The sequence below is a fragment of the Pantoea sp. 22096 genome (assembly GCF_052045955.1).
In the GTDB taxonomy this organism is placed as follows: Bacteria; Pseudomonadota; Gammaproteobacteria; order Enterobacterales; family Enterobacteriaceae; genus Pantoea; species Pantoea alfalfae.
In genome coordinates this window covers 1,368,551-1,482,314 of the sequence record NZ_JBQEPW010000001.1, presented here as the reverse complement: position 1 = coordinate 1,482,314, position 113,764 = coordinate 1,368,551, and the positions used below count along the sequence as shown (strand labels likewise).

110 protein-coding genes and 2 pseudogenes (1 of these 112 only partly in view) are annotated in these 113,764 nt (G+C 56.4%); 75 read left to right on the top strand and 37 right to left on the bottom strand.

Annotated features, from left to right (window positions below; genetic code table 11):
* Positions 1-45: 45 nt before the first annotated feature.
* On the bottom strand, positions 46-294 hold the full coding sequence (locus ACTJKZ_RS06875) for a DUF883 family protein (protein ID WP_013357534.1): 249 nt from the start codon (positions 292-294) through the stop codon (positions 46-48).
* Positions 295-474: 180 nt separating this feature from the next.
* On the opposite strand from ACTJKZ_RS06875, the gene ACTJKZ_RS06870 reads away from it, so the two are divergent.
* Positions 475-687: a DUF2767 family protein gene (locus ACTJKZ_RS06870; protein WP_161736083.1), complete on the top strand. Its 213-nt coding sequence runs from the start codon at positions 475-477 to the stop codon at positions 685-687.
* Between the two features lie 20 nt (positions 688-707).
* Here the strand turns inward: ACTJKZ_RS06870 and ACTJKZ_RS06865 are convergent, their stop codons facing one another.
* The 3 genes from ACTJKZ_RS06865 to ACTJKZ_RS06855 all read right to left on the bottom strand — a co-directional run bounded on the left by ACTJKZ_RS06865 (position 708) and on the right by ACTJKZ_RS06855 (position 2,690).
* A complete protein-coding gene (locus ACTJKZ_RS06865; RefSeq protein ID WP_440829397.1) occupies positions 708-1,718 on the bottom strand; it encodes a Ppx/GppA phosphatase family protein in 1,011 nt (336 codons plus the stop codon).
* A gap of 23 nt (positions 1,719-1,741) precedes the next feature.
* Entirely contained in the window at positions 1,742-2,299 is a 558-nt protein-coding gene (locus ACTJKZ_RS06860) for a hypothetical protein (protein ID WP_161736081.1), read from the bottom strand.
* Between the two features lie 61 nt (positions 2,300-2,360).
* The gene (locus ACTJKZ_RS06855; protein WP_222924170.1) at positions 2,361-2,690 is read right to left on the bottom strand and encodes a hypothetical protein; all 330 of its coding nucleotides are present in this window, start codon (positions 2,688-2,690) and stop codon (positions 2,361-2,363) included.
* 214 nt (positions 2,691-2,904) lie between these two features.
* On the opposite strand from ACTJKZ_RS06855, the gene ACTJKZ_RS06850 reads away from it, so the two are divergent.
* The 3 genes from ACTJKZ_RS06850 (at position 2,905) to ACTJKZ_RS06840 (ending at position 4,083) form a co-directional block, all read left to right on the top strand.
* The gene (locus tag ACTJKZ_RS06850; protein ID WP_013357539.1) at positions 2,905-3,084 is read left to right on the top strand and encodes a hypothetical protein; all 180 of its coding nucleotides are present in this window, start codon (positions 2,905-2,907) and stop codon (positions 3,082-3,084) included.
* A 186-nt stretch (positions 3,085-3,270) separates the two neighbouring features.
* Complete coding sequence (locus ACTJKZ_RS06845; protein WP_135909190.1) at positions 3,271-3,654, top strand: hypothetical protein; 384 nt, start codon at positions 3,271-3,273, stop codon at positions 3,652-3,654.
* A 15-nt stretch (positions 3,655-3,669) separates the two neighbouring features.
* Positions 3,670-4,083, top strand: coding sequence for a GNAT family N-acetyltransferase (locus tag ACTJKZ_RS06840; protein ID WP_061062233.1), 414 nt, complete (start codon positions 3,670-3,672; stop codon positions 4,081-4,083).
* On the opposite strand, the gene ACTJKZ_RS06835 is transcribed toward ACTJKZ_RS06840, so the two are convergent.
* Both ACTJKZ_RS06835 and ldcA read right to left on the bottom strand, forming a co-directional pair.
* Positions 4,084-4,746: an MBL fold metallo-hydrolase gene (locus tag ACTJKZ_RS06835; protein WP_033782762.1), complete on the bottom strand. Its 663-nt coding sequence runs from the start codon at positions 4,744-4,746 to the stop codon at positions 4,084-4,086.
* A gap of 22 nt (positions 4,747-4,768) precedes the next feature.
* Complete coding sequence (gene ldcA / locus ACTJKZ_RS06830) at positions 4,769-5,692, bottom strand: muramoyltetrapeptide carboxypeptidase (RefSeq protein ID WP_440829518.1); 924 nt, start codon at positions 5,690-5,692, stop codon at positions 4,769-4,771.
* A 166-nt stretch (positions 5,693-5,858) separates the two neighbouring features.
* On the opposite strand from ldcA, the gene emtA reads away from it, so the two are divergent.
* Positions 5,859-6,488, top strand: coding sequence for a membrane-bound lytic murein transglycosylase EmtA (emtA, locus tag ACTJKZ_RS06825; protein WP_081093833.1), 630 nt, complete (start codon positions 5,859-5,861; stop codon positions 6,486-6,488).
* A gap of 10 nt (positions 6,489-6,498) precedes the next feature.
* On the opposite strand, the gene ACTJKZ_RS06820 is transcribed toward emtA, so the two are convergent.
* On the bottom strand, positions 6,499-7,455 hold the full coding sequence (locus ACTJKZ_RS06820) for a sugar-binding transcriptional regulator (protein ID WP_161736077.1): 957 nt from the start codon (positions 7,453-7,455) through the stop codon (positions 6,499-6,501).
* Between the two features lie 183 nt (positions 7,456-7,638).
* Here ACTJKZ_RS06820 and ACTJKZ_RS06815 point away from each other — a divergent pair, with 183 nt between their 5' ends.
* The 8 genes from ACTJKZ_RS06815 (at position 7,639) to ACTJKZ_RS06780 (ending at position 16,684) form a co-directional block, all read left to right on the top strand.
* Positions 7,639-8,580 carry a D-ribose ABC transporter substrate-binding protein gene (locus ACTJKZ_RS06815; protein ID WP_285085870.1) on the top strand — a complete coding sequence of 314 codons (942 nt, stop codon included), beginning with the start codon at positions 7,639-7,641 and terminating at the stop codon, positions 8,578-8,580.
* A gap of 2 nt (positions 8,581-8,582) precedes the next feature.
* Positions 8,583-9,182 carry a DUF2291 family protein gene (locus ACTJKZ_RS06810; RefSeq protein WP_161736075.1) on the top strand — a complete coding sequence of 200 codons (600 nt, stop codon included), beginning with the start codon at positions 8,583-8,585 and terminating at the stop codon, positions 9,180-9,182.
* A complete protein-coding gene (locus ACTJKZ_RS06805) occupies positions 9,182-10,696 on the top strand; it encodes a sugar ABC transporter ATP-binding protein (RefSeq protein WP_440829396.1) in 1,515 nt (504 codons plus the stop codon). Before ACTJKZ_RS06810 ends, ACTJKZ_RS06805 begins: the two co-directional genes overlap by 1 nt.
* A gap of 2 nt (positions 10,697-10,698) precedes the next feature.
* Entirely contained in the window at positions 10,699-11,805 is a 1,107-nt protein-coding gene (locus ACTJKZ_RS06800; RefSeq protein ID WP_161736073.1) for an ABC transporter permease, read from the top strand.
* Between the two features lie 182 nt (positions 11,806-11,987).
* Complete coding sequence (locus ACTJKZ_RS06795) at positions 11,988-12,818, top strand: transketolase (RefSeq protein ID WP_033732315.1); 831 nt, start codon at positions 11,988-11,990, stop codon at positions 12,816-12,818.
* Positions 12,811-13,755: a transketolase family protein gene (locus ACTJKZ_RS06790; protein ID WP_161736072.1), complete on the top strand. Its 945-nt coding sequence runs from the start codon at positions 12,811-12,813 to the stop codon at positions 13,753-13,755. Before ACTJKZ_RS06795 ends, ACTJKZ_RS06790 begins: the two co-directional genes overlap by 8 nt.
* Before the next feature lie 2 nt (positions 13,756-13,757).
* Entirely contained in the window at positions 13,758-15,245 is a 1,488-nt protein-coding gene (locus tag ACTJKZ_RS06785) for an FGGY family carbohydrate kinase (RefSeq protein WP_222924167.1), read from the top strand.
* A gap of 20 nt (positions 15,246-15,265) precedes the next feature.
* Complete coding sequence (locus ACTJKZ_RS06780) at positions 15,266-16,684, top strand: L-fucose/L-arabinose isomerase family protein (RefSeq protein WP_278495806.1); 1,419 nt, start codon at positions 15,266-15,268, stop codon at positions 16,682-16,684.
* 111 nt (positions 16,685-16,795) lie between these two features.
* Here the strand turns inward: ACTJKZ_RS06780 and ACTJKZ_RS06775 are convergent, their stop codons facing one another.
* Complete coding sequence (locus ACTJKZ_RS06775; RefSeq protein ID WP_253421625.1) at positions 16,796-17,926, bottom strand: mechanosensitive ion channel family protein; 1,131 nt, start codon at positions 17,924-17,926, stop codon at positions 16,796-16,798.
* A gap of 96 nt (positions 17,927-18,022) precedes the next feature.
* Positions 18,023-18,757 carry a flagellar brake protein gene (locus tag ACTJKZ_RS06770; RefSeq protein ID WP_161736068.1) on the bottom strand — a complete coding sequence of 245 codons (735 nt, stop codon included), beginning with the start codon at positions 18,755-18,757 and terminating at the stop codon, positions 18,023-18,025.
* A gap of 209 nt (positions 18,758-18,966) precedes the next feature.
* On the opposite strand from ACTJKZ_RS06770, the gene ACTJKZ_RS06765 reads away from it, so the two are divergent.
* The gene (locus ACTJKZ_RS06765) at positions 18,967-19,215 is read left to right on the top strand and encodes a GlsB/YeaQ/YmgE family stress response membrane protein (protein WP_031375306.1); all 249 of its coding nucleotides are present in this window, start codon (positions 18,967-18,969) and stop codon (positions 19,213-19,215) included.
* Positions 19,216-19,281: 66 nt separating this feature from the next.
* On the opposite strand, the gene ACTJKZ_RS06760 is transcribed toward ACTJKZ_RS06765, so the two are convergent.
* Together ACTJKZ_RS06760 and treA are read right to left on the bottom strand one after the other, a co-directional pair.
* Positions 19,282-21,381 (bottom strand): TonB-dependent siderophore receptor, encoded by a 2,100-nt coding sequence (locus ACTJKZ_RS06760; protein WP_161736067.1) that lies wholly within the window; start codon positions 21,379-21,381, stop codon positions 19,282-19,284.
* A gap of 191 nt (positions 21,382-21,572) precedes the next feature.
* A complete protein-coding gene (gene treA / locus ACTJKZ_RS06755; protein WP_161736066.1) occupies positions 21,573-23,258 on the bottom strand; it encodes an alpha,alpha-trehalase TreA in 1,686 nt (561 codons plus the stop codon).
* Between the two features lie 209 nt (positions 23,259-23,467).
* Here treA and ghrA point away from each other — a divergent pair, with 209 nt between their 5' ends.
* The 3 genes from ghrA to ACTJKZ_RS06740 are packed head-to-tail and all read left to right on the top strand — an operon-like array spanning position 23,468 to position 25,781.
* A complete protein-coding gene (ghrA, locus tag ACTJKZ_RS06750; RefSeq protein ID WP_285085866.1) occupies positions 23,468-24,409 on the top strand; it encodes a glyoxylate/hydroxypyruvate reductase GhrA in 942 nt (313 codons plus the stop codon).
* Positions 24,410-24,448: 39 nt separating this feature from the next.
* On the top strand, positions 24,449-25,186 hold the full coding sequence (locus ACTJKZ_RS06745; RefSeq protein WP_161736064.1) for a phosphatase: 738 nt from the start codon (positions 24,449-24,451) through the stop codon (positions 25,184-25,186).
* 28 nt (positions 25,187-25,214) lie between these two features.
* Positions 25,215-25,781 carry a TorD/DmsD family molecular chaperone gene (locus ACTJKZ_RS06740; RefSeq protein ID WP_161736063.1) on the top strand — a complete coding sequence of 189 codons (567 nt, stop codon included), beginning with the start codon at positions 25,215-25,217 and terminating at the stop codon, positions 25,779-25,781.
* A gap of 1 nt (position 25,782) precedes the next feature.
* Here the strand turns inward: ACTJKZ_RS06740 and ACTJKZ_RS06735 are convergent, their stop codons facing one another.
* The gene (locus tag ACTJKZ_RS06735) at positions 25,783-27,162 is read right to left on the bottom strand and encodes a CoA transferase (RefSeq protein ID WP_253421636.1); all 1,380 of its coding nucleotides are present in this window, start codon (positions 27,160-27,162) and stop codon (positions 25,783-25,785) included.
* A gap of 46 nt (positions 27,163-27,208) precedes the next feature.
* Positions 27,209-28,093 carry a DMT family transporter gene (locus ACTJKZ_RS06730; protein ID WP_222924163.1) on the bottom strand — a complete coding sequence of 295 codons (885 nt, stop codon included), beginning with the start codon at positions 28,091-28,093 and terminating at the stop codon, positions 27,209-27,211.
* Positions 28,094-28,265: 172 nt separating this feature from the next.
* On the opposite strand from ACTJKZ_RS06730, the gene ACTJKZ_RS06725 reads away from it, so the two are divergent.
* Positions 28,266-28,991 carry a glutamine amidotransferase gene (locus ACTJKZ_RS06725; protein ID WP_161736060.1) on the top strand — a complete coding sequence of 242 codons (726 nt, stop codon included), beginning with the start codon at positions 28,266-28,268 and terminating at the stop codon, positions 28,989-28,991.
* Here ACTJKZ_RS06725 and ACTJKZ_RS06720 read toward each other — a convergent pair.
* A complete protein-coding gene (locus ACTJKZ_RS06720) occupies positions 28,979-29,542 on the bottom strand; it encodes a class I SAM-dependent methyltransferase (protein ID WP_161736059.1) in 564 nt (187 codons plus the stop codon). The genes ACTJKZ_RS06725 and ACTJKZ_RS06720 overlap by 13 nt on opposite strands.
* Before the next feature lie 233 nt (positions 29,543-29,775).
* Here ACTJKZ_RS06720 and exaC point away from each other — a divergent pair, with 233 nt between their 5' ends.
* The 36 genes and pseudogenes from exaC to ACTJKZ_RS06540 all read left to right on the top strand — a co-directional run bounded on the left by exaC (position 29,776) and on the right by ACTJKZ_RS06540 (position 74,016).
* Positions 29,776-31,296: an acetaldehyde dehydrogenase ExaC gene (gene exaC / locus ACTJKZ_RS06715; protein WP_222924162.1), complete on the top strand. Its 1,521-nt coding sequence runs from the start codon at positions 29,776-29,778 to the stop codon at positions 31,294-31,296.
* A gap of 1,046 nt (positions 31,297-32,342) precedes the next feature.
* Entirely contained in the window at positions 32,343-32,942 is a 600-nt protein-coding gene (locus ACTJKZ_RS06710; protein ID WP_161736237.1) for an SH3 domain-containing protein, read from the top strand.
* 23 nt (positions 32,943-32,965) lie between these two features.
* Complete coding sequence (tssJ, locus tag ACTJKZ_RS06705; protein WP_161736238.1) at positions 32,966-33,463, top strand: type VI secretion system lipoprotein TssJ; 498 nt, start codon at positions 32,966-32,968, stop codon at positions 33,461-33,463.
* Positions 33,464-33,468: 5 nt separating this feature from the next.
* Entirely contained in the window at positions 33,469-34,809 is a 1,341-nt protein-coding gene (gene tssK / locus ACTJKZ_RS06700) for a type VI secretion system baseplate subunit TssK (RefSeq protein ID WP_285088439.1), read from the top strand.
* A gap of 17 nt (positions 34,810-34,826) precedes the next feature.
* Positions 34,827-36,065 (top strand): DotU family type VI secretion system protein, encoded by a 1,239-nt coding sequence (locus ACTJKZ_RS06695; protein ID WP_161736239.1) that lies wholly within the window; start codon positions 34,827-34,829, stop codon positions 36,063-36,065.
* A 3-nt stretch (positions 36,066-36,068) separates the two neighbouring features.
* A complete protein-coding gene (tssM, locus tag ACTJKZ_RS06690; RefSeq protein ID WP_161736240.1) occupies positions 36,069-39,698 on the top strand; it encodes a type VI secretion system membrane subunit TssM in 3,630 nt (1,209 codons plus the stop codon).
* Between the two features lie 14 nt (positions 39,699-39,712).
* Positions 39,713-40,429 (top strand): type VI secretion system-associated protein TagF, encoded by a 717-nt coding sequence (tagF, locus tag ACTJKZ_RS06685; protein WP_161736241.1) that lies wholly within the window; start codon positions 39,713-39,715, stop codon positions 40,427-40,429.
* 16 nt (positions 40,430-40,445) lie between these two features.
* Positions 40,446-41,462 carry a type VI secretion system protein TssA gene (gene tssA / locus ACTJKZ_RS06680; protein ID WP_285088438.1) on the top strand — a complete coding sequence of 339 codons (1,017 nt, stop codon included), beginning with the start codon at positions 40,446-40,448 and terminating at the stop codon, positions 41,460-41,462.
* A gap of 79 nt (positions 41,463-41,541) precedes the next feature.
* Positions 41,542-42,075, top strand: coding sequence for a type VI secretion system contractile sheath small subunit (gene tssB, locus ACTJKZ_RS06675; RefSeq protein WP_013357574.1), 534 nt, complete (start codon positions 41,542-41,544; stop codon positions 42,073-42,075).
* A complete protein-coding gene (tssC, locus tag ACTJKZ_RS06670; RefSeq protein ID WP_161736243.1) occupies positions 42,072-43,571 on the top strand; it encodes a type VI secretion system contractile sheath large subunit in 1,500 nt (499 codons plus the stop codon). Before tssB ends, tssC begins: the two co-directional genes overlap by 4 nt.
* Positions 43,572-44,116: 545 nt before the next feature.
* Positions 44,117-44,599 (top strand): Hcp family type VI secretion system effector, encoded by a 483-nt coding sequence (locus ACTJKZ_RS06665; RefSeq protein ID WP_033779371.1) that lies wholly within the window; start codon positions 44,117-44,119, stop codon positions 44,597-44,599.
* 124 nt (positions 44,600-44,723) lie between these two features.
* A complete protein-coding gene (locus ACTJKZ_RS06660; RefSeq protein ID WP_253421648.1) occupies positions 44,724-45,599 on the top strand; it encodes a peptidoglycan-binding protein in 876 nt (291 codons plus the stop codon).
* Between the two features lie 12 nt (positions 45,600-45,611).
* Positions 45,612-46,013, top strand: a complete 402-nt coding sequence (locus tag ACTJKZ_RS06655) for a lysozyme inhibitor LprI family protein (RefSeq protein WP_222924158.1) — start codon at positions 45,612-45,614, stop codon at positions 46,011-46,013.
* A 142-nt stretch (positions 46,014-46,155) separates the two neighbouring features.
* The gene (locus ACTJKZ_RS06650; RefSeq protein WP_222924157.1) at positions 46,156-46,554 is read left to right on the top strand and encodes a lysozyme inhibitor LprI family protein; all 399 of its coding nucleotides are present in this window, start codon (positions 46,156-46,158) and stop codon (positions 46,552-46,554) included.
* 386 nt (positions 46,555-46,940) lie between these two features.
* Positions 46,941-48,812, top strand: coding sequence for a type VI secretion system-associated FHA domain protein TagH (gene tagH / locus ACTJKZ_RS06645; RefSeq protein WP_440829395.1), 1,872 nt, complete (start codon positions 46,941-46,943; stop codon positions 48,810-48,812).
* Positions 48,809-49,600, top strand: coding sequence for a PP2C family protein-serine/threonine phosphatase (locus ACTJKZ_RS06640; RefSeq protein WP_013357582.1), 792 nt, complete (start codon positions 48,809-48,811; stop codon positions 49,598-49,600). Before tagH ends, ACTJKZ_RS06640 begins: the two co-directional genes overlap by 4 nt.
* Positions 49,601-49,610: 10 nt before the next feature.
* Complete coding sequence (locus ACTJKZ_RS06635) at positions 49,611-50,588, top strand: hypothetical protein (protein WP_222924155.1); 978 nt, start codon at positions 49,611-49,613, stop codon at positions 50,586-50,588.
* A gap of 16 nt (positions 50,589-50,604) precedes the next feature.
* On the top strand, positions 50,605-51,432 hold the full coding sequence (locus ACTJKZ_RS06630) for a type VI secretion system accessory protein TagJ (RefSeq protein ID WP_161736252.1): 828 nt from the start codon (positions 50,605-50,607) through the stop codon (positions 51,430-51,432).
* Complete coding sequence (tssE, locus tag ACTJKZ_RS06625; RefSeq protein ID WP_440829394.1) at positions 51,422-51,997, top strand: type VI secretion system baseplate subunit TssE; 576 nt, start codon at positions 51,422-51,424, stop codon at positions 51,995-51,997. The genes ACTJKZ_RS06630 and tssE overlap by 11 nt, the downstream gene beginning before the upstream one ends.
* Before the next feature lie 2 nt (positions 51,998-51,999).
* Complete coding sequence (tssF, locus tag ACTJKZ_RS06620) at positions 52,000-53,871, top strand: type VI secretion system baseplate subunit TssF (protein ID WP_440829393.1); 1,872 nt, start codon at positions 52,000-52,002, stop codon at positions 53,869-53,871.
* Positions 53,868-54,914: a type VI secretion system baseplate subunit TssG gene (gene tssG / locus ACTJKZ_RS06615; protein ID WP_440829392.1), complete on the top strand. Its 1,047-nt coding sequence runs from the start codon at positions 53,868-53,870 to the stop codon at positions 54,912-54,914. The genes tssF and tssG overlap by 4 nt, the downstream gene beginning before the upstream one ends.
* A gap of 54 nt (positions 54,915-54,968) precedes the next feature.
* Positions 54,969-57,578 carry a type VI secretion system ATPase TssH gene (gene tssH / locus ACTJKZ_RS06610; protein WP_440829391.1) on the top strand — a complete coding sequence of 870 codons (2,610 nt, stop codon included), beginning with the start codon at positions 54,969-54,971 and terminating at the stop codon, positions 57,576-57,578.
* Positions 57,579-57,605: 27 nt separating this feature from the next.
* Positions 57,606-59,108 carry a serine/threonine protein kinase gene (locus ACTJKZ_RS06605; RefSeq protein ID WP_440829390.1) on the top strand — a complete coding sequence of 501 codons (1,503 nt, stop codon included), beginning with the start codon at positions 57,606-57,608 and terminating at the stop codon, positions 59,106-59,108.
* A 16-nt stretch (positions 59,109-59,124) separates the two neighbouring features.
* Complete coding sequence (locus ACTJKZ_RS06600; RefSeq protein ID WP_440829389.1) at positions 59,125-61,095, top strand: type VI secretion system Vgr family protein; 1,971 nt, start codon at positions 59,125-59,127, stop codon at positions 61,093-61,095.
* 23 nt (positions 61,096-61,118) lie between these two features.
* Positions 61,119-62,183 (top strand): PAAR domain-containing protein, encoded by a 1,065-nt coding sequence (locus tag ACTJKZ_RS06595; RefSeq protein ID WP_260057974.1) that lies wholly within the window; start codon positions 61,119-61,121, stop codon positions 62,181-62,183.
* A gap of 21 nt (positions 62,184-62,204) precedes the next feature.
* Positions 62,205-62,651 (top strand): hypothetical protein, encoded by a 447-nt coding sequence (locus ACTJKZ_RS06590; protein ID WP_260057975.1) that lies wholly within the window; start codon positions 62,205-62,207, stop codon positions 62,649-62,651.
* Positions 62,652-62,665: 14 nt separating this feature from the next.
* The gene (locus ACTJKZ_RS06585; protein WP_150019296.1) at positions 62,666-63,739 is read left to right on the top strand and encodes a hypothetical protein; all 1,074 of its coding nucleotides are present in this window, start codon (positions 62,666-62,668) and stop codon (positions 63,737-63,739) included.
* A 252-nt stretch (positions 63,740-63,991) separates the two neighbouring features.
* A complete protein-coding gene (locus ACTJKZ_RS06580; RefSeq protein ID WP_440829388.1) occupies positions 63,992-65,941 on the top strand; it encodes a type VI secretion system Vgr family protein in 1,950 nt (649 codons plus the stop codon).
* 2 nt (positions 65,942-65,943) lie between these two features.
* Positions 65,944-66,738 carry a DcrB-related protein gene (locus tag ACTJKZ_RS06575; RefSeq protein WP_161736993.1) on the top strand — a complete coding sequence of 265 codons (795 nt, stop codon included), beginning with the start codon at positions 65,944-65,946 and terminating at the stop codon, positions 66,736-66,738.
* A gap of 3 nt (positions 66,739-66,741) precedes the next feature.
* Positions 66,742-68,001 carry a PAAR domain-containing protein gene (locus tag ACTJKZ_RS06570; protein WP_440829387.1) on the top strand — a complete coding sequence of 420 codons (1,260 nt, stop codon included), beginning with the start codon at positions 66,742-66,744 and terminating at the stop codon, positions 67,999-68,001.
* Positions 68,001-68,258, top strand: coding sequence for a hypothetical protein (locus ACTJKZ_RS06565; RefSeq protein WP_440829386.1), 258 nt, complete (start codon positions 68,001-68,003; stop codon positions 68,256-68,258). The genes ACTJKZ_RS06570 and ACTJKZ_RS06565 overlap by 1 nt, the downstream gene beginning before the upstream one ends.
* Positions 68,259-68,398: 140 nt before the next feature.
* Positions 68,399-68,757 (top strand): annotated as a pseudogene (locus ACTJKZ_RS06560) (immunity protein Tsi6 family protein).
* 137 nt (positions 68,758-68,894) lie between these two features.
* On the top strand, positions 68,895-69,986 hold the full coding sequence (gene tri1 / locus ACTJKZ_RS06555) for an ADP-ribosylarginine hydrolase Tri1 (RefSeq protein WP_440829385.1): 1,092 nt from the start codon (positions 68,895-68,897) through the stop codon (positions 69,984-69,986).
* Positions 69,987-70,344: 358 nt separating this feature from the next.
* Positions 70,345-70,588 (top strand): annotated as a pseudogene (locus ACTJKZ_RS06550) (DUF1611 domain-containing protein); the annotation flags it as partial.
* A gap of 485 nt (positions 70,589-71,073) precedes the next feature.
* On the top strand, positions 71,074-72,786 hold the full coding sequence (locus ACTJKZ_RS06545; protein WP_440829384.1) for a hypothetical protein: 1,713 nt from the start codon (positions 71,074-71,076) through the stop codon (positions 72,784-72,786).
* Between the two features lie 177 nt (positions 72,787-72,963).
* Entirely contained in the window at positions 72,964-74,016 is a 1,053-nt protein-coding gene (locus ACTJKZ_RS06540) for a transglycosylase SLT domain-containing protein (protein WP_440829383.1), read from the top strand.
* A gap of 55 nt (positions 74,017-74,071) precedes the next feature.
* Here ACTJKZ_RS06540 and ACTJKZ_RS06535 read toward each other — a convergent pair whose 3' ends face one another.
* On the bottom strand, positions 74,072-75,130 hold the full coding sequence (locus ACTJKZ_RS06535) for a hypothetical protein (protein WP_285085839.1): 1,059 nt from the start codon (positions 75,128-75,130) through the stop codon (positions 74,072-74,074).
* 14 nt (positions 75,131-75,144) lie between these two features.
* Positions 75,145-75,816 carry a hypothetical protein gene (locus ACTJKZ_RS06530; RefSeq protein ID WP_260057996.1) on the bottom strand — a complete coding sequence of 224 codons (672 nt, stop codon included), beginning with the start codon at positions 75,814-75,816 and terminating at the stop codon, positions 75,145-75,147.
* A 461-nt stretch (positions 75,817-76,277) separates the two neighbouring features.
* Here ACTJKZ_RS06530 and ACTJKZ_RS06525 point away from each other — a divergent pair, with 461 nt between their 5' ends.
* From ACTJKZ_RS06525 to hrpT, 9 genes are all read left to right on the top strand, one after another.
* The gene (locus ACTJKZ_RS06525; RefSeq protein ID WP_260057998.1) at positions 76,278-77,270 is read left to right on the top strand and encodes a sigma 54-interacting transcriptional regulator; all 993 of its coding nucleotides are present in this window, start codon (positions 76,278-76,280) and stop codon (positions 77,268-77,270) included.
* A gap of 141 nt (positions 77,271-77,411) precedes the next feature.
* The gene (locus ACTJKZ_RS06520) at positions 77,412-77,651 is read left to right on the top strand and encodes a hypothetical protein (RefSeq protein WP_058956631.1); all 240 of its coding nucleotides are present in this window, start codon (positions 77,412-77,414) and stop codon (positions 77,649-77,651) included.
* Positions 77,652-77,714: 63 nt separating this feature from the next.
* Positions 77,715-78,083 carry an EscI/YscI/HrpB family type III secretion system inner rod protein gene (locus ACTJKZ_RS06515; RefSeq protein WP_260058001.1) on the top strand — a complete coding sequence of 123 codons (369 nt, stop codon included), beginning with the start codon at positions 77,715-77,717 and terminating at the stop codon, positions 78,081-78,083.
* Between the two features lie 5 nt (positions 78,084-78,088).
* Positions 78,089-78,853 carry a type III secretion system inner membrane ring lipoprotein SctJ gene (gene sctJ, locus ACTJKZ_RS06510; RefSeq protein WP_440829382.1) on the top strand — a complete coding sequence of 255 codons (765 nt, stop codon included), beginning with the start codon at positions 78,089-78,091 and terminating at the stop codon, positions 78,851-78,853.
* Positions 78,854-78,859: 6 nt separating this feature from the next.
* Complete coding sequence (locus ACTJKZ_RS06505; RefSeq protein ID WP_440829517.1) at positions 78,860-79,441, top strand: serine kinase; 582 nt, start codon at positions 78,860-78,862, stop codon at positions 79,439-79,441.
* Positions 79,428-80,024, top strand: coding sequence for a type III secretion system stator protein SctL (gene sctL, locus ACTJKZ_RS06500; protein WP_440829381.1), 597 nt, complete (start codon positions 79,428-79,430; stop codon positions 80,022-80,024). The genes ACTJKZ_RS06505 and sctL overlap by 14 nt, the downstream gene beginning before the upstream one ends.
* Before the next feature lie 75 nt (positions 80,025-80,099).
* Positions 80,100-80,327 (top strand): HrpF protein, encoded by a 228-nt coding sequence (locus ACTJKZ_RS06495; RefSeq protein WP_069026120.1) that lies wholly within the window; start codon positions 80,100-80,102, stop codon positions 80,325-80,327.
* 30 nt (positions 80,328-80,357) lie between these two features.
* A complete protein-coding gene (gene sctC / locus ACTJKZ_RS06490) occupies positions 80,358-82,400 on the top strand; it encodes a type III secretion system outer membrane ring subunit SctC (protein WP_440829516.1) in 2,043 nt (680 codons plus the stop codon).
* Between the two features lie 17 nt (positions 82,401-82,417).
* Positions 82,418-82,603 carry an HrpT family type III secretion system protein gene (gene hrpT / locus ACTJKZ_RS06485; protein WP_260058007.1) on the top strand — a complete coding sequence of 62 codons (186 nt, stop codon included), beginning with the start codon at positions 82,418-82,420 and terminating at the stop codon, positions 82,601-82,603.
* A gap of 332 nt (positions 82,604-82,935) precedes the next feature.
* On the opposite strand, the gene sctU is transcribed toward hrpT, so the two are convergent.
* Genes sctU through sctW form a run of 11 tightly spaced genes read right to left on the bottom strand, consistent with a single transcriptional unit; the run spans position 82,936 to position 93,281 of the window.
* The gene (gene sctU, locus ACTJKZ_RS06480; protein WP_440829380.1) at positions 82,936-84,021 is read right to left on the bottom strand and encodes a type III secretion system export apparatus subunit SctU; all 1,086 of its coding nucleotides are present in this window, start codon (positions 84,019-84,021) and stop codon (positions 82,936-82,938) included.
* Positions 84,018-84,833, bottom strand: coding sequence for a type III secretion system export apparatus subunit SctT (gene sctT, locus ACTJKZ_RS06475; RefSeq protein WP_285085835.1), 816 nt, complete (start codon positions 84,831-84,833; stop codon positions 84,018-84,020). The genes sctU and sctT overlap by 4 nt, the downstream gene beginning before the upstream one ends.
* A complete protein-coding gene (gene sctS / locus ACTJKZ_RS06470; RefSeq protein WP_285085834.1) occupies positions 84,833-85,093 on the bottom strand; it encodes a type III secretion system export apparatus subunit SctS in 261 nt (86 codons plus the stop codon). Before sctS ends, sctT begins: the two co-directional genes overlap by 1 nt.
* Before the next feature lie 7 nt (positions 85,094-85,100).
* Positions 85,101-85,754: a type III secretion system export apparatus subunit SctR gene (gene sctR / locus ACTJKZ_RS06465; protein ID WP_260058014.1), complete on the bottom strand. Its 654-nt coding sequence runs from the start codon at positions 85,752-85,754 to the stop codon at positions 85,101-85,103.
* A 5-nt stretch (positions 85,755-85,759) separates the two neighbouring features.
* On the bottom strand, positions 85,760-86,803 hold the full coding sequence (locus ACTJKZ_RS06460; protein WP_440829379.1) for a FliM/FliN family flagellar motor switch protein: 1,044 nt from the start codon (positions 86,801-86,803) through the stop codon (positions 85,760-85,762).
* Complete coding sequence (locus ACTJKZ_RS06455) at positions 86,800-87,339, bottom strand: type III secretion system HrpP C-terminal domain-containing protein (RefSeq protein ID WP_440829378.1); 540 nt, start codon at positions 87,337-87,339, stop codon at positions 86,800-86,802. Before ACTJKZ_RS06455 ends, ACTJKZ_RS06460 begins: the two co-directional genes overlap by 4 nt.
* Positions 87,336-87,800 (bottom strand): type III secretion protein, encoded by a 465-nt coding sequence (locus ACTJKZ_RS06450; protein ID WP_285085831.1) that lies wholly within the window; start codon positions 87,798-87,800, stop codon positions 87,336-87,338. Before ACTJKZ_RS06450 ends, ACTJKZ_RS06455 begins: the two co-directional genes overlap by 4 nt.
* Entirely contained in the window at positions 87,778-89,136 is a 1,359-nt protein-coding gene (gene sctN / locus ACTJKZ_RS06445) for a type III secretion system ATPase SctN (protein WP_440829377.1), read from the bottom strand. The genes ACTJKZ_RS06450 and sctN overlap by 23 nt, the downstream gene beginning before the upstream one ends.
* The gene (locus tag ACTJKZ_RS06440; RefSeq protein WP_440829376.1) at positions 89,136-90,002 is read right to left on the bottom strand and encodes an FHA domain-containing protein; all 867 of its coding nucleotides are present in this window, start codon (positions 90,000-90,002) and stop codon (positions 89,136-89,138) included. Before ACTJKZ_RS06440 ends, sctN begins: the two co-directional genes overlap by 1 nt.
* Before the next feature lie 2 nt (positions 90,003-90,004).
* A complete protein-coding gene (gene sctV / locus ACTJKZ_RS06435) occupies positions 90,005-92,128 on the bottom strand; it encodes a type III secretion system export apparatus subunit SctV (RefSeq protein WP_440829375.1) in 2,124 nt (707 codons plus the stop codon).
* A gap of 10 nt (positions 92,129-92,138) precedes the next feature.
* On the bottom strand, positions 92,139-93,281 hold the full coding sequence (gene sctW / locus ACTJKZ_RS06430) for a type III secretion system gatekeeper subunit SctW (RefSeq protein ID WP_440829374.1): 1,143 nt from the start codon (positions 93,279-93,281) through the stop codon (positions 92,139-92,141).
* 275 nt (positions 93,282-93,556) lie between these two features.
* Here sctW and ACTJKZ_RS06425 point away from each other — a divergent pair, with 275 nt between their 5' ends.
* The 3 genes from ACTJKZ_RS06425 (at position 93,557) to ACTJKZ_RS06415 (ending at position 96,342) form a co-directional block, all read left to right on the top strand.
* Positions 93,557-94,102: an RNA polymerase sigma factor gene (locus ACTJKZ_RS06425; protein WP_260058026.1), complete on the top strand. Its 546-nt coding sequence runs from the start codon at positions 93,557-93,559 to the stop codon at positions 94,100-94,102.
* 66 nt (positions 94,103-94,168) lie between these two features.
* Complete coding sequence (locus ACTJKZ_RS06420; protein WP_440829373.1) at positions 94,169-95,704, top strand: PAS domain-containing sensor histidine kinase; 1,536 nt, start codon at positions 94,169-94,171, stop codon at positions 95,702-95,704.
* Positions 95,701-96,342: a response regulator gene (locus ACTJKZ_RS06415; protein ID WP_260058028.1), complete on the top strand. Its 642-nt coding sequence runs from the start codon at positions 95,701-95,703 to the stop codon at positions 96,340-96,342. The genes ACTJKZ_RS06420 and ACTJKZ_RS06415 overlap by 4 nt, the downstream gene beginning before the upstream one ends.
* A 195-nt stretch (positions 96,343-96,537) precedes the next feature.
* Here the strand turns inward: ACTJKZ_RS06415 and ychF are convergent, their stop codons facing one another.
* Together ychF and pth are read right to left on the bottom strand one after the other, a co-directional pair.
* Positions 96,538-97,629, bottom strand: coding sequence for a redox-regulated ATPase YchF (gene ychF / locus ACTJKZ_RS06410; protein ID WP_161735574.1), 1,092 nt, complete (start codon positions 97,627-97,629; stop codon positions 96,538-96,540).
* Between the two features lie 108 nt (positions 97,630-97,737).
* On the bottom strand, positions 97,738-98,325 hold the full coding sequence (pth, locus tag ACTJKZ_RS06405) for an aminoacyl-tRNA hydrolase (RefSeq protein ID WP_440829372.1): 588 nt from the start codon (positions 98,323-98,325) through the stop codon (positions 97,738-97,740).
* A 255-nt stretch (positions 98,326-98,580) separates the two neighbouring features.
* Here pth and ychH point away from each other — a divergent pair, with 255 nt between their 5' ends.
* Positions 98,581-98,856: a stress-induced protein YchH gene (gene ychH, locus ACTJKZ_RS06400; RefSeq protein WP_013357614.1), complete on the top strand. Its 276-nt coding sequence runs from the start codon at positions 98,581-98,583 to the stop codon at positions 98,854-98,856.
* On the opposite strand, the gene ACTJKZ_RS06395 is transcribed toward ychH, so the two are convergent.
* The 4 genes from ACTJKZ_RS06395 to lolB all read right to left on the bottom strand — a co-directional run bounded on the left by ACTJKZ_RS06395 (position 98,853) and on the right by lolB (position 102,777).
* Entirely contained in the window at positions 98,853-100,004 is a 1,152-nt protein-coding gene (locus ACTJKZ_RS06395; RefSeq protein WP_147788275.1) for a GGDEF domain-containing protein, read from the bottom strand. The two genes, ychH and ACTJKZ_RS06395, sit on opposite strands and share 4 nt — an antisense overlap.
* A 211-nt stretch (positions 100,005-100,215) precedes the next feature.
* Positions 100,216-101,163, bottom strand: coding sequence for a ribose-phosphate diphosphokinase (gene prs / locus ACTJKZ_RS06390; protein ID WP_003850825.1), 948 nt, complete (start codon positions 101,161-101,163; stop codon positions 100,216-100,218).
* 136 nt (positions 101,164-101,299) lie between these two features.
* On the bottom strand, positions 101,300-102,157 hold the full coding sequence (gene ispE, locus ACTJKZ_RS06385) for a 4-(cytidine 5'-diphospho)-2-C-methyl-D-erythritol kinase (protein WP_135909089.1): 858 nt from the start codon (positions 102,155-102,157) through the stop codon (positions 101,300-101,302).
* On the bottom strand, positions 102,154-102,777 hold the full coding sequence (lolB, locus tag ACTJKZ_RS06380) for a lipoprotein insertase outer membrane protein LolB (RefSeq protein ID WP_033782873.1): 624 nt from the start codon (positions 102,775-102,777) through the stop codon (positions 102,154-102,156). The genes ispE and lolB overlap by 4 nt, the downstream gene beginning before the upstream one ends.
* Positions 102,778-102,993: 216 nt before the next feature.
* On the opposite strand from lolB, the gene hemA reads away from it, so the two are divergent.
* The 6 genes from hemA to kdsA are packed head-to-tail and all read left to right on the top strand — an operon-like array spanning position 102,994 to position 108,316.
* Positions 102,994-104,250: a glutamyl-tRNA reductase gene (hemA, locus tag ACTJKZ_RS06375; RefSeq protein ID WP_013357619.1), complete on the top strand. Its 1,257-nt coding sequence runs from the start codon at positions 102,994-102,996 to the stop codon at positions 104,248-104,250.
* A 43-nt stretch (positions 104,251-104,293) separates the two neighbouring features.
* Positions 104,294-105,376 carry a peptide chain release factor 1 gene (gene prfA, locus ACTJKZ_RS06370; protein ID WP_161735582.1) on the top strand — a complete coding sequence of 361 codons (1,083 nt, stop codon included), beginning with the start codon at positions 104,294-104,296 and terminating at the stop codon, positions 105,374-105,376.
* Positions 105,376-106,209, top strand: a complete 834-nt coding sequence (gene prmC / locus ACTJKZ_RS06365) for a peptide chain release factor N(5)-glutamine methyltransferase (protein ID WP_161735584.1) — start codon at positions 105,376-105,378, stop codon at positions 106,207-106,209. The genes prfA and prmC overlap by 1 nt, the downstream gene beginning before the upstream one ends.
* 23 nt (positions 106,210-106,232) lie before the next feature.
* Positions 106,233-106,625 (top strand): SirB2 family protein, encoded by a 393-nt coding sequence (locus ACTJKZ_RS06360; protein WP_161735626.1) that lies wholly within the window; start codon positions 106,233-106,235, stop codon positions 106,623-106,625.
* 1 nt (position 106,626) lies between these two features.
* On the top strand, positions 106,627-107,436 hold the full coding sequence (gene sirB1, locus ACTJKZ_RS06355) for an invasion regulator SirB1 (protein ID WP_161735585.1): 810 nt from the start codon (positions 106,627-106,629) through the stop codon (positions 107,434-107,436).
* A gap of 25 nt (positions 107,437-107,461) precedes the next feature.
* A complete protein-coding gene (gene kdsA, locus ACTJKZ_RS06350; RefSeq protein WP_033732390.1) occupies positions 107,462-108,316 on the top strand; it encodes a 3-deoxy-8-phosphooctulonate synthase in 855 nt (284 codons plus the stop codon).
* 59 nt (positions 108,317-108,375) lie between these two features.
* Here the strand turns inward: kdsA and chaA are convergent, their stop codons facing one another.
* The gene (gene chaA / locus ACTJKZ_RS06345; protein WP_161735587.1) at positions 108,376-109,467 is read right to left on the bottom strand and encodes a sodium-potassium/proton antiporter ChaA; all 1,092 of its coding nucleotides are present in this window, start codon (positions 109,465-109,467) and stop codon (positions 108,376-108,378) included.
* A 373-nt stretch (positions 109,468-109,840) separates the two neighbouring features.
* On the opposite strand from chaA, the gene chaB reads away from it, so the two are divergent.
* Entirely contained in the window at positions 109,841-110,071 is a 231-nt protein-coding gene (chaB, locus tag ACTJKZ_RS06340) for a putative cation transport regulator ChaB (RefSeq protein WP_161735589.1), read from the top strand.
* A gap of 226 nt (positions 110,072-110,297) precedes the next feature.
* Positions 110,298-110,972: a gamma-glutamylcyclotransferase gene (locus ACTJKZ_RS06335; protein ID WP_202605020.1), complete on the top strand. Its 675-nt coding sequence runs from the start codon at positions 110,298-110,300 to the stop codon at positions 110,970-110,972.
* Positions 110,973-111,066: 94 nt separating this feature from the next.
* Here ACTJKZ_RS06335 and ACTJKZ_RS06330 read toward each other — a convergent pair whose 3' ends face one another.
* The 3 genes in view from ACTJKZ_RS06330 to ACTJKZ_RS06320 are tightly spaced (at most 44 nt apart) and all read right to left on the bottom strand, a layout consistent with a single transcriptional unit that may run on beyond the window.
* Complete coding sequence (locus tag ACTJKZ_RS06330; protein WP_222924134.1) at positions 111,067-112,494, bottom strand: serine/threonine protein kinase; 1,428 nt, start codon at positions 112,492-112,494, stop codon at positions 111,067-111,069.
* Between the two features lie 44 nt (positions 112,495-112,538).
* Entirely contained in the window at positions 112,539-113,492 is a 954-nt protein-coding gene (locus ACTJKZ_RS06325) for a hypothetical protein (RefSeq protein ID WP_161735595.1), read from the bottom strand.
* A gap of 14 nt (positions 113,493-113,506) precedes the next feature.
* Positions 113,507-113,764 carry the 3' end of a PP2C family protein-serine/threonine phosphatase gene (locus tag ACTJKZ_RS06320; RefSeq protein WP_161735597.1) on the bottom strand. Its footprint extends 519 nt past the window's final position, so only the last 258 of its 777 coding nucleotides appear in the window; its start codon lies off the right edge, out of view; its stop codon occupies positions 113,507-113,509.

The window sequence follows — 113,764 nt, the reverse complement described above, 5'->3', positions numbered from 1 at the left end:
AAAAACGGAAGCCAGTGGCTCCCGTTCTGTCGACGTGTGGCGGTATTACTTACGACCCAGCAGGAAGCCGATAAATACGCCAACGCCTGCAGCAATGGCCAGACCGGCAGCAGGATTGGACTGAACCTGATCGCGAATGGTCTCAGCAGCATCACGTGCAGCATAGCTTGCCTGATTGGTGTAACGACGCGCTGCGCCTTTAGCCTGATGCTCAGATGAACCGGTTGCTGCACCCCATTGTTCCTGAACTGCGCCAGCGGCTTCTTTTACTTTATCTTCGATTTTTCCTGACATTTAAATGCTCCTTGGTTTTGAGTAAGACTCTCAAAGCGTAGCAAAGATAGTGAGTTCTGCTCCGCCAGCGCCCGATAAGGGCCTAAAAAATCATTTCCGGCTGTTAATGGCGCTGCATTTGCGGGCCCGCCATTTCCTGTCTAGCCTTTTGAGAAGAAAGTCACAGCCGGAGGAGAAACGATGAAACGTGATGCACTGAATGATGATGACTATGATGAAGTCTGCCGCGTTATTGGCGATGCAGTCATTGTGCTGATGGAGCGCGGTCATGACACCCGGCGTGGCGAAATCTACGACCTGCTTAAGCGTATCCGCCAGCAGCGCGCCCACAGTGAACGGGATGAGCAGCGGATGCTGGATCACGCTATCCGGCTGGTTAAATCTGACGTGTAGCGAAGTGTGGAAGCGTTGCGCTATTGCAGCAGCACGCCCTGAATCAGGCTGGCCTCAACAATCTCCACCTCATCCATTTTCAGCGCCTGCATATACCCTTCCACCAGTAACAGGTTACTCACGTCAGTGGCGCGGTAGTCACCCTGCAATTCGCTGTCGCCTTTCCAGACCTGCTGCTGCGAGAGCTGGCTCAGGGTCGCCAGCGTATAGTGGTTGGGTTTACCCGGTAACTGATTGCGAATCGAAAAACCGTGTACGCCTCCGATCCCAATCACCCGACGACCGGCCACATCCTGTTTGATCTGCGGGCTGACTTCGTTAGTCGCGTAAAACTGCACAAAGCGCAGCACCGACTGCCGCCAGGAACCAATCGGGTTGGGCGATTTAGCCTCCGGGCTGTTCTTCAGCACCGTCAGGATAAAGTTTTTCAGCGTCACTGAGGCCAGTCTGCCCCGGTAAATATCCGCTACCGGCTTGCCCGCCTGCTGTCGCCATGCCGTCATCTGCATTGACCCACCGCCAATATCCCAGACCAGCAACTGCTCATCCCGTACTGCCGGATCGTTAAGCGCGGCTTTGGCAGAGAGAAAGCCAAGCATCGCTTCCTGCTGCTGCGAAATAATGCTGATTTGCGCACCACTCTGGCGCTGCAACTGTTCAATTACGGCCTGACCGTTGCTGGCATTGCGAAACACTGCCGTCGCCACGCCGCTGATTCGCTGTGGATGAAAGCGCTGTGCGTGCGCGACCAGCTGCTGCAGTGCGGCGGCACCTTCGTGGGTGACTGCCGGACTCAGCTGGTTATCCGCTGAATGGGCTAATGCGTCGTTCCAGGCCACGGCGCGCTGATCCTGATACAGCACTTTTTCGATACGCTGCTGGCAGACATTGACGCGCGCCACCGCAATTTTGGTGGTACCGGAACCGATATCCAGACCGGCGCGAATTTGCTGGCAGCGATCGGCCTGGGCCGACGCGGCAAAAAACAGCGAGCAGAACAGCGTAAAAACAGACAGCGCAGCAGAACGCATAGCGACTCCGGGAGAAGTGGGGATCAGAGCGAACGGCCGGCGATGCAGGTCGGATAGACGCTCACCAGGAAATGACGCAGATGGTCAAAACACCATTCGGCGTCATCGGCCTGCGGACAATAGAACTGGATAGTGATTTTTTCGTAATCGCGCTGACGCTGATGCAGCGGCGACCAGCTCCAGTCGAGTACCGAACGGGCATAGTTGACCAGTGTCCCGGCGGGCAGTTGATGTTGCTGCTCCTGTCCGGTCAGGTAATGGTGAAAGCTCGCCTCCAGCTGCAGGGCTTCCTGGTGACCGTGCTGCGGCAGGTCGGGACGAAAAGCCACATCGATAAAACCACAGACCGCATCTTCCTGCTGCTGCCAGTCACAGGCCAGGGTCATAAACAGCCCCTCCTGCAGATTAACCTCCTCGACCAGTCGCCGCAGATTCGCTGAGCGATTCAGTACGACGATCTCTTCAAGGCGACCGGTTTCCAGCGTCAGATCAAAGCCACAGGGATTAACCGAGCCATCCGCATTGCGCGTAGCGGGGAAGGGGAAGTCGATATAACCGTTGTTATCCAGACGCTTTTCCATCGGGGAACCCTGCTGCTTGACGTTTCCTGACAATAAACCATCTGGCAGCAGGATTCATCCCTTATGGACAGGTCCAGGTGATTTGGGTGTCCTGATAAGGATTAATCAGGCGGAACTGCTTATCTGACAGGCGCTGCGCAAAGTAACCTTCATGCGTCACGGCGGAGGGGACATATTTAAACCGATCCAGCGACTGCAGCGGGCCACTGTTAACGCTGACATTGTCTCGTGTCACGGTAAAGCTGTTAACCAGGTCAAAAATCACGCCCTGTGTCTGTCCCATCGACTGACCATAAATTGTCGAGACCTCACCCGGACATTCCACCCCTTTCGGGCCAGATGAACATCCAGTCACCAACGCGATGAGGATAAAAATGCTGAGTCGCATCATGATTTTCTACCTGCTTCAATCCCTGGGAGTGTCGTGGCGCAGAGTCTATCCTGTTGCACCACCAATCACGTAATTATAGCAGTTTCCGCTACGCTTCCTGTTTGTGATTTGTTTAATCGTTAAGCAACAGGAATGTAAAGGGGTGACTTTGCTTATCAATAAACGGTATTCTTGGCTCCTTTGCGCACCACTTAGGCAAATCCAGGGATAAATGATGAAAGAAGAAGAAGCAAGTCTAATGATTATTCGCCACGCGATTGACGAGCTGGAAGCCGATAAGAAGCAACAGGTGCTCGCCTGCTCAGCGAATATTCGTGCAGCCATGCAGGCTTATGATAGCGAAAATGCCGGGCTGGCGCTGATGTTAGTGGCCGCCGAGGTCGCTGCCGAATAGTCACAATCCGGCCAGGCGGGTACGCTGTCAGGCTGGCCGGATTACTTTATCTTTTCTCAACTTTCAGGTTTTTTCGCACACCGATTCCACCTTTTAATGGTCTTAGTCACGCTCCCCTCACGCCTCTCCTCTGGTTTTTCTATGTTAAGCTAAGAAAATTCTCAATGAAATCAGTGGAGACACAGCATGAAGGCAGCGTTAATTGCCCTGGGCCTGCTGGCCTGTCATATCGCACCCGCCTGGAGTGAAACCGAATTTCAGCTTAACTGTCCCGGTCGGCCGACCATGACAGTTTCACGTGCCGAATATGGTTTAACCACCCTGATGTGGCCGGAAAATCATTTCCAGATTGCCGCCGGTCAGCAGCGAACCCGCTTAGAAGCGGGCGATCAGGTGGCGATTACCCGCTTTCGCAATGGCGATCAGCTGATTGTGAACCAGCGCAGCCAGGCAACCTTCTTTGTTTACCGCGACAGCGATAAACTGCTGCCCTGCAGCCGCAGCGAAAAACGCGATGTGGATGCGCTGACCCTGGAGCGTTACGACGATCGTCAGCGTTCCGACAGTTAACCCCCTGGAGCCACTATGCAACCTGAGATTACCGACAACGTTACTGCGCAGGATCTGGATGAGGTCAGGCTGGCTCTCAATGCCTTCAACAGCAAATTTATTGATGTGAATACGATCAGGTCAATTGGCGTGTTTATCCGTGATGAGCAGGGTAAAAAGCTGGCCGGACTGACCGGCTCAACGACCGGTAACTGGCTGCGGATTGATATGCTCTGGGTGAGTGAGGCGCTACGCGGGCAGGGGGCAGGCAGCAGGCTGATTCAGGCTGCCGAGCAGGAGGCCCGGGATCGCGGCTGCCGCTATGCACAGGTAGATACCGCCAGTTTTCAGGCGCGGCCGTTTTACGAAAAACTCGGCTATACCCTGCGGCTTACACTGGCGAACTACATGGATCATCATCAGCGGCACTATCTGACCAAAGAACTGTAATCAGAACAGCGGATTTTCCCGCAGATCCAGGGGATGCTGTTCAGCTTCATCAATGGCAGCCAGCCAGCTTTGCAGCGTCACTTTTTTCCAGGAAAGATGGCCGCGCGTGGTACTCATCAGTACCACGTCGGGGCGCAGCGAGCGGTAAAATTCCAGCGTCTGACTCAGCTCAGCCGGATTACTGTCCGGCACCAGCACCGTGATCCAGTTGTCATGAGAGCGGGTCACGGTATCGCCGACAAACAGATAGGTTAGCCCCAGCGGCGAGGTATAGAGAAAGCTGCAACTACCCGGCGTGTGTCCGGGCGTTGGCAGCAGATGGAAATCGCCGAAATGTGTCTCCGGCTGCGAAAAGGTGTCATCCGGCTCCGCAAAACGACTGATAGGGCCTAATGAGCGGCTGTGGCAGTAGAGCGCGCTGCTAAACCGCTGCTGGATCACTGCCGCACCGGGCGCGGATTCGTGCCAGTGGGTCAGATAGTGACGGATCACGCCGCCGGTATCGGCAATCACTTCATGATCGAGCGGATTTTCAACGCGGCCAATCAGCAGATTGCCGCGCGGGTGACGCAGCATAAAGCCATGCATCATCAGGTCATTAACGGCATCTTCCACCGGGAATTCCGGGGTTGAGATCCACAAATCGTCATACAACGGCTTCAATGTCGATCTCCTGAAACGCTCTCTATTCCCGCAGGACGGGATGCCCGGTCGCCTGCAAATGGGCGTTGCCCTGGTTGACCGCTAATCGTGCGCTGGCGCCCAGCGGCAGTGTGACGGTGTCAGCGGCATGTCCAAAATCTAATCCACAGATCACCGGCAGATCGGTAGTATCACGCACGCGCTGCCAGACGGTACTGAAATCAAACCCATTGTCATAGTCCGACAGGGTTGTGCTGGTGAAGCTGCCTGTGACGATTGCCCGCTGTCGCGCCAGAATGCCGCTCTGCTCCAGCTGAATCAGCATGCGTTCAATGCGGAACGGATGCTCATTGACATCTTCTATCACCAGAATGCCGTTCTCAATCTGCGGCATCCACGGCGTGCCGATCAGAGAGCAGATCATCGCCAGATTCCCGCCCCACAGCGTACCCTGCCAGTCACCCTGATCTGGCGTTTCGCTCTGCCATTTCACCTCTACTGTAGGTGATGTCAGTGCCTGCCAGAAGTGGTGCAGGGTAAATTCAGATAAGGTCGCGGCACCGAAGTTACCGGCCAGCATCGGTGCACTGAAGGTAATCAGGCCGACCTGCGCCAGCAGAGCCAGCTGAATCGCGGTAAAGTCGCTGTGGCCGCACAGCGCCAGCGGCTGATTCAGCAGACGGCGTTGCAGGGCGACGTAGTCGATGGACGCCAGTAACCGGCTGGCCCCATAACCGCCGCGCACCGCCAGCACCACGTCGGGCAGCGTAGTGAGGCTGGCAAGCTGGTTGATATCCTCAAGGCGCTCTGCGTCCGTTCCGGCGAAGCGCTGAAAACGGCGGGTGATCACCTGCTCGTTCTCCACCTGATGGCCCGCCGCGCGCAGTCGTGCAATGCCCTGCAGTGCCGCAGGCTGATTATGACAGTAACCGGAGGGGGAGATAAGACGAACTGAACGTGAAATCATCATACTTTCCTGCTGTTAGCGCACATGACTGACGGCGATGATGGCGAAAAAGCCCGCTGAAGTCACGGTGCGCGCCGCATAATCGTGTATTTAGGATAAACGGTAATTTTGCTCTCAGGCTGCCTGGGTATGATAGCATTCGCCACAATCGCGATGAGACGAAAAATTGCTGAAAATCCGACACCTTATACTCTCGGCGTTACTCCTGACTGGCTGTGCCAGCGAGCCACCGCACCATGCCGTTAAGCAGCGCAACACGCCGTTAACGCAGGCACCGCCTTCCAGCGTCAATGGAACCTGGGCCATGTTTACCGAAGATGCCGCCAGTCATTATGGCGTTGATGAGAAGTTGATCAGCGCCATTATCAGTGTCGAATCGGGTGGAAATCCGGGCGTAGTGAGCCGTTCCAATGCGGTCGGGCTGATGCAGATTAAAGCGTCGACCGCGGGACGTGAAGTCTATCGCACGCTGGGCCGCCGGGGTCAGCCGTCGAATGCCGAGTTGCGCGATCCGGCCAAAAATATTGATATCGGCACCGCCTATATCCGCATCCTGCAGGACTCTGCGCTGTCGGGCATCCGCGATCCGCTGACCCTGCGCTACGCCACCATCGTCTCTTATGCCAACGGTGCCGGTGCGCTGCTGCGAACATTTTCCCGCGACCGCGATCGGGCCATTGCGATGATCAACGCCATGTCACCGGATGAGTTCTATCAGCATGTGCAGAACAGGCATCCGGCGGCGCAGGCACCGCGCTATCTCTGGAAAGTCACCACCGCTTACCGCACCATCTGACCGGTTTTGACTACGCCTGCGGCGTGAGCAGCAGCCGGGCCGTGGGATAGTCAATAATCAGCACCTTGATATAACCGCCCAATAGCGCACCGCGAATCGCCTGCGCTTTCTCCCGTCCGCCAGCCAGTCCGACGACCTGCGCGCACTGTTTCACCTGCGCCAGTTCCATTCCGATCACCGGATCTTCTTCCGCTTTCAATACCGGCTGGCCACAGGCGTCAAAATAGTGCAGGCAGATATCACCGACCGCACCGCGTGCCGCCAGCGTCTGCAGCATTTTGCCATCGTAGTAGTTGCCAGAATTGCGCAGCAGCGCTGACGGCTCCAGATCGCCGATGCCGACAATCGCCAGATCGACCTGCTCAAATTTACTCAGCACTTCGGCAACCTCGGCATTGGCCGACAGCCGCTGGCGATCGCTGACCGAATGCTCAATCGACTGCGACGGCAGTAGCCAGGCAGGGCAGTTCAGCAGCGCCGCCAGATTCTGGGTCAGAATGGTGGCCTGCACGTTGCCGTTGGCGCCGACGCCGCCCAGCAGCTGGATCACGCCCTTACAGGCGCTGTTGAGCGGATGCAGTGCATCCACCATCGCCCGGATAGTGCCGCTCCACGACGAAATACCAATCAGCTCATCGTTGCGCAGCCGGGTCTCCAGATAGTGAGCAGCCGCCGAACCAATCGCCTGTTTAATCTGCAGCGGCGAGGCCTGATCCGGCACATCCACCACAATCGCCTGCGGCAGGTTGTAGGTCTGCTCAATCGCCTTTTCCAGTTCCGGATAGACGTTGGCCGGTGGCACCACGCTGATCTTGACCACCCCCTCTTTCACGCTGCGATTAAGAATGCGTGAGACAAATGATTGCGATAGGGTCAGCGACTGTGCAATCTCTGACTGCTTCAGCCCTTCGACATAGTAAAGCGTGGCAATCTTCACCATCAGTCGCTGTTCATCCTGTTTTGCCATCGGTTTTTCCCTCTCTGAATCTGCCCGGTATTGTTAACCAGGATGATCAAAATCACAACGCAGGCTAATTTGTGATCGTTTTCGCTTTTTAACGATCGCGCATTGGACGGCGCGTCAGCGCAGGCGCATAGTCATTATGCATATAAAATCGCGTGTGAATATATATTCAAGCGGAGAGAAATAATGACGCGTCCTCTGATCAAACTAACCCTGCTGGCTTCGATGTTCGCTTTTTCTGCAACGGCGCTGGCGGCAGAGCAAGGCCTGCTGGCGATTATTACCCCATCTCATGACAACCCGTTTTTCAAAGCCGAGGCAGAAGGCGCGTTAGCCAAAGCCAAAGAGCTGGGTTACACCACGCTGGTGGCGTCGCACGACGATGACGTTAACAAGCAAAACCAGCTGATTGAGACCGCGATTGCGCGCAAAGCGAAAGCGATCATTCTGGATAACGCTGGCGCGGACGCCACCGTCGGGCCGGTGCAGAAAGCCAAAGATGCCGGTATCCCGACCTTCCTGATTGATCGTGAAATTAACAAAACCGGTATCGCCGTGGCGCAGATCGTCTCCAATAACTATCAGGGTGCGCAGCTGGGTGCAGAGAAATTTGCAAAGTTGCTGGGCGGCAAAGGCGAGTACGTTGAACTGCTGGGCAAGGAGTCTGACACCAACGCGGGCGTGCGGTCACAGGGCTATCACGACGTACTGGATGACTACACCGACCTGAAAATGGTGGCGCAGCAGAGCGCTAACTGGAGCCAGACCGAAGCCTTCAGCCGCATGGAAACCCTGCTGCAGAAGCACCCCAACATCGTCGGTGTGATCTCCGGTAACGACACCATGGCGCTGGGCGCGGAAGCCGCGCTGAAAGCCGCCGGGAAAACCTCAGTCATCGTGGTGGGCTTTGACGGCAGCGACTACACCCGCGATTCGATCCTCAATAAAGGCAACATCAAAGCGACGGTACTGCAGCCGGGCTGGGATCAGGCGCAGATGGCGGTCACGCAGGCGGACTACTACCTGAAGAACGGCAAAGCGCAGAAACAGGAGAAGCAGCTGATGGACTGTGTGCTGATTGACGACAGCAACGCCGCTAAGCTGAAAAACTTCAACCTGGCGAAATAACCATGAAACGGATACTGGCGGTATTGACCGGTATGGCGCTGCTCAGCGCCTGCACCGTGGTGGATCTGGATGCGGACGGTAACCCGATTCTGCCGAAAGATCCGCACGCGAAGCCCAGCTATACCACCCAGACGCCACAGCAGATTGCGGAAGAGACCTGGCAGCCGCGGGTCATGACCACCGCGAACAGCCACGCGCTGAGCTGGGCCGACATGGAGGCGAAAAGTCAGACGGTTAAACCCGACGGGCGTGAAAGCGTCTTCGTACGGGCCAGCGGGACGGCCAGCGCCCTGGATGAGAGTAATCCGCGTGAACGCACGCTGACGCTGACGATCAACGGTAAACCGGTGGCAGTCAGCGTCGGGCCGGTGCTGCGCAGCAACGCTATTCGCGACGCCGCCGGGTTCCGTTTCGAGGAGTTTACGAATCAGGTGCAGTACGCCCAGCTGACCCGGGCGCTGAACCGTCATGCGGTGAAGCAGCTGCCGCCGCTGGATGCCAGCTGGGTCAACCAGCCGGTGCAGGCGCTGCTGGCGGTGAGCATCGGTCACAACAGCGTTGAAGAGGTGGTGGCGGTTGAGCTGAAGCGGGGGACGCCCTGATGAACGATGAGATCATACTGCGGGCCGAACAGATATCGATGCTGTTTCCCGGCACGCTGGCGCTGGATCGCGTCGACTACCGGGTCTGGCGCGGCAAAGTTAACGTCATCATCGGTGAAAACGGGGCGGGAAAATCGACCCTGATGAAGATTCTGGCCGGGGTACAGCAGCCCACCGCCGGTTCGCTGTTCCTGAATGGCGAGCCGCTGACGCTGAGCAGCACCCGTGACGCCGCCCGGCACGGTATCGGCATGGTGCATCAGGAGCTGAATCTGTTTGAAAACCTCACGGTGGCGGAGAACCTCTTTCTGGGCCGGGAGATCCAGCGCGGCCTGTTACCCATCAATGAGGCGGAGCAGGCACGCCGCACCGCCGCACTGATGGCACGACTCGACCAGCCGATTTCGCCCACTGAGCGGGTCGGCAATCTCAAAGTGGGTCAGCAGCAACTGGTGGAGATCGCCAAAGCGCTGGCAGAAGATGCAGACATTCTGATCCTCGACGAGCCGACCTCTGCGCTGAGCAAAACCGAAGTGGAGATCCTGTTCCGGGTGATCCGCGACCTGACGCAGCAGGGCGTGACCCTTATCTATATCTCCCACCGGCTGGAGGAGCTGATGGCAATTGGTGACGTGATTACCATTCTGCGCGACGGACGTTTCCAGGCGGAAGCACCGGTCAGCACCATTGATGTGCCATGGATCGTGCGCGAGATGCTGGGCAGTGAGCCGGTCACGACCTTTTTGCCGGATGAGCGTGAGTTTGGCGCGCCGGTGCTGGAAGCACAGCATATTACCTGCGTCAGCCCCAACGGCAATACGCTGGTCGATGATGTCAGTTTTCAGGTGCGTGCCGGCGAAATTGTCGGGATCTACGGACTGATGGGCGCGGGTCGCACCGAACTGTTTGAGTGTCTGCTCGGCAGCCAGCGTCACTATCTCGGCAAGCTGTGGCTCGACAGTAAACCGCTGCCAACCCGTCTGCCGACCGCCGATCGCATCCGCATGGGCATGAGTCTGGTGCCGGAAGATCGCAAACGCGCCGGGATTTTCCCGGTCTCGTCGGTCGCCAGTAATCTCACCATCGCCAGCCTGTGGCGGCGGCTGTCGCGCCGTTTTGCCATAGCGCATCAGGCGGAGCTGCAGGCGGTGAACCAGACGGTGGGCAACCTGGCGATCAAAATCTCTTCGCCGGACGTCGCCATCAGCGCACTCAGCGGCGGCAACCAGCAGAAAGTGGTGATTGGCCGTGCGCTGCTGACCAATCCACGCCTGCTGCTGCTGGATGAGCCGAGCCGCGGCATTGACGTCGGGGCCAAAGCCGAGGTGTTTCGCACCATGGTGGCGCTGTCGCAGCAGGGTATCGCCGTGCTGTTCTCCACCTCAGATCTGAAAGAGATTATGGCGGTAGCCGATCGCATCCTGGTGATGTCGGGCGGCAAACTTACGGCTGATCTTCCCCGCGACCAGGCGGAAGAGGCAGCGCTGGTGAAAGCAAGTGCGCAGGGGTTCTGAGCATGAAAAGCAATAACAGCGTCGCGCTGAACACGCTTCCGGCTAAGGCATTCAGTTCACGCGAAAGCATTCTGCTGCTGCTTCTGAAACTGCGCACCTTTATTGCGCTGATTCTGATTGTCGGCTTCTTCGCCATCACCGTGCCGGACTTTCTCGCCACCGGCAGCCTGGTGATCATGGTGAAGCATATCGCCATCAACGCCTTTCTGGCGCTGGGCATCACCTTTGTCATTATCACTGCGGGGATCGACCTGTCGATTGGGGCCACCTTAGGGCTGTGCGGCATGATCGCCGGCTGGCTGATCACTAAAGGGATTGTGCTGCCGATGTTTGGCATCGCTATCTTTCCCAGTGTCTGGGTGATTGTGCCGGTGGTGCTGTTTATCGGCGCGCTGATTGGCGCGGGCAATGGCTGGATCATTACCCGCTACAACGTGGCCCCCTTTATCTGCACTCTCGGCACCATGTATATCCTGCGCGGCGCGGCCATGCTCACCTCCGGCGGCGAGACCTTTCCCGGTTTACAGGGTAATCCGCTACTGGGCAATACCGGCTTCGATCGGATTGGTGCGGGGACGTTACTCGGGCTGCCGTATGCCATCTGGATGATGGTGCTGCTGGCGCTGGTCATCGGCTATATCGCCCGTCGTCTGCCGTTTGGCCGTCAGGTCTATGCCATCGGCGACAACGAGCGTGCTGCTGAACTGTCGGGTGTGAAAACCCGGCAGGTGAAAATTCTGGTCTACACCCTGTCGGGCTTCTGCGCAGCCATTGCCGGCATCGTGGTCTCATCGCAACTGGTCGCCAGCCATCCGGCGAACGGCACCGCGTTTGAGATGAACGCGATTGCCGCCGTGGTGCTGGGCGGCACGTCGCTGGCGGGCGGACGCGGCACCATTGTCGGCACGCTGATTGGGGCGTTTGTCATCGGCTTTCTGGCGGATGGCCTGATCATGATGGGCGTCAGCGAATTCTGGCAGATGGTCATTAAGGGTATTGTCATCATCATTGCGGTCATTATCGATCAGACTCAGAGCCGGATGCAGCAGAAGGCGGCGGTGGTGGCACAGAAAGCATTAATCGAGGAGGGCACACCGGCAAAACCCTGATCGCGCTGAGTCGGGCAGGCCGGACTGCTGCATGTTTCTGCTCACGGGGATGGCCTGCCCGGTCAGACGCGCAGAGTGGCAGACAGAAGGGCGTGCCAGTGTAAGGCACGTATTTTTGGCAGAAATTTTCTTAACCGACGTGAATATATATTCATAAACGATTTAAAATTCAGAGGTAGTGTATGAATCCTTTCAATCTTCCGGTCGAAGACCTTGAGCGTCGGGCGCGTGCTATCCGTCGTCGCATCATCCAGCTAAATGCGGGTAGCCCGGCAGGCGGTCATACCGGTGCCGATCTGTCACAGGTGGAGATCCTCACCGCGCTCTACTTCCGCATCCTGAACTGCGCCCCGGATCGCACGGACGACGATCAGCGTGACATCTACATCCAGTCTAAAGGACACGCGGTGGGCGGCTATTACTGCGTGCTGGCGGAGGCGGGCTACTTTCCTACCGACTGGCTGGCAACCTATCAGCATGCCGACTCACATCTGCCCGGCCATCCGGTGCGGCAGAAAACGCCTGGCGTTGAGCTAAACACCGGCGCGCTGGGTCACGGCCTGCCGGTGGCGGTGGGCATCGCTATCGCAGCGAAAAAAGATAACAGCTCGCGCCGCATCTTTGTGGTGACCGGCGACGGGGAACTGGCCGAAGGCAGCAACTGGGAGGCGGCACTGGTCGCGGCACATTACGGCCTCGACAACCTGATCATCATTAATGACAAGAACAAGCTGCAACTGGCGGGCGCGACCCGCGACATCATGAACACCGATCCGCTGCCGGAAAAATGGCGTGCCTTCGGGCTGGAGGTTACCGAATGCAACGGCAATGAGATGGCGGCGGTCGTCGACACCATTGAAAACCTGCCGAAGAACGGCAAGCCGCAGGTCATTGTCGCGCATACCGAAAAGGGCTTTGGTATCTCCTTTATTCAGAGCAAAGCCGAATGGCATCACCGGGTGCCGAAAGGCGAAGAGATTGCGCTGGCACTGGAGGAACTGAAAGATGAGTAATGCACAACATTTAGCAAGCGTCATGGTGACGGCTTTCATCGACGCGGTGAATCGCGGCGTGGATCTGGTGCCGGTGGTAGCTGACTCCACCTCAACCGCCAAAATCTCCCCCTTTATTAAGGCGTTTCCCGACAGGCTGATCAACGTCGGCATCGCCGAGCAGACGCTGGTGGGCACAGCGGCGGGGCTGGCGCTGGGTGGCAAAGTTGCGGTGACCTGTAACGCCGCGCCGTTTCTGGTATCACGCGCCAATGAGCAGGTGAAAGTTGACGTCTGTTACAACAACACCAACGTCAAACTGTTCGGGCTGAATGCCGGGGCCAGCTATGGCCCGTTAGCCAGCACCCACCACAGCATTGATGATATCGCGGTGATGCGCGGTTTCGGCAACATCGAGATCTATGCACCTTCCTGCCCGCTGGAGTGCCGCCAGATCATCGACTACGCCCTTGAGCATGTCGGCCCGGTTTATATCCGTCTGGATGGCAAAGATCTGCCGCAGCTGCATGACGAAAACTACCGGTTCAGGCCGGGCGCGATCGACCTGTTACGGGAAGGCAGCGACATCGCGCTGGTGGCAATGGGCTCAACGGTTCACGAGGTGGTTCACGCCGCTGAGCAACTGGCTGAACAGGGCATTTCAGCCGGTGTGATCGCGGTTCCATCGATTCGTCCCTGTGATACCCAACAGCTGCGCAACCTGTTAAATCACTACCCAGCGGTGATTACCGTAGAAGAGCACAACGTCAATGGTGGTGTCGGCAGCCTGGTGGCCGAGGTGCTGGCGGAGGGCGGCTGCGGCATCCCGCTGTTACGGCTCGGCATTCCGGATGGCGAATATGCGATTGCCGGCGATCGCGCCTCGACCCGCGCCCGTCATGGCATTGATGCCAGCAGCATAGTTAACAGTGCAGCACGCATCTGCGCAGGAGCATAAAAATGGTGGGACCCCTGATTCTGGCGATTGACGAAGGCACCACCAACGCCAAGGCGATTACGGTTGATCGCAGTGGCCGCGTAGTGGCGCGCGGCAGCCAGAGTTTAACCCTGCAACATCCGCAGCCCGGACTGGCGGAGCAGGACCCTATGGCAATCTGGCAGGCGGTAAAGCAGGCAATCATCCAGTGTCTGTCAGCCTGTGATGGCGCGCCTGTTGCGGCCGTGGCGATCAGCAATCAGCGCGAGTCGGTGCTGATCTGGCAGCGGTGTGATGGTCAGCCCCTGACGCCACTGGTGAGCTGGCAGGATCGCCGCTCTGAATCATTCTGTCGCGATCTGCATCAGGCGGGCAAAGCGCCACGTATCACCGGCTTAACCGGGCTCGCCGTTGATCCGATGTTTCCTGCCGCCAAGCTGACCGGGATGCTGGCCGCCATTCCCGATGGCGCAGCGCGGGCCGCAGCCGGTGAGCTTTGCATCGGCACTGTCGACAGCTGGCTCAGCTGGCAGCTCAGCGCAGGCGAGATATTCGTTACCGATCACGCCAACGCAGCCCGCACTCAACTTTACAGCCTGCATCTCAATGACTGGGACGACGAGCTGCTGACGCTGTTTCAGCTACCGCGCGCCGCACTGCCACGTATTACCTCCTCCGCCAGCGAACAGGGCGTTGTCGCGGTGCGTAACATTCCCGGCTTAGCGCCCGGCACGCCAATTCTGGCGCGCATCGGTGACTCCCATGCTGCACTGCAGGCGCAGCGGCGCGGCGAGTCAGAAGTGGTGAAAGCCACCTACGGCACCGGCTCTTCACTGATGATGTCGATGGCGACGCCGCTGCTGACGGAAAATGGCCTCAGCACCACCGTGGCCTGGCACGACGGCACGCTGCGTTATGCCTTTGAAGGCAATATCACCCATACCGGTTCCGGTGCCGCCTGGCTGGGCAAACTGCTCGGCGTGCAGGATCCGCGTGCGCTGACCGCCATGGCGCAGCGCTGCGACGACAATCAGAGCATCTATTTTGTCCCGGCGCTCTCCGGTCTGGGCGCGCCCTGGTGGGATCTGCAGGCGCGCGGCATGGTATGTGGACTGACGGACGCCGCCACGCCCGATGTACTGGCACGGGTCGCGCTGGAGTCAATCGTCTGGCAAATCGCCGACGTCTTTTTTGCGATGGAGCAGGCCAGCGGCCAGCAGCTCCCGGCTCTCTGTGTGGATGGCAGCGCCACCGAAAACAGCTGGCTGATGCAGTTACAGGCGGATGTGTTACAGCGGCCGCTGCAGCGTGTGCCGACCGCCGAGGTTTCCGCGCTGGGCGCGGCGCTGCTGGCGGGCAAAGTACTGGGATGGTGGCAGCAGGGCAGTGATATGCAGGCACTGCAGGGTGGCAGTGTCATCATGCCGCGTGAAGAGCTCGCGCAGCGTATGCAGGAAAACTATAAAGGCTGGATCGACGCCGTTGCACGCTGTCGTTATCAGCCACATTAATCCTTAACCGGAGCAGAGCCATGTCAACACTTCCTCAGCAGTTAACCTTCGGCGTCATTATTGGCAACCGGGGATTTTTTCCCAGCTATCTGGTGGGCGAGGCGCGCCAGCAGGCGGTTGCGCTGTTTGAAAAGATGAACATTAATACGGTGATGCTGGATGAAACCCAGACCAATCTGGGCGGCGTCGAGACGCGGCAGGAGGCCAAAACCTGCGCTGCGCTGTTTCGCCAGCATCGCGAAGCGATTCACGGCATTGTGGTGCTGCTGCCTAACTTTGGTGACGAAAAGGCCATTGCCGAAGCGCTGCGTCTGGCCGGGCTGAATGTGCCAGTGCTGGTGCAGGCAGAAGAGGACAACCTGGATAAAATGGGGCTGGCGACCCGACGTGACAGCTTCTGCGGTAAAATCTCGCTCTGCAACAACCTGCGGCAGTACGGCATCCCGTTTACCCTGACCCGTCAGCATGTCTGCGCCCTGAGCGGCGAAGTTTTTCAGCAGGATTTACAGCGTTTCAGCCAGCTCTGTCGGGTGGTGAATGCGATGCGGCGGGTTCGTGTCGGCGCGATTGGTGCGCGGCCCGCCGGATTCAACACCGTGCGCTACAGCGAAAAGCTGCTGGAGAAGATGGGCATCGCGGTAGAAACCCTGGATCTATCAGAAATTTTTACCCGCACTAACCGGCTGCGTGATGACGATATCCGCGTGGCAGAGAAGCGCGAAATCCTGGAAGCCAACGCCGATGCGCGCGGGATTCCGGGTGACAAACTGGTGACCATGGCCAAACTGTTTGTGGTGATCAGCGAGTGGATCAGCGACAACGATATCGATACGACTGCCATTCAGTGCTGGACGTCGCTGCAGGAAAACCTGGGCATCAACGTCTGCTCAATTATGAGCGTGATGTCGGGTCAACTGATGCCCAGCGCCTGTGAAGTGGACGTGATGGGTGCGCTGTCGATGTATGCGCTCGCCAGTTGTTCGTTGAGTCCTGCTTCACTGGCGGACTGGAACAACAACTTTGGCGACGAGCGGGACAAGTGTGTGCTGTTTCATTGCGGGAATTTTGCCAGCGCCAGCCTGGAGTCACCGACCATGGGCACGGCGGATATTATTGGCACCACCGTGGGCAAAGAGAACACCTGCGGCGCGGTGCATGGCCGGATGAAGCAGGGCGATCTCACCTATTTTCGCCTCTCGACCGATGACTTCAGCGGCGAAATCAAAGCCTATGTGGGTGAAGGAATGTCTGTCACCGATCCGCTGGACACGGTCGGCTGTCGCGCGGTCATTCAGGTGCCGCAGCTGGAGACGCTGCTGGCGTGGATCTGCCGCAATGGCTTTGAGCATCACGTGGCGATGAACCACTCGGCCACGGCTGGCGTGCTGCAGGAAGCGTTCAGTGAGTATCTCGGCGTGAGCTGCTACCGGCATCAGTAAGCGGTAAGGCGGAACGGCTGAATGCAAGGGGTGAAGCAGCCGATGCGGTCACGATTCCGCCCGCACCGGCTTGTATGCCCGCTACTCCTGAAAAGAAAGGCGGGCACTGATTTAGCGCGCCACTCTGCGCATCTCGTCATCGTCATTCTGTATCGCAACCAGATCCACCGGCGGCAGATTACCCCCGCTGAACTCAACCTGACGAATCGGGAAGGCGAAACGGATGTTACGCTCTTCCAGTGCCGCCATCAGCTGCAGGTTAATCTCCTGCTGAATATCCATGTACTTATTGTAATCCGCATCCAGCACAAAATAGACCACTTCAAAGGTCAGTTTTGAATCTTCAAAGGCCAGGAAGTGGGCGCGGTCAAAACGGGTGGTCTCAACGCCCTGGATAATCTCTTTCACCAGCGGGCTGATCTCCCGGACCTGCTCTGACGGCGTGGCGTAGCTGATACCAAACTTAAACACGATGCGGCGCTGCTGCATACGCTTATAGTTGTGGATCGTCTGCTGCAACAGAATGGTATTTGAGCAGACGATCTGCTCACCACTCAGGCTGCGCAGCCGGGTCGTTTTCAGGCCAATGTGCTCAATGGAACCGGCAATATCACCAAAGACAATAAAATCGCCGTGCTCGAACGGCTTATCGAAGCCAATCGCCAGCGACGCAAACACATCGCTCAGTACCGTCTGAATCGCCAGCGCAATCGCGATACCACCCACTCCAAGGCTGGCGACCAGTGCGGTAATATTGATGCCCATGTTCGACAGAATGGCCAGGAACATCATGATCCAGACCACCACCCGCAGCAAAATCCCGAGGATCACCGTAGTGACCGGGTTGCGTACGTGCAGCGGGTCACGCAGCAGGCTTTTCAGCCAGAGCCGGATGCCGCAGTCGATCCACAGCGCGAGCTGAACGATCAGCGCCAGGAACCAGCCGTGTGCGATGGTGACGCTCCAGGACGCGGGCAGATCCACAAACTTCAGGGCAATCAGCAGTGAAAAGATCAGCAGCAGGGTCTGGCTGGTGCTGCGCAGTATCTCCACCAGAATCGCGGTCGCGCGGACATGACGATGTTCGCTGTAAAGTGCAATCCGGTTGGAGATAAAGCGAATCAGGGTACGTAATACCCAGTAAATCACCAGCGTGGAAACTACTACGATGGCGCTGTTGAGCCAGAGTTCCTGATTAAAAAAGAGGGATTGAAAACGACGTGAAGCGAGCCAGTTTTCCATTGGGGAGGATCTCCTTGCTGGGTTCCGGTTTAAAAGAAAACAAGCAAGAAGCATAGCCTGGATGCGGCCCACCTGCGTGGCGCATCCATAAAGCGGTTACTGGAAGCGGTTTGATTTATCGCGAGCCAGGCGCTCAAGGGCAAAAATAATCTGCTGAAGCTGCCGCTCCTGCGTCGGGTTCAGCGTGGCAAAACGAAAGCTCAGTCGCGGTGTGATGCGGGTTTCGTTCTTGCGGGTCACCACGCTGCGCTCGCCAATGCTCAGCAGCTTTACCGGCACGTCAAAATGACCATACTCCCCCAGCTCGACCCGGAACGGATTGAAGCTGTCACCGTTCTGCAACCCCTCCGGCAGCGGTTCATCCACCAGCACGCCGATTCCGCCCAGTGACAGATCCTGTAACCGCAGGCGTGTTTTACTGCCATCCGGCCACACGGTATGACACCAGAACTGCGGTTCCAGCGGGGCGCAGACGCGGAAAAACTCACGACGCTGAATCTGCCACAGCAGCTCCGGTAACGGTGCGCTGAAGGCAGGCAATCCTTCAAACTCCACCCTCTCCAGTGAGGCGAGGCTGAACTCTACCTTCGCGCCATAGGTTTCAGCAGTAATGCTGAGATCGTCGCTGGTCAGGGCGTACTCGTTATCCAGATTATTACTGCCCAGGTCAAACAGCAGACGATCTTCATCGGCAGCCAGCATCCGGCTGATAAACTGCCCGCGCGCGAAGCGCACCAGTAGTGGCGTCTGCAGGCGCAGCAGATCTTTCATTACGCCCAGAACCGCCAGCGTGCCACGTTTTAAATATTGTTCCTGGTCGGCTTCTTTCACGTCCTGCTCCGCAAGGGGTTACTGTATTTATGCTGTTTTTTTGCCTCATCCCGGTTATCGGCGCGGCAAAAAAAAGCTTTAGTCGCTGAATTCTTAAAAAATAGTGTGACCCGTGAGGCGTTTTTCAAAAAGCTGGCTATACTTATCGCGGTAAACCGCTTGATAAATCAGGCGTTCACGCTTTAATCATAAAAAGGAAGGAGCAACAGATGGGTATTATTTCCTGGATCGTCTTTGGCTTAATCGCGGGTATTCTGGCTAAGTGGATTATGCCGGGTAAAGACGGTGGCGGTTTCATTCTGACTATTGTTCTGGGTATTATCGGTGCTGTAGTGGGTGGCTGGATCAGTACGCTGTTTGGCTTCGGCCGCGTCGATGGGTTTAACTTCGGAAGCTTTGTGGTCGCTGTTATTGGTGCCATTGTGGTGCTGTTTATCTACCGCAAAGTACGCAGTTGACCGTAACGGTTTAAACGAAAAAGGGGACGAAGCGATTCGTCCCCTTTTTTTATCTCTTACTTTTAATCAGAAGTCGTAACCGATGGTCGCCATCACGCTGCGTTCTGCGCCCCAGTAGCAGTAGCCCGTACCGTAACAACCGGCTACATAGGTACGATCGGTCAGGTTGTTAGCATTGACCTGAACCCATGCCCCTTTCAGGCTGCTGTTCCAGACGCCAAGATCGGCCCGCACCGACGCATCAAACAGCGTCACTGACGGCACACGTGTGGTGTTTGCATTGTCTGCCCACTGTTTGCCGATGTAACGCACGCCTGCACCCGCACTCAGACCATAATCAAACTGATAGTGACCCCAGAGCGCCGCCATGCTGTTGGGGGTGACATACGGGGTATGCCCACTGTTGCCATCCACCGAATCTTTGAAGCGCAGATGATTCAGCGTATAGCTCGCCACGGTGCTCAGACGTGGGGTGAGCTGGTTACGCGCTTCCAGCTCGATACCCTGTGAGTGAACTTTGCCTGAGGGGGTAAAGGTTCCGTCCTGAACGTTGCGGTTCGCCACATCTTTCTGCGTCAGGTCATAGACCGCCACGCTATAGAGATCGCGGGTGCCGACCGGCTGATATTTCACCCCGGCTTCATACTGCTCAGCGGTGGTCGGCTTGAGCAGATTATTGTTGGGATCGGTGAGCGCGGTCGGGGTAATCGCCTGGCTCCAGCTCACGTAAGGCGAGATACCGTTGTCGAAGGCATAGAGTAGTGCCGCGCGTCCGCTGATATGATCATCCTGACGGCGATCGCTGCCGCTGTTTTCGGCGACGATGCGATCGTAACGGCCGGAAAGATCCAGATGCCAGCGGTCCAGCTTCATCTCATCCTGCAGATAGAGGCCGGTCTGGTAATAACGGCGGGTGTTTTCAGCCCAGCTCTGAGCAGGCATTTCACCCACCTGCTCGCCGGTCAGCGCATTAAGCTGGTTGGCCGCACCGGAAGCCTCGCTGATCTCATTTTTGTAACGATGATACTCGGCTCCTACCGTGACGCGGTGCTCCAGTTCGCCCGTGTCAAACTCTGCCTGTAAACGGTTATCGGTGGACCAGGCGGAGAGCGACGAGCGCTCGCCAGAGTAGTAGCGGTTCAGCAGATCGGGATTCACGCTGTCCCAGCCAATCTGATAGACCTGATCGAGATCGACATTGGAGTGGCTGTAGCTGCCAGTTGAGGAGAATGACCAGACGTCGTTAAAGCGATGGGCGAAGTCGAAGCTGTAGATCTGCTCGCGGCGCTTGAACTGATCGAGGTCGCTGTTACCCTCATAAAAGCCATTGCTCAGCTTGTAGCCGTTGTGTTCGGTGAGGCTGCCGTCGCCTGGTACGGAACCGTGGTAACCCCCTGACGGATCTTTCTGAAGATAGGCTTTCAGGATCAGATGGGTATCTTCATCCGGCTGCCACATCAGCTGCGGCATCAGCGCATATTTCTCTTCGCGGGTGTGATCGTACTGCGTATCGCTGTTGCGGGTCACGCCGGTCAGGCGAAACGCCCACTGGTCGTTGATCGCATTGGTGTAGTCAAACATCGTGCCGGTGGTGGCATTACTGCCCGCCTGCAGCTGGATATGCCCCTCTTCGCTGAACTGCGGACGTTTGGTCACCATATTAACCAGCCCGCCCGGCACCGTCTGACCATAAAGGGCAGAAGAGGGGCCTTTGATCACGTCGATGCGCTCAAGGAAGGCGTTATCCACCTGCAATACGTTGAAACTGCCGCCGTCGCTCATCAGCCGCATGCCGTCGAGGAAGGTGTTATCGACATCGCCGCCGTGGAAGCCGCGCAGCGCAATGGTGTCGTAACGGGTCGCGGCACCCCCAAAGTTGGTGAAGACGCCGGAGCTATAGCCCAGTGCCTGGTTCAGGGTCAGCGCGCCCTGATCCTGCATCTGCTGGCGGGTGACCACGGATATCGACTGCGGCGTGGTGATCAGCGGACGGTCGCTTTTGGTTGCGCCCTGGCTGGTGGTGGCCAGATAGCCCTGGGTCGGCGAGGTCGAATCTTCCTGCGGTTGTGCAGTCACCACCATATCGGCAGCGAAACTCAGAGCAGGCGCGGTCAGCGCCAGGGTGCAGAGGCGAATATACCCTCTCAGCGACAGTGACAGTTTCATCGGAGTTCCTTTCATAGCAAAGATTAAGGCAGGTGAGTAAAGTTGTTAATAGGCAATCTCATTATCATAATGAGAATTATTACCTTTTGTAAATTGGCTGCAATTTTGCCTGTTGATGTAAGAAGGTCAAGTAAAATTCGCTGAAAAGGCGTGCGGATACCTCCGGCGAGGCCAGAGGTATCCAGAGTGGATCAGTTTTGCGAGGCAGACGCCTGAGGAATATCGTGGGCGCTGTTACAGGTTTTATCTTTCGGGCAGTACTTATCGAGCAGTTTCAGCGTGACGCCGTTGGTCCAGCCGAAGCCGTCCTGCAGCGGATACTCACCGCCACCGCCACCGCCGAGATTTTTGCCATCAACGACATATTTCTCCACCAGCTTATGCTCACGGTCATAGGTCATCTGGACGTTTTGCAGGAAGCGTAAGCCTACCTCTTTCGCCAGTTTTGGCTGGTTGTAATGCTCCAGGCCTTCCACGGCAACCCACTGCAGCGGGGCCCAGCCATTCGGGGCATCCCACTGCTGGCCGTTGTTCACGGTGGTAGTCACCAGACCGCCGGGCTTCAGCAGCTGCTTTTCAACCGCGCTGGCAGTGCTTTCAGCCTGCTTATCGCTGGCGACCTGCAGATAGAGCGGGAACAGCGCGGCAGCCGTCAGCTGCGGATGAACCTGCTTTTTCTGCCAGTCATAGTCGGCATACCAGTTCTGTTTGCTGTCCCACAGATAGCGGTTGATCGCTGCCTGGCGCTTCTCTGCACGATCGGCGTACTGCTTCGCCAGATCGCTCTGCTTGTTCATCTGATAGCCTTTCGACAGGGTCTGCTCCAGATGGAACAGCAGGCTGTTGAGGTCAACCGGAGCCAGTTGCGTGGTACGGATTGTCGACAGGTTATGCGCATCGGTAAACCAGCGCGAACTGAAATCCCAGCCCGACGCCGCACCGGAACGCAGCTCACGGTAGAGTTCGGCTTTATTCCTCTGCGGCGCTTTCTGCGCGGTGGCAATGTCATCCATCCAGGATTCGGTGCGTGGCACGTCGCGCGCATCCCAGTAGCGGTTGAGCAGGCTGCCGTCCGACAGCTTAATCACCCGCTTGCTGGCTGCACCCGCCGCGACGTTATCGCTGTCGGCCATCCAGTAGTCATACTCTTTCTGCAGCTGTGGCAGATAACGGGTATAGGCTTTGCCGTTATCGTGCGTCGCCAGCAGATCGACCATCAGGCTGAAGAACGGTGGCTGTGAACGGCTCAGGTAGTAGCTGCGGTTGCCGTTGGGGATGTGGCCATAACGGTCGAGGAGTGAGGCGAAGTTATCCGTCATATCCTGCACTTTATCCCAGTGTCCGCTCTCGGCCAGCCCCAGCATGGTGAAGTAACTGTCCCAGTAATAGACTTCGCGGAAACGCCCGCCTGGCACCACATAGGGCTTAGGCAGCGGCAGCAGCGAGTCATACTGACCGGCGCTGCTGGTGGTGCGCGTCAGCACCGGCCACAGGCCATCAATGTGCTCACGCAGATTTTGGCCGGCGGGCGGCACATATTTGTCGCCCGCAGCGGGCAGCGTAAAGTTAGCGTCAACAAAACGTTTGAGATCGAAATTGCGCTGTTTCTTCTGCATCTGCCAGTCGGCAAGAATCGACGCGGGATCAAATTTCGGCACCGCATCGGCAAAGGTCTTCTGATCGGGGTAGAACTTCGCCTGCTGCACGGCATTAAACAGCGGCCCTAAACGCACGTCCGGCGGCTGCGGCTGATTATTCAGCATGCGGCTGTTGTCGTCGGCATGGGCGGTGAAAGCAGGTACGCTCAGCAGCAACGTGAGCAGAAAAGGCGCATAACGCTGACGCCGTGAGTCGGCGTTTACCTCAATTTTTGTCATCGGTTTTTCTCCTTGTCCGAAATGCGGCCGCGCGTAACGCATTGACCACAGGACCAACTTTAGACCTTATCTGCCCACTTCACCCTGAAGCGAGCCGGAAATGTGAAGCCACGGGAATTATTTTTATGGGAAAAACCGCTTTTTCACGCGGGTTTTTTCTTGCTCTCACCTCGCTTTTCCCTGACGCTGAAAGAAAAAAGGAGAGCAGGATGGAGATCATCTGGTATCACCCGTCGCAGTCTGCAGCGGCCTGGATTAACGGTTTACAACAGCGTCTGCCCCAGGCGCGGGTGCGTGCCTGGCAGCCGGGCGACGACGGCCCGGCTGATTATGCGCTGGTCCGCTCACCGCCCGCAGCGATGCTGCAGGGACGCGCCACACTGCGCGGCGTCTTTGCGCTGGGTGCAGGCGTTGATGAGATTCTGAAACAGCTGCAGCAGCACCCTCAGATGCTGCCCGACAGCGTGCCGCTCTACCGGCTGGAAGATACCGGGATGGCGCGCCAGATGCAGGAATATGCCGTCCATAGCGTACTGAACTGGTTCCGTCGTTTTGACGACTACCGTCTTCAGCAGCAGCAACAGTGCTGGCAGCCACTGCCTGCTTACCCGCGTGAAAGTTTCACCGTCGGGATTCTGGGGGCGGGCGTGCTGGGGCAGCGCGTGGCGGAGAGCCTGAAACCCTGGGGATTCCCGCTGCGCGTCTGGAGCCGCTCACCGAAAACCATCGACGGCGTGACCAGCTTTGCCGGACGCGATGCCTTGTCAGCCTTTCTGCAGGAGACGCGGGTGGTGATCAACCTGCTGCCGAGCACGCACGAGACCATTAATCTTGTTGACCACGCCTTTTTACAGCAGCTACCGCACGGCGCGTTCTTCCTCAACATCGCACGTGGCGCGCAGGTGGTGGAAGACGATCTGCTGGCCGCGCTCAATAGCGGGCAGCTGAAAGCGGCGGCGCTGGATGTGTTTCAGGTTGAACCGCTGCCCGAAGCGCATCCGTTATGGTCACATCCGCGTGTGACGATTACGCCCCATAATGCGGCGGTAACCTTGATCGACGAAGCTATCGACTACATCGCCCGCGCCATTACCCAGGATCAGGCAGGCGAGCCGCCGCAGGGCAGGGTTGATCGTCAGCGCGGCTATTAATGAACCGGCCCCGTCAGGGGCACTCAGCAGGAGAAGAGGATGTATCCGGTAGATCTGCATATGCACACCATCGCCAGCACGCATGCTTACAGCACGCTGCACGACTACGTGACCCAGGCGAAGCAAACTGGCCTGAAACTGTTTGCCATTACCGATCACGGCCCCGATATGGCCGACGCACCGCACTACTGGCACTTTATTAATATGCGCGTCTGGCCGCGCGTGATCGATGGCGTAGGGATTCTGCGCGGTATCGAAGCCAATATTAAAAATCAGCAGGGCGAAATCGACTGTTCCGGCCCGATGCTCGATGCGCTGGATTTAATCGTCGCCGGTTTTCACGAGCCGGTTTATGCGCCGCGCGACCGGAAACATCACACAGACGCGATGATCGCCGCGATGGCGGGCGGACTGGTCCATATTATCAGCCATCCGGGCAACCCGAAATTCCCGGTCGATATTCCGGCGATTGCCGAGGCCGCAGCGCACTACGACGTGGCGCTGGAGCTGAACAACTCCTCCTTTACCCATTCGCGTCCGGGCAGCGAACCTAACTGCCGCGCTATCGCCGCCGCCGTGCGCGATGCCGGTGGACGCCTGGCATTCGGCTCCGATTCCCACACCGCGTTTACGCTCGGCCATTTCGATCACTGCCTGCGGATTGCCCGCGAAGTGGATTTTCCTGAGGATCGGGTGTTAAATGTCACGCCGCGTCGCCTGCTCGACTTTCTGGAAATGCGTAGCGGCAAACCTATTGCTGAACTGGCTGACTTTTAATTTATTTTGCCTCAAGGAAATCTGACTCATGAATGAGTTTTCCATTCTGTGCCGCGTGATCGGCTCACTGTTTAATCGTCAGCCGCAGGACCCGCTGCTGGTGCCGTTGTTTACACTGCTGCGTGAAGGCAAACTGCAGTCGCAGTGGCCGCTGGAGCAGGATGAGCTGCTGACCCGTCTGCAACAGAACAGCGATCCGCAGGCGCTGGCCGCCGATTACAACGCGCTGTTTGTGGGCAGCGACTGTAATGTGCCGCCTTACGCCTCACAGTGGCCGGAAGGCAAAACGGAACCGGAAGTACGTGCGTTCTTAACCTCACGCGGCATGCCGCTGAGCGATGCGCCTGCTGACCATTTTGGCGTGCTGCTGCTGGCCGCGTCCTGGCTGGAAGATCAGTCAGCGGAAGATGAGAGCGCAGCGCAGCTGGCGCTGTTTGAAGAGTACCTGCTGCCGTGGTGCGGTGCGTTTCTGGGCAAAGTGGAAGCACACGCGACTACCGCGTTCTATCGCACCCTCGCGATGCTGAGCCGTGAGGCGATTCAGGCGATGTACAACGAACTGCTTGAGAGCAGTGAAGAGACGCCCGACGCCTGATTCACCACGTCGCCGGGTGCGTGCCCGGCGTACAACCCGGTGTTGCGCAGAGCTCTGGAGTACCGGGCAGCCAGGCGGCTGCCCTGAGCCTTACCCCAAACCCCCACTGCGTTAACTCGTAACAGGGCAGGTTATCCTTAACCTGCGGCACAATGCCGGAACCCGCGTGCTCACCGGTGGGATGCTGCTGCAACAGCCACGCGGTGCGTGCCAGCGACAGCCGCACCTGGCTGCCCTCTCCTTGCGTCACGCGTCGCCGTAATCCTTCCAGCACGGCGGCTGCCAGCAGATAACCGGTGGCATGATCCAGGGCCTGCACCGGCAGCGGAACCGGTTTGTCGCTCTGCTGCCACTGCATGCCCCGTTCAGCAATGCCGCATCCCATCTGCACCAGACTGTCAAAACCCCGGCGGTTGCGCCACGGACCCTGCCAGCCCCATGCATTCAGACCGGCATCAACCAGACCGGGCGAGAGTGACTGAAGCGTCTGGGCATCAAATCCAAGGCGTTCCAGCGCATCCGCCCGGTAGCCATGCACCAGCACGTCCGCTTCACGCAGCAGGCGGATAAACCGATCGCGATCGGCGGGCTGCGTCAGGTCGAGCACCGCGCGACGCTTGCCGCAGCTTATCTCCTCATCCAGCGTCGGCTCCTGCCAGCCGGGCGGATCGATGCGCAGCACGCTGGCGCCCAGACTGGCCAGAAAACGGGTGGCGACCGGCCCGGCGATAATCCGCGTCAGATCCAGAACTTTAATACCCAGCAACGGACGCGCTTCGGCCAGCGGCCAATCCGGCGCAGGAGCAGGCTGTGTGGTCTGCCAGCTAAACAGCGATTCATGCTGTACGGCCTGGCCCTGCGGATGCCGTTGCCAGGCGGCAGCGCTGCGCATTTCTGCGGCACAGCCACCGGCATCAATAATCGCCTGCTCCAGTTCGCTGGCCTGCCACTGTTGCACCTGCTGCGCCAGCGCCGCGCGATCGGCGTGCGTACCCAGCACCTTTTCCATCGCCAGCCGGTGATGTGTGGCGTTGGTATGCAGGCGGATCCAGCCATCGCGGCTGCGATAGTCACCGGCAAACGCGTCCCACATCGCAGGTGCCGCACGGTTAAGCGGGATAAAACTCTGCTGGAACCAGCGTGACGCCAGGCGCACATTGACGGCGACAGGCGGAGAGCGATATTCAGGGCAGGAGGCGGCGATCAGTGCGGCGGTGGCCTGCGTTGCCAGACCGATGCTGGTGGCCGCCAGTTCACTGACGGCAAAAGCAGAAGCGAAGGTGGCGCGATCAATGAAGGCAGGAAGAGGCAAGGCGTCGTCGCGACCCCGCAATCCCTGCTGCATCTGCTGCCAGAGAGAGGCGGCAAGCTGTGAGTCCATGTTGTGCTTCCTGAAAGGGGTGATTTCTCAAGCATAGCACGCAGGATCAACGTCGCCGCAGGCGCGGGAAGCGGGCATGCATCCGCAGGTTTCGCAGGTTGAGCACCGCGATAGCCGTGCCGAGGATCACCAGTGAGGCCCCGATAATCTTGAAGCTGTTGAGGCTGTCACCCAGCACGACAATCCCCATCACCACCGATAAAACCGGCGTCAGCAGCGAATAGGGCATGATCAGATTGACGTTATATTTCTTCAGCAGCATATACCACAGCGTATAGGCCACAATCGACGAGGCGATGGCGCTGTAGAGAATGGCGAACCAGCCGCGCCAGCCCGCATGCTGCAGTGCATAAAGCTGATGGGATTCCATCACCAGACTGGAGCCGCCGACGATGGGAATCGCCAGAAACGCAATCCAGCCGGTCATGGTCAGCGGTTTAATCGGCGGTGACTTTTTCACTATCAGGTTACTGACGGCCCAGCCGGTGGCGCTGCACAACAGCAGACAGAGCACCCACCACGAGGGAATCGTCGGACTGCCTGATAGCACCACCACGCCGCTCAGCGAAATCATAATGCCCAGCAGCTGCACCAGCTTCAGCTTCTCTTTCAGTACCACCATTGCCAGCAACATTGCAATCGGTGTGCCCAGCTGCACTACAATCGCGCCCGTGCCGGCATCGGTGTAGCGCAGGCCGACAAACAGCAGCGAGAAGTGCATAAAACCGAAGGTGAAAGCCAGCAGCAAAAGCCAGGGCAACTGCTGACGGTTAATGCGGCAGAACGGTACCAGCACGATGGCGACGACTACAAAGCGCATAAAGGTCAGAAACAGCGGCGGCAGTTCCAGCAGCCCCCATTTCACCGCCACGTTGTTGAAGGCCCAGATAGAAACCACCATCAGAATCAGAAAAAAATGCCGCACAGCCACGATAATATCCTTTTGATGATTTTTGCTTAGCCCGCTAATGATGGCACGAACTGCGGTACTCCAGCCAATCGCAGTGAGAAATTTTCTGCGATGGCGGTGCAGCCCGATGAGACTTTCGGATGCGATGCTGGCAGACTGATTCGAAATGACTTCTTAAAGGAACCGATTCGGTATGACCTATTCGTCCGCCTTACCCCTTGCGTTAATTCAGCTTGAAGTCCCACCCGCAAACGTCGTTTCAGAGATTGGTGAACAGCCGCGCTGGTTTATTGATGCACTGAATCTCCAACCCGATGAGTACCTGATTGTGCGGCCTCATCTGGGCGAAGCGTTACCCGATTTTGACACGATTTCCGGCGCAATCCTCAGCGGTTCCTGGGCAATGGTCACCGATCACGCCGACTGGAGTGAACGCAGCGCCGCCTGGATCAGAGCGGCGATTGATCATGGTCTGCCGCTGCTCGGTGTGTGCTACGGCCATCAGCTGATGGCGTATGCGCTGGGCGGTGAAGTGGCAGACAATCCCAACGGCTGGGAGCGCGGTCTGTTACCCATTCGCTGCTCAGATCAGACACAGCGCGATCCGCTGCTGCAGACGCTACCCGCCGACTTCAGCGTCTGGCTGTCGCATCGTCAGTCGGTCGTCAGCGCGCCGTCCGGGGCGCAGGTACTGGCCGCTTCTGCGCGCGATGGCTGTCAGATTGTGCGTTATTCACCGCAGGCGCTCTCGGTACAGTTTCATCCCGAATTTTCACGGCACATCATGAGTGTCTGTACGCCGCCGGGCTGCACAGAGGATGGGGCCAACGAGATTGAAGGGAAAGACTGGGCGCGTGAGTTGCTGGTGACCTTCTGGCAACAGACGCGCCCGGCAGTAGGGCGTGCTCAGGGCGCGTAGTGACGCGTGCAGCGGTAAACCCAGGCGGGTGGTACATTTTTCAGCACCCGCTGGCGCTCCCAGGTGAAGTACCGCGACAGGTCAGGCTGGGTCAGCGAGGTGTACTGAAACTGTATAAAAACGCCGTCCGGGCCGAGGGCGTTATAGACCGCCCGCAGAATGGCTTCACGCAGTTCGGGCGGTAAGGATAACAACGGCAGGCCGGAGAAGATCACGTCATAGTTGCCGTTCAGATACTCCGCAGAACAGGTGCGCACGGTCATGCGCGGATCCTCCAGCGCGGTTAGCTTGCCTGCCAGCGAAGTGCTGATTTCAAAGGCATCCAGGGTGGCGTCGGGCGCCATCTGTGCCAGTATCTGCCGGGTCAGTACGCCATCGCCCGCACCAAGTTCCGCGATGCGCGACGCTTCAGGCCATTTCACCGATGTAATCATCGTCCGGCACAACGCCTCTGACGAGGGGGTAATGCTGCCCATCTTGCGCGGATTGCGGATAAACTGATGCACGAAATTGGCTTTAGCGCGCATCTGGGTAAAAGCTGAAGCCAGCATGCTTATCTCCAGAATGAATTCATCCTCAGGTTGACCCCCTTTGTGCCGCACAAGTTTCTCTCTGACTACGTTTTCGGGAAAAAGTCGGAATTTTCTCTAAGCGCAGCGTAAACGCCTATTCCTTCGGGGCGGTCACAGTTTCCGGTTAACAGACCTGACAGGCTCACAATGTTCCTTCATGTTAATAATAAGTTTAATCATTGTTACGTCAGTCACCTGTCAGGAGAATGATCATGCGTTACGCTGCCCCCGGAGAACAAGGTTCTCTGATTACGCTACAGAAGAATTATGGCAACTTCATTAATGGTGAATTCGTCGCGCCAGTGAAGGGTAACTACTTTACTAATACCTCGCCGGTAAACGGCTCTGCGGCCGGTGAGTTCCCGCGCTCAGATGCTACTGATGTGGATAACGCGGTGGCCGCTGCTGCTGCTGCAGCGGATGCCTGGGGCAAGACCTCGCCACAACAACGCTCACTGCTGCTACTGAAAATTGCCGATCGGCTGGAACAGCATCTGGAGACCATGGCGGTCTATGAAACCTGGGATAACGGTAAACCGGTGCGCGAAACGCTGGCGGCCGATATGCCGCTGGCGGTCGACCACTTTCGCTACTTTGCCGGTTGTGTCCGGGCGCAGGAGGGCAGCGCGGCAGAGATTGATGAGTTCACCGCCGCCTACCATTTCCATGAGCCGCTGGGCGTGGTGGCGCAGATTATCCCCTGGAACTTCCCGCTGTTGATGGCAGCCTGGAAACTGGCTCCGGCGCTGGGAGCAGGGAACTGCGTGGTGCTTAAACCGGCTGAACAGACGCCGCTGTCGATCACCATCTTTGTCGATCTGATTAAAGATCTGCTGCCGCCGGGTGTGCTGAACGTGGTGCACGGCTTTGGTAAAGAGGCGGGGGAAGCGCTGGCGTCCCATCCCGGTATCGCCAAGGTCGCCTTTACCGGCTCCACCGCTACTGGCGGGCACATTCTGGAGCTGGCAGCCAAAAGCCTGATCCCCTCGACGGTCGAGCTGGGCGGCAAGTCACCGAACATCTTCTTTGAAGACATCATGCAGGCGGAGGAGAGCTTTATTGAGAAAGCGGCCGAAGGCGTGGTACTGGGCTTCCTGAATCAGGGTGAAGTCTGCACCTGTCCATCGCGTGCGCTGGTGCAGGAGTCGATCTACGAGCCGTTTATGGCAGCCGTAATGAAGCGGGTAAAAACCATCAAACGCGGCGACCCGCTGGACACCGAGACCATGGTAGGCGCGCAGGCGTCGCAGCAACAGTTCGATAAAATTCTCTCTTATCTCGAAGTGGCGCGGCAGGAGGGGGCCGAAGTGCTGGTGGGCGGCGGCGTAGAGAAGCTGGATGACTCACTCAACAGCGGCTACTACATCCAGCCAACCCTGCTGAAAGGCAACAACAGCATGCGGGTTTTCCAGGAGGAGATCTTTGGCCCGGTGATCGGCATCACCACCTTTAAAGATGAAGCGGAAGCGATCAGTATCGCCAACGACTCGATTTATGGCCTGGGTGCCGGCGTCTGGACCCGTGATATCAACCGTGCCTATCGGGTGGGCAGGGCGATCAAAGCGGGGCGCGTCTGGACGAACTGTTATCACCTCTATCCGGCGCACGCTGCCTTTGGCGGCTACAAGAAGTCGGGCATTGGCCGTGAAACCCACAAAATGATGCTCGATCACTATCAGCAGACGAAAAACCTGCTGGTCAGCTACAGCATCGAACCGCTGGGCTTCTTCTGATAGCCTCAATCGTGCCGGAGTAATGCGGCACGCTCTCTCGCTAAACCACGCTACGGCGTGGTTTTTTTATGCTCTGTCGGGGCTGTGAGCTGCTCACTAAGCGAGCCGGTAAAGCATAATTAATCAGTCTGCTCTTAAAGCGGGCATGACCTGGTTAACGCTTCGCTTATTGCGTTTAAATCGCCATCCATTCTCTGTCTGCGCCATGCCAGGCGCATAGCTGCTTAATCATCTGATAATCAGGCATTTGCCGCGCAGCCGACTGACGCAAAACGCTGAGTCTGGCTGCCTGAACAACATGAACGTCTTTTGATTTGGCTTAAATCAGAACCATTTAAAACATGAGTGATTTTAATGCCAGTCTCAGAAAAAACTTATTTATGTGCAATAAAACTTCATACTTTCGTATGTTGTTAAGATTAGTCCTAACCGCGTGCTTAAAACTAACCCTTATTTGTATTAACTTAATTAGTTAAACTTTGCTTAACTAAATTCTTCTGAAAGTGGGCCGTTGAAATTTTGTCAATCTTCTGTAAACTCGCAGCTAATATTTACACATGGATTGTAATTTCAGACTCACGGGCAGGATCTACCTGACTCGTGCGGTAGCTATGAAATTTCGTTAAAGTTATAAAGTATTGAAATTAAAAGAATATAATGAGAATTTATCGGGCATAACGCGTCATTTTTTACTGCCGGGTAATTAACTCACTGCTACTGGCTTAATTCAATTCGACGGTTTTTCGACCAGGGATGGCATAAGGAAAGCTTGGGTTTACCCCACCTTCTTAAATTTGCCGGGAAAAAATTGATCATGTTTCTGATCGTTGTTTACCAGGTCAGATTCCTCCCTTTTCCCGTTTACGTCCCCGATGTTGCTTTTTTATACTTAACTTTTGCTGATCGGTTAACCTTTCGCAGCAAGACGCTTAAGCGCTTTTTGTTTAAGGATTGTTTTTTAATCTGGCACTAAGCGGCTTCCTGTGAAGATGACATCTCGATTTTCATTACTGACACCCGGCCTCTGGCCACTCTCCAAGGTATGAATGGAACACAACATGAAAAAAATGGTGAAGCTCCGCGTTGCGTTAGGCCTGATGTTTGTTTTTTCAGTCGCCGGTTGTAAAACCCCGCCAAAAATGACCGATGACACCCTGGTTACCAGCACGGTGGACGGTGTGGCGATCAGTCACCGTTATGCCGTAAAACCGCCAGCGCAATTCAGTCCGGTCAATGAAACCTATCGCGCCCTCTATCCCGGCTCGGTGATGAGCCAGCCAGGTTACGGCGGCAAGGTGGTAGAGACGCTGAAAACCGGCGAAAGCTACACCGTGATTGGTCAGGTCGAGAACAACTGGCTGGCGCTGGGTGAACCCGCACAGGCCGCAGCAGAAGCTAAGCCGGACAGCGCCACCACTGCCGTGAAAGATGCCGCTCAGCCTGCCGCGCCGCAGGCAACCGTCCAGCTGACAGGCTATGTGCCATTCCGCGCCGTAGTGAAAAGCGCACTCTACGATCAGACCGTTAAAGCCGATCAGCCGAAACGCCGCGTGCGCAGCAGCAGCAAGAAAAAAACCTGCGTCGCGGTTAACGGTGACAGCACCGCCTGTCAGAACAGCACTAACGGAACCTGGATCATTAACTAATCGCACTGAGCAGGGAGGGCTTGATGATGAGAACAACACAACTGCGCGGTGGGTTGATCGTGCTGCTGATGTGGCTGCTGACGGCCTGCAGCGGCAGCAGTACGCCGCCGGTGGCTTACTACAACCTGGACGTTCAGGGGCAGAATCAGCTTAACGGCGGTGCGCCGCTGAAGGTCCGTGTGGTGTTACTGAGCTCCGATGCGGAGTTCATGTCAGCAGACTTTTACTCCCTGCAAAACCAGTCTGCAACGGTGCTGGGCAGTGCGCAGCTTAACACCCAGCAATTCTTCCTGACGCCAGAGCAGCGCAGCAAAACGCTGCGGATTAAGAGCCTGCCTGAGGCGCGCTTTATCGGCATCATGGCGGAATATCAGGCGCTGGATGGCAAGGTGTGGCGACTGTCGCTGCCGGTTCCCGAAGGGGAGTCGCCCTCATTCTGGGCATTCTGGAAACGAGACGATAGCGAGCTGAATGCGCGCATCGTGGCGGGAATGAATGGCCTTCGCGTGGAAAAACAGTGATGCCGATGAACAGAGCCGAAAAGGTCGTCTGGACCGAGGGGATGTTTCTGCGTCCTCACCATTTCCAGCAGTCAGAAAATTATCTTCTCAGCACCCTGCGTGAATGGGGTCAGTCACAGCGTGTCTACACCTGGGGCTTTTACGATCTTGAGTTTGATGAAGCGCTGTTGCGTCAGGGCAAACTGGCGCTGAGCGCGGCCAGCGGTTGTCTGCCAGACGGCACGTTTTTCGCCTTCAGCCAGCCACAGCATGGCCCGGCACCGCTTGATCTGCCGGCCACTGTTGATCGCAGCAAAGTGGTGCTGGCAATACCGACCCGGCGCAACGGTCGCGAAGCCGTCGCCTTCCAGGAGTCGCAGGATTCTCTGGCGCGCTATCTGGCCTGGGAAGCGGACGTGGAAGATGACAACGCACAGGCCGTGGGCAGCGCGACGGTACAGTTCGGCAAGCTGCGCCTGCGGCTGATGCTGGAGCAGGATCTGACCGCCGAGTGGACCGCAATGGGCGTTGCGCAGGTGATTGAAAAACGCAGCGACAACCACATCCGGCTCGACAGCGATTACATCCCGCCGATGCTGACCCTGAATAGCAGCCGTCCGCTGCAAAACATGTTTAATGACCTGCACGGGCTGATCCAGCAGCGCAGCCAGCAGCTGAGTCAGCGTGCACCCGGAACCGGCCGCTTCAACAGCGCCGATATGGTCGATTTTATGCTGCTGGCGCTGCTCAATCGTCAGCTTGGCCTGCACAGCCATCTGCAACATCTGCCGCTGCTGCATCCTGAAACCCTCTACAGCCACTGGCTGCAACTGGCCGCCGAGCTCAGCACCTGGACGCCCGCGCGCGCGCCGGAAGGACTGCCGCTTTACGATCATGACGACCTGCACAACTGCTTCAGCCGTCTGTCGCTGCTGCTGCGTCAGGGGCTATCGCAGGTGATGGAGGAGAGCGCCATTCAGCTGCCGCTGACGCAGCGTTCGCACGGCCTGAACGTCGCCACCGTGCCGGAGAGCAGCATGGTGCATGAGTTCGGCTTTGTGCTGGCGGTGAAAGCCAGCGTGCCGGCCGACACCCTGAAAACCCATTTCCCGGCACAGATGAAAGTCGCACCGGTCAGCAAAATCCGCGATCTGGTGCAGCTTCAGCTGCCGGGTCTCGCACTTCGGGCGATGCCCGGCGCGCCGCCGCAGATCCCGTGGCATGCCGGATACAGCTATTTCGAACTGGATAAGAACAGCGAGCTATGGAAAGAGATGGAGCGCTCGGGCGCTTTTGCGCTGCATCTTGCCGGTGAGTTTCCGGGCCTGAACATGGAGTTCTGGGCCATCCGCAGTCAGTCAGAATAATAAACTGAGCACGCAGCATGATGCAGGAACAACAACATTCACACAGCGATCTTGCGCCGGATGCCAGCCACCAGAATGTGCTGGTTGCGGCGGCCAACCCCCTGATTAACGCGATTCCACAGATCCGCCATTCGGTGTCGCATGAAGACCCGGCGCAACTGCGTCAGCAGCTGATCGACCAGATCCGCCGCTTCGAGCTGAGCTGCCAGCAGTCTGGCCTCGGCTACGAAGTGATCATCGGCGCGCGCTACTGTCTCTGTACCGCGCTGGATGAGGCGGCGGCGCTGACGCCTTGGGGCAGTCGCGGCGTCTGGACCAGCAATGGTCTGCTGGTCACCTTTCACAACGAAACCTGGGGCGGCGAGAAGTTTTTCCAGCTGCTGGCGAAGCTGTCGCAGAACCCCAGACGTCACATTCTGATGCTGGAGCTGATCTACTTCTGCCTGCTGCTGGGGTTCGAAGGACGCTATCGGGTGCTGGACAATGGCCGCTCGCAGCTGGAGACCATCAAACAGCGCCTGCTGCAGATGATTAAAAGCGTGCGCGGCAGTTACGCCGCGGCGCTGTCACCGCATCCCACCGATCAGCCGGTGCTGCGCAAGCTGTGGCGACCAATGATCCCGCTGTGGGCGTGCGCCGCCGTGGCCGGGCTGGCGGCCTGTCTGTTCTATATCGTGCTCAACTGGCGTCTGGGCGATTACACCTCGCCGGTACTGGCCCGCATCTATCAGACGGCGCTGCCGGAAGTGAAGATCGGCAACCCGGCACCGCCTCCGCCTGCCACGCTCAACCTGCGGGCCTTCCTGAAGCCGGAAATTGATGCCGGGCTGGTGGCGGTGCGTGATGAAGCGGACCGCAGCGTGGTGACGCTGAAAGGGGATGGGCTGTTTGCTTCGGCGGCGACCGAGGTGCGCGGCGGCTACATTGACGTGATCCAGCGCATCGCGGCGGCCATGAACAACGTCAGCGGCCAGATTCAGGTGATTGGTTACAGCGATAACGTGCCGATCCGCAGCGCGCGCTTCGCCTCCAACTTTGAACTGTCGCTGGCGCGCGCCCGTTCGGTTCAGACTCTGCTGCAACAGCAGCTGGCGCAGCCGTCACGGGTGAAAGCGGAAGGGCGCGGTGAAAGCAATCCGCTGGTGCCGAACACCAGCGCAGAGAATCGCGCGCGTAACCGTCGTGTTGAAATCACGTTACTGGTTGCGCCGGATGCGACGCATGCCGAACTCAACGGCCTGGCGAGAGGGAACTGATCCATGCTGAATATTCTGTTTGCGGTGCTGACCAGCCGCCTTGCGTGGGGCTTTGTCGGCATCACCGCGCTCTCATTTATTATCTGGGTGATTGGCCCGGTCTTCTCTATCGTTGATTCGCGGCCGCTTGAGCCAGAGCAGAACCGCATGATCAGTATCGCGCTGCTCTATCTGGTCTGGGGCCTGGGGCAGGCGATCCCGCGGCTCTACAACTACTGGCTTAACCGCAAGCTGATGTCGAGTCTTGAAACCGGCAAAAGCGATGCACCGGAAGCCGATCGTCAGCGTCTGACCAGTGAAGAGCAGGTGCTGGCAGGGCGTTTTTCCGAAGCGACTGAGATGCTGAGAAAAGCGCACTTCCAGCGCCACAGCAGCAAAGGCACGCCGTTCTGGGCGCAGCGCTTTGGCCGTCAGTATCTCTATCAGCTGCCGTGGTACATGATTATCGGCGCACCTGGTGCCGGTAAAACGACGGCGCTGGTCAACTCGGGCCTGCAGTTTCCGCTGGCGGATAAGTTTGGCAAGTCAGCGCTGCGCGGCATTGGCGGTACCCGCAACTGCGACTGGTGGTTCACCAACGACGCGGTGCTGCTCGATACCGCCGGGCGCTACAGCACCCAGGAGAGTCAGCAGGAGCGGGATGCCAGCGAATGGCACCATTTCCTCGACCTGCTGCGTAAATATCGCGGACGTCAGCCGATCAACGGCGTCATCGTCACCCTGAGCGTTTCCGATCTGCTGAGTCAGTCACCTGAGGCGCTGCGCAACCAGGCGCTGGCGCTGCGTCAGCGCCTGATGGAGCTGCACGATCGTCTCGGCATCCGTTTCCCGGTCTATGTGCTGGTCACCAAAGCGGACCTGCTCAAAGGCTTCCGCAGCTACTTCGCCTCGCTGGACAAAGCGCAGCGTGAACAGATCTGGGGATTCACCTTCCCGTGGGCGAAAGCGTCCGCCGCCGATTTCGAGCTGAACAGCCAGTTCCAGCAGGAGTATTCCCTGCTGCAACAGCGGCTCGATGCCGGACTGGCCGATCGGCTGCTGACGGAGAGCGACGCGCAGGCGCGGGCAGAAAGTTATCTCTTCCCGCAGGAGTTCGCTGCGCTGCGTCCGTTGCTGGCCGACGCGCTCGACACGTTGTTCGCCCGCTCCGATTTTGAAACCCAGTTCGCGCCACGCGGCATCTACTTTGCCAGCGGCACCCAGGAAGGTCTGCCGTTTGATCGGGTAATGGGTGAACTGAACCGTGCCCTGAATCTGCCTGGCCAGCAGGCGGGCGAATCGGGCAGCTGGGATCAGGTCGATAAGGACGCCCCGATTCCGCAGAACAAAGGACAGAGCTTCTTCCTGAAAGGCGTGCTGGAGAATGTGATTTTCCAGGAGTCAGGTCTGGCAGGCAGCAACCGCTGGTGGGAGCTGCGCAACCGCGCCGGACTCTGGTCAGGCTATCTGGCGCTGCTATTGCTGTTACTGGTCGCGGGCGGTCTGTGGCTCACCAGCTACAGCAAGAACAAAGCCTATCTGCAGGAGATGGCCGCTAAAGCGCCGCAGGTGGAGCAACTCGGCGACCAGCTTCAGAAGCAGGTCAACGGCGATCTCTTTGCGCTGGTTCCTTATCTCAACACCCTGTTACACCTGCCGGAAAGCGCCGACTTCTCGCTGGAATCGCCGCCGCTGACGCGCCGTATGGGCCTTTATCGTGGTACCGAGGTCAGCGATGCGACGCGTGCGCTCTACGATAAAGCGCTGAAGCAGCTGCTGTTGCCGCAGGTGGCGCAGAACATCACCCGCTGGCTGCGCAATGACAATGGCAGTGACGCTGACTACAGCTATGAAGCGCTGAAGGCATATCAGATGCTCTACCAGCCGAAGCACTACGACGGCAAGTTTTTGCAGGCGTGGCTGATGCTTAACCTGTCGCGCGAGCTGCCGCAGAACGTGACGCAGCAGCAGGTAAAACAGCTGGCGTGGCATCTGCAACAGCTGCTGGAGACGCAGATTCACTCGTCGCCGTATGCGAAGGATGACGCGCTGGTAAAGCGCGAGCAGGCGCTGATTAATCAGATGCCGCTGTCACAGCGCGTCTACGGACGGCTGAAGCGCCTGCTGCAACGTGATGACAGCCTGCAGCCGGTGACGCTGGCAGCGCTGGGCGGTCCCCAGAGCGAGCTGGTTTTTTCCCGTAAAAGCGGTAAATCGGTGAATGATGGCGTAGCGGGGCTCTATACGCCGGACGGCTACTGGCAGCATGTGGACAAGCAGATTGGTCCGGTGACGCAGGCGCTTTATCAGGACGATCTCTGGGTGCTGGACGGCGCTGCGCCGCAGCAGAAAAGTGAGCAGACCGATCTTGCGGTGCGCCAGCTCTATGTGCAGGACTACATCCGGCAGTGGGAGCAGTTCCTGAGCGATATTCAGCTCAACAGCAGTGCCGATCTTGCGCAACGTATCAACACTGCGCGCTTGCTGTCGGGCAACCACTCGCCGCTGCGCCAGCTGGTAATCAACCTCAGTAACCTGCTGACGCTGAACCGGGCGCAGCCCGATGAGAAAACCGCGCAGGCGGCGAAGCCGTCGGATAACAGCGCCACCCGCACCCTTGAAGCGCTGTTTACCTCGCCCGAAGCGGCTGCGGCGCGTGGGCAGGCGGCAGCGCAGGCGTCACCGGAGCAGGCGGTTGCGGTGCATTTTTCGCCAGTGCTTGAGCTGGCCCAGCCGTTACAGCAGGGCAGTAAGGTGCTGGCGGTGGACGACTTCCTGCACCAGATTGACGATCTCTATCGCTACCTCACGGCGGTGCAGGATGCCGCCAACAGCGGAATGCCGCCACCGGCCAGCGATGCGATTAGCCGTTTGCAGGCCAGCGCCGGACGTCTGCCCGGTTCGCTGCAGAATATGGTCTCCAGCATGGCGGTCGGGGCCAGCAGCGATGCGCAGCGCCGCGACATGGATAACGTCCGTAAACGCATCACCATGGAAGTCGGCAGTTTCTGTCGTCAGGCGATCGCCGGACGTTATCCGCTGGTGCGTTCCGCGCGCAGTGAGGTGACACCCGACGATCTGGCGCGGATGTTTGCTCCCGGCAGCGGCATGATGGACAGCTTCTTCCGCGACAATCTGGCCAGCAAAGTCGACACCACCAACGCCTCATGGCGCTTTACGCCGGGTATTGACGGTAAAACCCTGCCGGGTGGCGAAGCACTTCTGCGTCCTTTCCAGCAGGCGCAGTCGATTCGTGATGCGTTCTTTGCCAACGGCGCCACCACGCCAGGTTTCCGCGTCACGCTGCGCACCGTAAAAATGGACAACGACATTCTTAACCTGACGCTGGATGTGGATGGACAGCAATTGCGTTACAGCCACGGGCCACAGGCGGTGCAGATGGTCAGCTGGCCCGGTCCGGGCGGCACCAGCCAGGTGCGGATGCAGCTGGGCCTGACCAACGGCACTACCTCAACGCTGGTCACCAGTGGGCCCTGGGCACTCAATCGCTTCTTCGATCGCGCCCGTGTTACGGCGGCCGGCGGCCTGACCCGCGAAGCCACATTCAGCGTGGAGGGGCATCAGGTCACGCTGTCGTTCACCCCTGGCAGCATTCGTAACCCGTTCCAGCTTCCCGGCTTTAGCTGCCCCTGAAACAGGACCCGACAATGACTCATTACGCTGCACCCTGCTGGTACGGCAAATTGCCCAGCGCCGGTGACTTTGTGAAGCGCCGCTTTCCTGATGTCCTCTATCGCCAATGGTCCAGCTGGTTCCAGGTGGGCCTGCATCACTGGCAGAGCAGTCAGGAGGGGGATAACGCGCCGTCGCGCCCGTTCCTCAACGCGCCGGTCTGGAATTTTGTGGTGCCGCCGATGCTGGGCAGTCAGCTGATCCAGATGGGCTGCCTGATTGCGGCTCGGGACAGCGTGGGACGTAACTACCCGCTCTGCGCGCTGCGTCACTTTACCCCCACCGAGTGGTCGCCGGCCCTGCTGGCACGCTCCGGCGAGTGGTATCAGCAGGTGGGCAATACGCTGCTGCGGGTGGTACAGGGCGGCGGATCGCCGGAGCAGCTGGATCAGGCGCTGATCAGCATTCCACAGCCGCAACCGCCGCAGGAGACGGGCGAGCCGTCAGATATTCTTAACGTTATCGGCCATGGCGACACGCCTTCAACGCTGAACTGGACGCTGCCGGGCGAGAATTTCGACCCGCAGTTCTATACCAGTTTCTGGTGGACCAATCAGAGCGATGGGTTCCCGCTTTATACCCAGGTTCACAGCGGTAACTTCACCGCGCAGCTCTTTTCCTTGCTGTTTGATCCGGCCGGTGGGGCAAAGCCGGGACGAAACGGACTTTATCCCCCGATGTTTGAATCCTGAGGCGACACGCATGACGATGAATACAGAGGCTTTACTGGCTCCGGTCAGTGATGACAATCCCGGCGGCGATAACCTGGAGTACGACGCCGATTTTCAGGCGATGGAGCAGGCCAGTGCCGGTAAAGCGGAACAGCAGTTCGGCAACACCATCATTCCGGCAGAACCCGCCGACTGGAACAAAGTCGAGAAGCTGGCGATAGCGCTGCTGGCCCGCAGCAAAGATTTGCGGGTGATGCTGGCGCTGACCCATGCCTGGACGGAGCTGAAAGGGCTGCCTGGCTATGCCCAGGGGCTGAAGCTGATTGAACAGGCGCTGCTGCTCTACTGGGAACCGCTGTGGCCGCGACTGGAAGAGTATGGCGAACAGGATCCCTTCTACCGTATCAATGCTCTGGCGCTGCTGGGTGACAAGACTGAACTCAGTGGCGCAGTGCGTCAGTGCTGGCTGCTGCGCTATCCGTCCGACGGTATCTCGCTGCGCGATGCCGCTGCCCTGTGCGACGGCAGCAAAACCGAAGTGGCGGACTACCCTGGCGGCCTGCCGCGTCTGATCGACGAACTGGCGCGCGGCGACCAGCCCGGCATTGAGGCCGTGTTGCAGATTCATGAGCGGCTGCAGACCATCTGCGAAACCGTGGCCGAACGGCTGGGCGACGCGGCGGTGCCGGAACTGGCCCTGCTGCGCAGACAGATTGCGCTGATCGCCGAACGCTGCCAGGCCACCGACATCAGCCAGCTGATTCCCACCGCAGCGGCGGAACAACCCGCAGAAGCGGCGGCCCCGGCGGCAGTCGCCACGGCGTCGCGCGCGGCCGCGGACTGGCGTACGGTGCAGATCGGTTCCCGCGCCGATGCCCAGCTGATGCTGGAGAAGGTGAAGCTCTACTTCACTCAGCATGAGCCGAGTCATCCGGCCCCGCTGATGATCGACCGGGTGCAGCGCTTAATCGAGCGCGACTTCCTGGAGATCATCCGCGAACTGGCACCCGATGGCGTGCATCAGCTGGAAACCATTTTCGGACGTCGCGACTAAGCAGGCGTGACCCACTCACACAGCGGGACCTGCGCGCCTGCTGTGGCACATTATCCGCGCATCATTGATGGAGAAAACCATGGCAACAAGCAAATCCAGTGGGCAGAAGTTCATTGCCCGCAATCGCGCGCCTCGCGTTCAGATTGAATATGACGTGGAAATTTATGGCGCGGAACGCAAAATTCAGCTGCCGTTTGTGATGGGCGTGCTGGCGGATCTGGTGGGTAAACCGCTGGAGCCGCAGCCGGGCATCGACGACCGCAAATTCCTTGAAATCGACATCGATAACTTCGATGAGCGCATGAAAGCGCTGAAGCCACGCGCCGCGTTCCAGGTAGACAACACCCTGAATGGTGAAGGCAAGCTGAACATCGATCTTACCTTCGACAGCATGGATGACTTCTCGCCGGATGCCGTGGCCCGCAACGTCGAGCCGCTGAGCAAGCTGCTGGAAGCGCGTACCCAGCTGGCAAACCTGCTGACCTATATGGACGGCAAAAACGGCGCTGAAGAGCTGATTGGTAAGGTGCTGCAGGACCCAACGCTGCTGCAGGCTCTGACCCATCTGCCTAAGCAGGATGAGGCCACTGAAGGTAAGGAGCCGCAGGCATGACGCAGACTTCACAACACCCCCAGTCGCAGGGCGCGGCCAGTTTCAGCCAGGATGAGTTCAGCGCGCTGCTGAACAAAGAGTTCCGGCCGAAAAGCGACCAGGCACGCGCCGCCGTCGAAAGCGCGGTGAAAACCCTGGCGCAGCAGGCGCTGGAGAACACCGTCACCGTCTCCAGCGACGCCTATCGCACCATTCAGGCGCTGATCGCGGAGATCGACGAAAAGCTGTCACAGCAGGTGAACCAGATTATTCACCATCCGGAGTTTCAGTCGCTGGAAAGCGCCTGGCGCGGCCTGAGCTATCTGGTGAACAACACCGAAACGGACGAGATGCTGAAAATCCGCTTTATGAGCATCTCCAAGCAGGAGCTGGGCCGCACCCTGAAGCGCTACAAGGGCGCGGGCTGGGATCAAAGTCCGCTGTTCAAGAAGATCTATGAGCAGGAGTATGGCCAGTTCGGCGGCGAGCCGTTTGGCTGTCTGGTAGGCGACTACTACTTTGACCACAGCCCGCAGGATGTTGAGCTGCTGGGTGAGATGGCGCGCATCGGTTCGGCCGCCCACTGTCCGTTTATCACCGGCACCGCGCCGGAAGTGATGCAGATGGAATCCTGGCAGGAGCTGGCGAATCCGCGCGATCTGACCAAGATTTTCCAGAACACCGAATATGCTGCCTGGCGCAGCCTGCGTGAATCGGAAGATGCACGCTATCTGGGTCTGGTGATGCCGCGTTTCCTGGCGCGTCTGCCTTATGGTATTCGCACTAACCCGGTCGACAGCTTCGATTTCGAAGAGCAGACCGACGGTTCCGATCACGGCAACTACACCTGGAGCAATGCCGCCTACGCCATGGCCGCCAACATCAACCGCTCCTTTAAAGAGTATGGCTGGTGCACGGCCATTCGCGGCGTGGAGTCGGGCGGGGCAGTGGAAAATCTGCCGTGTCACACCTTCCCGAGCGACGACGGCGGCGTGGATATGAAATGTCCGACCGAAATCGCCATCAGCGATCGTCGAGAAGCCGAACTGGCGAAAAACGGCTTTATGCCGCTGGTGCATCGCAAAAACTCTGACTTCGCTGCCTTTATTGGCGCGCAGTCACTGCAGAAGCCGACGGAATATCACGATGCCGATGCCACCGCCAATGCCCGTCTGGCCGCGCGTCTGCCTTATCTGTTCGCCTGCTGCCGCTTCGCGCATTACCTGAAGTGCATCGTGCGTGACAAGATCGGCTCCTTCCGTGAGCGTGATGAAATGGAACGCTGGCTGAACGACTGGGTGATGAACTACGTCGATGGCGATCCGGCTAACTCCTCGCAGGAGACCAAGTCACGCAAGCCGCTGGCGGCTGCCGAGGTGAATGTGGAAGAGCAGGAAGATAACCCAGGCTATTACGCCGCGAAGTTCTTCCTGCGTCCGCACTATCAGCTGGAAGGGCTGACCGTTTCGCTGCGTCTGGTCTCTAAGCTGCCGTCACTGAAAAATGATAATGCGTAAGGGCTGAGTTGCAGTGGTATCAGGCGCGAAAGGGTTTTGCGCCTGATGTCTCACAGAAAGGTTGCTGAGATGAACGTCAGGGAGGATGACAGGATGGTTAAAAAATTAGTTCTGCATTTACTACGTTATTTACTGGTTTTTATTTCAGCCCTGATTTTATCCACCTGCGCAGGTTATTTCATTTTCTTCTGTGACTGGAATGTCACGATGATCAGGAAAATAACTAACGGCATTCTGATTACTCTTTCAGTCACTGTATCGTTAAGTTTTTACTGGGCGGCGGGTAAGCTAAGGAAATTTATTGAGTGCTTGTCTGCTTCCTGAATAACGGGTCAGAACCTCAATTTCTCATTATGAGAATCCAATAAATACATTGCCCGGCCTGGTGCCCGGCAACGCACTATCTGAAATATGGTTTATGACGATATTTCAGAAGAAAGGCAAAGGTAAAATATGGACTGTTTTATTCAGCCCCATGCTTTTCTTTTTGCCATATCCTTGCTTTTTTGAAAGCAATAATCTCAACCAATAAAGAGTGAAAGATAATGGCTATTGATATGTATCTGAAGGTAGACGGCATTACCGGCGAATCTAAAGATTCAAACCACACTGGATGGATCGATATTGACTCCTTTTCCTGGGGTGCCAGTCAGCCAGGCAATATGAGCGTGGGTGGCGGTGGCGGTGCGGGTAAAGTTAATTTCAACGACCTGCACATCAACGCCAAAATCGATAAGGCGGTCACTGCACTGCTGAAAAACTGCGCCAGCGGTAAGCACGTCGCGAAAGTCGAAGTGTCAGTTTGCAAAGCGGGTGGCACCCAAATCGAATACACCCGCATCACGCTGGAAGATGTGCTGGTGACTAACGTTCAGTTTGTGGGTTCTGAACACGACGACACCCTGGGCGTAACTTATGCCTTCCAGGCTTCTAAAGTGAAACAGCAGTACTGGGAGCAGAGTTCTTCCGGTGGTAAAGGCGCAGAAACCAGCGCTGGCTGGGATATCAAAGGCAACAAAGAAGCGTAAGAAGCGATACGCCTCCGTACAGGAGGCGTATCTCTCCTGGCCAGAGAAGCACGCGTCGTCATGCGCATTCTCCAGCCGGTTTACACGGATTCTCTGAATCAACATTATTGTGCGGAGAGAGTAAATGAGTATTTCTGGCTCGGTTGGTGTCGGTGGCCGTAATCAGTACGGCGACGTGAAAACAGTACAACAGTTGTTACAGCGCAATGGATATCCACAACTCCGTGCCGATGGCCGCATGGGACCCAAAACCATTGAGGCGATTAAGCAGTTTCAATCCCGTTTTATGTCTCGCCCGGATGGTGTTGTCGATATCCATGGCAAGACGTGGAATACGCTTTCTAATCCTTCAGGTAGCAATACAATAAACCCTCCGTCTACGCCATCAGAAAATATTAATAATAATTCTGGTCGCCTTACTGTGAGTGCCGGACAGGTTACCTTCGATGCCGAAGGTAATGATAATCCCCATAGTCCTTTTTTTAGCCGGCATATACACTGGCCTGGTGGTAAGTCAGGCGTAACCATTGGCCGGGGTTATGATATGGGAGGAAGAAGTTCAGATGAAGTCTATCTGGATCTTATTCGGGTTGGAGTTGAAGAACAGCAGGCAAGAGCGCTATCTTTAGGTGCTACTAAAAAAGAAACTTCAGCGCAATTATGGGTAAGAAGAAACAAAATAGAGTGCGGTGTAATTACGCGTGAATCGCAGGCCAGGCTTTTTGAAACTATCTATCCTATATATGTAAGTCGGGCCAGATCGGTTTATTTATCAGCGACTGCGGAGAAAGCTGAAAGAACGAGTTGGGATGAATTAAAACCGGCGATAAAAGATATCGTGGTGGATTTGGTTTATCAGGGAGCTGGTTTTAAACTTAACATGCAAGCCGCTATGTATAATGATATTGACAAGCTGGCTGATTTTATTGATAGTTCAAGCTTTCTTCAACAGTATGAGAAAGGCCGTAATCGTGCTCGTTATCTTCGAAGCCGGAAATGAAATGGGAGATGTATGAAAAAGTTGTTATTTATCTCGATGTTAGCAGCTGGTTTTTTTGCGGTGCAGCCTGCTTATGCAACAACGGACTGCTCACAAGGTAATAATGTTCAGGAAGTTTATTCCTGTGCCCAAAAAAACAGAAATGAAACTGAGCTTGATTTAAATAAAGAATATAAACTTGCTAAAGGAAGAGTTGAAACACTTTTTAAAGGTGATGATAAAGAGTTAAGTCAATATATGGATACGTTGACTGAAGCTCAGCGAGCCTGGCTGAAATATCGAGAGAATGACTGTAAGCTGGCATCTTATGCTGCAGATAAGGGAAGTGATTTAAGTAACGCTAACGTCAATATGTGCACTTCAGAACTTAATGAGCAAAGAATTAAAAAACTTAAGTTACTACCTTATCATTGATAGTGAAAGTACTGTTGACAGTGTTGAAATTTGCATGCCGTGAAAAAATTAAGCGTTATATGATTTCTTAAAATTATTTATCAGCCCCGATAAAGTCGGGGTTGATAAAAATTTGGTTTGTATTAAAACGGCTGAAAAAAGTATGAAAAGACTACATGAAGTGGCTTTGATCGCTGTCTCTCTTTGCATAAGCGCTTCAGCATTCGCTGAAGATACCTGTGCAAAACAGCCATCAGACGGTGCATTGTTTCAGTGTACTGTTCAGCAGAAGAAGCTGGCGGAAGATGACCTGAACAAAGCGTACCAGACAGCTAAAAAACGCATTGTACAGATGTACGGCACGCAGAAAAAACTGGCTGATGACTATGTCGCCACGCTGGTGGATACGCAGCGCAGCTGGCTCAGGTATCGTGACGGTCAGTGCAAACTGGAAGCCTTTGCCGCTGAAGAAGGCAGCAATGCGAATGCGGTTGCCACCAGCCTCTGTGTTATCCGCATCGACAAAGAGCGTACTGCTATTCTGAAGCAACTGCCTTACTGATTACGTTGTCGTGCTCAGTCTTTACAGAATGGGCACGACATTAATTATAAAATAACTCCCTGCATTACGCTGTAATCGCGTTTATTAAATTCAGGTAAGTAATATTTTGTTAATTATATTCCTGCGGATTACGCACTGTTGATTTGTATGGAAGCTAAATTCGAGTCTATTTTTATTCTTATCCCATCGTTCATTGGGATTAATTTTTTTCGCAATAATCTTATTTAAAAAAGCTGCCTAACCGCTCTGTTTAAATAGGTAAGTCAGCCCAGCGATAATATAAAAACCCAACCCCACTATTAAAAACTCACCGCTCCCTATACCCCGCGCCTTTCCCCGAGAGGTATGCGGTATAGATGCCGAACCGCTAACCGCAGGAATCCGTTATGCGCTTTACGATAATAACGACTAAACCCGGCCAACAGCCGCCGCAAACTCATTGTGATTTCTTCCCGCCCGGCGGCACCATTGGTCGCGGCGTGGATAACAATCTGGTGCTGCCGGATGACGACCGAACGCTCTCCCGGCTGCAGGCCATTGTGCACATCACTGCGAACGGTGAATGTCGCCTGACTAACCGTGGCAATGTGACGCGCGTGCTGCTCAACGAGATTCCGCTGGAACGCGGTCGTCAGGTTGAGCTGCAGGATGGGGACATACTGGGCATTGATGATTATCAGCTGCTGGTCAGCGATCTCAACAGTGCGCAGCTGCCGCAGGCTGAAAGGGCGGTTTCGCGTCCGGAGCCGGTCCAGCCCACAGCGCCTGCTCGCGAACCGGCAGCGGAAAAAGCGAGCACCACCGCCGCCATCCCCAGCGAAATCTGGGACAGCCTGGCGAAAGAGTTTTCGATTTCTGACGATCTCTCTAAACGCAAAGCGGTGCCGGAGATGCCGGATGCCCATCCGCTGACCGCGCCCGCCATGCCAGACCGCAATCCGGAAGATCCGCTGGCACAGCTGATCAACGATGCGCCGCTGGATTATGGTCAGCAGCCCAAAAACAGCAGCCTGTTTGACGGCGGCGATGCGCTGTTCGCACAGCAGAGCATTTTTGACGACCGCACGCCAAGCACGCTGGCGGCTCAGCAGAACACTACGCCACCGCAGGCTGAAACGCCTGCCGCTGAACTGGATCCACTGAGCCTGTTCGACGGCGAGAACAGTGCGGACGTGCGCAACCATGATGATCCATTAGGACTGATGATGGGGAACGCGGTGCCGCTGGCGCAGCCGGAGCCAGCGAAACCGGCGACGCTGCATGTGCCGCCTCAGCAAGAGGCAAGGCCTGAGCCGGTTGCCGCACGCTCACCTGAGCAGGCCTCCGTCAGCCTGAACGAAATGAATCACTCTCCGCTGTTCAGCGGCGATGAATCACAGATTGACGATCAGGCCTACAGCCCGCCTCACGGCGACGCTCCGCGCCAGACGCTGCTGGCAGATGAGGCGGAGTCTGGACAGACAGACGCCGTGAATCCGCAAAACGACTACGGCGGCATTACGCTGCCGACACCGCAGGCGGTGCAGCGTACTCCTTCTCCGACGCCAAAAGGGCGGCTGCGCATTGATCCGGTTGCCTCGGGTCACCAGCATGCCGCCGCCGTGCAGCCCTCCACCTCCAGCCAGAGCAGCGGCGAGGCCCTGAAAGGCGAACTGCTGGACGCGCTGCTGGAAGGGATGGGCCTGCGTGATCTGCAGCCGACGCCGCAGTTTGACCGTGAGCAGATGCTGCAGTTTGGTCAGATGCTCAGTATGTTCTCGCAGGGTACGGTCGCGCTGCTCTCGTCGCGCTCGATCCTCAAGCGTGGCGTTAAGGCCGACATGACGGTGATCCTCGATGACGCCAACAACCCGTTCAAGCTGCTGCCGTCGGGCAAAACCGTCCTGATGCAGATGTTCGGCAGCCGGATGCCGGGCTTTATGCCACCGCGTCAGGCGGTGCGGGATGCGCTGATCGATTTGCAGGCGCACCAGCTGGGCATGATCGCCGGTATCCGCGCCATCATCGCCTCGATGCTGCAATCGTTTAATCCCGAGCAGCTGGAAGAGGAGGCGCGTCAGGCGGGGTCGGTTTCCCGTATCGGCCTGCCGGGTAGCCGTAAAGCGGCGCTGTGGGAGCATTTTGTTGAGCGCTACGGCGAGACAGCGGGCGAGATCGAAGACGATTTCCACACCCTGTTTGGCGAAGCGTTTCTGCACGCCTATGACCTGGAAGTTAATCAGTACAAAGACTCACAAACCCACACGGATGACGCATGAATATCACTATTGCCTCGACGTCGAACCAGGGCGATCGCGCCAGTAATCAGGATCAGATCGGTGATGTCATCGGTAAGCGCTCCGCCTGCTTTGTGGTGTGCGACGGTGTGGCCGGGTTTCCCGGCGGCGACAGGGCGGCCGCCATCGCCCGCAGCAGCCTGCTGGAAGCGTTTGATGGGGATGCGCATCTCAATGCGCAGTCGATTCGCAACTACGTCAATCACGCGAATCACGCTATCCGGCAGCAGCAGAAAGCCAGCAGCGAGCACAGCCGGATGGGCACCACGCTGGTCAGCCTGTTCATCGACCGCGACTACCATCTTGCCTGCTGGGCCCATGCCGGTGACAGTCGCCTTTATCTGTTCCGCCGCGGCTATCTCTATCTGGTCACCACTGACCACAGCCTGGTACAGCAGATGAAAGATGCCGGACATCGTACCGAAGGCATCAACAGCAATCTGCTCTATTTTGCACTGGGAATGGGTGATGAGCAGCGCGACGCCAGCTACAGCGACGTGGTCGGGATTGAGGATGGCGATGCCTTTCTGCTCTGCACCGATGGTTTCTGGCACGGCGTGACGCTGGAGCAGATGCAGCAGTCACTGCACATGGTGAATACGCCGGAAGAGTGGCTGACGCTGATGCAGCAAATCATCAAAAACGATCAGTCAGATCAGGGGCAGCAGGATAATTTCAGCGCACTGGCCGTCTGGATTGGATCGCCCCAGGACACCACTTTGCTGCACTCGCTCTCTGAAGCGGCGCAGTTCTTCCCTCTGCGAGATTGAGAACGCCAACATGAAATATGGATTACTGGGTCTGGCTGCGCTGCTGCTCAGCACGCACGCTTATGCTGAAAACTATCGCATCGTTCAGTCCCCGGCTCAGAAACTGGATGTCTGGATTGATGACGTCAAAAACAATCAGCTGTCGAGCTGGTGTAACAGCACCATTAACCTGCGCATCGTCACGCTGGGTGAGAAAAACGCGTCGGTGCTGAAAGAGTTTCTGCCACGGGTGGCTGGCCTGATGGCGTCGCAGTGTAAACCGCTGCAGCAGCTGCACTGGCAGCTGACCGATACAGCGGGCAGTGAAATCGCTACTGGCAGTGCCGCCCGGGCGCAGCAGTGGAAGACCGTGGTGACGCCGCCCGCGCCGCCAGCACAGCAACAGCCAGCCACGGCTGCCGTGCCCGCGGACCCATTGGTCAATGCCGCCCAGGCGGATACCTCGCCATGGCTGCAGTTCAGCCTGCTCGACGGCTGCCATTTCCGCACCTGGTGGCAGCATCCGGCGCAGGGCAGCGCAATGTTTGTGCCGGCTAAGCAGGGGCTGGTCTGCGGTTCCGATGGCTGGCTCAGCGGACACAGTCGTCTGACGCAGCAGGGCAACGGCGCACCGGCAACCGTCGGCGTGACCTTCCTGCAGGGCTTCCCGGTGATGGGGCTGAACAGTCAGTCGCCCACCGCCGAACTGCACATCACCACGGTTAATAGCGAGCGCATGGTGCTGAGTAACGAGAAATCCCCGGACAGCTGGCTGGTTCTGCCGTTCAGCAACCGCTTTAACGGCTGGCAGGCGACCCGTCAGGTGGTGGTGCTGATGCCCGCCAGTGAAGCCGCTGATGAGAGTGCTTTGCAGGCACGTCTGCAGGAAGTCCGTAAAGTCTGGTCACCGTGGGTCAGCGGCAATACCACGCTGAGCGTGCAGCTGGTGGAAAAACTGCACCCTGAACTGAAAGATCCCGCCGCTGCGGTTTATCGCACCCTTAACTGACGCAAAAGGAGTTTGCATGGAATCCTTACAACATCATCTTGCGAACGCCACGCTCAGCGAGACGCTGGCTGACGTTACCCGCCAGATTCAGGCCAATCCGGCGAACGCCGATCTACGCGCCGCCTTTGTGCAGCTGCTCTGTCTGGCGGGCAACTGGTCGCGTGCGCAGACGCAGCTGCAATCCTGGCTGGCGTTAAGCCCGCAGGCGCAACCTACCGTCAATCTGTTGCAGCAGGCGATTGCTGGTGAGCTGCAGCGTGACGCCGTGCTGCGTGGCGTGGCACAGCCGGTGCTGCCGGGCAGCGCGTGGCACTGGTGCGATACGCTGCTGGCCGCGTTGCAGGCCGAAACCGCGGGCGATGTCGCGCGCGGCAGCGCACTGCGTGCTGACGCGCTGGAGCGTGCGGCCGCCAATCCCGGCACCGCGACTCAGCAGGATCAGCCGACCGCCTTCAGCTGGCTGATGGATGGTGACAGCCGTTTTGGGCCGGTGTGTGAAGTGATCAATCAGGGCCGTTATTACTGGATCCCGTTCGCCGCCATTCGTGAGATGCAGTTCCAGGCACCCGCCAGCGTCACCGATCTGGTGTGGCGTCATACGCGGGTGCAGCTGGTGGATGGCAGCGAGCAGGTGTGTCAGATCCCGGCGCGCTATCCGCTGCTGGCGGGTGCGGATGAGCGTTTTCTGCGTGCCAGCGTTACCGAATGGCAGCCGCTGAGCGACGACCCGAACCAGTTTATCGGCCAGGGACAAAAAATGTGGCTCAGCGACAGCGCAGAGTTCTCGCTGCTGAGCCTGCAGCAGGTCGCGTTTGATAATACAGAGTCTGCCGATGAGTCATGATTCCGGCGCACACAATGATGGCTATGCCCAGCTGCATGGCGGCTTTCGCGCGCGCAAAAAGCGCGATGCCCTAACCGCCCGCGACAAGCTGCAATCCTCATTGCTGGATCGCCTGACCGACAACGCGCCGGACAGGCAGCAGGAGGCGGAAAACAGCATGCTGATCAGCCACAGCACGCTGCGCCGCCACGTCCTGCGCGATCTGCAGTGGCTGTTCAACACCATTAATAACGAAGCGCAGCAGGAGCTCAGCGGCTTCGGTCAGGTGCAGCGCTCGGTCTGGAACTTCGGCGTTGCGCCGCTGGCCGGGCAGAACGTCTCCGATATCGAATGGCAGGATATGCAGCGCAAAATGACCAACGCCATTCTGCACTTCGAGCCGCGCATTCTGCCGCAGGGACTCCAGGTGCGCTGCGTCAGCGATCTCGGCTCGCTTAGTCTGCACAACGTGCTGTCGATTGAGATCAAAGGGCGGCTCTGGTGCGTGCCTTATCCGCTGGCGTTTCTGTTCCGCACTCAGGTTGATCTGGAGAGCGGCCATTTCGAACTTCAGGATGCAGGGTAATCATGGACAGCAATCTGCTCGACTATTACAACCGTGAACTGGCTTACTTGCGCGAGATGGGGGCGGAGTTCGCGACGCGTTACCCTAAAGTGGCGGGACGTCTCGGCATGCATGGCATCGACGTGGCAGATCCCTACGTCGAGCGACTGATGGAAGGATTCGCCTTCCTGACGTCGCGCGTGCAGCTGAAGATGGATGCGGAGTTTCCGCGCTTCTCGCAGCGTCTGCTGGAGATGATTGCGCCATCCTATCTCTCACCAACCCCGTCAATGGCGATCGCTCAGCTGACGCCGGACAGCCGCAAGGGTGACATCACCCAGGGCTTTCGCGTGCCGCGCGGCACCATGATGGAGAGCCAGAACCTGAAAAAAACCGGGGTGACCTGCAGCTACACTACCGCGCACGATGTGATACTGCATCCGCTGCGCATCAGCGAAGTCACTCTCGGCGGCGTGCCCGGCGATCTGCCCTCCGGCGAACTTAAATTGGGTGGTCTGGGGGCGGTCAGTGCGCTGCGTATCCGCATCACGTGTGAAGGGATCTCCTCGCTCAGTCAGCTCAGTGTGGATGACCTGATGCTGTTTCTCAGCGGCCCGGATATCCAGGCGCTGAAACTGCTGGAGCTGCTGATGCAGCACCGGGTGGGCATCGTGCTGCAGTCCGCAGAGCAGCGGCCACAGCGTCAGGTGCTGACGGATGAGGCCCTGCAGCAGGAGGGCTTTGCGCCGGAGCAGGCGCTGCTGCCAGACGATCTGCGCAACTTCGACGGTTATCGTCTGTTGCAGGAATATTTCGCCTTTCCGGCACGTTTCCAGTTTATCAGCCTGAGTCAGCTCGGCCCGTTCCTGCGCCGCTGTGACAACGCCACCGCATTCGACATCATCATCCTGCTCGACAAAGCGGACAGCGCGCTGGAAAGCGTGGTCGATAGCACACATCTGGCGCTGCACTGCACGCCGGTTATCAATCTGTTCCCGAAAACCGCCGAGCGCCTGAAGGTCAGCGACAGCCAGCATGAATATCATCTGGTGGTGGATAACATCCGGCCACTGGATTACGAAGTGCATTCGGTGCAGCGGCTGTTCGCCACCGTAGAAGGCCAGCGGGAAGAGCAGGTTTTCCGTCCGTTCTGGAGCACCTTCAGCGGTGACCAGGGTGACTACGGCGCTTACTTCTCGCTGCGCCGCGAACAGCGCACCCTGTCTGAGCAGGCGCAGCGCTACGGCACGCGCACCGGTTACATCGGTTCCGAAGTGTTTCTGTCGCTGGTGGATGAACATCACGCGCCGTGGCGCGATGACGTGCGCTATCTCTCCGCCGACGTGATGTGCACCAGTCGCGATCTGCCGCTGATGCTGCAGCAGGATCAGGGTAACTTCGTGATGCCGGACTCTATTCCGGTATCGGAGCTGAAGCTGTGCAAAGGGCCGACGCCGCCACGTCCGGCGCTGGCCGAGGGCCTTTCTGCCTGGCGGCTGATCAGCCATCTGCAGATGAACTACCTCAGCCTGATGGACAGCAGCGACGGGGAAGGCGCGGCCGCCCTGCGCCAGTTGCTGAGCCTCTACGCCAACCTCGCGGAAGCGCCGGTTGCCCGCCAGATTGACGGTATCCGCCATTGTACGCTCAGCGCGGTCAACCGCCGCGTGCCGGAGCCGGGTCCGGTGGTGTTTGCGCGCGGCGTCAGCATCACGCTGGAAGTGGATGAGCAGGCGTTTTCGGGTGCCAGCCCGTGGCTGTTCGGCAGCGTACTGGAGCGGGTCTGTGGCCGCCTCGTGGCGCTCAACAGCTTCACGGAGTTCACCCTTAACAGCCAGCAGCGCGGCGAAGTGGGCTACTGGCCGCCGCGCATGGGCAGGAAAGCGCTGATATGAGTGGCGAAAAAGTGATTTCGCTGCCGCGGCTGACCCGACTGCCGGATGATTTCTGGCAAAAAGTGATGGCCGCGCCGTGGCGCTACGATCTGTTCCAGCTGCTGCGGCGGCTGGATGCGCAGGGCGGTCAGCGCTATCCGCTGGGCCGTGCGCCGCTGCCGAAGTTCGAATCGGTACGCATCGGTCAGACGCCATCACTGGCGTTTGCGCCCGCCACCGTCGCCAGCGCCATGCCACGTGAGGAGGCGGGACGCCATGAGCTGTCGATCTACAGCTTTGGTTTGTTTGGCCCCAATGGCCCGCTGCCGACCCATCTGACCGAATATGTGCATGAACGTATCGTGCATCATCAGGATCACAGCCTGTCGGCGTTTGCTGACCTGTTTCACCATCGCGCTACGCTGCTTTTTTATCGTGCCTGGGCCGATGCGCAGCCGACCGTATCGCTGGATCGCCCCGACGACAGTCGCTTCCTGAACTATCTCGCCTGCCTGGCGGGCATCGGTTTACCGGCCCAGCAGCAGGCCAGCTCGCTCAGCCTTCATGCCCGACTGATGCTGGTGGGTCACCTCAGCCGCCACGGCCACGATGCCGAAGGGCTGGTGCGCATTCTGCGCCACTACTTTGGCGTGCCGGTCCGGCTGACGCAGAACCTGCCGCACTGGCTGACGCTGGACAGTCGCGATCAGGCCCGGCTGGGCGCGGGACGTCACATGCCCCGGCTGGGCGCTTCTGCATTTCTCGGCGTGGCGGTGCGCGACGTGCAGCACCGTTTTCGCCTGCACCTGGGCCCGCTCAGCGCCGCGCAGTATGCCCGTTTTCTGCCGGATGCCCCCGGCGCGCAGGAAGTGCGCGACTGGGTGCGTCACTACCTCGGCATCGAAATGCAGTGGGATCTCAGCCTGATCCTGGCCGCTGACGAGGTGCAGGGCGTGGCACTGGGCGGCATTGCCCGACTTGGTTACACCAGCTGGCTGGGGCAGATGCCGCAGCCGCAGGATCGAGAAGATTTTATGTTTGAGGTTGAGGCGGCTTCGCGCTAGCCCAGCCGCTTTCCCTGTTACACAGCCTGCGTCTTTCATTGAAGAGAGCCCCCTATGTCAGAAATCAGCCGTGCCGTGCTATTCGGCAAACTGGATACGCTGTTATTTACCTCGCTGGAAAGCGCCACCGCCTTTTGCAAACTGCGCGGCAATCCCTATGTCGAGCTGGTGCACTGGCTGCATCAGCTGATGCAGCAGCAGGATGGCGACTTACAGCAGGTCATCACACATTTTTCACTGGATGAAAAGGCCCTGACTCAGGACATCGTTGCCGCGCTGGATCGTCTGCCGCGCGGTGCCAGTGCGGTCTCCGACCTCTCTGAGCATATCGACAGCGCCGTCGAGCGGGCGTGGGTTTACGCCTCGCTCAAATATGGTGCGACCCGCATTCGCGGCGGCCATCTGCTGATCGGCATGCTGAAAACCTTCAACCTGGCCAGCGTGCTGAAGGGCATCTCCGGCCAGTTCAGCCGCGTCAACGCCGATGCGCTGCTGGCGGAGTTCGACACGCTGCTTAGCAACAGCAAAGAAGCCCAGCAGGCGCTGAGCGCACCGGCGGATGCCGCTGGCGCACCCCCTGCGGCCGGTAGCAGCACGCTGGAGCAGTACGGGCAGGACCTCACTGCGCGCGCGCGTGAAGGCCGCATCGATCCAGTGACCGGGCGTGACGATGAGATCCGCCAGATGGTCGATATCCTGATGCGTCGTCGCCAGAACAACCCGCTGCTGACCGGTGAAGCGGGCGTCGGCAAAACCGCGGTGGTCGAGGGCCTTGCGCTGCGTATCGCGGCGGGCGATGTCCCTGCGCCGCTGCGCGATGTGCAGCTCTGGCTGCTGGATATCGGCCTGCTGCAGGCGGGTGCCGGGATGAAAGGGGAGTTTGAAGCGCGACTGCAGGCGCTGATCAATGAGGTGCAGTCCAGCCCGACGCCGATTGTGCTGTTTGTGGATGAGATCCACACCCTGGTCGGCGCAGGTGGTCAGCAGGGCACAGGCGATGCCGCCAACCTGCTGAAACCGGCGCTGGCGCGCGGCCAGCTGCGCACCATCGGCGCGACCACCTGGGCCGAATACAAAAAGTACATCGAGAAAGATCCGGCGCTGACCCGTCGCTTCCAGACCGTGCAGGTGCAGGAGCCGGATGAAGCCAAAGCGATTCTGATGCTGCGCAGCACCGTCAGCGCGCTGGAGAAACACCATCGCGTGCTGCTGCTGGATGATGCGGTCAGTGCGGCGGTGAAACTGTCGCATCGCTATATTCCGGCGCGCCAGCTGCCGGACAAAGCCGTGGCGCTGCTGGATACCGCCTGCGCCCGCGTGGCGGTCAGCCAGGGCGCGCAGCCTGCGGCGCTGGAAGATTGCCTGCACCGTCTGGCGGCGCTGGAGATTGAAGCGGAGATCATTGACCGCGAAATCCGGGTGGGTCTGGGCGATGTGACCCGACAGCAGGCGATTACCGCAGAGCGAACGGGGCTGGAAGCCGAACGCGATGCGCTGCAACAGCGCTGGCTGCAGGAGCGCGAACTGGTCGAGACGCTGATTGCGCTGCGCGCCCGCTGTGTGACCGAAGAGGATGCGGCGCTGCGTGAACAGCGTGATGCAACGCAGCAGCAACTCACTGCGCTGCAGGGCGACACGCCGCTGCTCTTTGCCGCCGTCGATGCGGGCGTGGTCGCCGCCGTGGTCTCTGACTGGACCGGTATTCCGCTGGGCCGGATGGTGAAGAATGAGATCGACGCCGTGCTGAACCTGGCTGACACTCTGAACCAGCGCGTTATCGGACAGCGTCACGGTCTGGAGCTGATCGCGAAACGGGTTCGCACCACGCGCGCGCGCCTCGACAACCCCAACAAGCCCGCGGGCGTCTTTATGCTGTGCGGCCCTTCCGGCGTCGGCAAAACCGAGACCGCGCTGGCGCTGGCCGAGTCGCTGTATGGCGGCGAGCAGAACATCATCACCATTAACATGAGCGAGTTTCAGGAGGCGCACACCGTCTCGACGCTGAAAGGTGCCCCGCCGGGCTACGTCGGCTACGGCGAAGGTGGCGTGCTGACCGAAGCCGTACGACGTCGTCCCTATAGCGTGGTGCTACTGGATGAGATTGAGAAAGCGCATCCGGATGTGCATGAGCTGTTCTTCCAGGTGTTTGACAAAGGCTGGATGGAGGATGGCGAAGGCCGCCACATCGATTTCCGCAACACCATCATCATTCTGACCTCAAACGTCGGTACGCAGTTAATCAGCGCGATGTGCGCCGATCCTGAGCTGATGCCTGATCCCGATGCCCTGAGCACCGCGCTGCGTAAGCCGCTGCTGGAGGTGTTCCCGCCTGCGCTGCTGGGCCGTCTGCTGGTGGTGCCGTATTACCCGCTCAGCGATGACATGCTGGCGGAGATTGTGCGACTGCAGCTGGCGCGCATTGTGCGTCGTCTGGCCGACAACCACGGCATTGAGGCGCAGATCGACGAGTCGGTAGTGAGCCAGATCGTCCAGCGTTGCACCGAAGTCGAGTCGGGCGGTCGCATGGTCGATGCCATCCTTACCAACACGCTGTTGCCGCAGATGAGCCAGATACTGCTGAGCGCCCATGCCCGCGATGAACGCTATCGCCGCGTTGAGGTGCGTTGTGAGCAGGGCGAATTTGTCTGCCAGTTCGCTGTTTAAAGCCCAGTCATCAGAGAGTTTTCGAATATGTCGGAACATGATCAACCCCTGAATGTCCCCAACGCCCTGCCGCTGGGTTACCGCTTCAATGAGTTTGAAATCAAAGAGGTCATCGGCGGTGGCGGCTTTGGCATCGTCTATCGCGCCTGGGATCACCAGCTTGAGCGCGATATCGCCATCAAAGAGTTTATGCCCGCTTCGCTGGCGGTGCGCAGCGATGACCTCAATCTGGTGCTGCGCAGTGAGCGCTTCAGCAAAACCTTTCACGCCGGACTGAACAGCTTTATCCAGGAGGCGCGGCTGCTGGCGCGCTTTAACCATCCGAACCTGCTGCACGTGCTGCGTTTCTGGGTGCAGAACGACACCGCCTACATGGGCACGGTGTTCTACAGCGGCACCACGCTCTCGAACTTCCGCGAACGTCATCCGCAGTCGGTGAATGAGGCGTGGATCCGTCGCATGCTGCCGCCGCTGCTGGGGGCGATTAAAACCATCCATGAAGCGGGCTATCTGCATCGCGATATCTCGCTGGATAACATCCAGATCCAGAGTAGCGGCGAGCCGATCCTGCTGGACTTCGGGTCGGCCCGTAAAACCATCGGCAACCTGTCGGATGAGAGCGAGACCATGCTGCGTCCCGGCTATGCGCCGATTGAGCAGTACAGCGATAACGATGAGAGCGAGCAGGGCGCATGGACTGATATCTACGCGCTGGGCGCGGTGCTGCACACGCTGATTACCGGTGCGCCGCCGCCGGTCAGCGTGGTGCGCAGCATCGAAGATAACTACCAGCCGCTGGTGCAGCGTCGTCTGGCGGGCTACTCCACCGCGCTGCTCAGCGCCGTCGATCACGCGCTGGCGCTGAAACCGGAAGACCGTCCGCAGAGCATTGATGATTTTGCGGTGCTGATGGCGCTGCCGGAGCGCGAGCCTGAACCGCTGCTCAGCGCAAAAATGAGCGGGCCGGGCACCATGCTGGTGCCGATTGAAGAAGAAGAGGTCGTCACACCCGCCTCGCCGCTGAAAACGCTGCTGGGGCATCGCTTTGCACTGCCGGGTCTGGTGGCCGCAGGCGTGCTGGTCGGCCTGTGCGCCGGTCTGCTGATGTCGCGTGGTGAGGACCAGACGGCGCAGGCTGAGACCGCGCAAAACAGCGCGCCTGCCGCCACCGTCGCGCCGGTTAATCAGCCGGTGGCTGCGCCACCGACGCAGGCTGAGACCCCACCGGATACCGTTGCCAGCGCCCCGGCTCAGACTGCTGAGCCTGCGCAGACCGCCGCACGTGAACCCGATCCTCAACCGGCACCGCCACCCGCGCCGGTCGCCCAGGTCTATATCCGTCTGCAGCAGGGTGAACGCGTTCAGGTCAACGGTCAGCCGCAGGCGCTGGTCCCTGCGGTGAATGGCTTCGCCACGCTGCAGCTGGCACCGGGTAACTACACCTTTGCCATCAGTGGCCAGAGTGGCACCCGCCAGCAGATGCTGACCATCAGCGAAGAAGGCGTCTGGTTGCTCGATCCACACAGTTAATAGTCAGGGATTACTTATGTTCTCACGCATTACTGCACAGCTGCCGGCGGACGGCCTGCTGTTCCATACGCTCACGGGCAGCGAGACGCTGTCCCGTCCGTTTGTGCTCACTGCCGAACTGCTGGCCACCGACGCGCGCATCGACCGCCATGCCCTGCTGGGCAAGCCGGTCACCTTTTCGCTGCCGACCGATGGCCTGATGAGCGCGCTGAGTCCGCGCTACCTCAACGGCAAAATCACCCGGATAGCGGTGCGCAGCCAAGAGCTGAGCGGCACGCGCTACGCGGTCTACCAGCTGACGGTCGAGCCGGACCTGTGGCCGATGAAGCGTGACCGCAACCTGCGTATCTTCCAGAGCCAGACGGTGCCGCAGATTGTGCAGACGCTGCTGAAGGAGTACGCGGTCAACGTTGAGACGCGCCTGGCGGGTAACTACCGGGTGTGGGAGTACTGCGTGCAGTATCAGGAGAGCAGCCTGGACTTTATCAGCCGCCTGATGGAGCTGGAGGGGATTTACTACTTCTTCCGCCATGAGGCGGACAAACACACGCTGGTGCTGTGCGACGCGCCGGACCAGCATCAGGCGTTTCCGGGCTATGAGACCATCGCCTATCACGTCACCCAGTCCGGCGGCGTGGTCACGGAAGAGGGCATCAGTCAGTGGTCGCTGGCGGAGAGCGTGACGCCGGGCATCTACAGCACCGACGACTACGACTTCCGCAAGCCGAACGCGTGGATGCTGCAGGCGCGGCAGAACCCGGCGTCGCCGGTGCCGGGCTCGGTGGACGTCTACGACTGGCCGGGTCACTTTGTCGACCACAGCCACGGCGAGTCCTACGCGCGCATCCGTCAGGAGGTGTGGCAGGCCGAGCACCACAGCGTCAGCGGGTCGGGCACCGCCACCGGCATCGCGCCTGGCTTCACCTTCGCCATCATCAACGCGCCGCACTTCAGCGACAACGGCGAGTATCTGGTGACCTCGGCGACCTATGACTTCGCCGAGAACAGTTACGCCAGCGGCGACACCGGCGAGAGCCGTCACAACATCCATTTCACGGTGCTGCCGTCGTCGGTGACGTACCGCACGCCGCCGGAGACGCCGTGGCCGAAAACGCACGGTCCGCAGACCGCGAAGGTGGTCGGGCCGAAAGGCGAATCGATCTGGACCGACCGCTACGGCCGGGTGAAGGTGAAGTTTCACTGGGACCGGCTGGCGAAGGGCGACGACACCAGCTCCTGCTGGGTGCGCGTCTCCAGCGCATGGGCGGGTCAGGGCTTCGGCGGGGTGCAGATCCCGCGTGTTAACGACGAAGTGGTGGTGGACTTCATCAACGGCGATCCGGATCGCCCGCTGATCATCGGCCGCGTGTATAACGAGGCGAGCATGCCGCCGTGGGCGCTGCCGGCAGCGGCGACGCAGATGGGTTTTCTGAGCCGTAGTAAAGATGGACACAAAGATAATGCCAACGCTCTCAGGTTTGAGGATAAAGCAGGACATGAACAGATCTGGATTCATGCTGAAAAAAATATGGATACAGAGATTGAACATAGTGAGACACATGACGTCGGCGTTGACCGTAAAAAAACTATCGGACAGGATGAGCATGTCACGGTTAAGCGTAACCGGGATGTCAATACAGGGGTAAATTCAACCAGTAATACAGGAAGTCAGCACAAAATAAACGTCGGTAAAAATCAGACTGTGCTAACCATGGACAAAGAGGGTAACGCTCTGCTGGAAGCGACAGCCTCTATTAAACTAAAAGTGAATGAGAATTATATTCTCATTACACCCTCGAGCATTGAAATTATCGTCTCTGAGGGAGCGCTTAAGGCAGAAAGTATTACTGAAGCCTCCTTCAAAGGCACGCAAATTACGAAGCTGGGTGGAGGAATAAATTCCGAACTTAAAGCGAATGACACGATAAATATCAGTGGAACTAACCTGACGGATATTAAAGGTGCTGTGGTTAAAGTTAATAGCTGATTTCTTATTAAGGAAAAATAATCATGGGGCAGCCTGCCGCCAGAGCGATCATTGATATCAGCGCACATACTGGTCCAATACAATCAGGAAGTCCGGATGTGATTATCGGAGGGTTTCCGGCAGCAAGAAAAGGCGACACGTTATCCTGTTCCGAGCATGGCAACGGCTTAATTGTCGGTGGTTCTGGCACCGTTTTCGTCAATGGTATACCAGTTGCACGCAAAGGAGATAAAACGCATTGTAATGACGGAGGTGAACTTCCGTCATCAGGCTCTAAACCTGCTGCGCCACATTACTGGGGCGGATCATTGGCAAAAAAGGCGGGTGAAGATGGGATGCTACATGATGAAATTTACGATGCCCGCGTACTTGGTGCTTATGCCAGTCTGGAAGATAAAAACCTCAATGGGGATTTTGATACGGCATCGGCTGGTTTTGCGTTATCCGACATTACTCTGGGCAACCTAAAAAGCCAGGATCTCTTACGCGGAGAGATGCGTACGAAAGTCGCCGTTGCCAATGCCACTGGTTCATTATATGGAGGTGGTAATGATATTTATGGCCTAAATACGAATGCGACCGCGACAGGCATACAGTATGGGGGCTCGGCTGCTGCAGGGAAAGAGGGCACTTTGTATGGAGGAGTATCTGGTGATGTCACTATTGGCACCGCAGAGGCAAAAGCCGTTGGTGAAATATATAGTGGTAACAAAGGTCGATATGGATTTACGCTTGAAGGTGGAGCCGAAGCAAAGGGAGTAAAAGGTGAAGTGTCAGGAAGTATTGATATCTTAGGCATAGTTTCTGGCGAGGCTAAAGCAGATGCTAGCTTAGGTTCTGTGGGGTTATCTGGTGGAGGAAGTTTGTTCTGGGAGACCACAGACTCCTCAGCGAATTTAAGGGTTGCAGGTGGAGTCGCAGCGCTGATTGGTCTTAAAGGTGATGCAAGTTTGAAAGTAGCCTTTAAGCCCGTTCTGGACTTCTTTGACTCTCTGTATGGTGATGATGAAGTTGTTCAAACACCTAAACAGCCAGGCGGCGAAGGGACAATCAAAACCGGTTGTGTTACTGTTTTGATCGGCGATTAAATCCTTGGAGATAACTACAAAATGAAATGGTCAGGTTTTATTTTTTTTATTATTATTGCTTTAATTTATATCTGGAATGGAAAGGATGTCTTTTCAAGAAAGGAGTGGGTGTCTTTTTTTAAAAAGTTTCTCGCCGTTCTGATTGGTGCTTTTATTTTGGTGGTTATTCTTGTGGGCTTATCTAAATATTTGCATTTGATCGATAGAGAAAGTGCAAGGGCGCTATCAGTTCTTATACCTGCTTCTGTCATGACGATATTGATTTCAAAATTATTTGTCATTTCTCTTTTTGCTCTATTCAGATTTATAATGCGATTCCATCATCGTTATAATACTTCTGAAAATTACTCGAAATTATCATTGATTGGTAATTCTTATGGAGCAAGGCTGAGCTTGTTTGTCAAAGTAATTGCTTCGTTTGGATGCGTTATTATGTTTTATGGAATCTGGTTTGGCAGCACGGTCTGAGTTAGAGAGGTTGTATGAATACTGAGAATAATTATGCCTTTCCCGTAGTATCAAACTATACCGACGAGGAGGCCAGGTCAAATTACTGGAAGTGCCAGTACACTTCCGCTGATAAGAAAATGCTTCACTATTGGGTGGTTCTGCCCAATCGCGTCAAGCCTGCGGAGTTGAAGTTGCAAAATATTGCTGAAGTTGGCCTGATTAATATCGGACGCTATTCGACGAATGATAATCTGCCTTATATGGAAGTCTGGGCCGCTTATGAACGTTGCCAGTGGGAAATGAACCCTTCAGATTGGTTGTTCAATAAGCTAGAGTTAATGGGCGAAAAAATAATAAATAAACGATTAATTGTTAATCCAGCCGGGAATGGAGTTTTTGCAGACGTACTCACTCTTAAAACCCACTCTTCAGGTGACGAAGTTGTTTCACGCTATACTGTTCAAAAGGATTATAATCCCGAGGAAAGTGGTGGGAATTATTTTCTGATAAAAGCCGCTTGTGCATCTCGAGATTATCCTCTACTGGCAAATGATATTTATTTTACTGTGGTTAACTGGGATTTAATGCATCGCAGTAATCTTGCCTTTGCTGAACTCCTTCAGACTGTGAGCCTAAGTGATAACAACAGTAGTGGTTTTAAAATTCCTGAGTCCTGGCAAGTAAAACCTCTCAGTGAAACGCGACTGGTAATTGAACATACGTTGAACGGGCTCAACTCTGGTGTGATTAATCTCTGCTTCTATTCACAAGAGATGTTATTTACAGAGCAGGATGTTTTTAGCGTGTCAATTAAGCGATTTCATGATCATCAGCCTGCCGTTAAGTTGACAACTGACACTCTTAAAACTATTCCGAACGAGTTTAATGCTTTCTTTGGAGAAACTCTCGCTACCTGTGCGGGAGAGATTGTAAGCACTGAGGAAAAGATAAGCGCCTTTTATCAGTGCTATGTTTTTAGTGTGGGGCAGTTATGGTGCTATGCAGAATTAGTTGGCAAGCATCGAAATCACAAAAGCTATTCTTATGAGGCTAATAAACGTTGCCTTGAGATTATCCTTTCCTCATTCCATCTTGAAAAGTTCTGATCCGTAAAATGAAACTCATGTTGAAACATGAGTTTCATTTTGACGTTTTAGATAAAAGTATAACCGAAATTATCATTAATACACTGTCTCTTAAGAGCGTACCTTATCTTTTTATATCAGGATAGCTTTGTTAAAACTATTCTATCCTTATAGCCATTACCTCCCATAAGAAGCTGTTTTAGTAAAAACCCTTAATCCCTCCACTTTTACTGGCACGCTTTTTCGTCAGTTGTACTCGTACGGAAAATCTCTATGTTCTCACGCATTACTGCACAGCTGCCGGCGGACGGCCTGCTGTTCCACACGCTCACGGGCACCGAGACGCTGTCCCGTCCGTTTGTGCTCACCGCTGAACTGCTGGCCACCGACGCGCGCATCGATCGTCACGCCCTGCTGGGTAAGCCGGTGACCTTTTCGCTGCCGACCGATGGCCTGATGAGCGCGCTCAGTCCGCGCTACCTCAACGGCAAAATCACCCGCGTGGCGGTGCGCAGCCAGGAGCTGAGCGGCACCCGCTACGCAGTCTACCAGCTGACGGTCGAGCCGGACCTGTGGCCGATGAAGCGGGACCGCAATCTGCGCATCTTCCAGAGCCAGACGGTGCCGCAGATTGTGCAGACGCTGCTGAAGGAGTACGCGGTCAACGTCGAGACACGCCTGGCGGGCAACTACCGGGTGTGGGAGTACTGCGTGCAGTATCAGGAGAGCAGCCTGGACTTTATCAGCCGCCTGATGGAGCTGGAGGGGATTTACTACTTCTTCCGCCATGAGGCGGACAAACATACGCTGGTGCTGTGCGACGCGCCGGACCAGCATCAGGCGTTTCCGGGCTATGAGACCATCGCCTATCACGTCACCCAGTCCGGCGGCGTGGTCACGGAAGAGGGCATCAGTCAGTGGTCGCTGGCGGAGAGCGTGACGCCGGGCATCTACAGCACCGACGACTACGACTTCCGCAAGCCGAACGCGTGGATGCTGCAGGCGCGGCAGAACCCGGCGTCGCCGGTGCCGGGCTCGGTGGACGTCTACGACTGGCCGGGTCACTTTGTCGACCACAGCCACGGCGAGTCATACGCGCGCATCCGTCAGGAGGTGTGGCAGGCCGAGCACCACAGCGTCAGCGGGTCGGGCACGGCCACCGGCATCGCGCCGGGCTTTACCTTCGCCATCATCAACGCGCCGCACTTCAGCGACAACGGCGAGTATCTGGTGACCTCGGCGACCTATGACTTCGCCGAGAACGCCTACGCCAGCGGCGACACCGGCGACAGCCGTCACAACATCCACTTCACGGTGCTGCCGTCGTCGGTGACGTACCGCACGCCGCCGGAAACGCCGTGGCCGAAAACGCACGGCCCGCAGACGGCGAAGGTGGTGGGACCCAAAGGCGAGTCGATCTGGACCGACCGCTACGGCCGGGTGAAGGTGAAGTTTCACTGGGACCGGCTGGCGAAGGGCGACGACACCAGCTCCTGCTGGGTGCGCGTCTCCAGCGCCTGGGCGGGACAAGGCTTCGGCGGGGTGCAGATCCCGCGTGTTAACGACGAAGTGGTGGTGGACTTCATCAACGGCGATCCGGACCGTCCGCTGATCATTGGCCGCGTGTATAACGAGGCGAGCATGCCGCCGTGGGCGCTGCCGGCAGCGGCGACGCAGATGGGGTTTTTGAGCCGGTCGAAAGATGGCACGGCGGACACCGCGAACGCGCTGAGGTTTGAGGATAAGGCGGGTGAGGAACACCTGTGGATTCAGGCGCAGAAGAACATGGATACGCATGTTAAAAATGATGAGTCACACAGTGTTCTGAACAATCGGACAGTTTCGGTAGGTGCCAATAACGAGACTCGGGTAGAGGGCGATCATACTCTCGGGACTCAGGGAAACAGCAAGACGCTGACAACCGGCAACCGTACTGAACAGGCTTTTGCTTCTTACACAATTGCAGCCGGAGATACTTTACGGATTGAGTGTGGCCTAAGCGCAATAGAGTTAACTAAAGAGGGCGCAATTAATTTCATTGGCAAAAATTTTAATCTTACCGTCGATAATAATGGTGAGATTAACACTAAGGGTGGGGAGTTACATTTAAATCCTGAAGGAGGAAGCGCTGCAACAATTGCACCGGGTAGCGGACATAAAGATAAAATAAAAAATGAAATTGAAAGCTACTTCTCATCATCAACAAAAGATAATAAAGGATAAAAATGGCCACCTATACTCTCCAGGAAGCGTCAATTGAATTGCCCGATATATTTAAAGACCGGACAATGAATCTTTTTACGATCAGTGAAAATAACGCGAGTGAGTTTACGTTCGTAGTTTCTCGCGCATCTGCTTTTCATGACGATACAGTGCAAAAAGTGGCCGCAAGAATTATCAATGAGATGAGTGTGACTGTTCCCGCTTTTGTAAGCATAACATCACAACTGATTGAGATAGATAATCTGCCTGCAGTTGAGCTTTTTTATCATTTTGAAAATGACGGCGCTGAGATCTGGCAAAAACAATCGATAGTTTTACTTGATGATGACGCCGGGGGGAAAAAGATTGTTTGCTATATTGGAACATGCCCAGGGCGATTTAATGATTATTATACTAAACAATATCATGAGATTATTGGCAGTATAAAATTTAATTCTTTCGATTCTGATCATGAGCCGGTGCCGATAGCAGCTGATGCATCGGGAATTTTCTTTTCTTTTGATAACGATACTAAAGTGCTTACCGCATATGAAACGGTGACATTACTTTATCAGAATGTTGATTTGAAAAGATCATTGAATGGCAGTTATTTGTTCTTTGATTCAGCGGGAAGCCCATTACATATCGCCGCCTTAAATAATGGGGACCCATTACGCTATGCACTATGGACATCACCAAATAGAAAGAACTCATCTTTAAAAGATATTCTTGGTATGGCAAAAGCATTTAAAGGACCCGCAGATCTCGCCAGCGAACAACAAATCCTTGCGTTTCTTCAGAGACATAAGGATGTATAAATTATGGCTGAATTCAATGCTGCCAGAGAGCAGGACGAAATAGCGCATACGGCTTCCAAAGGCTGGATGATCGCCGGTCTCATTGGCGGTGCAATATTAGGTGCAGCAGCCGTTGTCGTTACCGGTGGAGCGGCTCTGGTTGTGGTTTCAGCAGCAGCAGCCGGTGCCTGTGCGGCTGGAGGGGTGGGAGAAGTACTTGGAAGCATGTCTTGGGCTCCGCGGCATAACACGGGCAAACTGTTATCCGGATCGCCGAATGTTTTCACTAACAGCAGAGCAGCGATACGGGCACATTTATCCAAAGGCGACTGCGATGAGCACAGCGGCTCATCGCAACGGGTAGCTGAAGGTTCCGATAAGGTTTTTATTAATAACTTTCCTGCCGCCCGTATCGGAGACCGTTTGACCTGCAGTGCGGAGATATCTGGTGGTTCCGCAAATGTGTTTATTGGCGGAGGTAAACTTCAGACTGACGACATCAATCCCGAAATCCCCGGCTGGGTGAACTGGTTGATGATGGGGGTAGGGACTGCTGCCGTCGCGGTGCTGGCTTCTCCGGCTATTGCGCTGCTAGGGTTAGCAGGCGCGATGGGCGGCGGTTACGCCGGCAATTGGGTAGGTGGCAGACTGTTCGGGGAAGGCTCTGACGAACAAAAATGGTCTATGCTGGTGGGCAGTTTTGTCGGTGGGGCATTGGGTGGCAAAGGGGGCATGAAGTTTGATGCCTGGCGTGGTCGTAGTAATATTAATGCTAACAAACTTCCGTTAAATGATGAAGAAATCGCCGAAATACAAAGTATCGAAAAAACATTTAGGCCAGACCCCGAAACATATTTACCTAAGGATTATATTGATTCTCATGCAAAATCCTTTGAAAATGGCGCATCTAGAATAGTCACTAGAAAAAGTTTTGAAGATTATGGTATTGGTAAACCTGATCCAGGGAGGACGGAATTTGTTCTAACCAAGGAGCGCGCTGGACAAATGATTTCTGAATCAAAAGGAGATGTAGGAGTGATTGCAGATAAATTAGGCATTCCACAGGAACAATTGAAAAACGATAGTCTTGTTTTGATTGAATTTAAACCTACAGAGTTGTACTCTCCAAAAATGCCTACTGGTAATGAATGGGGAGCTAATAAGCAATGGATTCCGGGTGGCAAACTACCACAAGGTGATCTTGAGGCTGTAGTAAAAACCGAAGGAATGGTTAAAGGCAGAGATTATACCGTGACCGATTTATTAACAGGAGAAAAATTATAATGAGTAAAAATAAAATAGCAATGAATCCTTGGGATTTTACTCTGTATGAGTGTGACGATACCTCATATGTAATGAAGGTTATGTTTAGTGAAGGTGATTACAAAGTTGATGTCGAAAGGTTCTTCATTGTAACTCCATATATTGATATCCGTTCTATCGATATTGAAATGTTAAAAGATCTTTCAAAAAAAATAAGGGAATGCACAGGGCAGTACGTAATAAATGAAATCAGCAAGGAGGATTTTGAATTAATATAGTTTTAGGGTTTTCTATTTGGTGAGTAAAAAGGTCTGTCTTTGGCTTACTTTATACATTCCGTTTGTAATAAGGTTGGCCCAGTGATTTTTAATTCAAGATCTGCCTTTGCTCTCAAACAAGAAGAGTGCATATTGGGTTTATGATGAAGAAAGAAGAATATACTGCTTTAGACTACATCAATGATGCTATTGATATCACTAATCGAAGAGCCATGGAAAAGCTGGGGTTTACAGTTTTTCAGGTTGCTTTGGAACAACTTGTTTACTTAAAAAGGTATTAACGGGTGAAGAGAAAGATAAAAGTATCTTGCATAGCATGAATCTGGGGAGTTTGGCTTCCAAAGAGTTTGATACAACTGACCTAGTGCTTGCTAAACATCTTTCAAATGCAAATTATATTGCATCTCAAATAGGTGCTGGGCTAAAAGTTATCCTCCCTCATCAAACCGATCCGGAATATGAAAAGCGTAAAAAGAGATATTTAAAATCCCAAGGGTAAATGGATGCTGATGTATTGATTTGTAAAGCTAGCACAGGTAAATAAAATAAAATGACGTTATAAGATTTACTCCTGTTTTATTTGATTTTAATTGGTTTTTGAAATTGTTTTAGAGTGTGGATTTGTAAGGATTTTTTATGATTGATCTTAGGGCTGATGATGATGCGCTTTTCATTTATGCCAGACGTTACGCTCATTTAATACCCCAGGCGTCACGGCAGTTGATGAATAGAATGTCTTATGAACAAAAACCTTTACGCGCTAAACCTGAGGACGCTCTCAAGCCAGAATGGGCGAAATCTTTACCTCAGAAAATTACTGATGAACAGGCATTAGATAAATGTCAGGGTGCTTTAATGGGGTTGGCGGTTGGAGACGCTATAGGCACAACGCTAGAATTTATGCCAAGGGATAAAGCTCGCGTTGATGACATGGTTGGCGGGGGACCTTTCTCTCTTAAACCCGGTGAGTGGACTGATGACACCTCGATGGCGCTGTGTCTCGCTGAAACTTATATTGAAAGCAATAAATATGATATTACATTGTTCCGACAAAAGCTACTCAACTGGTATAAGAATGGGACAAATAGTTCTAATGGCGTATGCTTTGATATAGGTAATACAACGCGCTATGCACTTGAGCAGTTTGTCCTTCATGGACCAACCTGGATGGGGAATACTTCTCCTGAAACTGCAGGGAATGCAGCATTAATTCGCCATGCACCTACTGCTATTTTCAGAAGGAAATCGTTTATTGACGGTTGGCGAGATGCGATGCTACAGAGTGAGGCTACACATTGTGCCGCAGAGTCTATAGATAGCTGCCGCTTTTTTAATGTCATGCTTCATTACATCTTAAATGGTTACAGTAAGAGTGAGAGCTTTGCTCCTCATCTTATGGGATCAACATTACGTGTATTAATCATCAATGCCGGTGAATATAAAGAAAAGCATCGTGATCAAATCCGTTCCTCTGGTTATGTCATCGACACCCTTGAGGCAGCATTATGGGCCGTCTGGCATACAGACAATTTTAAAGATGCCATTTTGCTGGCGGCAAATCTTGCTGATGATGCTGATAGTGTAGCGGCGACGGCAGGTCAGCTAGCGGGCGCATTGTATGGACTGTCAGGCATTCCTCAGGAATGGGTTAATAAAATAGTCGATAAAGACAGAATTCTTTCGATGTCAGAAGAGCTGTTTCACCTTGCACCGGAAGAAACGGATTAATTCTGACATCCTGTATTTCAGGTAGCGGATTTTTTGTTGCCCTGATATAACCCGGCAGGGTCGCTGGCATTCGTCATAAATGTTCTCATCAGCGGCCCGGCGTTAGTTACTCCGTAAACCTTTTTCTCCCCTTGTCCATATCCATCCCTCCAGCCCGAACACGATCTTTTTCCTATGACCCACTCCTTCTTTTACTCCATCCCCTGTCCAATCCCCCTGAAAAACTCACCAATCATCACTATTACCTCTGGCTATAACCTGCCGTTATACCCTCCTGCTAAACAAGCATTCGTCACCTTTCAGAACGCATGAAATAGTGGTTTCAGAACCTGATCTTTTGGCTGAAACGAGAGACAACATGCTAATCCCACAACCCTATTTACTCTTTCCTGGCGATGTTACCGATCCCCTTGCGGCAAAAACGGCGCGCGGTATTCATATCTGGCGGCCGGAGCAGTGCGTTGGCGAAATTAAATTGCCGGGCTGTACGGTCAGTCTGGGTCGGGATGAACTGGACATTCCCGGTGCCATAGCGCGCGGAGCGAAAACGCTGGTCCCTGGCACTGCCAATGCCGGGGGCTATCTGCCACAACACTGCCTGAATATGCGTTGCGCTTCACCGCTACCCATCCGGCTAATTTATGATCTGCATCACAAAATTCTAAGAATTTCGTCCTGATTTGAAACCAGGTTCGCTCGCGCATCACTCAACCCTGACGCTGCGGGGTGAGTTGCTCATTTCGCAAATTATCAACTGACCGATTACTGATAACCGGCATAACCTGGCGGAGTGAGAATTATGGATGGAATTAGACGCCCACCTTCCCCTGTACATAACGAAACGATTGAACTGCCTACGCGCGGTGGGCCATCAACTAACGCAGTCACTGCTACAACCCCTGCTGAGAGGGCTCGTTCAGCGGAGATTAGTCGTATTACCACGACTCTGCATAACGCGTGTAAAGGCGGACCGGACGTGCGTGAATATCTGCAGGGAATCGCTGTCGAGCTGCACGATGAATTGCACCAGACGGACGATCAGGTAAAAGATGTCCTCAAATTGGCTAGCAGCTGTGACACGATGATCATGGCCAAGGCAAAGGGGGCGATTGGAATGACCTATGCCCTTTCCGGTGTACCTGGCGATCTGGTGGGTAAGGGGATAGCGAGCGCGATGAAGCTGGAGCCGGGTACTCCCATGCACAACTTTGTCGCTGGCGTAGCGGGAGGGATGACCGCAGTGGCTTTTAAAGCGGTGCTCACGCGGGTTATCGGTAGCAGTATCCAGGATTCGAGATGGATGCAGGCAGATGGGGATGCGCTGAATCCTCTTATGAAAAAAGAGGCAGAAAAACGCGAGACTTTTGGACATAAATTAAAAATGACGGCGCTGGGCGGGACGGGCTTTAACGTCCGCAACCCGGTGACGGGGGGAATTTCCGGTGCAACCCAGCTATTACCCGAAAATAAACCGCGGCCAGAGCCGATGGGGATTATACAGGGTGCGCTCAAGCCGGGTTATGCCATCAACCAGATTGCAGGTTTTGGCCTGACTTCCGCTGCCGGTGCATTGAGTGGAGTCGTTGAAAACTACTACGACAACCTGCACGGCGCGGAGTTTTTATTTGGCCGTAACGACTGGAAGGATCGTTATAAGGCGCTGTCCAACGGGCACACGAATAGTAGCGAGGGGAGCCACTTCGATGCAGTGTGGGAACACGCCAAATCGCCAAAACGTTGGGTTGAAGGTGTTACAACGCTGAGTGCATTAAGTGCGGTAGCCTCTGAGACGATGGAAGCGCTCGGTTTGGGTTTCGGAGCGGGCGCGGCACGTGTGACCAAAGGGGGTGCAGAGAAGCTTTTCACCTCCGGCAAGACGAGTGCGGCAGAGACCGCTTTAGATCTGGCGAACAAATCCAGCTTCCGCGTTTCGCGCGAAAGTGTTGGCAATGCGGCTGCCCTGCTGCCAAACGCCTATTCTTACCTGCAACAGGGGGTGTTCGGTCTTCTTTATCAGGAGGCTGAGCGAGCAGTGGCAAACAAGCTGCACCCGAAGGCCGCCGACACGACAGAGGAGGGAGCCCCGGTAAGTTCCGGGGCAAGAACACCAGACGGCACGCCAGCACCGAGTGTGGGTACCGGGGCGAGAACACCAGACGGCACGCCAGCGCCGAGTGTGGGTACTGAGGCGAGAACACCAGACGGCACGCCAGCGCCGAGTGTGGGTACTGAGGCGAGAACACCGGATGGCACGCCAGCGCCGAGTGTGGGTACTGAGGCGAGAACACCGGACGGCACGCCAGCACCGAGTGTGGGTACTGAGGCAAGAACACCTGAAGGCACGCCTGCGCCGAGTGTGGGTACTGAGGCGAGAACACCGGACGGCACGCCAGCACCGAGTGTGGGTACCCGGACCAGAGTACCGTCAGAAGAAGGCGAATCGGACAGCGGCAGCGTGCATTCGCAGAACTCCGGCCCATTACGTAATACCCCGCCGGAGCGTTCATCAGAGATGCGCACCGCGGGTGATACTCATGCATGGTGGCACGCCTTCCCGGAGCTGGCGAATATCAAAAGCCCACAGCCTGAGAAGTTAACCCAGGCTGACTATGAAGCCATCATCGCAGTCCTTGAAGCTGAAGCGGAGAAGATGAGCGAGCGCATTGCGGAGATGATACCGTTGCCAGACTCTTTACCGACATCGGCAGCAGCATCAGAGGCACCCGGATCATCTGCATCTTCAGAAGCCGGAGGACCAGCAGGATCGCCAGAGCCTGAAGAGACGAAAAAAGCGTCCTGATGCCACACCGTAAAAGCCGCAGCGATGCGGCTTTTTTACGCCTGAATTTGCGCTGTCTCACGCGCCGTCCGGAACTCCCGCTTCGCGCTTTCCACTCAATCCTACCCCGGTCATAGCGGGAAAGAGGTGTCAGTCTGACTGGCGCTAATGATGACGCTTTGTTGAGAGGAGAGAAGGATGAATATCTCGTCAGGGTCGGTTTTCGGGCCGATACAGCCGCAAATGCCTGATTTTAGTGCGCTCGATGAAAAAAATATAGCCGCGTTTGGCCCGTCAGATGCTGGCGGCAGCAGCCAGGCGATTAACTTTGGCAATGATGCCATGAGCGGCACGGATTTCAGTCGCCTCACCGCCACGCCCGACAGTGGGAGCAGCAGGGATCCGATGCAGATGCAGGGGCTGATGCAGCAACTCGGGCCGCAAATAGAGGCACTACTGCAAATGCTATTAATGCTGCAACAGCTTTTCTCTGGTCAGCAGCAAAATAACAGCGCAGGAGCAGGAGCAGGAGCCGGGAGTGGCGGCGATGCCAATATGCCGGGCACCTCAGCAGAAGGGGGGACTTCGCTCAACGCACCGTTTAACGCCGCTCTGCAACCGCCAGTTAACCCGACCGATGCCGCGTCTGCGCAGCAACCGCTTCCGGCCATTACAGCGCCACAGCCGGGTACGGCTTCTGATGCAGCACTGAACACGCCTGCCTGGCAGACGCCAGCATCCGGCGGCGTCCCGCTGATAAAAGGCGAGTCGGGGTTACATTTACCTGCTCCGTTACTGGATCATGAGCAGGCTATCATGCGTGCCGCCAGAGAGACTCACCAGGCGCCTGAAGTGCTGGCAGGGCAAATCTGGCAAGAGTCACGCGGAAAAACAGAGGCGACTACCGTTAACGGCGGTAATGGTCTTTCCGACAGCGGCCTGATGCAGGTTAATTCCAACACCTTCGCCGATCTGCAAAGCAGATACCCGCATCTGCTGGGGCCTGATGCCAGCCCGTCTGCCCCTGAAGACAGCATCATGGCTGGCGCGCTCTATCTTAAAGAGCAGCGGGAAACTTTTGGGGGCGATCTCGGTGCCGGGCTGCGAGCCTATAACTCAGGACCGGGGAATGTGAATGTCAACGATCTGACGGATATCTCGAAAACCGGAACCGGCGATCCGACCTATGTCGGGAAAGTTCTCAACTTTGCCGACATTATCGCCAGTGGCAAAGGCACGTTACCTGCATAAGGGGCAAAAAAAGTCCCTGTACCGGGTACAGGGACAGACATAAGCCACGTCAACATCAGGCAAACGGCGGCGGTTCGTTCTTGCCTTTCCCTCCGCTATTTTCCACCGCAATCTGCACGGTATCGGTCGCTGCGGTGATGCCCCAGCCAATCGGCCCACGCGCCACGCTCATTCCACCCTCGGCCAGTCCTTTCAGGCCACCGGTAAAGACTTCACCCAGGTTGCGGGCCTCGCCAATATTGTTAAAGAAAGGCGCAGCAACAGATTTGAGAATCGGGATGTTCGACAATATTTTGCCGAATTCACCCATGCCCCACTGGAAGTTGTCTTTATTGGTGCCATCCATACGAACGTGCGAATCATTTGTCTCCGGCAGCTGTTTATTCTCCGGCAGCATCTTCAGACCCTGCTCAGCGATATCCTTCAGCACACCCGCCTCGGTACCGTGGCGTGCGTCACCATCTTTGGTGATGCCCTCTATTTTATCGTTAGCTGAGATCTCCTTCCGTTCGCTGCCATCGCGCGCATTCAGGCCTTTTATGCTGTTTAACACGCAGGCCATGTTATACGCCGCATCCGCACGACTCTTCGGATCTTTATTGGCATCCGTCCAGTCGCCGAAACGCTCTTTTAGCTCCGCCTGCTTGATATCTTTCTGGTTGCCGAGGTTTTTCAGCACCGGGTTTTCATCAATGATCTGTTCGGCGCTGCGGTTATCACCCGGTGGGCGACCCTTCAGATTCTCCTCCGTCGGCCTGACGCTGATATCCTTCTCACTGGTTCGCACGCCATCGCCCGGTGCCTGAGGAGTATCTTCACCGGCTGTTTCGCTGGCAAATAACGCCGTGGGCATCGTCTCTTCATCAGCGGCTGATGGATCGACCAGCGCCCCCAATCCAGCCTGCGTTAAGAGTTGATCAAGCTGCTGGAGCGGATCGGTCAGGCCCGCCAGCGGCGTTCCGCTCCCACCGGCGTAGCTGATGGGGAAATCGCTGCCCGGCCCTGAGAACGCAGAGCCGGGCAGGGGAGTGGATAATGGCAGGTTACCCGGCAGTGGCCTGCCGGGTGAAAAAGCGGGGGTAATTCCCCCCCCGCCAGGTATTGGCATAACCATACAGGCCCCCTGCGTTAGCTTTGCGGATTTTTCTGGGAAGATTGGCCCTCACCGCCGCCCAACAGCCCCTGCAACAATGAAGAAAGCCCTAACAGTGACAGCAGGTTTTGCATCATTCCGCCCTGTTGCCCGCCATTGTCAGTCGCTCCCTGAGCCGGTGCCTGCGGTGCATTTCCGCCAGATTCTCCGCTGTCTGACCCTTTACCTTTATCGATCCCCATCATCTGCTGGAGCAGTTGCTGAAGCATCTGCATCAGCTGCTCAAGCGGATTGCCGTTGTGATTCGTGCCCTGTGAAGGCGCAGGCGTATCTGGTTGCTCCGGCTGCTGCGCCTTATTACCGCCACCCAACAGCTGTTGCAGACCTGTCAGCATCATAATCTGCTGCAGTAAGCCACCGCCCGACGGGATGTCGGGCGAGTTTGCACCGTGTGACTGGCCGTTTTTCTGACCTCCGCCTGAACCGGTCAGCGAAGCCAGCGTGCTCAGGCCGTCAAAGGCGTTACTGGCAAAATTGAGCGGGCCTGTTTTCGCATTACTGAGAAAAGGTAATGACGATTTTCCGGGCTGATCGGGTAAGTCTGGTTTACCTGACGGACTGCCCCCCGTTTTGCCTGGCATATTTGCCGGAGGCATATCGATTTTATTCGCGTTTGCAGCTCCACCACCAAATCCTGGAATCTTCATAAATTTATTCCTCAGAGTTAATAAGTCAGCGATTGATTAGGCAGCAGCAGCGGTAACATTTTGCAATCCTGATTACTGACGATTGCATAATTTTACCGTTCAGGCTGATGCTACCTCGCACTGTGAGTGGCAGTTGTCCCGGGATAGTTCCAGTAAAAATGTTCCCTTTGTGATGCAGATTCAGATTTGTAAAAATTCAGCAGCATTGCCATCAATAAATTATGTGGTTGTTTTAAAAGATTTTTATTCGGTTCATGTAGGGTGATCCTTACCGACTGAGCGTCTATCCCTACAAGATAATAATCCTGGACTGATAGCGGGGGTGACCTGATTGGGTGAGAGTGAGGCCGCGGTAAATTTGTAATTCTTTGCATCAGGCTCTGCTTCCAGAACATCCACAAGTGCTGAACGAGCAGCGTGTCACATGTAAGTCGCGCTTATGTGAAGCTAATGGAGAATGTATGGTTCGTCTTTACAGGACACAGTCAGACCAGGTGACTGTCGATGAGGAGAGTGCGGATAACGTCTTACGGCAGGTTGATTCCCGCCCACATATAGCGGCGGATTACCCGGAGCCCGTAACCGATATCCATACTCATCTGTATAAGATTTTAAATACGATTGCACCGTTAAACATAGATGTCTTAATCGAGGGAGAAACGGGTACCGGGAAAGATGCACTGGCCCAGCGGCTGTATCAACTTTCCGGCTGTCGCGGCCCGATGGTGCCGGTCAACTGTGCGGCTATCCCGGAAACACTTGCCGAAAGTGAGCTGTTTGGGGTCATGGCCGGGGCGTTCACCGGCGCAAGCAGTTCCCGCGCCGGGTATATTGAGAGCGCTAACCACGGGGTGCTGTTTCTGGATGAAATAGACAGTATGCCGCTCACGATGCAGGCTAAACTGCTGCGTGTACTGGAAAACCGCGCGGTAGAGCGGCTGGGCAGCACCAAAAGTATTGGACTGGATCTGCGGGTGGTCGTCGCCTCGCAAATTCCACTGGCGCAGCTGGTGGCTCAGGGGCGTTTTCGTCGGGATCTCTTCTTTCGCCTCGACACAATTAAAATTGCCACGCCAACCGTTCGATCACGACCGGAGCTGATTTTGCCCATGTTTCGCCAGTTTACGCAGGAGGCGGCGCTGCGTCTGAATCAGCCCCTGCCGCCAGGATCGCTCGCGCTTGATGAAACCCTGCTGCTGCATAGCTGGCCGGGAAATATCCGCGAGCTGAAAGCGGCGGCAGAACGCTTTGTGCTGGGCTTACCGCCGCTGTGCTGTGAGATAAAGCAGGAAGGGCGCGTGTTATTAAAAGACAGAATGCGGCGCATTGAGCGCAGCCTGATCCACGACTGCCTGAACCGGCACGACAATCGTATTGATGATGTTATTCTTGAGTTAGGGATCCCCAGGCGCACCCTTTATCATCGCCTGAAGCTGTTAAAACTTACCGCCTGACAGATCGCCCCCCTCGCTTGCCGTGGGCCAGAGGGCTTAATCTGCATAAATATTTACTCTGCGATGGAACCGGATAGCTTCATTTATTACTTAATGAAGGCAACACCCAAACACAATCTATCATCAACGCGAGGAATGACTATGTCAGGTGCTAGCTTACTTTCCAACGGGATCACCAACGCAGCTTCTGCTTACACTCAGGTTGCCGGTGCTTACAGCGGTGCGAAATATATGGTCCGTTCGCAACAGGCGATGGACAAGATGCAGGAAAACCAGGCCGATAAAATGGATCGCGATGTAGAATTCCAGCGCATTAACGGCATCGCCGAAAGTAATGCGCAGGCCGCGTCTGCCGCAGCCCAGGTCAAAATTCAGTACTAATCGACTCCGGCAGGGAGGTGTTTTTCATGTCTCCCTGCTCTCTCATCCCTCAGGAGTTTGCTGATGAAAGTTTCTCAATCTTCCTTGCTCACTTCAGAGCCGGTTCCGTCAGTCGAAATGTATCAGGAAGCACCGTCGGCGGAAGATATTCAATGGTTTAATGCAAAGCTTAATGGCCCTGCGCCTGACAGCAGCCAGATGAGCGCTTCAGAGCCGGGCGTGGTCGGCAATATTCTGCAATCGCTGAGCGGCAGCCAGCGTGCGCAAAAAGAAGCCTTTAGCGATCTCCGAGTTGCTTCACGGTCATCCAGTGCGGAAGATTTCTCCCGCGCCAATGCGCAGCTCTCTGATTACTATATCGAAAGCCTGATGAACGCCAAAGTGATCGCCAAAACCGTTCAGTCAGTCGATAAACTCAGTAACCTCCAGTGAATCTTATGAATGGCGCCGTCATTAAATGCTTCTGTGCCCTGTGCCTGGCGTTGCTGCTTACCGGCTGCGGTGATCAGACCCAGTTGCACAGCGGGCTGTCAGAAAACGATGCCAACGATGTGGTGGCAGAGCTGAGCCGCTTTAAGATTGAGGCGGAGAAACAGGTTTCTAAAGAGGGGATAAGCGTCAGCGTCGCACGCAGTGATATTGAGCGGGCGGTGAATATCCTCAACGCCGCCGGACTGCCCCATCAGGCACGGACCAGCCTCGGCGCGGTTTTTCAGAAAAGTGGGGTTATCTCCAGTCCGCTGGAGGAGCGCGCCCGCTATATCTATGCGCTGTCACAGGAGGTAGAGGCAACACTGTCACAAATCGATGGCGTCGTGGTGGCGCGTGTGCATGTCGTATTGCCGGAACGTATTGCCCCCGGCGAGCCGGTACAGCCCGCTTCCGCCTCTGTATTTATCAAATATCATGAAAACCTCGACCCGGACAGTATCGAACCGCGCATTCGCCGGCTGGTGGCGACCAGCATTCCAGGGCTGGGCGGGCGCGATGATCGCGACCTGGCGATTGTCTTTGTCCCGGCGAAAGCCTGGCAGGATAAAATTGAAATGGTGCAGCTGGGGCCGTTTCAGCTTAGCCCGGAACGATACAGGATGATTAAGATAGTTACAACATGCTTAGGGGCGTTGCTGCTGTTACTGGTGGCAAATTCATTCATTCGTCAGGCACTGAGTCGTAAGCGCCAGGCTGCGCAGGCGAAGTGATTGATTATGCTCAACGCTGCACCTGATGAGGACATTGCCCTGCGCTGGTTGCGCTGGTGGCACGCTGACTTCTGGTTACAGGCTGATGAAAGCTGGCGCATCCAGCCACTGGCACGGTTATCTGCGCCTTTACAGAGGCACTATCTGCGCCAGCATGCCGCGTGCTGGCAACGCACGCTGGGTGTACCAGGCCAACTGGTCGCGCCGGAGCCGATGGTGCTGGCCATCAGCGACTTAAGCGGCGAGCAACGCGCGCAACTGTTGATTGTCGTCGCGGAGATTTGCGCCGGAGCCATGCCGCTGCCCGCAGAGTTAAAGATCTGGTTGCGGCGTCTGGCGAAAGGAATTCGCACTGAGTGCTGGCTGCCCGCCGGGCTGTTCACGACTGGCGACAGCGCCGACAGCCTCTGTCTGCTGCAGGCGTTATTTCCGGCTATCTGGCCGCGCCTGCGGCTACTCTTCCCGGCAAGCGACGCGCCGGTAAACCCGGCGCTTTCACTGCCTGGCCATCGTCTGCGTCCTTTATGGGAAACGGCGCTCTGGCAGGTGCAACACCCTTCGCGAGAGACGCACGATGTGGAAACTTAAAAGCCTGCCTCTGCAGGGCGGCAGCGCGCCACCGGATAATGTGCTGCGCCGCGAAGAAATTGCGCTCAGGCTTGAAGCGGCTTCCATCATCGAGCTGGCCCATAAACAGGCGCAAACGATCCGCGAGCAGGCACGCGCCGAGGCACAAGCCGAAAGGGCGGTCAGCCAGCGCGAATGGGAAGCCCGGTTCTGGCAGCAGGCTCAGACGCTCTTTGCTGACTGGCACGAACAGCGTGCAGCCGAAGAGACGCAACTGGTGTTGCTTGCCGGAAAGGTTCTGAATGAGGCACTGCAACACCTGCTCGATGAGGTGGATGATGAGCGCCGTTTTCACGCGTTGCTCAGACAGTTGTTACGTCACTATCCGCGTCAGCAGCAGGCGACGCTCTATTGCGCCAGCGGGCAGGAGCAGGAGATTAACGGCTGGCTGGTCGTGCAGCCTCAGCTGAGCTGGACGCTGTGCGCCGACCCGGCGCTTGATCCAGATTGCTTGCGTCTTATTACCGACGCGGGTGAGCTGATGATTAGCTGGCGGACACTGAGCCAGCAACTCGCGCCAGCACTGGCAGAAGAGAGTACATAAAAAAAGCAAAATCAGTGGAACTGCTTCGCTTGTCGCGCCACTTAACAGGGGTGCCCAACAAGAGGAGTCAACATCATGAGTTCCAGCGATCTGTTACAGCGTCAGTTATCTTCCAACTCAAACCGCAAACATCATGAAGCCTATCAGTTTGCCCGCGATGTTTCGGGCGAATCGTTCAGCATTGCGGATATGTATGCTTTCCAGAATCGCCTGCAGGATATGTCCAACGCCAGCTGGGCGAGTTCGCAATACACCCAGTTTAAGTTTGGCATCCGTAAAGCGATCATCGACGCTGTTAACTAAGCCCCTGTCATCAAGGAGTCAGGCGTGTTTATGTTTTCTTTTCCGGGCCGCCTGCTGGCGGCCATTACCCTGCTGCTACTGAGTATGGGCATCACAAACGCTCGTGTGCCGGATGAGTGGAAGCAGGGTGCCTATGCCTATTCGGCAGATAATACCCCGCTCAACATTATTCTTGACGATTTTGCCAGCAGCTTTGGGGTTGAGGTCAATCTTGGCACGCTGGGCGACAGCAATGTCACCGGTAAACTACGGGCAGACAGCCCGGAAGCCTTCCTTAATCGCCTGGCGCTTGAGTATCGCTTTCAGTGGTTTGTCTACAACAACACTCTCTACATCAGCCCCCAGGCAGCGCAGACTTCACAGCGTATCGAGATTTCACCGGAAGCCGCGCCGGATCTGAAAGAGGCGCTGCGCGGTGTCGGCCTGCTGGAACCCCGCTTCGGCTGGGGCGAACTGCCGGATGAAGGCGTGGTACTGGTGACCGGTCCGCCGGAGTATGTGCGCCAGATAACGGAATTTGCCCGTAAATCGGAAAGCAAACCTGAAGCCGGGGCCAGTAAAGATATGATGGCATTCCCGCTGCGCTACGCAGCCGTGGCGGATCGCACCATTCGCTATCGCGATCAGGAGCTGCTGGTGCCGGGCGTGGCCACCATACTGAATGAACTGCTGGGTCAGTCCGGCAACGCCTCTTCCGGCAAACTGTCATCAGGCCAGGGCGAGGATGAGCAGGTATCACGCGAACAGTCGCAAAGTGTTTTAAACGAGCTGATTAATCGCAATATGCCGGTCTCCGGGCGTAAAAAGGCACCTGTCAGCAGCCTGGCGGGTAAAGTTTCAGCGGATGTGCGCAACAACCTGCTGCTGGTGCGAGACGATCCGAAAACCCGGAGCGCGTATCAGGCATTAATTAACGCCATTGATGTTCCGCAAAAGCTGATCGAGATCGATGCGGTGATTGTCGATATCGATCGCAGCGCACTGAAGCGCTTCTCCAGCAACCTGGCCGGTCAGTTTGGCAGTGTCGCCAGCGGCGCCAGTATGCTCTCCGGCGCCAGCACACTGTTTGTGACCGATTTCCAGCGATTTTTTGCCAGTATCGAGGCGATGGAGGGGGAAGGGACGGCATCCATTATTGCTAACCCCACTATCCTCACGCTGGAGAATCAGCCCGCGGTGATTGATTTCAGCGATACTGCCTTTATTCGCGCTATTGGCGAGAGGGTGGCGGATATCCAGTCTGTTACCGCAGGGACCAGCCTGCGGGTGACGCCACGCGCTATCAGCACTTCACAAAAATCGGCTATCCAGCTCATTGTTGATGTGGAAGATGGCAAGCTCGATAAAGATGAAGAGGGCGACGCGCAGGGAACCCATAACGCAGCGGTCAGCACTCAGGCGCTGGTGGAAGCGCGACGCTCGCTGGTATTGGGCGGGTTCCATTCCAAAGAGACGGGCGACCGCGAGCGACGCATCCCGATCCTCGGCAGTATTCCGCTGATCGGAAAACTCTTTACCTCAACGCGCTATGAAACCTCCCAGCGTGAGCGGCTGTTTATTATTACGCCGCATTTAATTGGCGACCAGGTCGATCCCACCCGGTATATCGCTGCCGGGTCGCGCGAGCAGCTGAATAGCGCGATGGATGAGGTGACTAACCGTCATAAATACACCGACGTCAAAGGGATGGTGGAAGGTGCGATGCGGGACCTGGCGCTGAACCGCGTGCCAGCGGGAATGACCAGCGGTGGCACGGGGCAGACGCTTTCCTCCCTGTGCCGCATTCCGGGCGCTTTCGGGAGCGATTTCCGCCGCCATCAGTGGTATGGCAACAGCAACGTACAGATAACGGTTGGGGTGATCACCAACAGCACCGGTCAGATGCAGCGTTTTGATGAGAGCCTGTGCCGCAGCGACCGCACGCTGGCGGTAGCGGTCTGGCCGCGTGGAGAACTGCGCCCGGGTGAATCAGCGGAGGTCTTTGTCGCCTTTGATAGCCATGCCCCGTCACGTCCGTCACGCGCTTCGCTGCTCTCTGCAGCAGGCGGCGCACCGGCTAAAAACCTCTACTGATCTGATAAGGAAAAAGCATGTTAGTGAGAATAATCGTGCTGACCGCCGCCGCGCTGATGCTGAGTGCCTGCGCGAAGCCGCAGAGTGGGTGTAATGACGTGGGCTGCCGCCCCTCTTCAGACCTGCATAACCTGACCATCTGGTGGCAACCCCAGCTGCGTAATGGCCCGAACGACTTCACGCGGATAACGGTAGATAACTGACCGCGTTCCGGCAGTCTCAGACCCCGGCTGATCGCTGGGGTCAAATTTAGGCGAGGATCGAACATCACCATTTCCCTCCTGTTTCTGTGAAGCCTGCGTACGGCGCACTCTGTGTCGCATGCCAGTGCTGGTACCACTATTCCATTACGTCCGTTTTCCCGCCGCCTGCAGCAGACCGCAGGCGGCGCTGTTATCAGTAACCGCTCGCCCGTTTAACCCCGGCGACTTTTAGCGCTTCTATACTGGCTTTTATTCGGCAGGCAGGTGAGATGCGACTGTTACTGTCGGAGCGTGTTGCTGCCTGATAAGAGAATGCGGCGTTAAACTCAGCACTATTCTTCCCGAATCTCAATCACCTCCTCCAGATAGTGATCCTCCAGCTCCCGCAGAAGACGATAGACCTGTGCGACGGCATTTAACGTTTCGCGTGGAATATAAGCCCCTTCGCGCGTAGTGCGCCAGAGAGTGCGGGTCAGCCAGATAAAGCGGATCACCGGTCTCTTTTTACGCTGCGCCTCTTCAATTAATGCCCGCGCCTCTTCATCGCAAGCCTTAAACAGCAGTCGCGGCAGCGGCGTTTCATCCGGGCGGTAATAGAGACCGACGGCAAAATGGGTGGGGTTGATCAGCAACACATCCGCCTCTTCCACGTTAATCTCACGGGCAGGTACCGACTCTTCATTCAGGATCTCCTGCGCCACCTGACGGCGGTGGCCTTTCATATGCGGATCGCCTTCGCTCTGCTTGAACTCGTTTTTGATATCTTCATGACTCATACGCTGCTGTTTAAGGAAGAAGTAGCGCTGAATACCAAAATCGAACAGGCTGATTATCAGCATCACCATCAGCACCCGACGTGACACCTTCATAAACAGCGCCATGACCCCCTGCCAGAAACCGTTGAGATCGCCAAGCGCCAGCTGAGCAAGGCCACCGAGGTCCGGCATGATCGCCTGCCATACCACCAGACCTATCACCACTGCTTTAAAGATGCTGGTCAAAAGCTGGGTAAACTGGCGGGCGGAAAACATATTCTTCAGGTGATTAAACGGGTTAAGCGTATCCAGTTTCAGTGCCAGCGCTTCGGTGGAGAAGAGGGGGCCGAACTGCACCCAGCCGCCCACCACCCGCAGCAGCATGGCAATGGCGCACGGGATGCCCACCAGCACCAGCATGACGGTGACACTATCACTGATCACTTCCTCCATGGCGTGATCGAATGGGTCGCGCAGACGCGTTAACGGCAGCAGCATCATCGCCTGTAACCGCTGCATCCCGGTGTGCACAAGAGCAAACAGGATCTCAAGGATACCGATTGAAATAAGCAGCTTAGGGATATCCTGGCTCTGGCTGACCTGGCCTTTTTTGCGCGACTCTCTGAGTTTTTGCGGTGTGGCGTCTTCGGTTTTTTCGCTCATGGCGCGCTCCCGGCTGAGGGGGCAAATATCTGCGACAGGACAGGGATAAGATCCCGGAGTTCATACAACCGCGCGTTTCCCAGATGGTCCAGCAGCGGCAGATAGAGGATAAAAAACAACATGCCGAGCAGGCATTTCAGCGGAATTGTCAGGGCGGTCGCCTGGAGCTGTGGGCTATAGAGACTCATCACACCGATGGCAAAATCGAGCAGCAGCATCAGCGCCACCGGCGGCCCGGCGTAAAGCACCATATCGCTGAAGATTTTCCCCAAAAGCGTAAGCCAGACGTGAAAACCCGCCTCTGTGGGGAAAGGTATCCACTGGGTGGCGGACCACAGATGATAGCTGTCCCAGATAACCTGGGTGATGGTCGATAGTCCCAGCCCTGTGACCAGCAGCAATATCAGCACCTGCTGCATTAACTTACCCAGCGGCGTCACATCTGGCCCCAGCTGGGGGTTAATTTGCCCACCCATTAAGGCACCACGCTGGTTATCGAATAACGCACCGACAGACTCATACAGCCAGAAAGGCAGCGCCAGCAACAATCCGAGCAGGGTGCCTATCATCAGCTCTTTGAGTACCAGCCCGGCCAGCAGCAGCATCGTCGGCTCAAGCGCATCGATTTGTTCTTTGATACCCGGGGTGATAAAAAGCGCCAGCGCCACAGCAATGGCGGTTCGCAGCAGCCCTTTTATAACGCTAAAAGAAAAGATCGGTGTCAGTAACAGGCAGGGAAAGATGCGCGCCATGCCAAGTCCCAGCGCGAGGATGGCATGAAACGTATCGGTGAGAGGGTAACCTGTCAGCATCAGGAACTGACCGTTGACATCATCGCAAACGCAGCCTGCGCCAGCTCCATCAGCTCAATACCGACCCAGCGCCCGGTAAGCGCCAGCGTCAGGCCGACCGCGATAAGTTTGATGCAGAACGGCAGGGTCTGATCCTGTAACTGCATCGCGGCCTGCACCAGTGAAATAATTACCCCGGCGATCACGGCCACCAGCAGCGGCGGCGCAGAGAGAATCACCACCAGCAGTAACCCCTGGCGAAACAGCGTCAGAATATCCATGATGACCTCATAAATAGCTGTAGAACAGACCGTCTAACAACCGCGTCCAGCCGCTGATGAGCACAAAAAGCAGGATCTTCAGTGGCAGCGAAACGGTCATCGGCGACACCATCTGCATCCCGAGCGCCAGCAGGATATTCGAGACGATCAGGTCAACGACAATAAAAGGAATAAAGATCAGAAAGCCGATTTTGAAACCATTCTGCAGTTCCGACAGAACGAAGGCCGGGATAATGAGCAGCATATTGTCGGGGGTGACCGAAGCCGCCATTTTCTTTGGCCACATACGCTGAGCATTTTCCTGCAGATGGATGACGATGTCCGGATCGGTGTTTTTATGCATAAACATTTTCAGCGGTTCGATACCGTTCGTGGCGGTATAGTCGAGCCGCTCCATACTGCTGAAATCGACAGGGATCGCTTTCAGCCGCTCGGTCATATCGCTGAATACCGGCGCCATAATAAAAAGCGTTGCCGCCAGCGCAATGCCGTTGAGCGCCATCGTCGGCGGCACCTGCTGCACGCCCATCGCGTTGCGCGTCAATTGCAGCACCATTGTAATTTTCAAAAAGCTGGTACAGATAATGAGCATCATCGGCAGCAGTGCCAGCGCGCCGAGAAACAGCGCCAGCATAATCGGGTTGAGTGGCCCCATCTCCATCGGAATCACCTGTTCACATCCCCGACGCTCGCCACGCCCGGCAGCATATGAGTAATCTGCAACCCCAGACGCCCTTCGACATCGACCAGTTCACCTTTCGCCAGCGGAAACTCGCCGTGACACAGCAGTGCTTCACCGGGGACGACATTTTCGACCGTCACCGTCGAGCCGACATCCAGACGATTTAACTCACCCAGCGTCAGCCTGAGATGGCCGCAGCGTACCGTTAAGGCCAGCGGCAGCGCATCAAAAGGTGAGGCCACAGGCACCGTTGTTTCAGTCAGGCCTTCATCCGGTTGGGGGGTATCGGCAGGCAGATTATCTTCGGGGGTCACATTCATGTAACTATTCTCCAGACGGGTAATAAGAAAACGGGCAGGATGCCCCTCCCCGAACAGCAATTCGCCCTCAAGGTGCAATTGCGCAAGGCGAAGCTCGCCGCGACCGGTCGGGAAAAAATACGAGGTAGCAGGGAAAATCACATCGCCGGGGCGAAGTGTGCGTAACTGCGAGGGGGCAAACGACACTGCACCCAGATCGATCGGCAGCGATAACGGCAGGGCGCTGCAAAGCGGTGCAGGGAGCGGAGCCCAGCCAGGCTGGTTCAACAACACCGCAAGTGTGGCGGGCGCAAGATATAACTGACTTTGCGCCTGCGCCTCACCCATCGTGACGCTAATCGCAAGCCACATCCCCTCAGCCGGTGCGCAGAGTGCGTCCTGCGGCGCCAGGTCGCCAAACAGCGTGCGCAGGGCCGGGCTGAGATGCTGATTAAAGAGCGGCCAGTACCAGTCAGCGCACGCCCCGGGTTCTGGCAGCAGCGGGCAGGTGGAAAACAGACTGAGCAGCGCTTCACTCCCCGACAGAGATAACCCTCCCGCTTTGCAGGAGAAGTTCTGTGTCGGTGGCCGCTCGCCGGGCGTGGCGAGCCGCAGCTGAAGCTCACCCGCTTCGCCCGCAAGGGTAAAGGGATAACCCAGACCGTGGCCGATACGCTGGCGCAGGCTGGCTTCCTCGCGCGGCAGCGTGCGCAGGGACAAGGGTTTCATGCCCGGCCTCCACGCTGCTCAAAGCGCAGGCGCACCGCGCAGGCCATCCGGCGGCGCAGTGACTCCCGGCAGCGCTCCTGATGGGCCGCCATCATCGTCATGGCGGGTGACGCAAAACGCAGGCTGATATCCCAGCCCGCGGCAAAAGGACTCAGGCGGGCATCCACTTCGCCTAAAAGGGGCAGCAGCAGCGTCATCGATACCGGGCCGGCGGGCTGCTTTTCCACCATGGCGCACAGGGGAGGCTCCAGTTGTTGCCAGGCTCTGACCGGAGAGGCGGAAGGCACCGGCTCATGGGGTAACTGTGACCCAAAAGAGGGCGAGCCTTCCCACGGTGTAATCAGCGGTTGCGGCAGTTCGCCTGGGGTGAGCAACAGCGCGTCAAACAGCGAACACTCTTCGCGAAACGGCTCGGCACGGGATTTACGCTCGGACGCTGCGGCATCTGAATGGCCGGTCTGCGGGGAGCGGCGCTGCACCTCCGGGCGTGCAGGCGGCGCTGGATGAGTTTGCGGGGGATGGGGTAAGGCTGTCATCGTAATGCCTCGCTGTGCGCCATCAGATATTCCATTTTTTCCACATCGCGCAGACGCGCCTGTGTTTGCTGCTGTGCGTGCTGCACCTGTTGCTGTTGCATGACCTGTTGTGCGCGGCACTGTTGCAGCTGATTACGCTGCCCACTCACCGCGTCGCTGGCCTGACGCTCCCGGGTCAATCCTCCGATCAGTCGCTCCTGTTTTTGCAGCCCCGACTGGTGGTGTCCGGCAAAGCTATCGCGCAGCTGCTGATAATGTTGTTGTGCGACTTCAAGCTGTTGTTCCGTTTCGGCAGACTGACGTTGTGTTTCGCACAGAGCCTGCTCCGCTTGCCGTTGCAAACGTTCGCTGCGGCGTAAGCGCTGGCGGCGAATCGGCAGCAGCAGAGAGAAGGCCTGCTGCAATTCAGTGCTGCTCTCTTCAGTCGTGATGTCGTGATCAGGTAACGGATGACGGCGCATGCTGGCTTACCTCCGCTAAGTGGTGCAGTGTGTCGTCATACCCGCAGGGCGCGTGCATCGCCTGTTGCAGATAGCCATTTATCGCCTCCTGAGCCGATACCGCCGCATCGGTCATGGCATCGTGCCCCGGCTGGTATTCCCCCAGGCGGATCAACATCTCTACCTGCTGCCAGGCGGACATCATGCGGCGCAGCTGCGTGGCGTCGCGGATATGCTCGCGAGTCGCGACGTTGCTCATGGTACGGCTCAGACTTGCCAGCACATCAATAGCCGGGTAGTGACCGCGCTCCGCCAGACGACGGGTCAGCACAATGTGGCCATCAATCAGGGATCTCACTTCATCCGCGACCGGATCGTTCATTGAATCGGCTTCAATCAGCACGGAATAGAGGGCGGTAATAGACCCGCGTGAGGTCTGTCCTGCACGCTCCAGCAAGGTGGGCAATAAGGTATAAACCGAAGGCGGCAGCCCGCCACGACCCGGCGGTTCGCCCAGCGCGAGACCGATTTCACGCTGGGCGCGGGCAAAGCGAGTCAGGGAGTCGAGGATCAACAGCACGCTCTTGCCCTTATCGCGCCAGGCTTCAGCGATGGCCGTGGCGGTAAAAGCGGCCCTGGCGCGTTCCATACTGCTGCGATCGGAGGTGGCGCAGATGAGTACCGTACGGCTGCGCAGCGCCTCATCCAGCTCGTGGTCAAGAAACTCGCGCAATTCGCGCCCACGCTCGCCAATCAAACCAAAGACAATGACATCGCAGGGCGTATTACGGGCAATCTCCGCCAGCAGGGTGGTTTTCCCGCAGCCCGCACCGGCGAAGATCCCCACCCGCTGTCCCACGCCGAGAGTCAGCGGACCATCAATGGCGCGAATGCCGGTCGGCAGCGGCGTATCGATGCGCGGACGATCGGTGGGTGCCGGGGCATCGCCCAGTACGCCTGCCGCATCATCCACCGTACCGGGCAGGGCGAACGCGCCAGGCTGGTCTGAATCCAGTGGACGGCCGAAGCCGTCAAGTACGCTGCCGAGCAGGGCGTCCGACACCACAATACTGTGCGGCAGGCACAGCGGAACCACGCGCGCGCCCCGGGCTATGCCGTCGAGTTGGCCAAGGGCGGAGAGCAGGGTGTGCTGCGGGTTAAAGCCGACCACCTCTGCCAGCACGCTTTGCCCGTCATCCCGGGCGATCTGGCAGAGATCGCCAATCCGCGCCTGGGGCAGGCTGCTTTCGAGCAATATCCCGCTGATCCCGGTAATGCGGCCAAAACTTTCGACCGGCGAAAAGCTGGTCAGCCGCCGCCGCTGCTGTTGATACCACTGCTCCAGCGCCATCGTCATCACCAGCTCACCTTAATGTTATCGCGCCCGTTAAACTCGATCTGGTTACTGGTAATCGCCACCAGCCGCAGGTTGTCGACTTCATCGCCGATAAACAGACGCTGCCCATCATCAGTGACGATATTGGCGCGACTACCGGTGGTGATTTGCACAATGCGAAACGGCAGCCTGACCTTCAGCAGCCTGACCTGGTTATCCAGCGGGAGGTCGCTGGTGTACGTTGCGTTAAAACGCTCCAGCATTCGTTTAAAGATTTGCATCTGTGGCTTACTGAGGCGGCCTGTAAGACGCAACCGCTGGTTATGCATGTCCACTTTCACGAGGCTCGCCAGATCGCGTTCGCGCAACATTTTCTCTAACGGCGCCTGCAATGCTGCGGGGGTGCTCAGTGGCCGGGAGGAGGTGACCTGAGTCTGGGCAACGGTGGGCTGCAAAACCCAGCTCGTTACCGTCAGGGTGAGCAGCAGCATCAGGCTCCAGGTCAGCGTACGGATGCTGCGGGTGAGTATCCCTTTACGGGCGGCGGCAGGGGGAACGGCCTCAGTCGGCGTTTCAGCAGATTTTTCGGGCACAGAAGGGGTGGCAGGCGGCATACAGGCGGCCCACGGCGTGTCGATACGCGCAACGCAGAGCCAGACGTCAGCGACCAGAAAAGGTTCCTCAATGTTAATGCCACAGGCTTCCCCGCCCTCCGGTTTTACCCGCCACTGAGTCTCTTCACGGCGCAACTCGCACTGGCGGGCAGCAACGCAAGCATCGCTAAGCATCAGATCGGCCTCATCAGCGTGACCAATCAGCCATTTATCGCCGAAGAGGGGTAACGCGGCGCCTAAATGCAGGCCAGACAGCACGCGCAGTTCGAACATGATTAACTCTCCCACGTGGTAAGCGAGTAAGCGGCTGGATCAGGCTCTATACGCCCCAGCACATTTACTGCGAGATTAGGTTGCAGCTCTGCAAACGAGAGCACCGGCACATAGTGGAACTCTTCCTGGATAAGCCCGCGCAGCGGGCTGCGCAGATCCTGGGCGACCAGCAGCACGGCGCTTTCCGGGGTGTCAGCCGGGAATGCGTTGGCGATGACCGGAAGAATGGCGCTGATCTGCTCATGGGTTAGCGCAAAGAAGAGATCGTTTTGCGTCTGACGAAGCGAGTCACGCAACTGTTCTTCCAGTTCCGGTGTCAGCAGCCAGACATGCAGGCCGTCCGGACGGGCATACTGGTAACAAAGATGGTTTTTTAACGAGATGCGCACCTGGTCGGTCAGCAGCCCGATGTCACGCTCATGCTGCCCATGCTCGATCAGCGCTTCGGCAATGGCCCGAACCGATCGCAGCGGAATACGTTCTGACACCAGTTTTTGCAGGACGCTGGAGAAGCGTGAGAGGGGCATCACGCGCTGCAACTCCTGCGACAGCTCCGGCTGCTCTGATTCCAGCCAGCTCACCAGCGCGCGGGTTTCCTGCAGACCAATAAAATGCGGGCTGCTGGCGTGAATCGCGTTCTCCATGCGCTTGACCAGGAGTTCGCGCGCGGTCCAGCGCTCGACCTCTTCGTTTTGCAGCAGCGGATGATCCGCCGGCAGCCAGATAAGATCGTTTTCCTGACGCCGCGCATCGCCCTCTGCCACGCTTTCCCTGTCAGCGGACGCGATCTCCTCCAGCCAGCGGCGTTTCACCGCCCGGTGCGACACGTTAAATGTGCCTTTTACTTTCGGGATTTCATAAACCGAGAAGCGAAACTCATCTTCCGTCTGCTGGTCGAGAAACTCGATATCGAACGCGGGCAGGGTAAAGCCGAAGTGGTAAACGATACGGTTACGCAGGCGGCGAATATCCTGCACCAGCTCCAGCATCTCCGTATGGCCGCGCCATGAGGAGGAGAAATTGATCAGATAAGGCCGTGTCGGGTTAAACTGACGTAAATCCTCCTTGCCGTTCAGCTCAGGGGGAATGACCTCATTTTCCATTTGTGGCTGCGCAAGGTTCAGGGTCTTCCTGACGCGCCAGATCTGAAAACCGCCGCTAATCATCGTCAGCGCGGCCAGCAGTAAAAAAATTGCCGTTGGCATACCCGGCAGCAGGGCAAAGCCCACCATACCCATGGATGAGAGCAGCCAGGCTTTCGGCTGGCTGGTTAACTGCTCGGCAATCTCGCGGCCGATATTATTATTGACCGTCTGTTCATCGTCGGACGAGACGCGGGTAATCAGCATCCCGGCGGTCAGCGAGATCAGCAGCGCAGGGATCTGCGCAATCAGTCCGTCACCGATGGTCAGAATCGAGTAGATATGCATCGCTTCGCCGGCCGGCATGCCCAGCTGCAGCACGCCAATACTGATGCCGCCAATCAGGTTAATCACGACAATCACCAGCCCGGCGATGGCGTCACCTTTAACAAACTTCATCGCGCCATCCATCGCCCCGAATAACTGACTCTCTTTTGCCAGTGCATTACGCCGGTTTCTGGCCTGTACCCCATCAATCAGTCCGGCGCGCAGATCGCTGTCGATGGACATCTGCTTACCGGGCATCGCATCAAGGGTAAAACGCGCGGCCACTTCGGCTACCCTTTCGGAACCTTTGGTAATGACCAGGAAGTTCACCACAGTCAGGATCAGGAACATCACCATCCCAACTGCAAGGTTGCCGCCCACCACAAAATTACCGAAAGCCGCCACCACATGGCCCGCATCCTGCTGAATTAAGATCTGGCGGGTGGTGGAGATTGAGAGTGCCAGACGGAACATGGTGGTGAGCAGCAGCACGGCGGGAAAGGTCGAGAACGCCAGCGGCTTGGGCAGATACATGGCCAGCACGACCAGCAGAGATGACAGGCAGATATTCACCGCTATCAGCGCATCAATTAATGGCAGCGGTAAGGGAATAATAAGCATAAACACCAGCGCCATGGCAAAAGCCGCACCGACCACTTCGGAGCGTTGCATGGCGCTGATAGCGATGCGATTCAGTATCTGAAACAGGGTATTCATCTTTGTTGCCTCACGACGCAGCGTTCCGGTTGCGGCGTTGCTGTTGCTGCTCAGTTTTGGTGACGTCCGTAATCATGCCGCGCAGCAGTTTTAACGCGTTGTCGCGGTTTTCCTGGGCGGGCCACAGCGAGGCAGGCACGCTGTGAAGGAGCGGAAAAAGCGAACTAAAAAAGAGCGGCAGATGCTGCCTGTTCTGGCCAACAATCTCATCCGCCAGCCCGGTGAAATCACTCTGATAAGCGCCGTTATGGCTGATTTGCAACATCCGGCGCGCCAGAGTCAGGCTGTTCATGGCAACACCGGGCAATTTGCTGCGCATACGCTGCAAAAAAGTCGTGCTGTCGCTTAGCGTCTGGCTTATCCCGGCAGCATCGCGCAGTCCGCGGTGGATACGTCCGAGAGTCATGACGCTGATTGAGGGGGCAAGCGCGGCGATATCATCCGCCAGCGCGCGCTGCATAGTACGCAGCGTCGGTATCAGATTACGTGAGCCGATCAGCTCCAGTAGCATATCCAGCATCCTTGTTGCGGACTGCTGGTGGACGATGCCGTCGTAATAGAGGTTGCGCAACGACTGTTTACGCTGCGGATCGCAGGTGTACCCGGCGATGGCTGACGCCGTGTTGTTGCCTGCACGAATGGCCTGGCCGTGAGTCTGCTGTAGCTTATTCAGCTGGGTTCCGGCCAGCCCGGCCAGTTCTCCGTCGCCTTCATCCTGTGCCTGTTCGCCGAGCATACGCAGTAACAGGGCGGTACGTGCCGGATCGCCGCCGGTCTTTTCAAGGAGTGTGTCGCTATCCGGTGGCGGATTCTGGCGCAGGACGCTGCGCAGCCACGCCATCTGCTCCAGCGTTTGCTGTTCATCGCCGCCATCGAGCAGGGAAAATAGCGCATTCAGCTCACCGACTTTGCTGATCGCATGCTTGACACGCTGCGGGTTACGTGACGCGTTACGGCGGTTCTGCGCCTTTTGCCTGCGCTCCATCTTTTCACTGAACGTGGCACCAATTTCTTCCATCGCGTCATTCAGTGACGATTCCCGCGCGCGGACATTATCCGGCAGGTCGTTTTTACCTGCTGCCTGTGGCGTATTTTTATGCAGAGCTTTTAGCGAGTGCGCCAGCGCCGGTATCGCATGTTGTATTTTGAGCATCGCCAGCCATCCTCAGTGGTTATTACTATCTTTCTGTGTCAAAGCACGCCTGTCGGTTCCGAAAAAAGCAGTAAAAAAAAGGGCGAATAATTTCGCCAGGAAATCAGTGCAATTTTTTGCATTATTCAGCGATAAGGAAAGGTAAAAACTGTCTCAGATAATTCTGTATTAAGAATTAATTGTTTTCATAAACAGTGGGTTATTTGCTGAGCGGCGGATGGCATATCTCTTGCTATGTCAGGCAATCAATAGCCACTACTCAGAGAGATAAGAAAATGATTAATTCAACGCTCGTATCCGCTGTCGCAGAGTCACCCTTATCAATTAACGTAAACTGGGATGAGATCTTCATTACGCATAATAAGAAGCTGTTAAATTTCATTCGAAAACGTATTGCCAGCCATGAAGATGCTGATGACATCCTGCAAATGACCTGTCTGGAAGTGTTGTCTAACTGCCATAAGTTTCGCGGCGCATCCCGTCCGGAAACCTGGGTGTTTGGCATCGCAGTTAATTTAATTCGCAACTATTACAAGTCGAAACAGATGCACTATCTGTTTGATAACCTTAATGATGAGGTTGTCGCCGATCTGATGCTGGATAACGATCCCAGCGATCTGACGGAAAACAGACAATTACTGAGTCATACGCTGGCCTCCCTGGAAATTTTGCCGAAAGACGTCAGGGTTATGCTGTCTATCCTTGTGGAGGAGGAGGGCAGCTATCAGGATATCGCTCAGCATTTAGCCATCCCGGTCGGCACCGTGCGTTCCCGACTCTCACGCGCGCGGGAAACATTGAAAGGGAGGATTTACGCATGAACCCGGGCTTACGATAAATGGCAATTTAACTGCTAAGCTTATCAGCTCGTTAATATTTAGCGGGTTATGACTATTATGCCGTCGGGACGTTATTCTCTGCGGCATGATAAATTCGTGGAGGGAATAATGCTTTTACAGGGTGTATCAGGTCAGAATGAAAATCACGAAATTAATATCACCGGCTTATCAAATATTGCCTTAAACAAAATTCATGATGCGATATATTTGATAGACAGCCAGCTGCATATCAAATATGTCAACGATAAAGCCTGCCAGTTGACGGGATATTCCCGTGAGGCATTTTCGCAACTTAGCTTTGACATCATAGATAAAGAACTGCGCGACAATGATGTTTTTGCCCTGTGGTGGAAACTGAGTACCCGCCCTGAAGGGATACAATTCACTTCACATCATACCGGTCGGCATGACGTTTTTCCCGTAGAGGTGAGTTGTAGCGGATATCACCAGGATGATGAGCTGCATATCTTATGCATTGTGCGTGATATGCATGAAATTCGTAGGCAAAAAGAGCAGCAGCAACTGCGGGAAAAACAGCTGCATCAGGTAGTGGAAAATTCTCCCGACCTCATTTTACGTTTTGATTTGCAGACCCGTTGCCTCTATGCCAACCTGGCGGTCCGCAGCTGGTTTAATCTTAGCGAAAACGATATCAGTCGGATGCCGCTGACCGAAAGCGTGCAACGCGGGGGGATTGGACTGAGCCTGTTTAAGCTGGTCTCACGCACGATGGTTGATGAGAAAGTGGCCGAAGATGAGCTGGTGGTAAAGCATCAGGGTGATAAACGCACCCTGCATGTGCGCTGCGTGCCGGAATATGATTTACAGGGCGAGCTGGTTAGCGTGCTGGCGGTTGGGCGCGATATCACCGCAATCCGCAAGACCGAAGAGGAGTTGCGGCAGTTAACTCATAATCTGGAGCGGGCGCGGGAAGCGGAAAAAAAACAGCTTGCGCGTGATATTCATGACGAGCTGGGGCAGCATTTAACCGCGCTGCGCACCGGATTGTCGCTGCTGGCGATGCGTAAAGATCAGTCTGTCAAAGCGCAGCAGGCAAAAATACAGCAGCTGATGGTGCATCTGGACAGCACGATTCAGGTGGTGCGCGATGTTTCGACGCGCCTGCGGCCTAATGTTCTCAATCTTGGGTTAATTCCGGCGCTGGAATGGTTGCGCGATCAGTTTATAAAAGACAATGGTATCCGCTGCATTTTGCTGGCACCTGATGAACACACCGTGGTGCTGGATGAGGCGACGCTGACGGCGGCCTTTCGCGTGGTACAGGAGTCCCTCACCAATGTCATCCGCCATGCCAGAGCCAGCAATGTGTATATCTTCGTCAAACTCAAGCCGGATGCGCTGCTCATCGAAGTGGTCGATAACGGTAAAGGGTTTCATCTGAATCGTGTGAAGAAAGGGACGTGTGGGCTGCACGGCATCAGGGAGCGAGGACGCATGCTAAATGGAGAAGCGACCATCGATAGCACGCCCGGAAAAGGGACCCGGGTTAAACTGAAGTTCCCCCTCTCTGTAAGCGTTAAATCAGAAGCATCCAGTCCGAAAACCGGGAGTATTAACCGATGAGTAAATGCATACGTCTGATGATTGCCGACGATCATGCCATTATGCGCGAAGGTCTGAAGCAAATTTTTGCTCTTGATGACAATATCGACGTGGTATGCGAAGCATCGGATAGCGGCCAGGTGCTGGAGCGTCTGCGTCAGCACGAAGTCGATCTGCTGCTGCTGGACATTTCGATGCCTGGCATGAGCGGAGAAGATCTGATTACCCGCCTGATGCCTCTCTATCCTGGGCTGCACATTCTGGTATTGAGTATGTACAACGAACCGCAGATTACCCGGCGGGTGTTAAATAATGGCGCGCTGGGCTATATCACCAAAGACAAAGCACCTGATGTTTTACTCAACGCGATTCGTACGGTGGCGCAGGGATCACGCTATATCGATCACGATCTGGCACAGGAGATTATTTTCTCCGACTACCAGAGCAATAATCGTGCGCCTCATGAGAGCCTGACAATGCGCGAACGGCAAATCATGATCATGCTGGCCCACGGGGAGTCGATTAATGCGATAGCCGATGCGCTCTCCATCAGCAATAAAACCGTCAGCACCTATAAGTCACGCATGATGAAGCGAATGAAATTTACCAATAATGCCCATATTGTGAAATATTCCCTGCAGCATAACCTGGTGCAATAACATGCTGAAGGCACCGTCTGATACGCCTGGGGCGGGGTCGATCTGAGCCTGTTTTGAAGCTCGGCTGGTGGAGAGGACGTCTCCGCATGAATTTTACGCCCGACCGCACAATAAAAAATCCACGCAGTTGCGTGGATTTTAAAGATTTTTGCATCTTCATGAGATTCAGTAAAACCTCATATGGCATCAACCCAATCAGACGTTAAACAGGAAGTTCATCACATCGCCATCTTTCACGATGTACTCTTTACCTTCTGAACGCATCTTGCCGGCTTCTTTCGCGCCTTGCTCGCCTTTGTAGGCGATAAAGTCTTCAAACGCGATAGTCTGGGCGCGGATAAAGCCTTTCTCGAAGTCGGTATGGATTTTACCGGCTGCCTGTGGGGCAGTGGCGCCAACCGGGATGGTCCAGGCACGCACTTCTTTCACGCCAGCGGTGAAGTAGGTCTGCAGGTTCAGTAGCGAGTAACCGGCGCGGATAACGCGGTTCAGGCCCGGTTCTTCCAGTCCCAGCTCCGCCATGAACTCTTCACGCTCTTCATCTTCCAGTTCGGCAATGTCCGACTCAACGGCGGCGCACACCGGCACGACGACTGAACCTTCTGCTTCGGCGATAGCACGCACCTGATCCAGGTACGGGTTATTCTCGAAACCATCTTCATTGACGTTAGCAATGTACATGGTCGGCTTCAGGGTCAGGAAGCTCAGATAGCGGATGGCCGCTTTGTCGTCAGCATCCAGATCCAGTGAACGCAGCATGCCCGCTTCAGAAAGATGCGGCAGGCACTTCTCCAGCGCAGCCAGCTCGGCTTTGGCATCTTTGTCGCCACCTTTGGCTTTCTTCTGCACACGCTGAATCGCACGCTCACAGGTTTCCAGATCGGACAGCGCCAGCTCGGTGTTGATCACGTCAATATCTTCCGCCGGGTTTACTTTACCCGCAACGTGGATGATGTTGTCGTTTTCAAAGCAGCGCACCACGTGGCCGATCGCTTCGGTTTCGCGAATGTTGGTCAGGAACTGGTTGCCCAGGCCTTCACCTTTGGACGCGCCTTTTACCAGGCCCGCGATATCGACGAATTCCATGGTAGTCGGCACCACGCGCTGTGGCTTAACAATCTCAGAAAGCTGGTCCAGACGCAGGTCAGGCATGGGTACCACGCCGGTGTTTGGCTCAATGGTACAGAAGGGGAAGTTAGCCGCTTCGATGCCCGCTTTAGTCAGCGCGTTAAACAGAGTGGATTTACCGACGTTCGGCAGGCCCACGATACCGCATTTGAATCCCATGGTTTGATACCCTTTATAACTGGATGGACAGCACGCCATAAGGCGGACTGTCGGAGACGAATGGAAAAATTTCGCGCATTATACACGGAATCACGACGATTCGGGCGTTTAAGCAGGCCTGAAGGCGTGCAGCCGGTTCATTGCCTTGATGCGATCCTCTTTCAGCCACAGTTCGGTGCAGCGCGCCGCCTCATCAATGGCCTCATCAATCAGCTTCTGCTCGCTGGCGGGCGGCTTGCCCAGCACAAATCCGGTCACCTTGTTGCGATCGCCGGGATGCCCGATACCGATGCGCAGCCGATGAAAATTATTGTTGTTGCCCAGCTTGCTGATGATGTCTTTCAGCCCGTTATGGCCGCCATGGCCGCCGCCTTGCTTGAACTTTGCCACACCGGGCGGCAAATCGAGTTCATCATGCGCCACCAGAATCTCTTCTGGCGTGATGCGATAAAAGGTCGCCATTGCCGCCACCGCTTTACCGCTCAGGTTCATAAAGGTGGTCGGCACCAGCAGGCGTACATCCTCGCCGGCTATCGCCAGGCGTGCAGTGTAGCCATAGAATTTGCTTTCCTCTTTCAGTGACTGATTGTGGCGCTCAGCCAGTAGATCCAGATACCAGGCACCCGCATTGTGGCGTGTGGCGGCATATTCAGCGCCCGGATTGGCCAGTCCCACAATCAGTTTAATGCTGCTCACAATGATTATCCTGCTGTTATCGCGAAAGGGCGTTAGTTTACTTCGCCACAGGCGAGATGACAAAGCACAAGCATTGAAATGGTTCAGAACGGTGATTAATCATTTTCCATCTGAATCAACAGGCTGCATTCAGGGCCAGGTCATTCTTTATGGCTGATGTGTGATCCAGTCCGCAACGTGGACCCCAGCCATTGCCTAAACTTATGGCACTTAACATTGTGTGCGGTTATTAACTCATATGGATGGAGGTGCAGCATGAAACATCAACACTGCCGCGTAGCGGGTAACAGCTTGATGGTACTGGGATTAGTCACAATGGTGTTGGGTGTTGGGTTTTCAATCATGAACCAGCTGCCGTCACTCGATTTGCCGCAGTTTCTGGCGCAGGGCGCGATTCTGAGCATCTTTATTGGCGCACTGATGTGGCTGGTGGGCGCGCGTATCAGTGGCCGTGAAAAAATTGAAGATCGCTATTACTGGCTGCGTCACTATGACAAGCGCTGCCGCCGGTCACACAATTCCCACCACTAACTGATGGCTGCCGGGACCGGATGCTGCGCTGTGCAGTTCCGGCCACTGGCTTTGGCGTGATAGAGCGCCGCATCAGCAAGCGCCAGTAAACTCTCAAAATCCTGCTGGCCGTGCGTGACCGTGGCAAAGCCAATGCTGACCGACCAGGCAATTTCATTGGGTTGCGATGCACAGACTGCCAGCCGGATCGCCTCACACCACGCCTCTGCATCCCGTGCTTCAGCCGGAATGATGGCCGCAAACTCTTCGCCGCCCAGTCGTGCAAAACGCCCCTCAGCCGGTATCAATCCTCTGACAATTTCGCAAAAGTGAATCAAAATCTGGTCGCCCTGATGATGGCCATACCGATCGTTGATGCTTTTAAAATGATCGAGGTCGAACAGTATCGCGCTGAACGGCCGGTTCTGACGGCGGCAGCGCGCCACTATTTTCTCCGCTTCAGCAAATAGGGCGCGGCGATTCCAGACGCTGGTCAGCGGATCGTGCAGGGATGTGTGTTTTAACGCGATCTGCATCCGCTCATTTACCATGGCCAGAATGGTAAACGTCAGGCCGATGACAAACAGAATGGATTCCAGAATCACGTAAACCGAGAAGTCCGATCCGCCAATCGCCCCAGGTTGTGTACTGGGAATGGCGCTATCCAGAAACAGGCGCGCCAGATGAAACAGCAGGTGGATCCACAACAGCAACTGGGCAGGCCAGAAAGTGGCTTTCAGCGTGTCACGCGCCTGCCAGACCAGCTGGATCAGTGCGGCAGTATAAGCAACGCAGGCGATACACAATACCAGTACCCGTTTGGGTAAGCTGTAATAAAACGCCGGAAAGCAGCAGAGGAGTGCCCAGAGCAGAGCACCCAGTAGCCAGTGCGTGCCGATAGGTTTACCGCAGAAGCGCCGGAACGCATTTAATAATCCGCCATAAGCGAGCATCACTAACACATTGCCCACTGCAACCGGCAGAAAATGCAGGCCGCTGCTGCGCAGACTGCTTAAGAATACGGCAATCAGGGTGAAAATCAGTGACAGGCAGGTGAAGCCAAGAACGCGGTCATAGTGCGACCCCACCCAGGCAAAAACCATAATGATGCTCAGAAACCCCAGTACATAGAGCTCGCAGACAAACAATGTGTAGATATCGAGGCTCATGGTGGCTGAATTCTGATGGGAAATGCGCAGCAAATTACCACTTAACGCTTAACGGCAGAAGCGGGGGAACATCGCGTTTTAGTAAAAGAGTGGGAGGCGTTGAAAATAGGGGATTAAAAGGAAATTTATCGGGGAAAAGTCAGAAAAAAAAGCGCGTTAATCCATACGGCAGAGATAAAAAAACCGGGCACAGGGCCCGGTTCCGCGAAGATTAATGCTCGAACATCGCCGAGATCGATTCTTCGTTACTGATGCGGCGAATCGCTTCGGCCAGCATGCCAGATAAGGTCAGCGTGCGCACATTCGGCAGTGACTTAATCTCGTCAGAAAGCGGGATGGTATCGCAGACGATGACCTGGTCGAGTACAGATTTACGCAGGTTTTCAACCGCATTGCCGGAGAAGATCGGGTGCGTCGCGTAAGCAAATACGCGTTTGGCACCCCGTTCTTTCAGCGCTTCAGCCGCTTTGCACAGCGTGCCGCCGGTGTCGATCATATCGTCGACCAGCACGCAGTCGCGGCCAGCAACGTCACCGATAATGTGCATCACCTGAGAAACGTTCGCGCGAGGGCGGCGTTTATCGATGATAGCCATATCGGTGTCGTTCAGCAGTTTAGCGATAGCACGGGCACGTACTACGCCACCAATATCGGGAGAAACAACAATCGGGTTTTCCAGACCGATCTGCATCATATCTTCCAGCAGGATCGGGCTGCCAAATACGTTATCAACCGGGACGTCGAAGAAGCCCTGGATCTGCTCGGCGTGCAGGTCAACCGTAAGAACACGGTCAACACCGACGCTGGAAAGGAAGTCTGCCACTACTTTAGCGGTGATGGGCACACGCGCGGAACGCACGCGGCGGTCCTGACGGGCATAACCAAAGTAGGGGATGACTGCGGTAATACGACCAGCAGAAGCACGACGCAGCGCGTCGACCATCACAACCAGTTCCATCAGATTATCGTTGGTGGGAGCACAGGTGGACTGGATGATGAAAATATCACCACCGCGTACATTTTCATTAATCTGTACGCTCACTTCACCATCACTGAAACGGCCTACAGCGGCGTCTCCCAGGCTGGTGTAAAGGCGATTGGCAATACGTTGTGCTAGTTCCGGGGTGGCGTTACCAGCAAATAGCTTCATATCAGGCACGAGAAGAACCTCAGGCTTTGCGTCCAGAGAATGAACGGCATGACTGTAACCGGCGCGTACGGTCATAGACGTTCACACGGGTGTGTTAATGCGAAACGTGCAGTGTCTGGAACGGGGTGACACTGTCACGCATTCGCTAATCGCCTCGCAGGGTACGCTGTAACGGCGAGACATTAACGCCCCGGGCTACAAATCCGCGTACCCCATTCGGGGCAAGCTCCAGCACCTGGCGGGCGGCGGACTCGGTGTCAAATTCAGCAAACACACAAGCGCCTGTGCCAGTCAGGCGTGACGGCGCGTATTCTAGCAGCCAGGAAACAAGCGCATCAACCTCACGAAAACGTTTTCTTACCACTGCTTCACAATCATTGGTGAAGGGTAAGGCTAAAAGCGTCGATAAACTGCGCGATGGCGTATCCCGCGTCAGCCCGGGGTCGTTGAATACCACGGGTGTGCTGATGTTCACACCGGGATGGGCGACAAGATACCACTTTTCTTCCGGCGCTGCGGGCTGAAGTTGTTCACCCACGCCCTCTGCAAAGGCCGCAAAGCCATGCACAAAGACCGGTACATCCGCTCCCAGCTTCACGCCGATTGCCGCCAGCTCATCCGGTGTGAAGCCGGTTTGCCACAGATGATTCAGCGCCACCAGCACGGTCGCCGCATCAGAAGAGCCGCCACCGATTCCGCCGCCCATAGGCAGCCTTTTCTCGATAGCAATCTGCGCACCTGCGCGTGCGGGCAGGCGATGGTTGTCCTGTGCCGCCTGTTTCAGCATGGTCGCAGCGCGCACAATCAGGTTGTCCGCATCCGCGACGCCCGGCACCGGCGTTAACAGCTGAACAGAATCGCTGTGATCGACGCTAATCTGCAGTTCATCACCGTAGTCGAGAAACTGAAACAGCGTCTGCAGGTTGTGGTAGCCGTCGGGACGACGGCCAGTGATGTAGAGAAAAAGATTCAGTTTTGCCGGGGCAGGCCAGTGGGTGATCATTGAACGGTCCAGCCGTCCATACGCAGTTTAATCCGCTGATCGCCCTCTTTCAGCTCCAGGCTTGACGGCAGCGGCGGGGTAACCTTGCTGTCGTAGCCCGCAATCGAAACCTGCCAGTTCTGACCGTCGCGGCTGTAGTTGAGGCTGCTCAGCTGATAGCTATCGTTAAGTTTATAATCCGTGGCATCGCCTGGCAGACCCATCATCCACTGACGCAGATTGGCCAGCGGAATGTTCATGCCGGTCAGCTGCGAGATCATTTTCTGCGCATCGTTACTGACGTAGCGCTTGCCTTTGTTATCGACGATCTGCACCACCGAGCCTTGCGCATCAAGCTGCAGTTCAGTGCTGCCGAGCGGATTGGTCAGCAGCAGGCGATAGCGATCGGGTGCGGTCTGCTGCCAGTTGAAGCGGGCGTAGACTTTCTGCTTGTCAGAGAGGTAGGCAAAGGCGCCGCGGGTCTGGTAGTGCGTGACCTTTGAGACCGCCTGCTGATGCTGTTGCCACTGTGGCGCGGTAACGCTGGGGCCGGGACCTTGCGGTTTGTTGACGCTACAGGCCGCCAGCAGCACGCTGGCAAGGGGCAAAAGGCGCAACAGATTGCGTGGTGAATTAAGCATCAAGTGGTCATCTCCTCGGACACATTTATTATTCGTAACGGATAACGCTAACCGTCCCGGTTTTAACCGTCAATGCTGTTATGCAGCAAATTGAGCACGAACAGGTTAATCTTATTACAGTCATAGCCTTTGTATGGCTTTTCTTGATCTGTCGCATCTTGTAGAATGCGCCTCACAAAACCCTGACATTATTGGGACATCCCAACCAAAACCGCCATGACGCTGCTCGCTCTCGGAATCAACCACAAGACTGCCCCCATTGCTCTGCGCGAACGCGTTTCGTTCGGGCCGGAGACGCTTGAGCAGGCGCTGAACAGCCTGTTATCACAGCCAATGGTGCAGAGCGGCGTGGTGTTGTCCACCTGTAACAGGACGGAACTCTACCTCAGTGTAGAGCAGCAGGCCGATTTACAGGCGCGTCTGGTGAGCTGGTTATGCAATTATCATCAGCTGGATGAAGAGGATGTGCGCAACAGCCTCTACTGGCATCAGGACAACGAGGCGGTCAGTCACCTCATGCGCGTCGCCAGCGGACTCGATTCACTGGTGCTGGGCGAACCCCAGATCCTCGGTCAGGTAAAAAAAGCGTTTGCCGACTCCTCACGCGGTCATGCGCTGAGCAGTGAACTGGAACGCATGTTCCAGAAAACCTTCTCTGTTGCCAAACGCGTACGCACGGAAACCGATATCGGTGCCAATGCGGTGTCAGTGGCGTTTGCCGCCTGTACGCTGGCCCGTCAAATCTTCGAATCCCTCTCGTCCGTCAATGTGTTGCTGGTTGGCGCGGGTGAAACCATTGAGCTGGTGGCACGTCATCTGCGTGAACATCAGGTGAAAAATCTGATCATCGCGAACCGTACCCGCGAGCGTGCCGAAGCGCTGGCGTCGGAAGTCGGCGCGGAAGTGATCACGCTGGCGGAGATCGATGCCCGTCTGGCCGAAGCCGACATCATAATTTCCTCAACCTCCAGTCCGCTGCCGATTATTGGCAAAGGGATGATGGAGCGCGCCCTGAAAGCGCGCCGCAACAAACCCATGCTGCTGGTGGATATTGCCGTGCCGCGTGACGTAGAGCCGGAAGTCGGCGATCTGCCTAACGCCTATCTCTACAGCGTGGATGACCTGCAGGCGATCATCGAGCAGAACCTGGCGCAGCGCAAAGCGGCCGCGGTTCAGGCCGAAAGCATCGTCGTTCAGGAAAGCAGCGAATTCATGGCGTGGCTGCGTTCACAGGGTGCGGTGAATACCATCCGTGAATATCGTTCTCAGGCGGAGGATATCCGTGCTGAGCTGGAAGGCCGTGCGCTGCAGGCGCTGCAGCAGGGTGCCGATCCGCAGAAAGTCATGCAGGAACTGGCGCACAAGCTGACCAACCGTTTAATACATGCGCCAACCAAATCACTTCAGCAGGCCGCCCGCGATGGCGATAATGAACGCCTGCAGATTTTACGCGACAGCCTGGGTCTCGATTAGGCACACCGCTGTCGCCACCTGTTTACGGGAATCCCACATTTAAATGAAAACCTCTATAGTTGCCAAACTGGAAGCCCTGCAGGAGCGCCACGAAGAAGTGGAAGCCATGCTGGGTGATGCTGGCGTGATCGCCGATCAGGAGCGTTTCCGTGCGCTGTCACGTGAATATGCTCAACTGACCGATGTGACCCGTTGCTTCCGCGACTGGCAGCAGGTTCAGGACGATATCGAAACGGCGCAGCAGATGCTCGACGATCCTGAAATGCGCGATATGGCGCAGGAAGAGTTGCAGGAAGCGCGTGAGAAGAGTGACGTGCTGGAGCAGCAGTTGCAGGTGTTGTTACTGCCGAAAGATCCCGACGATGAGCGCGCCTGTTTTATCGAAGTGCGCGCCGGAACGGGCGGCGATGAAGCCGCGATCTTCGCCGGCGATCTCTTCCGCATGTACAGCCGCTATGCCGAAGCGCGTCGCTGGCGTGTGGAAATCATCAGCGCCAACGAAGGCGAGCATGGCGGTTACAAAGAAGTGATTGCCCGCGTCACCGGCGACGGTGCCTATGGCCGCCTGAAATTTGAGTCAGGCGGACATCGTGTGCAGCGTGTGCCGGAGACCGAATCCCAGGGCCGTATTCATACCTCAGCCTGTACCGTGGCCGTGATGCCGGAAATTCCGGAAGCGGAACTGCCGGAAATCAACGCTGGTGACCTGAAGATCGATACCTTCCGCTCATCCGGCGCAGGCGGTCAGCACGTTAACACCACCGACTCTGCGATCCGTATTACCCACCTGCCAACCGGCATCGTGGTGGAGTGTCAGGACGAACGTTCTCAGCATAAAAACAAAGCCAAAGCGCTGGCGGTGCTGGGTTCCCGTATTCACGCGGCAGAGATGGCCCGCCGTCACGCTGCCGAAGCCAGTACCCGCCGCAACCTGCTGGGCAGCGGCGATCGTTCTGACCGTAACCGTACCTATAACTTCCCGCAGGGCCGCGTGACTGACCACCGCATCAACCTGACAATCTACCGTCTGGACGAAGTAATGGAAGGCAAACTCGACAGCCTGATTGAGCCAATTGTGCAGGAGTACCAGGCGGATCAGCTGGCAGCGCTGGCTGGTCAGGATTAATGGATATTCGTCACTGGCTGAAACAGGCTGTCGCCACGCTGTGCGGGGGTGACAGTCCGAAGCGTGACGCAGAGATCCTGTTAGGTTTCGTGACCGGCAAATCGCGCAGCTGGTTAATTGCCTTCGATGAAACGGTGCTCAGCGATGCCCAACTCGCACAGCTGGACAGCCTGCTGGCACGGCGTGCACGGGGTGAACCGGTGGCGCATCTGGTGGGCGAACGCGAGTTCTGGTCGCTGCCGTTACGTGTCAGTGACGCCACGCTGATCCCGCGCCCGGATACCGAACTGCTGGTTGAGCAGGCGCTGGCGCATCTGCCCGCGACGCCCTCGACCATTCTGGATATGGGCACCGGCACCGGGGCGATTGCGCTGGCGCTGGCCAGCGAGCGGCCCGACTGTCAGGTGACCGGCGTGGATCGCATTGAAGCCGCTGTTGAGCTGGCGAGCAGCAATGCAGCACAGCTCAACCTCCCTAATACCACCTTTCTGCTCAGTCACTGGTTCCAGGCGCTGACGCCGCAGCGCTTTACGCTCATCGTCAGCAATCCACCCTATATTGATGCCAGCGACAGTCACCTGGAGCAGGGCGACGTGCGTTTTGAACCGCGCAGCGCGCTGGTGGCGGATGAAGCGGGACTGGCCGATCTGCGCACGCTCATCGGGCAGGCGCCCGCGTGGCTGCTGCCGGGTGGCTGGCTGCTGCTGGAACATGGCTGGCAGCAGGGTGAGGCGGTGGCCACGCTGATGCGGAATAATGGCTATCACGCCGTTGAAACCGTCGCCGATTACGGCGGTAATCCGCGTGTGACGCTGGGTCAGTTCCCTTCATAAAAGCGCTTTGAAAAGGATTCATGATGTTTGCTTTTTATCCCCTGATTAAAAATCTGCATATCTTAACGGTCGTGCTGACCGTGACGCTGTTTCTGCTGCGGTTTTACTGGCTGCGCCGTGGTTCGGCGATGATGACAAAACGCTGGGTCCGCATTCTGCCGCACGTTAACGATACCCTGTTACTGCTGACTGGGGTCTTGCTGGTGGTGATTACCCACTTCTATCCCTTCACGCCACAAGGAAGCTGGCTGACGGAGAAGCTTTTAGCGGTTATCATCTACATCGCCTTAGGATTTGTGGCATTGAGTCGCCGTCCACGCACTGATCGCACCCGCTGGATCGCTTTTCTGGTGGCGTTAATCGCCCTGGTGACCATCATTACGCTGGCGCTGACCAAAATGCCGTTATGGGGATAGCATGACCTCGACCGAACAATTAGATTTCAGCCAGACACCGCTGTGTGAAGCGGTGATTGGTGCCACGCTTGCCATCCGCGCCGATTTCCCGGCGGTGTCGGTGGAAGCGCAGCTTGCGGCGTTAGTCGCCGAAGCGCGCGACTATGTCAGCGACATCGAAGATGCTGACATGCAGCTGGAAAAGCTGCTGGAACTGTTTTATCGCCAGTGGGGATTTGGCGGTGCCAGCGGCGTCTACAATCTTTCTGATGCGCTCTGGATCGACAATGTATTAAAGACCCGTCAGGGCACCGCCGTGTCACTGGGCGTGATTCTGCTGCATATCGCCGCCGAGCTGGAACTGCCGCTGATGCCGGTGATCTTTCCGACGCAGCTGATTCTGCGCGCCGACTGGATTGATGGCGATAAGTGGATGATCAACCCATTCAATGGTGAAACCCTTGACCGGCATACGCTGGAAGTGTGGCTGAAAGGCAATATCAGCCCTACCGCGCGTCTGTATGACGATGATCTTGATGAAGCCAAAACCGTCACCGTGATGCGCAAGATGCTCGACACGCTGAAAGCAGCGTTGATGGAAGAGAAGAAGATGGAGCTGGCGCTGAATGTCAGTCAGGTGCTGTTGCGTATCGATCCGGATGATCCTTATGAAATCCGCGATCGCGGTTTGATCTACGCGCAGCTGGAGTGCGAACATATCGCCCTGAGTGATTTAAACTATTTCGTTGAGCAGTGTCCTGAAGATCCGGTCAGCGAAATGATCAAAGTTCAGATTCACGCAATCGAACAAAAACAGGTCACGCTGCACTAAGCGGACCCACTGAAAAGGAAAGGGCATGACACAGAAAGTCGTGAGTATTGGCGATATCAACGTTGCAAACGATCTGCCATTTGTACTGTTTGGCGGGATGAACGTGCTGGAGTCGCGCGACCTGGCGATGCGCATCTGCGAGCACTATGTCACCGTAACAAATAAACTCGGTATTCCTTACGTGTTTAAGGCGTCGTTTGATAAAGCGAACCGCTCCTCCATTCACTCTTACCGTGGCCCTGGCCTGGAAGAGGGGATGAAGATTTTCCAGGAGCTGAAGCAGACGTTCGGCGTGAAGATTATCACTGATGTCCATGAAGCGGCACAGGCGCAGCCGGTTTCCGAAGTGGTGGATGTGATTCAGCTGCCGGCCTTCCTGGCGCGTCAGACTGACCTGGTGGAAGCGATGGCGAAAACCGGTGCGGTTATCAACGTCAAGAAGCCGCAGTTCGTCAGCCCAGGTCAGATGGGCAACATCGTGGATAAGTTCGCTGAAGGTGGCAACGAGCAGGTTATCCTGTGCGATCGCGGCAGCAACTTTGGCTATGACAATCTGGTTGTCGATATGCTGGGCTTTAACGTGATGAAGAAAGTCACCAAAAACAGCCCGGTGATTTTCGATGTGACCCATGCGCTGCAGACGCGCGATCCGTTTGGCGCAGCATCCGGCGGGCGTCGTGCGCAGGTGGCAGAGCTGGCGCGTGCCGGTATGGCTGTCGGCATTGCCGGTCTGTTCATCGAAGCGCACCCGGATCCGGAACATGCCCTGTGTGATGGCCCATCTGCATTGCCGCTGGATAAGCTGGAGCCGTTCCTGGTGCAGATGAAAGCGATTGACGATCTGGTGAAAAGCTTCCCGGAACTCGATACCAGCAAGTAAGTTTGCTGCAAAAAAAGAGCGATTAATCGCTCTTTTTTTTCGCCTGAACTCCGGTGACGTTACAGCATGATGGTCATCAGATAGCCAATAAACAGCGCCAGATGCGCAGCACCGTTCAGCACATTGGTGCGGCCGGTTGAGAAGGAGATCTGACAGAGGATCAGCGATGCCATCATAATCACCATCTGCGGCGGCTCCAGCCCGAATATCAGCTCCTGTCCGGTCAGCGTGGCGATAATGGTTACCGCCGGTACCGTGAGTGAGATGGTCGCCAGCACCGATCCGAAGAAGAGGTTCATGGCGCGCTGCACCTGATTCATCAGCACCGCCTTAATCGCGCCCAGGCCTTCAGGGGAGAGGATCAGCAGGGCCACCAGGAAACCGGTGAACTGTGCTGGTGCATTCATCTCCGTCAGCAGGCTTTCCAGCGTGTTGGCGTTCATTTTGGTTACGGCAATAACAGCAATCAGATGCACGATCAGCCAGATGGTGTGCCAGACGCTGCTGTGAGCCGAGGGTTTACCATGATGCGGATCACCATCATCGCTATCATCTTCATGCTCATAGACAAACAGGCTCTGATGCGTTTTGGTCTGAATCAGCAGGAAAACACCATACATCGCCGCGGAAATCGCCGCAATCAGCAGCGCCTGCGCCACCGAGAAATTGCCGCCCGGCAGCGCGTTGGGAAACACCAGCACCAGAATCGCCAGCGGGAAGATAGCGATGAGATATTGCTTTACGCCCGCCAGATTAACGTACTGCGTCGCAAATTTGTTACCGCCCAGCAGCAGCGCAAAACCCACCAGCCCGCCGGTCACAATCATCACTATCGAATAAAGCGTATCGCGCATCAGCCCAGGTGCGGCATCGCCGGTCGCCATCAGCGCTGAGATCAGGCTCACTTCGAGAATCACCACCGACAGGCTCAGGATCAGCGAGCCATAAGGCTCACCCAGGCGGTGGGCCAGCACGTCAGCGTGACGCACAACGCTGAATGCGCTGCTCAGAATGGCAACCAGCGCCACTAAGTTAATACCGACAATTATCGGAAACGAGGTGTTTGCACCAAAAAAATAGAGTATACCCAGCGTGATAAGCGGAAGTATCAGTGAGAATTCCTTGTGACGTGTTTTTTCATGTGAAGGCATTCACCATCCTCTCTGGTTAATGATTATCCGGACGCAGCGGATGCTGCTGTTAGAAATATAATCAGTTTTAGGGCAGGGCGCAGTTTATCTTTTCACCGGCCCGGATGGGAAAAATTTACTGCTTTTTACTTAAATGCAATAAATTTCCGAAGGGGTCTTAACCTGAAGTTATCTCAAATATTGCAATAGTAATCAGTCCACAACAATTATGACTTATGCACCTATCCGGTCTCATTCTGCCGAAAATCCGGCTTATGATTGTGATTTGCAGGGCGAGATTCTCCTTTTTAATCTGAAGTGCTAATAAGTCACTGTTTGTATTTTTGCTGTCCTGCGCCAGGCTTAGTGTGAATCCATAAACTGAGGAGCCGTTATGCCTTACGCTAACCGAGCCGACTTACCGGACAATGTAAAACATGTACTTCCTGCACATGCGCAGGAGATCTATCAGCAGGCCTTTAACAGTGCCTGGGATCAGTATAAAGAGGCTGAAGATCGCCGCGGTGATGACTCACGGGAAGAAGTGGCGCATAAAGTCGCCTGGGCCGCCGTGAAGAAAGAGTACGAAAAAGGTGATGATGATAAGTGGCATCCTAAACGTTAACCTGGCGGCTAGCCGGTTTGCGGTAAAGGGCCAGGATTATCTGGTCCTTTTTTTTGTCTGCGCTATCAGGTTTATCTGGTTTTTTTTAACCTGCGACGGGAATCACGCTTGAAACGCCGCGCGTAAATAGATTAATGTCAGTTTGATGATCGAAACGCCGTGCCGTTTTGGCGATCATGTTAAAGGAGCCATTCTGCAGGACGCTGTTGAAGTCGAGGAGGTCGCATTGCTTACCCGGGAATTTCTATTAAGAGCGGATTGTAAAACGTCATTCGGGGATATCGATGAGACGCTGCTCTGGAGTTGCGAGCAGCGCGCGGCTTCGCTGGCAGCCACGCTGGCCTGCCGTCCCGATCACAGCCCGGTCTGGATCTTCGGATACGGCTCGCTGATGTGGAACCCGATTTTTGAGGCGGATGAAGTCGCATCCGGTTCGCTGGAGGGCTGGCATCGTGCTTTCTGCCTGCGGCTGATTGCCGGACGCGGCACCGCCACGCATCCCGGCCGCATGCTGGCACTGAAGCAGGGTGGCCGCACCACGGGACTGGCATTTCGTCTGCCGGAAGCGCGGTTACATGAAGAACTGACGCTGCTGTGGAAGCGTGAGATGATTACTGGCTGTTATTTACCAACATGGTGTGAGTTACAGCTGGAGGATGGCCGCAGCGTCACTGCGCTGACCTTCATTATGGACCCGCGCCATCCGCTTTATGAATCGGACTCCTGCCCGGAGGCAATTGCGCCTTTAATTGCCGCAGCCAGCGGCCCACTGGGATCGAATGCACAGTATCTGTTTGCGCTGGAAGAAGAACTGACCCGGCGCGGTATGGAAGAAGAGAGTCTGAGCCGACTGGCGCATCAGGTGCGGACGCTGCAGCAATCCTGCCTCAGGCAGGCCTGAATCCCGACCGGCATAGCAAAAGGGCGCGTTTTTATGACGCGCCCTTTATTATCTGCGCCGCTGACAGCTGCGACGAACCTGCTAATCCGGTCAGCTAGTTGCCAGGATTAATCAGCCAGGTGCCCGGCTTATCAATCGTCAGAGATTGCGTGTGCAGCTCACTGCCATTTTTAACGTCAATTTTATACTGTCCCGCCGCCAGATTCAGCGCGGCAAATCCGCTGCTGCCAGGTTTGACCTCAACCGGCTGTCCATTCAGCACCACGCTTTCACCGCTCTCCAGCTTAAGATAAACCGTCGCCAGCGCGGCAGGCACGGCGGCGGCTGGCGGGGTTGATGCGGGTGCCTGCGTTGCGGCTGCCGGGTTATTAACGACATCCGGTGTGGCACTGTGGCGATTAGCCAGCCAGACGGTGACGACCACGGCCAGAAGCGCCACGGCAGCCAGCCCCAGCAAGCCTGGCGACAGCCGCCGCACCGTGCGCGGCGTTACCGGCTCCGCTGACGCCGCAGCATGATTCATCGCCATCACCACCGGCGGAGCCGCTTCAACCGGCTCCTCGACGGGCAGCGCGGGCGGCTCGCCCGGCACCGGGAAGCTGTTTACCACGGCTTCCACATCACTGACCGGCAGATCAATCAGTGCCGCAAAGGCGTCAATCGTTTGCGGACGATCGCCGGGTTTCATGGCCAGCGCGCAGTCAATGGCATGCAGCAGCGGCAGCGAGTAGCCTTCTGGCTGACGTTCCACCAGCGGCTGATAATTATCTTCAATACAGCGCACCACACTCACTGGCGGTGGATTGCCGGTAATCAGGCTATGCAGCACCGCGCCCAGCGCGTAAATATCGGTCCACGGTCCCTGTTCGACTTCACCTTCTTCGCTGTACTGCTCAATCGGCGCAAAGCCAGGTTTAAGCATGATTTCGGTTTCATCAGAGAGGTTGCCAATCTCTTTACGCGCCGAGCCGAAATCCAGCAGTACCGGCAGCTGGTTCTCCTGAATCTGGATATTGTCGAGCGAGATGTCACGATGCAGATAGCCGGCCTGATGGATAGTGCTGATGGCCCCAAGGAGCGGCGGCAGCAGGCGGCGGATCCAGGCTTCAGAGATCGAGGCCGGGCTGGTGAGCTGCCACTCTTTCAGCGTCATCCCGCTGTAGTAAAGCGTGCCCATATAGGCCGTGCCGTTCTGTTCCCAGAAGCGCAGCACGTGCAGCAGGCCGGGATGATTAAAGCGGGCCAGCAGACGCGCTTCCTGAATAAAACTGGTCAGCCCGGCATTAAATAGCTTCTGGAAACGTTCACCGCGCAGCTCCAGCGTTAAGTCGGCGGCACGGACAGCCAGCGACACAGGCATATACTCTTTAATGGCAATAGTACGTTCAAGCTGGTGATCCCACGCGCGATAGACGATGCCGAAGCCGCCGCCTCCGATCACTTCCTTGATCTCAAATTCATTGAAACGGTATCCGTCAGGCAGGGCATTCGGAACGGTTTTCGGATTATCATTAGCCGACATAGTGAACTCTCTGTACACGGCCTGGTCGTCAGGCTGCGCGGTAATTAATTGATGTTACGCCAGGCACCAATGGCAGGATCAACCAGATCCGCGTGCAGGGTGTCGATGAGTAACACATTCACTTTTTGCTGTGGCATGAAATAGGGCGCCCACTGGCTGCGCAATGTATCGACTCGCGATTTCACAGCGTCAGCATCCTGCTGCGCAGCATTCTTATCCATCTTTATTAACAGCGCACCATTGAAGCGCCAGACATGCTGCCGGGGATCAAAAGGCAGCACCAGCCAGCTATCCGGCGTATCCTGGCGTGTCACAATCATGCGCTGATTATTGGCAGCAATGACTTCCAGCTTGCTGTCCGGAATCGTCAGGTTGGCGATGGGGTAACCCTGATAAAAGGTGACCGCAACCGGCGTCGGATGATCCGCTGTCGCCAGCGTCAGTTCACTTTTGCCTTCTGCCCAGCCGTCCGGCGAGCACTGCTGCTTGCTGACATCCGGAATAAACAGGGTCTGTGCATTGTCATCCCAGGCGGTGCGGAAATGGCAGCCGCTGGGGAGATCAAAATGTTGCAGCGGTGTGCTGTTGGCGGGCCGTGACAGGTCGAGTGGGGCAGCATTGCTGTCACTGGCGCTGGCTGTCGCATCCGCCATCACAATCGGCCGCCAGTTCTGCAACTTGCTGGCGCTGCCGCTGGCCAGTACGCCACCCTCTTTATTGGTCATCTGCCAGGGCAGTTCGTCCAGTAAGCCGCACTGATTCGCGAGCAGGGTGCCCACGCGCGGTAAAAAGGTGGTCAGTACGGCCGAATCCTTACTTTTGCCGGAGACGATACGCAGCGGTAGCGTCTCTTTACACCAGTCGTCAGGCGCTTTACTCACCACATTATCGATATAAACCTCCAGCGCCAGGCTGGGGGAGTAGACCACACGATAATTTTCAGCCTGGGCATTAAAGGCAATCAGCAGAGTGATGATGCCGGGCAACCACAGTTTCATAAGGATCCTTGGAATCAAAAACGAGGCGGCAGAAAGCGCGCCGAATCAGCCAGTGAATAGAGCAGTGTTGCCTCCTCCGGCTCACCAATCCAGACCGCCAGTGCGCTGAGATTATCTTTTTTAACGTTGCGGCTCACCGCCTGTTCCATCAGAGCCAGCCACTCTTCGCAGGCATTTACCATGCGCAGCGCCTGTTCCATTTCACTACTGGTCAGATTCAGCCAGAAGCCATCGGTGCAGACCAGAAAAGCGTCCCCATCCTCCAGCGCAAT

Excerpts from the sequence above, each read along its gene's own strand:
- ACTJKZ_RS06875 (WP_013357534.1), bottom strand. The coding sequence starts at position 294 with ATGTCAGGAAAAATCGAAGATAAAGTAAAAGAAGCCGCTGGCGCAGTT.
- ACTJKZ_RS06870 (WP_161736083.1), top strand. The coding sequence starts at position 475 with ATGAAACGTGATGCACTGAATGATGATGACTATGATGAAGTCTGCCGC.
- ACTJKZ_RS06865 (WP_440829397.1), bottom strand. The coding sequence starts at position 1,718 with ATGCGTTCTGCTGCGCTGTCTGTTTTTACGCTGTTCTGCTCGCTGTTT.
- ACTJKZ_RS06860 (WP_161736081.1), bottom strand. The coding sequence starts at position 2,299 with ATGGAAAAGCGTCTGGATAACAACGGTTATATCGACTTCCCCTTCCCC.
- ACTJKZ_RS06855 (WP_222924170.1), bottom strand. The coding sequence starts at position 2,690 with ATGATGCGACTCAGCATTTTTATCCTCATCGCGTTGGTGACTGGATGT.
- ACTJKZ_RS06850 (WP_013357539.1), top strand. The coding sequence starts at position 2,905 with ATGAAAGAAGAAGAAGCAAGTCTAATGATTATTCGCCACGCGATTGAC.
- ACTJKZ_RS06845 (WP_135909190.1), top strand. The coding sequence starts at position 3,271 with ATGAAGGCAGCGTTAATTGCCCTGGGCCTGCTGGCCTGTCATATCGCA.
- ACTJKZ_RS06840 (WP_061062233.1), top strand. The coding sequence starts at position 3,670 with ATGCAACCTGAGATTACCGACAACGTTACTGCGCAGGATCTGGATGAG.
- ldcA (WP_440829518.1), bottom strand. The coding sequence starts at position 5,692 with ATGATTTCACGTTCAGTTCGTCTTATCTCCCCCTCCGGTTACTGTCAT.
- ACTJKZ_RS06820 (WP_161736077.1), bottom strand. The coding sequence starts at position 7,455 with ATGGCAAAACAGGATGAACAGCGACTGATGGTGAAGATTGCCACGCTT.
- ACTJKZ_RS06815 (WP_285085870.1), top strand. The coding sequence starts at position 7,639 with ATGACGCGTCCTCTGATCAAACTAACCCTGCTGGCTTCGATGTTCGCT.
- ACTJKZ_RS06810 (WP_161736075.1), top strand. The coding sequence starts at position 8,583 with ATGAAACGGATACTGGCGGTATTGACCGGTATGGCGCTGCTCAGCGCC.
- ACTJKZ_RS06805 (WP_440829396.1), top strand. The coding sequence starts at position 9,182 with ATGAACGATGAGATCATACTGCGGGCCGAACAGATATCGATGCTGTTT.
- ACTJKZ_RS06800 (WP_161736073.1), top strand. The coding sequence starts at position 10,699 with ATGAAAAGCAATAACAGCGTCGCGCTGAACACGCTTCCGGCTAAGGCA.
- ACTJKZ_RS06795 (WP_033732315.1), top strand. The coding sequence starts at position 11,988 with ATGAATCCTTTCAATCTTCCGGTCGAAGACCTTGAGCGTCGGGCGCGT.
- ACTJKZ_RS06790 (WP_161736072.1), top strand. The coding sequence starts at position 12,811 with ATGAGTAATGCACAACATTTAGCAAGCGTCATGGTGACGGCTTTCATC.
- ACTJKZ_RS06785 (WP_222924167.1), top strand. The coding sequence starts at position 13,758 with ATGGTGGGACCCCTGATTCTGGCGATTGACGAAGGCACCACCAACGCC.
- ACTJKZ_RS06780 (WP_278495806.1), top strand. The coding sequence starts at position 15,266 with ATGTCAACACTTCCTCAGCAGTTAACCTTCGGCGTCATTATTGGCAAC.
- ACTJKZ_RS06775 (WP_253421625.1), bottom strand. The coding sequence starts at position 17,926 with ATGGAAAACTGGCTCGCTTCACGTCGTTTTCAATCCCTCTTTTTTAAT.
- ACTJKZ_RS06765 (WP_031375306.1), top strand. The coding sequence starts at position 18,967 with ATGGGTATTATTTCCTGGATCGTCTTTGGCTTAATCGCGGGTATTCTG.
- ACTJKZ_RS06760 (WP_161736067.1), bottom strand. The coding sequence starts at position 21,381 with ATGAAACTGTCACTGTCGCTGAGAGGGTATATTCGCCTCTGCACCCTG.
- treA (WP_161736066.1), bottom strand. The coding sequence starts at position 23,258 with ATGACAAAAATTGAGGTAAACGCCGACTCACGGCGTCAGCGTTATGCG.
- ghrA (WP_285085866.1), top strand. The coding sequence starts at position 23,468 with ATGGAGATCATCTGGTATCACCCGTCGCAGTCTGCAGCGGCCTGGATT.
- ACTJKZ_RS06745 (WP_161736064.1), top strand. The coding sequence starts at position 24,449 with ATGTATCCGGTAGATCTGCATATGCACACCATCGCCAGCACGCATGCT.
- ACTJKZ_RS06740 (WP_161736063.1), top strand. The coding sequence starts at position 25,215 with ATGAATGAGTTTTCCATTCTGTGCCGCGTGATCGGCTCACTGTTTAAT.
- ACTJKZ_RS06735 (WP_253421636.1), bottom strand. The coding sequence starts at position 27,162 with ATGGACTCACAGCTTGCCGCCTCTCTCTGGCAGCAGATGCAGCAGGGA.
- ACTJKZ_RS06725 (WP_161736060.1), top strand. The coding sequence starts at position 28,266 with ATGACCTATTCGTCCGCCTTACCCCTTGCGTTAATTCAGCTTGAAGTC.
- ACTJKZ_RS06720 (WP_161736059.1), bottom strand. The coding sequence starts at position 29,542 with ATGCTGGCTTCAGCTTTTACCCAGATGCGCGCTAAAGCCAATTTCGTG.
- exaC (WP_222924162.1), top strand. The coding sequence starts at position 29,776 with ATGCGTTACGCTGCCCCCGGAGAACAAGGTTCTCTGATTACGCTACAG.
- ACTJKZ_RS06710 (WP_161736237.1), top strand. The coding sequence starts at position 32,343 with ATGGAACACAACATGAAAAAAATGGTGAAGCTCCGCGTTGCGTTAGGC.
- tssJ (WP_161736238.1), top strand. The coding sequence starts at position 32,966 with ATGATGAGAACAACACAACTGCGCGGTGGGTTGATCGTGCTGCTGATG.
- tssK (WP_285088439.1), top strand. The coding sequence starts at position 33,469 with ATGAACAGAGCCGAAAAGGTCGTCTGGACCGAGGGGATGTTTCTGCGT.
- ACTJKZ_RS06695 (WP_161736239.1), top strand. The coding sequence starts at position 34,827 with ATGATGCAGGAACAACAACATTCACACAGCGATCTTGCGCCGGATGCC.
- tssM (WP_161736240.1), top strand. The coding sequence starts at position 36,069 with ATGCTGAATATTCTGTTTGCGGTGCTGACCAGCCGCCTTGCGTGGGGC.
- tagF (WP_161736241.1), top strand. The coding sequence starts at position 39,713 with ATGACTCATTACGCTGCACCCTGCTGGTACGGCAAATTGCCCAGCGCC.
- tssA (WP_285088438.1), top strand. The coding sequence starts at position 40,446 with ATGAATACAGAGGCTTTACTGGCTCCGGTCAGTGATGACAATCCCGGC.
- tssB (WP_013357574.1), top strand. The coding sequence starts at position 41,542 with ATGGCAACAAGCAAATCCAGTGGGCAGAAGTTCATTGCCCGCAATCGC.
- tssC (WP_161736243.1), top strand. The coding sequence starts at position 42,072 with ATGACGCAGACTTCACAACACCCCCAGTCGCAGGGCGCGGCCAGTTTC.
- ACTJKZ_RS06665 (WP_033779371.1), top strand. The coding sequence starts at position 44,117 with ATGGCTATTGATATGTATCTGAAGGTAGACGGCATTACCGGCGAATCT.
- ACTJKZ_RS06660 (WP_253421648.1), top strand. The coding sequence starts at position 44,724 with ATGAGTATTTCTGGCTCGGTTGGTGTCGGTGGCCGTAATCAGTACGGC.
- ACTJKZ_RS06655 (WP_222924158.1), top strand. The coding sequence starts at position 45,612 with ATGAAAAAGTTGTTATTTATCTCGATGTTAGCAGCTGGTTTTTTTGCG.
- ACTJKZ_RS06650 (WP_222924157.1), top strand. The coding sequence starts at position 46,156 with ATGAAAAGACTACATGAAGTGGCTTTGATCGCTGTCTCTCTTTGCATA.
- tagH (WP_440829395.1), top strand. The coding sequence starts at position 46,941 with ATGCGCTTTACGATAATAACGACTAAACCCGGCCAACAGCCGCCGCAA.
- ACTJKZ_RS06640 (WP_013357582.1), top strand. The coding sequence starts at position 48,809 with ATGAATATCACTATTGCCTCGACGTCGAACCAGGGCGATCGCGCCAGT.
- ACTJKZ_RS06635 (WP_222924155.1), top strand. The coding sequence starts at position 49,611 with ATGAAATATGGATTACTGGGTCTGGCTGCGCTGCTGCTCAGCACGCAC.
- ACTJKZ_RS06630 (WP_161736252.1), top strand. The coding sequence starts at position 50,605 with ATGGAATCCTTACAACATCATCTTGCGAACGCCACGCTCAGCGAGACG.
- tssE (WP_440829394.1), top strand. The coding sequence starts at position 51,422 with ATGAGTCATGATTCCGGCGCACACAATGATGGCTATGCCCAGCTGCAT.
- tssF (WP_440829393.1), top strand. The coding sequence starts at position 52,000 with ATGGACAGCAATCTGCTCGACTATTACAACCGTGAACTGGCTTACTTG.
- tssG (WP_440829392.1), top strand. The coding sequence starts at position 53,868 with ATGAGTGGCGAAAAAGTGATTTCGCTGCCGCGGCTGACCCGACTGCCG.
- tssH (WP_440829391.1), top strand. The coding sequence starts at position 54,969 with ATGTCAGAAATCAGCCGTGCCGTGCTATTCGGCAAACTGGATACGCTG.
- ACTJKZ_RS06605 (WP_440829390.1), top strand. The coding sequence starts at position 57,606 with ATGTCGGAACATGATCAACCCCTGAATGTCCCCAACGCCCTGCCGCTG.
- ACTJKZ_RS06600 (WP_440829389.1), top strand. The coding sequence starts at position 59,125 with ATGTTCTCACGCATTACTGCACAGCTGCCGGCGGACGGCCTGCTGTTC.
- ACTJKZ_RS06595 (WP_260057974.1), top strand. The coding sequence starts at position 61,119 with ATGGGGCAGCCTGCCGCCAGAGCGATCATTGATATCAGCGCACATACT.
- ACTJKZ_RS06590 (WP_260057975.1), top strand. The coding sequence starts at position 62,205 with ATGAAATGGTCAGGTTTTATTTTTTTTATTATTATTGCTTTAATTTAT.
- ACTJKZ_RS06585 (WP_150019296.1), top strand. The coding sequence starts at position 62,666 with ATGAATACTGAGAATAATTATGCCTTTCCCGTAGTATCAAACTATACC.
- ACTJKZ_RS06580 (WP_440829388.1), top strand. The coding sequence starts at position 63,992 with ATGTTCTCACGCATTACTGCACAGCTGCCGGCGGACGGCCTGCTGTTC.
- ACTJKZ_RS06575 (WP_161736993.1), top strand. The coding sequence starts at position 65,944 with ATGGCCACCTATACTCTCCAGGAAGCGTCAATTGAATTGCCCGATATA.
- ACTJKZ_RS06570 (WP_440829387.1), top strand. The coding sequence starts at position 66,742 with ATGGCTGAATTCAATGCTGCCAGAGAGCAGGACGAAATAGCGCATACG.
- ACTJKZ_RS06565 (WP_440829386.1), top strand. The coding sequence starts at position 68,001 with ATGAGTAAAAATAAAATAGCAATGAATCCTTGGGATTTTACTCTGTAT.
- tri1 (WP_440829385.1), top strand. The coding sequence starts at position 68,895 with ATGATTGATCTTAGGGCTGATGATGATGCGCTTTTCATTTATGCCAGA.
- ACTJKZ_RS06545 (WP_440829384.1), top strand. The coding sequence starts at position 71,074 with ATGGCCAAGGCAAAGGGGGCGATTGGAATGACCTATGCCCTTTCCGGT.
- ACTJKZ_RS06540 (WP_440829383.1), top strand. The coding sequence starts at position 72,964 with ATGAATATCTCGTCAGGGTCGGTTTTCGGGCCGATACAGCCGCAAATG.
- ACTJKZ_RS06535 (WP_285085839.1), bottom strand. The coding sequence starts at position 75,130 with ATGGTTATGCCAATACCTGGCGGGGGGGGAATTACCCCCGCTTTTTCA.
- ACTJKZ_RS06530 (WP_260057996.1), bottom strand. The coding sequence starts at position 75,816 with ATGAAGATTCCAGGATTTGGTGGTGGAGCTGCAAACGCGAATAAAATC.
- ACTJKZ_RS06525 (WP_260057998.1), top strand. The coding sequence starts at position 76,278 with ATGGTTCGTCTTTACAGGACACAGTCAGACCAGGTGACTGTCGATGAG.
- ACTJKZ_RS06520 (WP_058956631.1), top strand. The coding sequence starts at position 77,412 with ATGTCAGGTGCTAGCTTACTTTCCAACGGGATCACCAACGCAGCTTCT.
- ACTJKZ_RS06515 (WP_260058001.1), top strand. The coding sequence starts at position 77,715 with ATGAAAGTTTCTCAATCTTCCTTGCTCACTTCAGAGCCGGTTCCGTCA.
- sctJ (WP_440829382.1), top strand. The coding sequence starts at position 78,089 with ATGAATGGCGCCGTCATTAAATGCTTCTGTGCCCTGTGCCTGGCGTTG.
- ACTJKZ_RS06505 (WP_440829517.1), top strand. The coding sequence starts at position 78,860 with ATGCTCAACGCTGCACCTGATGAGGACATTGCCCTGCGCTGGTTGCGC.
- sctL (WP_440829381.1), top strand. The coding sequence starts at position 79,428 with ATGTGGAAACTTAAAAGCCTGCCTCTGCAGGGCGGCAGCGCGCCACCG.
- ACTJKZ_RS06495 (WP_069026120.1), top strand. The coding sequence starts at position 80,100 with ATGAGTTCCAGCGATCTGTTACAGCGTCAGTTATCTTCCAACTCAAAC.
- sctC (WP_440829516.1), top strand. The coding sequence starts at position 80,358 with ATGTTTTCTTTTCCGGGCCGCCTGCTGGCGGCCATTACCCTGCTGCTA.
- hrpT (WP_260058007.1), top strand. The coding sequence starts at position 82,418 with ATGTTAGTGAGAATAATCGTGCTGACCGCCGCCGCGCTGATGCTGAGT.
- sctU (WP_440829380.1), bottom strand. The coding sequence starts at position 84,021 with ATGAGCGAAAAAACCGAAGACGCCACACCGCAAAAACTCAGAGAGTCG.
- sctT (WP_285085835.1), bottom strand. The coding sequence starts at position 84,833 with ATGCTGACAGGTTACCCTCTCACCGATACGTTTCATGCCATCCTCGCG.
- sctS (WP_285085834.1), bottom strand. The coding sequence starts at position 85,093 with ATGGATATTCTGACGCTGTTTCGCCAGGGGTTACTGCTGGTGGTGATT.
- sctR (WP_260058014.1), bottom strand. The coding sequence starts at position 85,754 with ATGGAGATGGGGCCACTCAACCCGATTATGCTGGCGCTGTTTCTCGGC.
- ACTJKZ_RS06460 (WP_440829379.1), bottom strand. The coding sequence starts at position 86,803 with ATGAAACCCTTGTCCCTGCGCACGCTGCCGCGCGAGGAAGCCAGCCTG.
- ACTJKZ_RS06455 (WP_440829378.1), bottom strand. The coding sequence starts at position 87,339 with ATGACAGCCTTACCCCATCCCCCGCAAACTCATCCAGCGCCGCCTGCA.
- ACTJKZ_RS06450 (WP_285085831.1), bottom strand. The coding sequence starts at position 87,800 with ATGCGCCGTCATCCGTTACCTGATCACGACATCACGACTGAAGAGAGC.
- sctN (WP_440829377.1), bottom strand. The coding sequence starts at position 89,136 with ATGACGATGGCGCTGGAGCAGTGGTATCAACAGCAGCGGCGGCGGCTG.
- ACTJKZ_RS06440 (WP_440829376.1), bottom strand. The coding sequence starts at position 90,002 with ATGTTCGAACTGCGCGTGCTGTCTGGCCTGCATTTAGGCGCCGCGTTA.
- sctV (WP_440829375.1), bottom strand. The coding sequence starts at position 92,128 with ATGAATACCCTGTTTCAGATACTGAATCGCATCGCTATCAGCGCCATG.
- sctW (WP_440829374.1), bottom strand. The coding sequence starts at position 93,281 with ATGCTCAAAATACAACATGCGATACCGGCGCTGGCGCACTCGCTAAAA.
- ACTJKZ_RS06425 (WP_260058026.1), top strand. The coding sequence starts at position 93,557 with ATGATTAATTCAACGCTCGTATCCGCTGTCGCAGAGTCACCCTTATCA.
- ACTJKZ_RS06420 (WP_440829373.1), top strand. The coding sequence starts at position 94,169 with ATGACTATTATGCCGTCGGGACGTTATTCTCTGCGGCATGATAAATTC.
- ACTJKZ_RS06415 (WP_260058028.1), top strand. The coding sequence starts at position 95,701 with ATGAGTAAATGCATACGTCTGATGATTGCCGACGATCATGCCATTATG.
- ychF (WP_161735574.1), bottom strand. The coding sequence starts at position 97,629 with ATGGGATTCAAATGCGGTATCGTGGGCCTGCCGAACGTCGGTAAATCC.
- ychH (WP_013357614.1), top strand. The coding sequence starts at position 98,581 with ATGAAACATCAACACTGCCGCGTAGCGGGTAACAGCTTGATGGTACTG.
- ACTJKZ_RS06395 (WP_147788275.1), bottom strand. The coding sequence starts at position 100,004 with ATGAGCCTCGATATCTACACATTGTTTGTCTGCGAGCTCTATGTACTG.
- ispE (WP_135909089.1), bottom strand. The coding sequence starts at position 102,157 with ATGATCACCCACTGGCCTGCCCCGGCAAAACTGAATCTTTTTCTCTAC.
- lolB (WP_033782873.1), bottom strand. The coding sequence starts at position 102,777 with ATGCTTAATTCACCACGCAATCTGTTGCGCCTTTTGCCCCTTGCCAGC.
- hemA (WP_013357619.1), top strand. The coding sequence starts at position 102,994 with ATGACGCTGCTCGCTCTCGGAATCAACCACAAGACTGCCCCCATTGCT.
- prfA (WP_161735582.1), top strand. The coding sequence starts at position 104,294 with ATGAAAACCTCTATAGTTGCCAAACTGGAAGCCCTGCAGGAGCGCCAC.
- prmC (WP_161735584.1), top strand. The coding sequence starts at position 105,376 with ATGGATATTCGTCACTGGCTGAAACAGGCTGTCGCCACGCTGTGCGGG.
- ACTJKZ_RS06360 (WP_161735626.1), top strand. The coding sequence starts at position 106,233 with ATGTTTGCTTTTTATCCCCTGATTAAAAATCTGCATATCTTAACGGTC.
- sirB1 (WP_161735585.1), top strand. The coding sequence starts at position 106,627 with ATGACCTCGACCGAACAATTAGATTTCAGCCAGACACCGCTGTGTGAA.
- kdsA (WP_033732390.1), top strand. The coding sequence starts at position 107,462 with ATGACACAGAAAGTCGTGAGTATTGGCGATATCAACGTTGCAAACGAT.
- chaA (WP_161735587.1), bottom strand. The coding sequence starts at position 109,467 with ATGCCTTCACATGAAAAAACACGTCACAAGGAATTCTCACTGATACTT.
- chaB (WP_161735589.1), top strand. The coding sequence starts at position 109,841 with ATGCCTTACGCTAACCGAGCCGACTTACCGGACAATGTAAAACATGTA.
- ACTJKZ_RS06330 (WP_222924134.1), bottom strand. The coding sequence starts at position 112,494 with ATGTCGGCTAATGATAATCCGAAAACCGTTCCGAATGCCCTGCCTGAC.
- ACTJKZ_RS06325 (WP_161735595.1), bottom strand. The coding sequence starts at position 113,492 with ATGAAACTGTGGTTGCCCGGCATCATCACTCTGCTGATTGCCTTTAAT.